Here is a 115343-nt window from a genome sequence, read left to right as displayed (position 1 = left end):
CAGCAAAAACATGCCGTCACCATCGACAAGTGAATAGTCATTTGCTTCAGGTTTTGCAGCGCGAACCTTAGTATCAGTCATGGCCATGATGGTAATCCTTCCATATGCCGCCGTGAGTATATAAACGTTATCGAACCAGCATATATACTCACTTGTATACTCACAAGCAGGTTGATGTGGGGTAACTCAGATTGACGTCGGTTGACTGAAAAGAGAGGAAAAGCCTTGCGGGGACTGGATTTTAGACATAAAAAAAGACCTCAGTTGAGGTCTCTTTACATACTAATGGTGCCGAAGGCCGGAATCGAACCGGCATGCCTCGCGGCGGTTGATTTTGAGTCAACTGCGTCTACCGATTTCGCCACTTCGGCACTGAAGTAGTATGCGGAGAACGAGGTGAATTATACCTACCCGAAGTCCGCATGCAACTGTTATCCCACCAAGTTTAGTCTAAGTGTTGAAAAAACCGCCATCAACGCCGTTTTAGTAGCAAATAAACACTGATTAGGAGGAAAAGTATACTCGGCAACAGTGCGCCGATGACCGGCGGGATGTTGTAAACCAAACTGAGTGGGCCAAAAATTTGATCCAATACGTAGAAAACAAAACCAAAAAAGATACCGGTGACGACCCGAACCCCCATTGGCACACTGCGTAATGGGCCAAAAATAAATGACAGCGCCATCAGCATCATCACGGCAACCGAGAATGGCGCAAATATCTTGCCCCACATATTCAGCTCGTATCGACTCGATTCTTGCCCACTTTGCCGTAGGTATTTGCTGTAATCATGCAGCCCGCTAATAGAGAGAGAATCCGGGTTCATGGCAACCACACCCAGCTTCTCTGGGGTTAAGTTAGTCTTCCATTCACCGGTTAGCGTCTGTGAGCCAGTCACCTTGTTGGGGTTGCTTAAATCAGATTCATCAACCTGCGACAAGCGCCACAGATTGTCTTCAAATGTAGCGGTGGCGGCATAGCGAACTGAAAGCAAGCGGTCCTGTTTATCAAAATGATAAATATTAACCCCAGTCAGTTCTTTGTCACCGGATACGCGCTGAATATAGATAAAGTCAGAGCCGTCTTTTGCCCACAAACCAGATTGTGTTGATAACAACGAACCGCCATACAACTGTTGTGCACGGAAATTACGCGCCATCTGCTCACCCTGTGGGGCGACCCACTCGCCAATTGCCATGGTCAGCAGCACAAGTGGGATGGCAGTTTTCATCACCGCCGCAGCGATTTGCATGCGGGTAAACCCCGAGGCTTGCATCACCACCAACTCACTGCGAGTCGCTAATGACCCCAGCCCAAGCAATGCCCCTAACAGGGCCGCCATCGGGAAGAATATCTCGATATCTTTCGGGATACTGAGCAACGTGTACATACCCGCAGACACCGCCGAGTAATCACCCTGCCCAATTTTACGCAACTGCTCGACAAACTTGATGATGCCGGATAACGACACCAGCATGAATAAGGTCATCAAGATAGTATTGAGGATAGTCCGCCCGATATAACGGTCTAATACACCAAACATCAGAAAACACCTCTCAAACGGGCGCGCAACTTACGGGCCGGTAACCCATCCCACAGATTCAATATCACCGCAAGCGCCAGATAAGCGCCGTTTACAGCCCACATCCAGACTAGTGGGTCCAGCTTGCCGCTGCCTGCGTTCGAGCGCAGGGAGCTTTGCAATAGGAAGAAAATCAAATACAGCAACATGGCCGGTAGCATGCTTAATACTCGGCCCTGACGCGGGTTGACCACACTTAGCGGCACGACCAGTAACGCCATGATTATCACTGAAAAAATCAGTGTTAGACGCCAATGAAACTCCGCTCGCGCATCCGGCTCATTCGAATTCCACAACTGCGCCATGGACATCTGCTCAGCCACGTTATTGTTTTGCTGTACTTCCTGATGACCAATAATTGCCTGATAATCGACAAAATCGGTGATACGGAAGTCGCGCAGCAATGCGGTGCCTTCATAGCGAGTACCTTTATTTAAGATAACCACTTGTGAGCCGTCGGGCCGCTCAGTCATATGACCGCTGTCAGCAACAACAACAGAGGGGCGCTGATTACCGTTTGGCCGCAATTGTGCCAGAAATACACGGTTAAACTCTTTGCCCGTCACATTACCGATAAATAGGGCTGAATTACCATCAGTTGACGATTTAAACTGACCGCCAGCTAAAGCAGCCAGGCTAGGGTTTGCTCTGGCGTCATTCAGCACTTCAGCTTGATGTTTAGAAGACCAAGGGCCAAGCCAAATAGTATTGACCGCCGCCAGCGCTGAAGTCACCAGCGCCAGAATCAATGCGGCCATAATCAAGGATTTCTTACCCATGCCGCAGGCATGCATCACGGTGATTTCACTCTCCGTATACAATTTGCCGAAGGTCATCAACAAGCCAAGGAATAAGCTCAATGGCAGGATAAGTTGTGCCATTTCCGGCACACCAAGCCCTAAAAGGGATAAAACCAAGTTCGTCGGTATTTCACCATCGACCGCAGCGCCTAATATCCGTACTAACTTCTGGCTAAAGAAGATTAATAGCAGGATGAACAGAATCGCAATTTGGCTCTTAAGTGTTTCCCGTACCAGATATCTAATGATGATCACGCTAATACGCCTGTGAAAACTTGTCTTTTTGCAGGAAAATCGATAGTTTCATCGTTAATCCGCCATTTATTCTCATCATATGGCAACCTTCACAGCTAAAATAGTATTACAACATCTAGCGTTTAGGTGTCCTATAGGAACATGCTTATAGTCGCCAAAACAAAACAACTTATGCCGTTAAGGTTAACACACGTCGTTAACACAACGGAGAGAGATCGTTGCGGAGTGCTACATTCTAGCGGTAGCTCCCGCCTTTGTCTTTAAGATTCAGGAGAGTGCATGGAGTTCAGTGTAAAGAGCGGCAGCCCGGAAAAACAGCGCAGTGCCTGTATTGTAGTCGGCGTTTTCGAACCCCGTCGTCTATCTCCCATTGCCGAACAACTCGACAAAATTAGTGATGGCTACATCAGCGCTTTATTGCGCCGTGGTGAACTTGAAGGCAAAGTCGGGCAGACGCTGTTACTGCACCATGTGCCGAATATTCTCTCCGAGCGCATCTTGTTAATTGGCTGTGGCAAAGAGCGCGAGCTCGATGAGCGCCAGTACAAGCAAGTGATCCAGAAGACCATCAATACCCTTAATGACACCGGATCAATGGAAGCCGTTTGCTTCCTGACTGAACTGCATGTTAAAGGCCGCAATACTTACTGGAAAGTGCGTCAAGCGGTCGAAACCGCGAAAGAGACGCTTTATACCTTCGATCAGCTTAAAAGCAACAAAACCGAGCCTCGTCGACCACTGCGTAAAATGGTGTTCAATGTGCCCACTCGCCGTGAACTGACCAGCGGTGAACGCGCAATCCAGCATGGTCTGGCAGTGGCATCCGGCATTAAAGCGGCTAAAGATTTAGGCAACATGCCGCCAAATATTTGTAATGCCGCCTATCTGGCCTCGCAGGCGCGCCAGTTGGCCGATGCATTCAGCACTAATATCATCACTCGCGTGATTGGTGAGCAGCAAATGAAAGAGCTGGGAATGCACTCTTATCTTGCTGTTGGCCATGGTTCGCAGAATGAATCATTGATGTCGGTGATAGAATATAAGGGTAATCCGAACCCAGACGCTAAGCCAATTGTGCTGGTGGGCAAAGGGTTGACCTTCGATTCCGGCGGTATTTCCATCAAGCCTGCCGAAGGCATGGATGAGATGAAATATGACATGTGTGGCGCTGCAACGGTGTATGGCGTGATGCGTGTGGTGGCTGAGCTGCAATTACCATTGAACGTGATTGGCGTCTTGGCGGGCTGTGAAAATATGCCGGGTGGCCGCGCTTATCGCCCAGGCGATATCCTCACCACCATGTCTGGCCAGACAGTTGAAGTGCTTAATACCGATGCCGAAGGCCGCTTGGTGCTGTGCGATGCTCTTACTTATGTTGAGCGCTTCGACCCAGAACTGGTAATTGATATCGCCACGCTGACAGGTGCATGTGTCGTGGCATTGGGCCATCACATCACCGGTTTGATGTCGAATCACAATCCACTGGCTCACGAGCTTATCGGGGCATCCGAACAGGCGGGCGACCGCGCATGGCGATTGCCGCTGGGCGATGAATTCTATGAGCAACTGGATTCCAATTTTGCCGACATGGCAAACATTGGTGGCCGTGCGGGTGGTGCCATTACCGCGGGCTGTTTCCTGTCACGTTTTACCCGTAAATATAGCTGGGCACATTTAGATATCGCGGGTACTGCATGGCGTTCAGGCAAGAACAAAGGTGCAACAGGCCGGCCGGTCGCGCTGCTGTCTCAGTTCTTGCTGAACCGCGCAGGGCAAAACGGCGACGATTAATCGTTTACTCTATTTCCATCGAATATACACTCAAAGTCATTGGAGTTGCAGGTAGGCGGCAAACGAACTCATCCCGATGAACTTACATCAGTAAGTGATTCGGGTGAGTGAGAGCAGCTAACAACCCTGCGGCTTCAAGGACGAAGAGTGCAGAGAACCTATGAAAAACGCCACCTTCTACCTGCTCGAACACGACACGCCCGCCGGTGAGCTGCGCGCTCATGAAGCGTTGGCCTGTGAGGTTGCGGCTGAACGTTGGCGGGCAGGCAAACGGGTGTTGATCGCCTGTGAAAGTCAGGAGCAAGCCCAGAGGCTGGATGAAGCCCTGTGGCAGCGGGCTCCAGATCAATTTGTGCCGCATAATTTAGCCGGTGAAGGGCCAAAATATGGTGCGCCAGTTGAACTGGCTTGGCCAGAACGACGTGGGAACTCCCCCCGCGACCTACTTATTAGTCTGCTGCCAGAGTTCGCAGGTTTTGCCACTGCTTTCCATGAAGTGGTAGACTTCGTCCCTTACGAAGAAAATTTGAAACAGTTGGCGCGCGACCGATATAAGTCTTATCGCAGCGTCGGCTTCCACTTGATCACGGCAACGCCGCCAACTAATTGAACTAAAAAAAGAAAATGGAAAATACACCTTCTAATATCGACAAAACTGAGCCGTCCCTCGATAAAACCTATAGCCCGCAGGAAATCGAGCAGCCGCTGTATGAGCACTGGGAAAAGCAGGGTTATTTTAAGCCGAACGGCGATACCAGCAAAGAAAGCTACTGCATCATGATCCCACCGCCAAATGTGACCGGCAGTTTGCACATGGGCCATGCTTTCCAGCAAACCATCATGGATACTTTGATTCGCTATCAGCGCATGCAAGGTAAAAACACCTTATGGCAAGCCGGTACTGACCATGCCGGTATCGCGACCCAAATGGTGGTTGAGCGCAAGATTGCCGCAGAAGAAGGCAAAACTCGCCACGATTACGGCCGTGATGCATTTATTGATAAAATCTGGGAATGGAAAGGCGAGTCAGGCGGCACCATTACTCGTCAAATGCGCCGCTTGGGTAACTCTGTGGATTGGGAACGCGAGCGTTTCACCATGGATGAAGGCCTGTCCAACGCCGTGAAAGAAGTATTTGTTCGTTTGCATAAAGAAGATCTGATTTACCGTGGCAAACGTCTGGTGAACTGGGATCCGAAACTGCGCACGGCTATTTCTGATTTGGAAGTGGAAAACCGCGAATCCAAAGGCTCCATGTGGCATTTGCGTTACCCGCTGGCCGATGGCGCGAAAACCGCTGAAGGCAAAGATTATTTGGTCGTTGCCACCACCCGCCCAGAAACTGTGCTGGGTGATACCGGGGTTGCGGTCAACCCGGAAGATCCTCGTTACAAAGATCTGATCGGCAAAGAAGTGATTTTGCCACTGGTTGGCCGCCGTATTCCGATCCTAGGCGATGAACACGCCGATATGGAAAAAGGCACCGGTTGCGTAAAAATCACTCCGGCTCACGATTTTAATGACTATGAAGTTGGTAAGCGCCACGCCCTGCCAATGATAAACATTTTGACTTTCGACGGTGATATCCGTGCGGAAGGCGAAGTGTTTGATACTAACGGCGAAGCCACCGATGCATGCAGCGGTGCAATTCCAGAGCAGTTCCAAGGTCTGGAGCGTTTTGCTGCGCGTAAAGCCGTGGTAGCTGAATTCGATAAACTTGGCCTGTTGGAAGAAGTTAAACCGCACGACCTGACAGTGCCTTATGGCGATCGCGGCGGCGTGGTTATCGAGCCGATGCTGACCGACCAATGGTATGTTCGCACAGCTCCGCTGGCCAAAGTCGCCATTGAAGCGGTGGAAAACGGCGAGATCCAATTCGTACCGAAACAGTACGAAAATATGTATTACTCATGGATGCGCGATATCCAAGACTGGTGTATTTCCCGTCAATTGTGGTGGGGTCACCGCATTCCGGCCTGGTATGACGAAGACGGCAAAGTGTATGTTGGCCGTGATGAAGCTGAAGTACGCCGCGAAAATAACCTGGGCGCAGATGTGGCCTTGCGTCAGGATGAAGACGTGCTGGATACCTGGTTCTCATCCGGCCTGTGGACTTTCTCCACATTGGGCTGGCCTGAGCAGACCGAAGCACTAAAAACCTTCCACCCGACCAGTGTCGTGGTCAGCGGCTTTGACATTATTTTCTTCTGGATTGCCCGCATGATCATGCTGACCATGCACTTTATGAAAGATGAAAATGGTAAGCCGCAAGTGCCGTTTAAAACCGTGTACATGACCGGTCTTATCCGCGATGACGAAGGGCAAAAAATGTCCAAGTCCAAAGGCAATGTTATTGACCCGCTGGATATGGTCGATGGTATCTCGCTGGAAGAGCTGCTGGAAAAACGTACCGGTAATATGATGCAGCCGCAGTTGGCCGAGAAAATCCGCAAGCGCACCGAGAAGCAATTCCCGAACGGCATTGAGCCGCACGGCACTGATGCCCTGCGCTTTACATTAGCTGCATTGGCCTCGACTGGCCGTGATATCAACTGGGATATGAAGCGCCTGGAAGGTTATCGCAACTTCTGTAACAAGCTGTGGAACGCCAGCCGTTTCGTGCTGATGAATACCGAAGGGCAAGATTGCGGGCAGAACGGCGGCGAAATGGTGCTGTCACTGGCTGACCGCTGGATTTTGGCTGAATTTAATCAGACCATCAAAGCCTACCGCGAAGCAATGGACACTTATCGCTTCGATCTCGCGGCCAGTATTCTGTATGAATTTACCTGGAACCAGTTCTGTGATTGGTATTTGGAATTGACAAAGCCCGTCATGAACAGCGGCTCAGAAGCTGAATTACGCGGGACTCGCCATACCTTGATTGAAGTGTTGGAAGCCCTGTTGCGTCTGGCGCACCCAATCATTCCTTACATCACTGAGACTATTTGGCAGCGGGTCAAAACGCTGAAAGGCATCACTGCGGACACCATTATGTTGCAGCCTTTCCCAGAATATGATGCCAATCAGGTCGATGAGAAAGCCCTGAGTGATTTGGAGTGGATCAAGCAGACCATTATTGCCGTGCGTAATATTCGGGCGGAAATGAACATCGCGCCGGGTAAACCACTGGACGTTATGCTGCGGGGTGCCAGTGCTGATGCTCAGCGCCGCATGCTGGAAAACCAGAGTTTCATCCAGTCACTGGCGCGCTTGTCTTCTCTCACCCTGTTAGCTGACGGTGATAAAGGCCCGGTATCCGTGACCAAACTGGTGGAAGGTGCTGAAGTATTGATTCCAATGGCCGGTCTGATTGATAAAGCCACTGAATTGGATCGCTTGGCAAAAGAAGTCGCCAAGCTGGAAGCCGAGATTGAGCGCATCGAAGGTAAATTGAGTAACGAAGGTTTTGTGGCGCGCGCGCCAGAAGCCGTAGTTGCCAAAGAGCGCGAAAGAATGGCGACCTGTGCTGAAGCTAAGCAAAAGTTAATTGAACAGCAGGCGACTATCGCTGCTCTGTAAATTAATCAGACATACAGTATGTCTGACGGGGGCTATGATAATTGTTCGCTATCATGGCCCCTACTTTTTGCCATTGCACCCTGGCACCATTCAATGGTATTACAGATTATTACTAAGTTATTACCATTCGATTTATAGAGTAATACGCCATGACCACAGCTACACCTATCCGCCTGCCGGTGCGCGCCATTACCTTAGCAGACAACTTCGCTATCGCTAATGTCATCCGAGAAGTTTCGGCTGAGTTCGGTTTAACTGCCGACAAAGGCTACACCGTGTCTGATCCTAATTTGGATCACTTATATGAGCTGTACAGCCAACCACGCAGTGCTTACTGGGTGATTGAAGTGGACGGCAATATTGCCGGCGGTGGCGGCGTAGCACCTTTGTCTGGTGGTGAAGCTGACCTCTGCGAATTACAGAAAATGTATTTCCTGCCGGTATTGCGCGGTAAAGGGCTGGCAAAAAAATTGGCGTTACAAGCGCTGGAGTTTGCCCGTCAACAGGGGTTTAAGCGCTGTTATCTGGAAACCACGGCCAGTTTGACCAGTGCTGTTGGCTTATATGAAAGATTGGGGTTTGAGCATATCAATGGCCCGATGGGAAATACTGGCCATGTCGATTGCGAAGTGACGATGCTGAAAACACTGTAATTACTCTATATTTCCGCCACTCAGAGCATATTTTCATATGCTCTTTTTTTATATTAAATTTATTTAAATAAATTTAATATAATGATAAATACAATTAATGAAATTATTTAATAATTAACAACCAACAATAACAATGAATAATAAACAAAAAAAACATCACTTATACTTATTGTTCTATTTAATATTTAGGCGATGATAATGACTGTGCAAAGCTATGATAAATGGGCCGGGCCAGCGCCTGGTTATGTTTTTTCTGATTACCGCTATGGGGCTAATGGCCCTTGGCCGATGATAAATACCCTTGCCACCGAGTTACCTCCAGTTATTAAAAATGTGCCAAAAGATCAATTAGATGATTTTAGAATCAATGTTGTTTCTCACTATAGTAAAATGTTGAAATCTGGCAGGGTAAAAATAATTCTAAAAATGCTGGCGGGTGATTGGCAACTAAAACCAGCCAGTGATGAAAATTTTTCTTATCAAATATTTTTCGGTATATTTAGCAAATTATTAACTGATTACATCACTGAGCAAGAAACTATAGATTTTGCTGATGTCATAGATATTAACAACCTAAAAAATGAAAATGGGGAACCTAACTATTTAAAAATAGATACATTAAGTATGAATAAAGTTCTGCCTTTACATGGAATTTACTCCACCCCAACGGTGACAATATTCAAACGAGTAAATAAAACCACCGGAATTCCACTGGCAATAAAAATTAATAATCTCGTCCTGACACCAAATGATGGTGATGCATGGGAATTAGCAAAATATTTTGTATTACAAGGTATATTGACTACATGTACATTATCTGTGCACCCAAAGCTTCATTTCCCTATGGATGCTATCAGTGCCATTACATTAAGTAGTTTACCAACTGAACATCTCCTGTATAAATTATTATCTCCCCACACTCGAATTCAGTTGGCCATCAATCAGGCTGTAACCCTTATCCCCTATTCTGTTGGCCATAATAACCAATACTTACCTTACACTGCCTATCCTGGATGGGGAAATATCCCGGTAATTCATAAAGATATGGGGTGGCCCGGTCAGTTAAAAGATGCTTTTTGCGGTATAAGTGGGAACGCCAGTTATCCAGAATATAAATATCCCCTGCATCCTGAAAAAATATGGTCTGACCTTGAGGATTTCTTACTGGCTTATTATGCCGCGATATTCGAATTTGTCAGTGGCGTAGTACGGCATATATCCCCAACAGACCCAATAGTTGCTTATTGGAGCAATGCCATTGCTGCTTGGGTACCCGGTTTCCCCAATGCCCAAGACATAACACAGGGCAATATTTTCGCCCGAGCATTGACGACCTTTATCTGGGATGTCTCCGTAGCTCATTCTGCCGATCATGGTGCCATGGGCCAGTATCAGCAAAATATTTTCCCATTACGTCTGCGAGTACCGCCACCAGCCAGTAAATCCATTCCGCCACTCAATCGTCGGCAATTAGTTAATTTCGACGATACATTACGTAATAGACTCTGTTTCTCCATGTATTTTGGTCCGCCGCAAAGTGTCGAACACCTGTATGATACTTGGTATGGTTTTGATCACCCGACGCTAGATAAACTCAATAGTTTATTCTTGCAACAACTTGTGGAAACCGATAAAAACCTCACCTGCCGACGTTTTATAAAACTGAAAGATATCGCCCGCAGTATTAATTTCTAACCGCTAATAAGCTCTCTTGAGCGCACAAAAAAGCCCACGCTTTTACTGCATGGGCTTAGTCGCGATAAAGCTAACGATCAAAACATCAAATTAGTGGCGCTTGCCGTCGTCGTCTTCATCAATCAACTCTTCGTCGTCTAACTCGCCGTCTTCATCATCTTCGCCATTAGGATCTTCGTAGTAAGTGCCCCAGCCGTCGTAATTCACGCCACATGTCTCAGCCAATGCAATTAGCTGTTCAACCTGCGCATCAATAATTTCGGCATTCAGCGCAACTTCGCTAATCACGTCACAGCACATCACTACAGAGCCATCTTCAACTTCCAGTTCTTCTGCATCTGTGACTTCATAACCCAACTTGAATGCTTCAACGGCAGCCTTTTCCAGCACTTCGAACTTCTCGGCGGAAAGGTGATGTTCAATGGTGTATAGCGCATCCGGATCACTGCCATCGTCCAGCAGTTCTTCGATGATCAGGCGGGTCTCGTCACGTTGTTCGTCTAGCATTTCGCGGTTTGCCATGCCTTTATCCTCAGTCAATGGGCTTAGTATGGCACTATTTTCCCACACCCACGCAGTTGCCTCCACTATAAACGAGAAAGATTTATTCATTTGGGTTGTAATTGAATATTTATACGTATAAATTGAATTTAAATTCAACTGAACTATTCAGGATGCAAAGATGAATACTATGAGTCAGTTCTATAAACGTCATTTTCTAAGGTTACTGGATTTTACCCCCATCGAGATTACAGCTCTGCTGGATTTGGCTGCGCAATTGAAGCAGGCCAAGAAATCCGGCTGTGAGCAACAAAAACTGGTAGGTAAGAATATCGCGCTCATCTTCGAAAAAGACTCGACCCGTACTCGATGCTCTTTCGAAGTTGCCGCATATGATCAAGGTGCGCGTGTGACTTACCTCGGCCCAGGAGGGAGCCAAATTGGGCATAAAGAATCAATTAAAGATACCGCCAGAGTATTGGGCCGCATGTATGACGGTATTCAATATCGTGGCCACGGCCAAAAGGTGGTTGAAACACTGGCAGAATTTGCAGGCGTACCGGTATGGAATGGCCTGACAAATGAATTCCATCCCACCCAATTGCTGGCCGACTTGTTGACCATGCAGGAACACTTGCCGAGTAAGCCATTGAGTGAAATGAAGTTTGCTTACCTCGGGGATGCGCGCAATAACATGGGTAACACGATGTTAGAAGCCGCCGCGCTGGTTGGGATGGATTTACGTCTGGTCGCGCCAAAAGCATGCTGGCCAGAAGCCGAATTGGTGGCAGCGTGTCAGGCGCAGGCCAAAAAGACTGGCGGTAAAATCACCCTAACAGAAGATATTGCCGAAGGTGTCAAAGGAACTGATTTCTTGTATACCGATGTTTGGGTCTCAATGGGGGAGCCGAAAGAAGTCTGGCAGGAGCGTGTTGCGCTGTTGAAACCTTATCAAGTCAATATGAATGTGGTGAAACTGACCGGCAACCCGCAGGTCAAATTCCTGCACTGCCTGCCAGCATTCCACGATGACCAAACCACTGTTGGCAAGCAAATGGCCGAGCTTTATGACTTACTGGGCGGCATGGAAGTGACCGAAGAAGTGTTTGAATCCGCACATAGCATCGTGTTTGATCAAGCAGAAAACCGCCTGCACACCATTAAGGCCGTGATGGTCGCGACATTGGGCCAAGAATAATCATGCAAGGGCCGATCACCTGACCGGCCTTTTCTTTATAAATCAGTTACTTTAATGTATTGATATCAATTTTTACGACTGCTTTGCGCACATTTGCAGGCTCGCCCACTGCACATAATGGCTTGTGTACTTCACCAGGATAGAACACCACAAAATCACCAGTTTGCATCACAAACTGCTTCTCATCAGAACCCGCCGGTAAAAAAGCAATATCTTTATCTGCTAACCAATCAGTATCAGGTTTGCCAGCGGGCAGGTTACTGAAAGTCATCCCTTCAACACCTGCTAGGACTATCTGGATATCCAGATATTTAGCATGATATTCCGCCCGGCGATTTTCCAGATAGCCAGTGCTGTCATTGGAAATCAACACAAACATATTATTGCCATCAATATCATATTTGCCCAATGGGGTTTCTGCCGTGATGTGACTTTTCACATATTCAATCGCTTCTTTTAATTGTACTGGCAGATAAGGCAATAATTCCAAATGATGAATGTTTCCGGTGATCATGATTTTCCCTTTCCTATAAATAAAATGAAATAACGTTCCATTATAACCAGTTCGTCCTTCATTTAGTGGGAAGTCTCTAACATTTATTCATGCCAATCTAGAGCCACACATTTCTTGTTCAGCCCTGGGTACTTTCTTTTCTATCGCCTCAGAATCATTACTTTTTTGCAATGTGTTCTTATCACTAATTGTTATAACAAATAACTGTTGAGACTTTGACCACAGACAGCAAAGCTACTATCGTGAGAAACTGAGATTAAATAGTCGAAAAAACAATAATTTCCCATTGGTGTAACTATTTACCCCCCAACAAATATATATTAAAAACATAATGGTTTAATCCATTTCAGGGAGTTCTTCAATGAAAGCTAAAATTCTGTCATTATTGGTTTTTGCAGCACTATCTGGCAGTACTTTGGCAGCAACACCTCCAGATACTCTAATAGTTGTACAATCCCTGGATGATATCGTTAGTCTTGATCCGGCTGAAAGTAATGAGTTGTCTAGCATTCAGACCGTTCCAAGCCTCTATCAACGACTGGTACAAGCCGATCGTGATAACCCGGCGAAAGTCGTTCCGGTTCTAGCGGAAAGCTGGCAAGGCGACGCGGCAGCAAAAACCCTCACAGTGAAATTGCGGCCAAAAGCGGTATTTGCATCGGGTAATCCAGTGCAAGCCGATGACGTGATTTTTTCCTTTGATCGCGCGGTTAAAATGAACCGTTCACCGGCCTTTATTCTTAATGTTTTGGGTTGGGATGCGAGCAATATTGAACAGCATTTGAAGAAGATTGATGATAATACTGTGCAACTGAGCTGGAGCGCAGATGTCAGCCCAGCAGTGGCGCTGAATATTTTATCAACACCGATTGCCTCAATCGTCGATAAAAAAGCCGTCACCGCGAATATTAAAGAAAATGACTATGGCAACGCCTGGCTGAAAATGCATTCAGCTGGTAGTGGCCCATTCAAAATGCGTGTTTATCAGCCGCATCAGGCCATTGTATTGGATGCCAACCCAACATCACCTGGCGGTAAGCCATTAATTAATAATGTTATTATTAAAAACGTTCCAGACCCAAGTGCCCGCCGCTTGCTTATCCAGCAAGGTGATGCTGATATCGCCCGTGAATTAGGCCCAGACCAAACTGCGGCGCTGAAAACCCAAGCGGGTATTAAAGTTGTCGAGATTCCATCAGCCGAACAAAACTATTTGGTCTTTAACACGGCCAATCCGGCGAATCCATTACTGCGCAAACCTGAGTTCTGGCAAGCTGCTCGTTATTTGGTTGATTATCAAGGAATTACCAAAGACTTGCTGAAAGACCAGTATTTTGTCCATCAAAGTTTCCTGCCCGTCGGTTTACCCGGTGCGCTGGAAAGTAACCCGTTCACCTTTGATCCCGCTAAAGCCAAAGAAATTCTGACAAAAGCTGGCATTAAAGACGCCACACTGACTCTGGATGTTGAGAATAAAGCCCCATTCATTACTATTGCTCAGTCCTTGCAAGCCAGCTTTGCACAGGGCGGTGTGAAACTGGTGTTACTGCCAGCTGCGGGTAGCCAAGTGTATGGTCGCGTGCGGGCTAAGCAGCATCAGTCTGCTATCCGCCTGTGGATCCCGGATTACTTTGATGCGCACTCTAATGCCAGCGCCTTTGCTTATAACGACGGTAAGAGCAGCACTGTTGCGGGTTTGAACGGCTGGGTTATTCCTGAGCTGAATAAACAAACACTGGCAGCAGTCGCCGAGGCCGACCCGGCCAAACGCACCGCGCTCTACACCCAGTTGCAGGAAGAGCTGCAAAAGAACTCGCCTTATATCTTTATAGATCAAGCCAAAGCACAAGTTGTGCTGCGAGATAATGTAAAAGGCTACCAACAAGGTCTGAATGCAGATATGGTCTATTATGACCGTGTCAGCAAATAACGCTGACTTATTGATAAACATATTTAATTCAGGCAGCTTAATGTCTTTAGCACTAAATAAAACGCCGGGAACCCTATCCCGGCGTCGTCTTTGGGGGTTTTTACAGGGATTATTGACCCTGGCCCTGACCTTATTCGGTCTGCTGGTTATCACTTTTTTTCTGTCGGCGTTATCGCCGGTGGACAGAGTGTTGCAAATCGTGGGCGACCACGCCAGTGAGGCCACTTATCAGCAAGTTAAACAACAGCTTGGGTTAGATAAACCCTTGCCAGTTCAGTTCTGGCATTATCTGGAGCGGTTAGCTCATGGTGATCTCGGGACCGCCAGCGCCAGCGGCCAACCGGTATTGCAAGACTTGCTCACGGTCTTCCCTGCCTCATTGGAATTAGCAACATTATCACTGGTGATTGGCGCAGCACTGGGGGTTATCCTCGGCTTGTTGTGCGCCCGTTGGGCAGGTAGCAAGCTGGATGCCACTATCCGTTTTGTTACGTTGCTGGGGAATTCCGTCCCCATCTTCTGGCTTGGCCTGCTAATGCTGTTGCTGTTTTACGCCCGGCTGCAATGGAGCCCCGGCCCCGGCCGCCTCGATGATATTTACCAATATACCGTGGAAGCAAAAACCGGTTTTGCCCTGATAGACACTTGGCGCTCTGGTGATACGGGTGCCTTTGGCAATGCCATCGCCCATTTAATTTTGCCGGTCTCCCTGCTCTCTTACTACGCCTTAGCCAGTATTACTCGCCTGACTCGCTCGGCCTGCCTGAGTGAGTTGAATAAAGAGTACATTACGTTGGCACGAGCTAAAGGCGCGGGTGAAATGCGGATTTTACTGATGCACGTGCTACCGAATATCCGCGGCACCTTGCTGACTGTCATTGCGTTGGCCTATACCAGCATGTTGGAAGGCGCAGTATTGACTGAAACTGTTTTTGCCTGGCCGGGCATTGGCCGCTATCTCACTAGCGCGCTGTTTGCCGGAGATACCACCGCGATTATGGGTGGAACATTGCTGCTCGGCATGTGTTTTATTTTGATTAACAATGTGACGGATCTGCTGGTCCGCCTGCTAGACCCGAGAACGCGCTGATATGCCAATGACAAAATTCTTCCATGCGCTGAAGCGTTCGCCCTCCACCAGCATCGGGCTATTTATCCTCTCCTTATTGGTGATAATTGCAATTTTCGCCCCGTGGCTGGCCCCCTTTGATCCCAACTGGCAAAACTCGGCTGACCGCTTGCTGCCGCCGGGTTCGGGGCACTGGTTAGGAACTGACAGCTATGGTCGCGATATGCTGTCGCGACTGATTTACGGCACGCGGCCAACCTTAGGGCTGGTCCTGCTGGTGACAGTGATAACTTTGCCGTTAGGTTTGCTGGTCGGGGTACTTTCCGGTTATTACGGCGGCTGGCTCGAACGCATTCTGATGCGCATCACTGATGTGGTGATGTCGATGCCACGGCTGATTCTGGCTTTTGCTTTTGTTGCCATGCTTGGCCCCGGTTTAATTAACGGCGCACTGGCGCTGGCGCTGACGACCTGGCCGGCCTATGCCCGTCAGGCCAGAGCCGAGATTCAATTATTGCGTAAAAGTGATTATCTGGCTGCTGCTGAAATGATGGGAATCAAAGGGTTGCGTTTGCTGTGGGGCCATATTTTACCCATGTGTCTCCCTTCAGCGGTGGTGCGTTTGGCCTTAGATTTAGCGGGAATCATCTTAGCCGCGGCAGGTCTTGGTTTCCTCGGGTTAGGTGCCCGCCCGCCGATGTCCGAATGGGGTTCCATGGTCGCCGACGGTATGCAGGTTATCTTTGACCAATGGTGGATTGCCGCCATTCCGGGCTGCGCTATCTTACTCAGCAGTATGGCATTTAACCTGTTAGGCGATGGCTTACGCGATATTCTGGATCCTCACCATGACTGATAAAATTATTGTCGTCGACAATCTATCTGTCGATTTTCAACAGCAGCGGGTGGTGGATAACATTTCTTTCCACCTCGGCCGCGAGCGGGTCGCGCTGGTGGGGGAATCCGGCTCCGGTAAATCTATTACTGCCAGAGCATTGATGGGGTTAGTTCGATCGCCGGGAAAAGTCAGTGCTAAAAAGCTGAGTTATTATGCTGATAACACCGACCAACAGGGTAATTCTGGCCAGGTTATCGAGCACAATCTATTGCAGTTGAAAGCCAAACAATGGGGTGCATTACGTGGCAGTGAAATTGCCATGGTGCTGCAAGACCCCCGCTATGCCCTGAATCCAGTACGCAGTGTGGGGAAACAAATTGAGGAATCCCTGCTACTGCATAATGCCCTTTCTGGCGCAGATGCCCATGAGCGGGTATTGAATGCACTGGCATCGGTCGGGCTCAATGAAAGCGCCTACCACAGCTACCCCGGCCAACTTTCCGGCGGCATGGGCCAACGGGCGATGTTGGCCATTGCTTTGGTGAATAATCCACGAGTATTGATTGCCGATGAGCCGACCTCGGCGTTGGATGCCAAATTGCGTAATCAAATACTGGAGTTGATTGTCGAGCAAACTGAGCAGCGCAATATGAGTTTGTTGCTGATCAGCCACGATTTGCCGTTAGTTGCCGAACATTGCCACCGAGTTTTAGTGATGTATCAGGGAAAATTAGTAGATCAAGGCGCAGCTGCTGACCTGCCCCATTCAACTCACCCTTATACCCATACGCTATGGGCTTGCCGTCCGAATGCCAGCACCTATGGCACTGATTTACCGGTATTAGATCGCAGCGCCGATTTCTCTGGAGGTCCTCGTGGCACTGATTGAAGTCAAAAATCTACAGGTCAGTTTTGCCCAGAAAAATCAGGTAAAAACGGCGGTTGAGTCAGTCAGTTTTGCCGTTGAAGAGGGGGAAACTTTCAGCTTGATTGGTGCCTCTGGCTGTGGGAAATCCACAGTATTACGGACTCTGGCGGGTTTGCAGCGAGACTGGCAAGGTGAGATTACCTTGCTGGGCCAACCCTTACAGCCAGGAAAACGTTTTGTTGGCCAATTGCGTAAAGATGTACAAATGGTATTCCAAGATCCTTATGCTTCACTTCATCCGCAGCATAATATTCAGCGCACACTGGGCGAGCCGCTAAAGATTCACGGCGAGCAAAATATTCAGCAGCGGATTGATCAGGCTTTAGCGCAAGTGGGTTTACCGGCTTCTGCGGCACAGCGCTATCCTCATCAATTCTCCGGCGGTCAGCGCCAGCGCATTGCTATTGCCCGCGCCCTGTTATTACGGCCAAAACTGTTGCTACTGGATGAACCGACGTCAGCATTAGATATGTCGGTACAGGCGGAAATTCTCAATTTGCTCAACCACTTGAAACACGAACACGGCATGACATATTTATTGGTCAGTCACGACAGTGATGTGGTGGCACACATGTCCGAGCGCGCAGCAATGATGGAAAACGGCAAGATTGTGAGAGAGTTCTCGCGGCGAGATTTGGAACTTGCCGAGCATTTTATGGGGTGATAGGCGTCATTCTGCGCCCGGCAAAACCGGGTGCAGAATGCTATCGGCACATTATGCACCCGGCTAAAAACGCTTAATCAGCGCCACCACACCGCGCACATAACTCTCCAGAGTATCCTCCTCCATCGCATTGGCCCCTTGCACCAAGAATGGCGGCAGGAAATCCATACCAGTCATATTTGCCATTGCGTGGAATGGCAATAACAAATCCAATGCCGGATAACGATTATATCCCTGTGGACTATAGGCCTGCTCATTACCACCGGTCGATACCACCAGTTGTAATGGCTTGCCCCGCAATTTGTCGCCGTGATGGCCATAAGCAAAGCCATAGGTTAAAACCGCATCTTGCCACTCACTTAAAATAGCCGGTGAGCTATACCAGTAAAATGGAAACATCATCACAATCAGGTCATGGGCTTCCAACAACTCTTGTTCACGCGCAACATCAATTTGGAAGTCAGGATATTCGCGAATAAGCTCATGCACGGTGACATGGGGTAATGGTCGAATGGCCTCTATTAATCTATGATTGATACGAGATTCATCCGGTTTACGATGGGCAGTTAATACTAAAATCCGGGACATAACACACTCTCCGACAGGTTTAATGATGCTATTTTTTCATTTTCAACGCCGTCAGTGTAGACTGTCATCAGTCATATTAATTTCAACTCAAGGTATCAACCACAGTGTCACTGCCTGTTGATATTCACCGTTTATTGCCAGCATTCCTCAGCGCCGCCCAAAGCGAGAATTTTTCTGTGGCGGCTCGCCAATTGGGGGTAACCCCGGCCGCTGTCAGTAAAAACATCCGCGTGTTAGAAGAAAAGTTGGCGCTGCGCCTGTTTCAGCGCAATACCCATAGCGTGGTGTTGACGGATGAAGGCAAAGCCTTATTAGCGCGGGTAGCGCCCCTTTGGCAGGCGCTGTCGCATACTCTGGACACCGCACGTAATGATGAGCAGCATCCCAGCGGTACGGTTCGGGTCAGTTTAATCCCCGGTTTTGGCCGACAACTCTTAATGCCGCTGATTCCAGATTTTATGGCGCGCTATCCACTGATTGATTTGGATCTTTCTCTGGAGGCCAGAGTGGTTAATTTGGTCGGGGAAGGATTTGATGTTGGGATTGGCACACACATTGATCCCGATAGCCGTTTGATTGCTCGCCAGTTTTACCCGATGCAAATGGTGTTAGCTGCCAGCCCCGCTTATCTGGCACGTTCTGGCGCCCCCACCTATCCGCAAGATCTCTATCAACACCAGTGCTTGTTACATCGCAATCCATCAACTGGACGAATAGTGAAATGGCGACTGCAACATAATAATGAAGTGCAATCCCTCGAACTTTCAGGCCGTTTGGTCATGTCACAACCCGAAGTATTAATGAATGCCGCACTGGCTGATATGGGAATCACCTATGTGGCACAGTGGCATGCAGAACCTCATTTTGCAGACGGGAGTCTGGTTCCTGTGTTAGCTCAGCACTGGCCCGTGCCGGTTCCATTGTGGCTCTATTATGCTTCCGCCAATTTGCCGTCGCGGGTACGCGTTTGGGTCGATTTTTTACTAGAACATTTCCGCCCGCATAATCCCTAGCCCATGTCATTGGTGTAAAAAATCGGCATAAAAATATTCATTTTGTGACGCACTGAACAGGGAGTTAACCTAAATCCGATTTCCTTGTTCTAGGTCAATTATGTTGGCTGTCACTTCTGCCATTACCCATATATAGTGTTTATAGGAATTAAGACACCTATATGTAGTAGTTATCCACAAAATCATCCACACCCCCTCGCAGCCCTTATGTGCTGCGGGTTGCCTTGTGGATAAGATTGTATTGTGGGTAATCCTACGCGGCAGGATACAGGAGCGACATTGTGAAAACAGTAGTGATTAAACGGGACGGTTGTCAGGTACCTTTTGATGAGGTACGAATCAAGGAAGCTGTCGAGCGCGCAGCGCTGGCGGTTGGCGTTGTAGACGCAGATTATTGTGCAACTGTTGCCCGAGTGGTCGCTCAGACGATGGAGAACCAGCCGAAAGTTGATATCCGCGACATCCAAACTGCGGTAGAAAACCAACTGATGGCCGGTCAATACAAGCAGCTCGCCCGAGCTTATATCGAGTATCGCCATGACAGGGATATTTCACGGGAGTTGCGTGGTCGCCTGAATCAGGAAATCCGGGGTTTGGTAGAGCAAAGTAACAAAGCGCTACTGAATGAAAACGCCAATAAAGACAGCAAAGTTATTCCGACTCAGCGCGATCTGCTGGCCGGGATTGTGGCTAAACACTACGCCAAACAACATATTCTGCCACGGGACGTGGTTTTGGCTCATGAGCGCGGTGAGATTCACTACCATGATCTGGATTACGCGCCGTTTTTCCCGATGTTCAACTGCATGCTCATCGACCTTGATGGCATGTTGACCCAAGGTTTTAAAATGGGTAATGCGGAAATCGAGCCGCCAAAATCCATTTCTACCGCCACCGCCGTCACCGCACAGATTATCGCGCAGGTCGCCAGCCATATTTATGGCGGCACAACCATTAACCGCATTGATGAAATTCTGGCCCCATTTGTCACCGAAAGTTTTAACAAACATAAGGCCGTGGCCGAAGAGTGGCAGATTTCTGATGCCGCCGATTATGCCATGTCGCGTACCGAAAAAGAGTGTTACGACGCGTTCCAATCACTGGAATATGAAGTCAACACCCTGCATACCGCTAATGGTCAGACCCCATTTGTTACTTTCGGTTTCGGGCTGGGCACTAGCTGGCAATCGCGCATGATTCAGCAAGCTATTCTGCGCAACCGCATTGCTGGCTTGGGTAAAAACCGCAAAACTGCGGTGTTCCCGAAACTGGTTTTTGCTATCCGTGATGGTCTGAATCATAAATTTGGCGATGCCAATTATGATATTAAACAGCTGGCACTGGAGTGCGCAACAAAGCGCATGTATCCCGACATTCTTAATTATGATCAAGTGGTTAAAGTCACTGGTTCCTTTAAAACCCCAATGGGCTGCCGCAGTTTCCTCGGTGTCTATGAGGAAGATGGCCAGCAGATCCACGATGGCCGCAACAATCTGGGGGTTATCAGCCTCAACCTGCCGCGCGTCGCCCTGGAAGCCCAAGGCAATGAAGAGAAATTCTGGCAATTACTGGATGAGCGCTTGCTGTTAGCCAAGAAAGCCTTGATGACCCGTATTGCGCGCCTGGAGGGAATCAAAGCCCGCGTGGCACCTATCTTGTATATGGAAGGTGCTTGTGGTGTGCGCTTGCAAGCGGATGACAATATCTCTGAGATCTTTAAAAATGGCCGCGCCTCCATCTCACTGGGCTTTATTGGTATCCATGAAACGGTTAATGCCCTGTTTGGCAATCAAGCCCATGTCTTTGATGACGAAAAATTACGTGAAAAAGGCGTGGCTATCGTCGAACACATGAGACAAGCAACAGATAGCTGGAAAGATGAAACCGGCTACGCCTTTAGCTTGTACAGCACCCCAAGTGAGAACCTGTGCGACCGCTTCTGCCGCCTTGATACCGCTGAATTTGGTGTAGTAGAAGGCGTCACTGACAAAGGCTATTACACCAACAGCTTCCATCTTGATGTCGAAAAGAAAGTTAATCCATACGACAAACTGGATTTCGAAGCACCTTACCCTCCATTGGCGAATGGTGGTTTTATCTGTTACGGCGAATACCCGAACTTACAGCACAACCTCAGGGCGCTGGAAGATGTGTGGGATTACAGCTACAGCCGAGTTCCTTATTACGGCACTAACACGCCCATTGATGAATGCTACGAGTGCGGCTTTACCGGTGAATTCTCCTGTACCAGCAAGGGTTTCACCTGCCCGAAATGTGGTAATCATGAGCCCTCGAAAGTGTCAGTCACCCGTCGGGTATGTGGTTATTTAGGTAGCCCGGATGCACGGCCATTTAACGCCGGTAAACAAGAAGAAGTAAAACGGCGCGTAAAACATCTGGCTAATGGACAGTTGGGCTGATTGACCTATCTCCGCGACACAAGAGGAGATAGATATAACCAAAGTTTTACCCAAAGTAATTGGTGTTGCAGGTAAGCGGCATGCAACTCATTCCGATGAACTGACGCCAGTCAGTGATTCGGATGAGTGAGCGTGTCCAACTCACGGCAGCGCCAAGTACAAAGGGAGGCACCGATTATGAATTACCATCAATACTACCCGGTCGACGTCATCAACGGCCCCGGCACCCGCTGCACGCTGTTTGTCTCCGGCTGCGTACACGAATGTGTGGGTTGTTATAACAAAAGTACCTGGCGACTGAATTCGGGTAAGCCGTTTACCCAAGAAATGGAAGACAGGATTATTGCGGATCTGAATGATCTCCGTATCCATCGACAAGGGCTATCCCTCTCCGGCGGCGATCCGCTACATCCGCAAAATCTGTCTGCGATTTTGCAATTGGTAAAACGCATACGCCATGAGTGCGACGACAAAGATATTTGGGTCTGGACCGGCTATACGCTGGCTGAACTGACGGACGAACAACAGCAAGTGGTTGATTTAATCAACGTGCTGGTCGATGGCAAATTCGTGCAAGACCTAAAAGATCCCTCGCTTATCTGGCGTGGCAGCGGTAATCAGGTTATCCATCACCTGCGTTAATTATTTCCGCCATTCTGCGCACTGTTCAGGTCGAGAATGGCGAGTCATTTCCCCTCCAGAATTCGGTTCGCCAAAATAGTATCGCTCTACGTAAAATTTCATCGTTCCGCCATCTCAGCTTAACCCTACTGTCATTAAAAACCGCCAGCATAGCGATGAGATCACTTACTGGTTATCGCCATGACAATCTGCTATCAGCCCATCTATACACTGACTTTTATTGCTTCACTGTGGATGGCCGTCAGGGGTGATGATGCACACAGAGGGTATATCTGCCATGCACTTATCTAGACCACCGACCAGTTATCCCACCCGCTATCAACAAATTGCGGCTCAGTTAGAGCAGGAATTGCGCGGCGCTTATCGCTGCGGGGATTATCTGCCCTCCGAACAACAACTGGCTGAGCGCTATCAGGTGAACCGCCATACCTTGCGCCGAGCCGTCGACGAGCTGGTCGAGCGCGGCTGGCTGCAACGCCGGCAAGGTATCGGCATTCTGGTATTAATGCGCCCTTATGACTATCCGCTGCATGCCAATGCACGCTTTAGCCAGAACTTATTGGATCAGGGCAGTGACCCCACCAGTGAGCGCTTACTTGCAGTCTTACGCCCCTGTATCGAGCATGTCGCCAAAGCGCTATCAGTGGATGAAGGGACGAGCGTAATCCATTTGAGAACCTTGCGGCGAGTCAACGGTGTACCTGTCTGCGTTATCGATCACTACCTGCCGGACCTCAATTGGTGGCCCGCGCTACAACAGTTTAATTCCGGCTCACTGCATCAATTCATCTCACAACAACTGCAACAGCCGTTAAGTCGTAGCCAAACGCGTATCAGTGCGCGCCGAGCCCAGGCAAAAGAGAGCCGCTTACTGGAAATTGCCACCCATGCCCCACTGCTCTGCGTGCGGACCTTAAATATCCGTGTTGATAGCCAGCAGGTGGCGGAGTACTCCGTCAGCCTGACTCGGGCCGACATGATTGAACTGACCATGGAGCACTAAATGGAAAGTACGACTACCGCCCGGCAAGGTTGGATGTCGGTGTTGGCCCACAGCCAACCGGCTGACTTGCTTGCTCACTGGCAGCCCTTGAATCTGTCACCGCGCTATCAGGTCATTCGCGCCCCCGAGATTGGCTTAAACCAATTGCAGGCGCGAATGGGAGGCACTGGCCGCCGGTTTATTCTTGGCGATATGACTATCACTCGCGCAGTTATCAAACTCAATGACAGTGCGGATACCTACGGCTACAGCTACATTGCCGGGCGCAATAAACCCCATGCAGAGCTTTGCGCCCTACTGGATGCCTTGCTGCAACTGTCTACTGTCAGCCGAAATCCAGCGACCACCCCCGGTACACCCGCGGGACTAAACGAATTACTGCTCAACACCGTCATTCACCCACTGGCAGCGATTCAGCAGGAACGGCGGGAATTACGTGCCCGAGCTATCGCAACCAGTAAAGTTGATTTCTTCACATTAGTGCGGGGAGAGGATTAATGAGTTTATTCGCCCACTTCGACCGGCCGGTTGATGATGCGCAGCACGCTTTTCGCCGTATTCTCAAGGCGTTAAGCGAGCCCGGCGTATTAGTGTCACTCCCCCACGCCAGCGGCTGGTTGCCACTGAATCCCGCAACAACCAGCATTCTGTTAACTCTGGTAGACCAGGAAACACCGCTCTATTTGGATGAAGAGTTCAACAGCGACGCACTACAACAGAATGTGCGCTTTCATACCGGAGCCCCCCTGACAGCAAACATCAGTGCATCCTGTTTTGCCTTATTGGGCCATGAGATTACAGCGCAACAACTGGCTAACTGCCCTGAGGGCAACGAACTGTCACCGGAACACTCCACTACGGTCATTATTCAGGCCGATAATCTGCATCGGGGTGTGCCTTTACGCCTGCGCGGGCCGGGAATTGAGCACCACCGCACAATCGCGCCGCAACTGCCGGCCGCCGTGTTGAACTATCTGCTTAGCCGCCCAGCGGTCTTCCCTGCGGGTCTAGATTTCCTGTTGACCTGCGGCGAGAACCTGATGGCTATCCCACGAACCACCCATGTGGAGGTGTGCTGATATGTACGTTGCAGTCAAAGGGGGCGAAAAAGCCATTGCGGCAGCTCATAAATTGCTGGAACACCAGCGCCGTGGTGATACACAGATCCCAGCGGTCGATTGCGAGCAAATTGAGCAACAGTTGGGTTTGGCCGTTGATCGGGTAATGACCGAGGGCGGTATTTATGATCGCGAGCTGGCGGCATTGGCCATCAAACAAGCCAGCGGTGATCTGGTGGAAGCGATTTTCCTGCTGCGCGCCTACCGCACCACCTTACCGCGTCTGGCGGTCAGCCAACCATTGGCAACTAACAATATGCGGCTGGAGCGGCGTATTTCCGCTATTTATAAAGACTTGCCCGGTGGACAAGTGCTTGGCCCCACTTACGATTACACCCATCGATTGCTGGATTTTACACTGCTGGCCGAAGGTGAAGTGCCACAAGCCCTCAATGACAGCAGAGCATTACCAGATGACCCATTGCGTAATCATTGCGCCCATGTATTTGATTTATTAGCTCAAGAGCAATTAGCCCCTGTTGAGCAAGATGATGACACCCAGCCGGAAGATATCACCCGAAATCCGCCGGTTTACCCCTGTAATCGCTCAGCACGGCTGCAACAACTGGTGCGCGGGGATGAAGGCTTTTTGCTGGCACTGGGTTATTCCACCCAGCGCGGTTATGGCCGCACTCACCCATTCGCCGCAGAGATCCGTACCGGCTACCTGACTATTTCTATAGAGCCGGAAGAGTTGGGATTTGCTATCGACATCGGCGAGATACTACTGACCGAATGCGAAATGGTGAATGGTTTTGTCAGCCCAGAGTCAGAACCGCCGCACTTTACCCGAGGTTATGGTCTGGTGTTTGGTCGTGGAGAGCGCAAAGCCATGTCGATGGCCCTGATGGATCGCGCCCTGCAAAGCCGGGAATATGACGAAAATGTCACCAGCCCAGCGCAAGATGAAGAATTTGTACTTTCCCATGCCGATAACGTCGAAGCCGCTGGTTTTGTCTCTCATCTTAAATTGCCACACTACGTGGATTTTCAGGCCGAACTAGAGTTACTAAAACGCCTACGTCGTGAGCACTTATCTTCTCAGCCACTCGCTTCACAAGGACAGGAGCCGCGCCATGACTGAAGTTCTCGCGGGTTACAATCTGGGTTATCTGGACGAGCAAACCAAAAGAACCTTGCGCCGCGCACTCCTGAAAGCCGTGGCTATTCCCGGTTATCAGGTGCCATTCGGTGGCCGTGAGATGCCCATGCCGTATGGCTGGGGCACCGGTGGAATCCAGCTAACCGCTTGTTTGATTGGCCGCTACGATGTGCTGAAAGTAATAGATCAAGGGGCCGATGACACCACCAATGCGGTCTCGATCCGCCGCTTCTTCCAGCGGGTCAGTGGCGTTGCCACCACGGAAAAAACCACTGACGCCACATTAATCCAGACCCGGCATCGCATCCCGGAAATACCGCTGACTGAAGATCAGATCCTTATCTATCAAGTACCTATCCCTGAGCCACTGCGCTTTATTGAGCCGCGCGAAACGGAAACCCGCAAAATGCATGCATTAGAGGAATACGGCGTGATGCAGGTGAAGCTGTATGAAGATATTGCCCGCTACGGCCATATCGCCACCACCTATGCCTATCCGGTCAAAGTGAATGACCGTTACGTGATGGACCCTTCGCCAATCCCGAAATTTGATAATCCCAAAATGCACATGATGCCCGCACTGCAACTGTTCGGCGCTGGCCGCGAAAAACGCCTCTATGCCCTGCCACCTTTTACCAAGGTGGAAAGTCTGGATTTCGACGATCACCCGTTTACCGTGCAGCAATGGGATGAGCCTTGCGCCCTGTGCGGCTCGCGCCACAGTTATCTCGATGAGGTGGTGATGGACGATAAAGGCAGCCGAATGTTTGTGTGCTCAGACACTGATTTCTGCCAGCAGCAACTGTCTCAAGCCGTCGCACAAGAGGTCAATATTCAATGATTGCTGAACAGATTATTTCACAACCTATTGCCCCCCATCCGCTGCTGTCGGTGGAGAATCTCACTCATTTGTATGCACCGGGTAAAGGATTCAGCAATGTCTCTTTCCAGTTGTATCCCGGTGAAGTTCTGGGAATTGTCGGCGAATCTGGCTCGGGAAAAACCACCTTATTGAAATCCATTTCAGCGCGTCTTGCACCGCAACATGGGCAGATTTTTTATCGCCCGGAGACGCAACAAGCGGTTGATTTATATCAGATGGCGGAAAGCCAACGCCGCCGTTTATTGCGCACCGAATGGGGGGTAGTTCATCAACATCCACTGGATGGGCTGCGGCCACAAGTCTCAGCAGGCGGCAATATTGGCGAGCGGTTAATGGCTATCGGCCAGCGCCATTATGGTGAAATCCGCCAACAAGCGGGCCGCTGGCTGGAAGATGTCGAGATTCCATTGTCCCGCCTGGATGATATGCCAACTACTTTCTCAGGTGGCATGCAGCAGCGATTGCAAATTGCCCGCAATCTGGTGACCCATCCGAGACTGGTGTTTATGGACGAACCGACCGGTGGTCTGGACGTGTCGGTGCAAGCACGGTTATTGGATTTACTGCGTAATTTGGTGGTGGAAATGCAATTGGCGGTGGTGATTGTCACCCATGACCTCGGGGTTGCCCGCTTATTGGCTAACCGCCTGTTGGTGATGAAAGAGGGCCAGGTTATTGAAAGCGGCCTGACTGACAGGGTACTGGACGACCCTCATCACCCTTATACCCAGCTACTGGTTTCATCAGTATTACAAAACTGAGTGAGAGCTTACTATGACCCCACTACAGCTTAGAGTTGAAAATCTCAGTAAAACCTTTGTGTTACACCACCAGCACGGTATTCGCCTGCCCGTGTTGCATCAAACCTCACTGGAAGTCGGCAGCGGAGAATGTGTGGTGCTACATGGCCATTCCGGCAGCGGAAAATCCACATTGCTGCGCTCCTTATATGCCAATTACTTACCCGATAGCGGCCATATCTGGGTGAAGCATCAGGGAGAATGGCTGGATATGGTGAGCGCCGAAGCCCGGCAAATTATGGCGGTCCGCCGCCATACGGTGGGTTGGGTCAGTCAATTTTTGCGAGTGATCCCGCGGATCAGTGCATTAAATGTGGTCATGCAGCCCTTGCTGGAGTTGGGTGTTGACAAAAGCCTGTGCCAGCAGCGCGCGCAAGATTTGTTGACGCGGCTTAATGTGCCGCCACGACTATGGGATCTGGCTCCCTCCACTTTTTCCGGCGGCGAACAACAGCGGGTAAATATTGCGCGCGGTTTTATTGTGGATTACCCCATTTTGTTGCTGGATGAGCCAACAGCATCCCTCGATAGCACCAACAGCGCAGCCGTCGTCAGTCTGATTGATGAAGCTAAACAGCGGGGAGCCGCTATTGTCGGCATTTTTCATGATGAAAGTGTGCGTAACCATGTCAGTGACCGTTTACTGGTCATGACACCGCCGCCCTCTCATATCAGCACGGAAACTCCATCATGATCCTCAACAACGTTAATCTTATTCTTGAAGAAAGTGTGGTCAGCGGATCACTGGAAATCCAAAATGGCGTGATCCGCAGCTATAGCGATCACCCCACTCAGCTTTCAGCGGCCATTGATGGGCAAAATAGCTGGTTGTTACCAGGATTGATCGAGTTGCATACCGATAATCTGGACAAGTTTTTTACTCCCCGGCCCAATGTGGATTGGCCTGCGCATTCGGCGATGAGCAGCCATGATGCCTTAATGGTTGCCAGCGGGATCACCACGGTGCTGGATGCCGTTGCTGTCGGTGATGTACGAGACGGAGGCCATCGGCTGGATAACCTGCAAAAAATGATCCACGCCGTGGTGGAAAGTCAGCGCTCAGGATTAAATCGAGCTGAACATCGGATTCATTTGCGTTGTGAATTACCCCATGACAGTACCCTGCCACTATTTGAAGAGCTGATGATGCAGCCTGAGCTTTCACTGGTGTCGCTGATGGATCATTCGCCGGGGCAGCGCCAATTCGCGTCTCGGGCCAAGTACCGCGAATATTATCAGGGTAAATATCACCTCAACGACCAGCAAATGGCGGAGTTTGAAGAAGAGCAAATCAGCCTTTCTGCGCGCTGGTCGGGGCAAAACCGGCAAGCGATTGCCGCTCATTGCCGCAATCGCGGGATTGCCTTAGCCAGCCATGATGATGCTACCGCCGAACATGTGGCAGAGTCGCAGGCTCTGGGCAGTGTGATTGCCGAGTTCCCCACCACCGAAGTGGCGGCCAGAGCCTCACATCAGCATGGGTTACAGGTATTGATGGGCGCGCCCAATATTGTCCGTGGAGGCTCCCATTCAGGCAATGTTGCCGCGCACCAACTGGCATCACTGGGAGTATTAGATATTTTATCCTCCGATTATTACCCTGCCAGTTTGCTGGATGCCGCATTCCGTATCGCGCGCGATGCAACAAACAGCTTCACCTTGCCGCAAGCGGTCAATCTGGTAACACGTAACCCTGCCAGAGCCTTGGGGCTAGAGGATCGCGGTGTCATTGCAGAGGGCAAACGCGCTGATTTGATATTGGCACGTGCTCATGACGGTTCACAGGGCCAGCATGTTTATGTGCAAAAAGTCTGGCGTCAGGGAATACAGGTGTTCTGATGGCGCGCTTAATCTATCTGATGGGCGCTTCCGGCGCGGGCAAGGATTACCTGCTGTCTGCGCTGCGGGCGGCCATGCCCACCAATATGATGGTGGCACACCGCTATATCACCCGCGAGGCCAATGCAGGTGCTGAAAATCATGTTGCGTTGAGCGAGCAGGAGTTTTTATGGCGAGCCAAACAGGGGGTATTTGCCCTGTTTTGGCAGGCTCACGGCCACCATTATGGCGTGGGTGTTGAAATAGATATCTGGCTACAGCGGGGATGGGACGTGATAGTAAATGGCTCCAGAGCCTATTTGCCCGAGGCGCTGCAGCGCTATCACAGTCAATTACTGCCGCTGTGTCTGACTGTCTCACCGGCTATTTTAGCGCAGCGATTACAGCAACGTGGGCGTGAAAATAGTGAGCAAATCAGCGCGCGTTTACAGCGAGCACAGCATTATCAGCAACAACTTCCCGTTAACTGCCTGCAACTTTGCAATGATGGCGAACTGCGCCATACGCTGGGGCAATTTCAACAAATATTGGCAACGAGTCTCTCACCAGACAGCGCCAGGGAGGATAAAACATGGAACTGACATTGTTAGGAACCGGATGCGCCCAGCAGATACCAGTGTTTGGTTGTGATTGTGTTGTTTGTGCCAAAGCCAGAGAGCAGCCCGCACTACGCCGTAAACCTTGCAGTGCCATGTTGTGTTATCAGGGGGAAACGAGTTTGATTGATGCGGGGTTGCCAACACTGGATCAACAGTTTGCCGCAGGGGAAATTCAGCGTTTTTTGCTTACACATTACCACATGGATCACGTTCAGGGGTTATTTCCGTTGCGCTGGGGGTGTGGAAATGCAATTCCGGTGTATGGCCCGCCAGACGCCCAGGGGTGCGATGATCTGTATAAACACCCGGGAATACTGGCTTTTCAGCCGCCTCTGCGGGCATTTCATCCAATCCAATTTGGTGATTTACGGGTAACGCCCGTCCCCTTAAATCATTCAAAAATCACCTTCGGCTACCTGTTGCAAAGCTCAAATCGGGCTATTGCCTATCTGACAGATACGATTGGCTTACCGGCGGATAGCGCACTGTTTTTAGCCAGCAAAAATATTGATTTGCTGGTACAAGATTGCAGCCATCCGCCACACGACCCATCGTCATACAATCCGCCGCCACGCAATCACAATGATGTGACAATGGCACTCGCCATCAGTGAATTATTGAAACCAAAGGCAACTGTGTTGACACATATCAGCCATCAGATGGATGCATGGGCGCTCGACAATACACTGCCCGTCGGAGTCACTATTGCCCAAGATAATCAGAAGATTAACTTGCTCTAATTAGCTTTGCATCTGGGCGGATGAAAGAATTGTCACGCCCTCTTTCGGCGGAGCAAAAGCTTGGTCTAGCAGCGCCTGTGCCACATCTTTGGCTTTAATTAACCGCCATTTATCCGGTAATAAGGCAAACAAAGGTGCGCTGAGGCTCTCCATCAAGCGAGGGTTAGCGCGTTGGCCGGCCAGCATGGAGGGGCGCGCAAAAGTGAGTTGTGGCCAGCCCTGAGTGCGTAAATCCCGCTCAGCCTCGCCTTTGGTGCGGTTATAAAATAGCCACGATTTCGGGTTAGCCCCCATCGCACTCACCAGCAGGAAATGTCGTGCGCCAAGCCGCAAACCGGTTTCACCCGCTGCCAGTACCAGCCGATAATCCACCTGTCGAAATGCCGCCTGACTGCCCGCTTGCTTGCGAGTGGTGCCCAGACAACAAAAGACCAAATCCACCGGGTCGTTTAAGGTTTTCAGCAGCTCGCCGATATTTTCACCTTGCGGGTTAATCAGTTTATTCATAGCAGGCAATGGCTTACGGGTTGGTGCAATAATAGATGTCACGCGGGCATCCAAACGTAGCAAGCGCAGTAATTCGCCCCCTACCAAACCACTTGCCCCCAGTAATAGTACCTTCGCCATCTGATATCCTGCCTCTTGGTATTGATGCTAACGCCGCGAAAAAACGCGGAGATAATCATCGAGTCAATTGTTATGAATAATACATACCAGAAACACTATTACATAGCACCGAAAAACAGCCACTATGACCAAAGTCATTGGAATTACAGGAAGGCGGCGGTTATTGAACTCATCCCGATGAGTTTACGCAGTCAAGTGATTCGGGGCGTGAATGAAGCTAACCCCCCTGTAATTTCAGGGACGAGGGGCATGCCAATACAATTTTTTGCCAAAGCCCAAGGTATTGTTAGTCATCTTGATTTCCAGCAGATTGAGCTGCCAGAGGGGAGTAGATACAACTTTGGCCACCGGGAAACGGCGGCAATAGCGCTGACGGGCAATGTGTTCGGCATCACCTTTTAATTCAGTTATTTCACCGCGATATTGAATGCCTTTTATCAATGCCACCGTGCGCGGCTGTGTCGCTATCGTCCCGACAACCTGCGGATTCATCTGCATCAGTTCCCCATGGCGAGTGTGTTTCTCTGTCATCAGATAAAGCGCCATTTTCACTTCATCAAAAACATAAAAACAGTTGGCACACCACATGTCTATACCGCTACCAGCGCACAGTGTCAGGACATGTTGCTGGCGCAGGAAGCGGGTTATGAAGGCTAAGTCATCAGGATTATTCACGTCACTCATTAATCACGTCATTTTCCAGCTAAGAACAGCTTTCAGTGTACATCAACTTTGCCTCTATGAGCTTTTACCTCAATTAACTCTGCCACAACAGACGATCTCGCGATGTCAGGGTATCTGCGGGCAAAGTCGCGAGTACCGCCTGATAGCGTTTGGCATCTTTTGGATACCCCCGGGCAGCCTGCAATAACAGTCGCAAAGCACTGTCATAGTCAATGCCGCGTAAATCACGGTAAGGCCACAATTCAGGTTCCGCAATAAACGGCAGCAAATAATCAATACCTTGCTGCACATTGCGACCATCCTGCACCCAATCCCAGCGATCAATTTCAACATGTTCGCCGTAGCGGCACAGCAGCAAATGCGCCTCCATATTGAATAGGGAGTAATGGAAAGGCACGGTGCGCTCCAGTTCCATCCACTGTTTGCCGTCTTGCGCTATTTGCGCCGCCAGCCGTTGGGTAATCCCTTGGCGGATAATGGTGGAAACCAGCCCACGATCGCCATAAAACATAGCATTTGCGGCGCGCTGGACGTCATACCAGGTGCCGTGGTTGTTGTGCCAAACATATTCAGAATGGCCCACTTCGCTGTGGAACATCCAGTGATTAAAATCGCGGAACCACTGCTGCAATACCGCCGTATCCTCAGTATCGAGTAGCTTGGCAGGTAATATTAACCCTATGGTATCAATCACCATCCACATCAGTCGGGTATCAATTAACCCTGTTCCACGGCCAGAGACAATGCCGGGGATCGCCTGACCATAATTTAGGTGCGGATTCATGCGGGTTTTGGCATCTAAAAACCAACAGCGGATCTGTTCTGCCGCCACCTGAGCATAACGGCTATTACCGGTAAAATAGTAAGCCAGCCCCAGAGTTAGGCAGCGGTCACACATCCGTATAATGCGCTGAGTGTCAGTATCATCATTCTGGCTCTGCGGATTGGTATGCCCATCGCGGCGTACATAGGGCAAGCCATTGGGCTTGCGCGGATTCGGCCACCAATAAGTACCAAAACTGTAGTAATCGTGAATATCGCCACTCACCGGCAACAGCGTTTTGTGCGTTACACTTTCCGGCGGCTGATCCCGCAAAGCATCGGCTTCACTTAATAACCGGCGTAACGCCGGCTGCAAAGGTGAAAATGGCTGCTGCAACACCGCTTTTGCCTTGATAAGGCAATCCACATCTAGCGTGTAGAGTTTCATTGGCGTCACGGACGTTTTCATTGGCGTCATGGGTGTTTCCTTTATGCGGCCTGACAGGCAACCCGCGCGCCCGTGGCGGCATCAAAAATGTGGATACCGGCAAGCTTAGGTTGCAGATACACCGTTTCCCCTTCATTAACCGCCAGGCGCTGTTTAAACACCGAGGTAAAGCGCCCCCCGCCGGTGCGGCAAAATAGCTGCATATCCGAGCCGGTATTTTCAATCGCCGTAATCGTCGCTTTCAGTGCGCTAGCACTGTGGGTTTCATCCACCACATTGACCTGTTCCGGGCGAATGGCGTACACCACATTTTGCCCGTCAGTGACTTGCAAACCCGCAGGCAGTGTCAGTAAGGAGTTGTCTTCCAGCCGCAGCAGGAATTCCCCGTCCTGTTGCACCACAGTGCCTTTCAACTGATTGATCTCCGGTGATCCGATAAATCCGGCCACAAACAGATTGGCGGGCCGATCGTAAAGATCCAACGGCGAGCCCACTTGTTCAATACGCCCTTCGCGCAACACCACGATCATCTGCCCCATGGTCATCGCTTCAATCTGATCATGGGTAACATAGACTGAGGTGGTTTTCAGCCGCTGATGCAATTCGCGGATCTCACCGCGCACTTGAGTTCGCAATTTGGCATCCAGGTTCGACAACGGCTCATCGAACAAGAACACCTGCGGGTTACGCACAATGGCGCGACCCATGGCCACCCGTTGGCGCTGGCCGCCGGATAAATCTTTCGGCAGTCGCTCTAACAAAGCTTGTAAGCCCAATAACTCCGCCGTGGATTCCACTTTTTTATTGATATCGGATTTGGACATTTTGGCCATTTTCAGCGCAAAACCCATGTTTTCGCGCACCGTCATCTGCGGATAAAGGGCATAACTTTGGAACACCATCGCAATATCGCGCATCTTGGGTTCGACATCAGTGACATCTTTATCATTGATGCCGACAGTGCCGCCAGAGATCTCCTCCAGCCCGGCAATCATGCGCAATAAAGTGGATTTTCCGCAGCCACTTGGGCCGACCAACACACAGAACTCACCATCAGGGATTTCCAGCGATACATCGCGGATCACATGGGTGTCACCGTAAGATTTACACACGTTTTTAAGTACAACCGATCCCATTTTGTTTCTCCCTAGCCTTTAACCGCGCCAGACATGATCCCGCGATTGAAATGTTTTTGCAGACCCAGATACACGATGATGCTTGGCAACATCGCCAACAGAGTGATGGCAATAAAGATATTTGGTGTGATGGTCTCATCAGTACGTAATGTGCCGAGGATCACCGGAATAGTGTTCAAACTGTCCTGATTCACCACAATCAATGGCAACAGGTATTGGTCCCAAATCATGATAAAGCCGAAGGTCACCACCGTGCCTAATGCCGGTTTAACCAGTGGCAGGATGACATGGAAGAAGATTTGCCATTCGCTGGCACCATCAATCCGCGCCGCCTCTTCCAACTCTTTCGGAATAGCCGCCATAAATTCAGTCAGCACGAAGATAGAGAAAGCCCAGCCGACGACCGGCAGGATCATGCCCAGATAGCTGTTGTACAGCGAGGCATCAATCACCGGCAGCCGCCAGTTGATTATCATATACAGCGGGATGGCGATGACTTCTTCCGGCAGCATCATGGTCGACAGAATAATCAAGCTGGTCAGGGAAACGCCGACAAACTTTTTACGGGCCAGCGCATATGCCGCCAGCGCACTGACTGACACCTGTAAAACAGTGCCGAAGAACACCACGACGATAGAGTTGAGCAGATATTGCCAGACGCCAATATCCATCCAGGCGAAGATAAAGTTATCCCACGAGAACTGATTGGGCCAGGCCAGCAGCTCCCCGGGTTTTACCGGTGCACCGCTGAATGCGGTGGCGATAATGCCCCAATATGGGCCGACAAATACCACCAGCAACAGACCATAAATTACCCAGCGGCCGATACTGTTCCAACTTTTACTTTTCATTACCAGTCTCCGGCTCGGGTTAGTAACGGGCGATGCGCTTTTTCAATGTGAGATGACAAATGGTCAGCACCACAGTGAAGGCGAATAACAGGAAGGACACCGCTGACGCATAACCATAATCAAACTGTTCAAAGCCCAGCTTGTAGATATGGGTCATGATCATTTCTGTCGCATTAGACGGGCCGCCGCCAGTGGTAGCATAGACTTCAGCAAACACCCGGAAGCCACGGATAAACGACAGCATCAGCACCACAGAAAGCGCGGGGATCATGCCCGGCAAAGTGACGTAACGCAGACGATTCCACCAGTTAGCGCCGTCCACATTCGAGGCGTCATACAAATCGCGGCTAATCCCCACCAGACCCGCAATGAAGATAACCATGTTGTAAGGCACGGCTTTCCAGATATGCAACAGCATCACGGTCCAAAGCGCCTGGTCGGTATCGGCCAGAAAGCCCTGCGCCTCAATACTGAACCACGACAAAATGTGATTCACCACACCATTACTGGTCGGATTAAACAGAATTCGCCACATTTCGGCGACGATCGCCGCACTCGTCACCGCTGGCAAGAAGATTGCGGTACGAATAAAACGTAAATGCCGCGCTGGCCCTTCCAATAGCATGGCTAAGAAGAAGGCGATAAAAGCGGCCACCACCATGGTGACCACCACATATAACAAGGTGTTGAAAACAGCCGAGTGCAACGCTTCATCACCTACCGCGCGGGAAAAGTTGTCAAACCCGACCCACTCATTTGGCTGGTTAAAGTTAACCTTGTAAAAACTCATCACCAACCCTTGCAGCATCGGGATGAATTTAAACCAGGTGAAGATGACCAGTGCCGGGGCCAGAAACAGCCACGGAACCAGATTACGTTTTAGTCGGGGGGTTAGCGTTATCATGATTCACTCACTGCCCTAAGACATTCTGTTTAGCCAATTCACCATTCACTTTCTGATTCACTGCTTTTAATTCAGCAGGAATATCACTTTCACAGTTAGCTAAGATGCGGTTGAAACCCTCAGCAGCCACCTGACGAATTGGCGTCCAGTTAGGCACTTGTGGGATATAGCGGCCATGTTCGGCATACAAATCAGCAAACATTGCCCAGCGCGGGTCGTTATAAACCGCTTTGGTATCAACCTGTTTGTTAATTGATAAGCGCACGACCGGCATATTGTTACTGCCCATTCCCATGCCGATTTGCTGCCCTTCAGGTGAAATCATGAATTCTATGAATTTCTGAGCCGCTTCTTTTTTCTCACTGCTTTTCATCATAAATACCGTGGTACCTTCAGCCAGTGTTGTCTGCCCTTTTGGCCCTGCTGGTGGTGGGATGACTTCAAAAACGTCTTTGCCGGGATCTTTATCAAATAGAGCAATATGGTATGGGCCGGTGACAAACATGCCGCTTTGCCCGGAACGGAAAGAGGGAATCGCATCAGCCGTAGTGGCATTAATCGCCCCTGGTTGGACAGTTTTGTCACACACCATGCCGCGAATGAAACTCAGTGTTTCAACGGCTGCGGGTTCTTCCAGTGACCCTTTAAATTTACCCTCTCCGGCGGGGCGAATAAAATCTCCCCCGGCTTGCCACAAATAGGAACTGATAAACCAACTGGCGTAACCACGAGTGGTGGATGCGGGTAAAATGAAACCGTAAGTGTCATTTTTGCCATTGCCATCAGGGTCATTAAAGGTAAAAGCTTTCGCCAGGGTACTGATGTCCTCCCAGCTTTTCGGTTGTTCTAACCCCAGTTTTTCCCGCCAGTCTTTACGGATAAACAAAGCAAAGGTTTGAGCTGAGGTTGGCACGCCATAATATTTGCCATCAATATATTGGGCACTCTTCCAGGCGGTATCTAAGATGTCTTCCCCGCCAATAATATTTTTAGGCTCAATCGGCTCAACAATTCCGAGTTGGACAAACTGCCCGATGGCCGCTGCATCATTAAAAATCAAGTCCGGCAGTGCATTACCGGCTGCGGCTCGTGCCAGGCGTTGCTCAAAATCGGTTGTTGCATTGAAATATTCAATTTTGATACCAGTTTTCTTCTCAAAAGTGTCAGCTTCCGCTTTATAAATATTTTTAGAATCATTACTGGCGCGTATCCATACCTGCAATGTTTCAGCGGCGTGGAGAGAAGGAACCCCCATGGCTAAATAAGTTAACAACAGCAAAGATTTTATTTTTACTTTTGACATTATCATTTTTGTCTTCATCTTAGCGCCCTCGTTGAAATCTAATTTTTATGAATTTACCCAGAAGTTTAAATAACAGAATAAAATCACGAAACACTCGACAACATTAGAACTCAGAGGAAAACAAAAAACTACACCACAAAAAATAAAACTTAATTCCATTTTGAATTTTCTGCTTAAGATCACACTTGAAAAATCAGTAAAAATAGAAGTAAAACAAAATTATCCTTTAAAAACATAGTAATAAAATCTTCATTTTAAAACTTAAAATAAACATATAATTATTTAAATTGCCTAAAAAACGTCTAAAACAGAGATTTAATTTGATATCAATCACAACTTAAATCATTTATTCACAGATAATTTATAAGATGGATCTAGATCACAAAAGTCCCAAAACTTTACCCTAGAATTCAAATCCATCTGAAATGGAACAGTGTTCTTTTTTTATTTAAATAGTACCAATACAGTTAATAACCTTGTTCTTACTAGGTGGAAAATCTATTTAATAAAAATAAATGAATTAATTAAATTAACCAAAGACACTTTATTTTTAATCATGTAAATCATAAAAAATAAGGAAAGTGATGATGAAAACGTTGAGTAAAAAAAACTTATTACTGGCTATTCTTCTGGGATCTTCACCCTTTATTTATGCTGCGGAAAGCCATCCATTATTATTAAAAATGGATGATATAAACTATAGCATTGACCAAGTTAAGCAAAACAACCCGTTATATGAAAAATCCTATAAAAATCTGATAACTAAGGCGGACAAGGCCCTGAAAAAACCACTCTATTCGGTCATGGATAAAAGCCTGTTGGCCGCCAGTGGTGATAAACATGACTATTACAGCTTCCCGCCTTATTGGTGGCCGGACCCAAGCAAGAAAGACGGCATGCCTTATTTGCGCAAAGACGGGGAAACAAATCCTGATGCTAACAGTGACGCGACGGATAAAAAGCGCATGAACAACCTCAGTGAAGATGTCTATTATCTGGCATTGGCTTACAGCTTTACCGGCAAGCCCGAGTATGCCGAAAAAGCGCGCGATCAATTGGTTAACTGGTTTGTTAATCCGAATACCCGAATGAATCCGAATCTCCAATATGCTCAAGCAATCCCAGGTATCAATGAGGGACGAGGTATTGGCCTAATCGATAGCCGGGCACTGGTTGACGTAATTGATGCGGTTGAATTGATAAGGCCCGCGAATGTACTCAATGAAGCTGACTATCAAGCTCTCAAACTATGGTACAAAGATTTTTACCAATGGATGATGACTAGCCAGAACGGTTTCGAAGAAGATAATTGGCACAATAACCACGGCACCTACTTCGACATGCAAGCCGCCTCTTTTGCCTTGTTTAGTGACCAAAAATCCGCAGCGCAAAAACGCCTTGAAATCACACAACTTCGTCGAATTCCATCTCATTTTGATATACAAGGCCGACAAAATGCGGAACTGGAACGCACCCGTCCGTGGCATTACAGCAATTTCCATCTGGAAGCCTATAACAAACTGGGCCGACTGGGCGAAGTGGCCGATAAAGATATCTGGAACTTTAGCCTTGACGAACACAGCCTAAAAAAAGGCTATCAATATGTGGCGGGCTTTATCAACACCGACCAAGTCTGGCCCTATAAAGACCTGGATGGAGTGCAAGATAAAAAAGCACTGGTCAATATGATAACAGCCGCCCGTGCCTACCCGGCTGATCCTGATTTCCAACAGAAAGCACAATATCTGATGGCCAAATACCCGGATGCCATTGAAATCCTGCTCTACCCATTAACACAGCCCCTGAACGCAAAAAAATAAGCATCGTCGAGGACATACCAGATATGAAGCAGTTTACGGATCGGCAGATGGCTAAAATTCGCCAGCGCGTTGTGTTACATCAGGGAAATACCGAACGATATCAGGGAAGTACCGAGCAGCAACAGGGAAATAGAGTGCAGCAGCCGGAGATTATTGCCACGCTGATTTCGGGTAATCAGGTGGTTTTGGACTCAGACACACTGGTCCCCGCCACCGGCATCGCCACCTGGAACCATTACTATTATTGCCCCGATCACGGAGTGAAGTTGGAGTGGGATCGCTATTCACCGACGCAACACCGTTGCCCGATAGACTCTCATTCATTTAGGGGAGAACCCTATGATGGTGCCTGGTGGCGGGCGCTTAACGGCTTAAATGCTAAGGCCTGTAATCAGCTCGGTTTGTTGTGGCAACTTACGGGTGAGATACGTTACTTCGAAAAGGTGCGGGATATTCTCATCAATTATGCCCGCTACTATCCTGACTATGCAGTCCATGGAGGCATTCCTTACAACGGGCCGGGCAAGGCCAATGCGCAGACATTGTGTGAGGCGAATTGTCTGCTCGATTTCGCATTGGGTTATGATTTTATTGCCGATGCGCTCAGTCAGGAGCAACGCGACTGTATCGCCGGGCGCTTATTGCGGGAGGGCGCTGATTTCCTGATGCAACACCGCACCCGCCAATTGCATAACCATGAAGTGAAAATCAGCAGCGCTATCGCGGTCATTGGCCTCATTCTTGAAGATGAGCATTATGTCGAGTTTGCGGTGAATGCCGAATATGGCCTGCGTTATCAGCTAGAACATGGGCTGTTCAATGAGGGGCTATGGTTTGAAGGCTCAGTGCATTATCACTTTTATGCACTGCAAGGTTTCTGGTCATTTGAAAAACTGGCCGCCGGTAGCCGCTATAGTTTGCTGTCGCTGCCTTATTACCGGGATATGCTCAGTTTCCCCTTAAAACTGCTGATGCCCGATGGCACATTCCCTCGCATTAATGATTGCACTGCGGGTCAGGAGCAACTCAATCATACCCATGTGTATGAATTTGCTTTTAAAACCTATGGCCATGATGAATATGCTGCTGCCCTGCACCATATTTATCGCCAGAAACCCCGCCTAAATTTAGATGCGCTGCTGTACGGCGTTGAAGAATTACCACCGCAAATAATTGATGTCATTCCAACAGATACGCTGCATGCGCCGGATTGTGGATTGACCATTTTGCGTCAACCGCAGTCTGGCCGTGCTTTGTTGGTAAAACACAGCCCTTATGGGGGTGAGCATGATCATTATGATCGGCTGAATTTAATTCTGTTCGAGCAAGGGCAAGAGATCCTGCCGGATTTAGGCACTACCGGCTATGGTGCTCAACTGCATTATGGCTACTACAAGAACAGTGCGACTCACAATACACTCAGTATTAATCAGGCAAATCAACCACCCGCGGTACCGGTTATCCATAACTGGCATCAATCGGCAAACTTTAGTTGGCTGGATACCGAGGTAGATTGGGGTAAAAAAGCCCCCGAGTTGGATAGCCACACCCGTGTCCAATGGGATAGCGAAGCTTACCGAGATGTAAAATTCCGCCGCCGTATTCTGTGGCTGGAAGACGCCATTATTGATCTCAGTGCTATCGTCAATCCACATCAACAGGAGTGGAATTGGGCACTGCATATCGATGGGATGGCAGTGGGGCCAATGGGAGAAAGTGCCGCCGTCAGCGAAAGTGGCCCGATGCAATATTTACATCACGTCACCGCTCAACCACTTAATGGTGTCATTCAGTGTCATTATCAAACGGCTGCACGCCCACTATCACTCTGGCTGGCAGCAGATGCCACGCTATACCAAGGGTTAGCGCCGGCAAATCCATCCGTGCGTGATATTAGTTATCTGATTTTGCGTCATCATCAACCCGAAGCACTGGTTACCTGCGTATTGGATATGAATAACCGCGACCCGCTATCACAGGTGCAGATAGACAATGATGGCGAGATATTATCTATCAAATTGACCCGTCAACAGCAGGTTATACAGGTAAAAATCCCCTTTACCGACAGTGGCCTACCACTATTCAGTTAATTTTATTTAGGATGGGGCAGCGGCTGCCCCGCTTTCCCCACACTTATCTCTTTCAGTAGAGACATTCCCAGCATATCCTCTCTGATAATAAGGTCTCTGGCGCTAAAATGCCTGATAACGTGATTTAGCTAACATTTACTGCATATGATTAATCTGAATTAATATGCAAAATTTCCGTATAAACTCGGATGTAACAAATAATTTTGGATTAACAAATAAAATACAAATTCTATTAGGAACCCGCTCTCATTGCTCATATCCCATAATAATAGCTCGGCCGATGTATCCGCCGTGTTAAATATAACGCTACTGTTTTGCATAATACCCAGTACAGTTTTGAATAAATACCGACTTTAATGAATTAAAATGATGTTTTATTCATTTTCTAGTCAAAAGGCATTTAAAAATCGAATGAAAACATGACGCGCGTCACAGAATGAATGAGTGTTATGACTAGAATAGCCGCCATCAGTTCGTTTTTCGAAAATATCGTTTAAAACGAAAACCTTGTTTAAAACCAGAAATTTGTTTAAAAAAAACAGAGACCTTACGCAAATGGAAAATAACAACAAGAAAATGGCGCATATAAGGCGGACAACGCATCTCATGATGCCGGCACACCGTAGCTATTTTAGTTTTTCTTATTTCCACTTTAGATAATACCCCCTCTGCGATGACATCCGTTTTTATTGGATAGTCATTGTCTATGCTCAATATTTAACAGATACGAAAAGTGTTTTCTCCCTTTGCGTTATGTTAACTATTGTCTGCTTTCTCCGAAAAGACGAATACTCGTAATGTTTTTACGCCTAATAGATTGTTTCAAACTATGACTCAATTTCTATTGGCTGGTATTTAAAGTCTTTCAGCAGAAACATAGCTATCCCGTAAAAAATTAATGTCACCTCTGTCATCAATGCTTAATGACATGAGGATCACTGCGCCTGAAATTCAGTTAATTTCTTTACATCATGGCAAAGTGTTGCGCAGAAAAGCAGACTGTTTATTAATGAATATTAATTCATTGATACGGGCTGCTATACACAGAATTTATTAAACGACTAAATCCAACTTGAAAGAATGTTGGACGGGTTCATATACCCTAAATAAAATAAGAGAGAAAAATAAATGAAAAAATTAAATATCGCGGCGAGTACGTCAGCCATAACTTGTTTTGAATCACAGCGTGAAGTTGTAGATGTTTTACACACAGACTTTACTGATGTTGCTGCCGTGGTGCTTTCTGTTCAAGACATTAATAATGGTGTCATTGAAAGCATTCATTCATTAGGCCTGGACATTCCTATTTTTGCAGCAGTTTGCTGTGAAGAAGAACTGAATTCTGATGTGTTACCATCTTTAAATGGTGTATTTGAACTGTGCGGTGACAATACTGATTTTTATGGTAAACAACTGGAATCAGCCGCAGATAAATATGAAAAAGAGTTACTACCACCATTCTTCAATACATTAAAAAAATATGTTGAAATGGGGAATTCTACGTTTGCTTGCCCAGGGCACCAAGGTGGTCAATTCTTCCGTAAACATCCAGCGGGTCGTCAATTTTTTGATTTCTACGGCGAAACTATTTTCCGCTCTGACATGTGTAATGCTGACGTCAAATTAGGTGATTTGCTTATTCATGAGGGCGCACCTTGTGATGCTCAAAAACATGCAGCAAAAGTATTTAATGCCGATAAAACCTATTTCGTACTGAACGGGACATCTGCTTCGAATAAAGTCGCAACGAATGCCCTATTAGCGCGTGGTGACCTAGTGCTGTTTGACCGTAATAACCATAAATCCAACCACCATGGTGCGCTGATTCAAGCCGGAGCTACACCCGTATATCTGGAAACTGCCCGTAACCCATTTGGTTTCATTGGTGGTATTGATGCTCACTGTTTTGAAGAAAAATACCTGCGTGAACAGATACGTAGCGTAGCACCTGAACGTGCTAATGAAGCCCGTCCATTCCGTCTGGCGATTATCCAATTAGGGACTTATGACGGCACCATTTATAACGCCCGTCAGGTAGTGGATAAAATTGGTCATCTTTGTGATTATATTCTGTTCGACTCTGCGTGGGTGGGCTACGAGCAATTTATTCCAATGATGAAAGATTGCTCACCATTATTGCTTGAACTGAATGAAAACGACCCAGGCATTATCGTTACTCAGTCAGTACATAAACAACAAGCCGGTTTCTCGCAAACTTCGCAAATTCATAAGAAAGATAAACATATTAAAGGCCAAGACCGTTATTGCAATCATAAACGTTTTAACAATGCCTTTATGTTGCATGCATCTACTAGCCCATTCTATCCATTATTCGCAGCATTAGATGTCAATGCGAAAATGCATGAAGGGAAAAGTGGCCAACGTATGTGGCTCGATTGTGTTAAGACCGGTATTGAAGCACGTAAAATGATCTTGAATACCTGTAGCATGATTAAACCTTTTGTTCCGGTAGACGTGGATGGCAAACTTTGGCAGGAATATGACACCGATGCCATGGCACAAGACTTGCGTTTCTTTAATTTTATTCCCGGCGAAAAATGGCATGCATTTGAAGGTTATGAAGAGTCACAATACTTCGTTGACCCGTGCAAACTATTATTAACCACACCAGGCATTGATACTAATACCGGTGAATATACAGCATCGGGTATTCCAGCAACTATTCTGGCTAATTTCCTGCGTGAAAATGGTATTGTGCCAGAAAAATGTGACCTTAACTCTATTCTATTCTTATTAACACCAGCAGAAGACTTAGCGAAAATGCAACATCTGGTTGCCCAGATTGCGCGCTTTGAACGTTTTATTGAAGAAGATGCTCTGTTATGTGATGTTTTACCGACGGTCTATCGTAATAACGAAACTCGCTATAAAAATTATACTATTGGTAAATTATGTCAGGAAATGCATGACCTTTATGTCAGCTACGATGTGAAACAACTGCAAAAAGAAATGTTCCGTAAACAATATTTCCCTAAAGTCATGATGAATCCTCAGGATGCCAATATTGAATTCGTCCGTGGACATGCTGAATTAGTTCCATTATGTAAAGCAGAAGGTCGAATTGCCGCTGAAGGCGCACTTCCTTACCCACCAGGAGTATTGTGTGTTGTCCCTGGTGAAGTATGGGGCGGGGCAGCTCAACGTTATTTCCTGGCACTTGAAGAGAGCATCAACTTATTGCCTGGCTTTGCACCTGAATTACAAGGTGTTTATTTACAAGTCGATGAAGACAGATGGAACCGCGCATACGGCTATATGATGAAATAATAAAGAAAAAGAGTTTACGCCACAAATTATTTGGTGTTGCAGCAAAGAGAATAACAATGCTGTGATTTCAAATAATAAGGGGATTTATACAACACCAATATTCGCTCAAACCTGCGGGGATTAATGATTCCCGCAGTCTCTGAAATTTAAAAAGAGATAATAAAAATGAGTAAATCCAATAATAAGATGGGAGTAGTACAGCTGACTATTCTGACTGCCGTCAATATGATGGGGTCAGGCATAATTATGCTGCCAACCAAACTCGCCGAAGTAGGGACGATTTCTATCGTTTCATGGTTAGTCACCGCAGTCGGCTCTATGGCGCTAGCTTATGCTTTTGCCCAATGCGGGATGTTCAGCCGTAAATCAGGCGGTATGGGTGGTTATGCAGAATACGCTTTCGGCAAATCCGGCAACTTTATGGCCAACTATACCTATGGGGCATCCCTGTTGATTGCCAATATCGCCATTGCAATATCGGCGGTGGGCTACGGGACGGAATTACTGGGTGCCAGCTTAACCCCACTCGGCATCTGTATCGCCACTATCGGCGTGCTGTGGTTGGCTACCGTGGCTAACTTCGGCGGCGCACGTATTACCGGCCAGATCAGTAGCGTTACTATCTGGGGGGTTATTATCCCCGTGGTGGGTATTTCGATTATTGGTTGGTTCTGGTTTAGTGGCTCAGCTTACATCGCTGCATGGAATCCACATAACGTGCCCGTCTTTGAAGCTGTCGGCTCTTCCATCTCAATGACATTATGGGCCTTCCTTGGTTTGGAATCTGCCTGCGCGAACACCGACGCCGTAGAAAACCCTGAACGTAATGTTCCGATCGCAGTATTGGGTGGGACTTTAGGTGCAGCGGTTATCTATATTATTTCGACTAACGTCATCGCCGGTATTGTTCCTAATATGGATTTGGCCAACTCTACCGCACCGTTTGGTTTAGCATTCGCTTATATGTTCACCCCAGCAGTCGGTAAAATCATCATGGCATTGATGATTATGTCTTGCGTAGGTTCATTACTTGGCTGGCAGTTCACCATCGCTCAGGTGTTCAAATCCTCTGCCGATGAAGGTTTCTTCCCGAAAATCTTCTCTAAAGTAAGTAAAGCAGATGCGCCAATCAAAGGGATGCTGACCATTGTTATCATCCAGAGTGGATTGTCGCTGATGACCATTAGCCCGTCACTGAATAAACAATTCAACGTGCTGGTCAATTTGGCGGTTGTAACCAATATCATCCCTTATATTCTGTCGATGGCAGCCTTGGTGATTATTCAGAAAACCGCCAATGTTGCCCCAGCCAAAGCCCGTAAAGCCAATATCATTGCCTTTATCGGTGCAATGTACAGCTTCTATGCTCTTTACAGTTCCGGTCAGGAAGCGATGACTTGGGGTGCGATTGTGACCTTCCTCGGTTGGACACTTTACGGCTTGGTTTCACCGCGCTTTGAGTTTGCAGCAAAGAATAAATAAGCAGCGGCATTGCTTATATTGAGCAAAATAGGTTTGATTTAGCCCGATTAGGTGCCAGCAGATAAAAAAGTCAGGATGCAATATGGAATTCCGGTAATAATGTTCCGAACCGCTACCCCCGGACTGGAATAAGATTATGTCGGACAGCCTTTGGTATCTCTATCTGCTGCGCACCGCCACCGGCATGCTGTATACCGGAATTACAACAGATGTGGCAAGAAGGCTTTCACAGCATCAAGCAGGAAAAGGCGCTAAAGCACTGCGGGGCAAGGGAGAGTTAGCTCTGGTATTTCACTGTAAAGCAGGGGATCGCTCGACGGCATTGAGGCTGGAATATCGAGTAAAACAACTCAGTAAGCAGCAAAAAGAGAAGCTGGTGATAAGCCAGCCTTCTACATTGAATGCCTTACTTATCGATAAGAAAATCATCGATAAAAAGTCAGCGGTTAAAACCGATTAAAAGGTGCTGAAAATACCACTTCGCCATCCGCATCAGTTAATGCATCTTCCGCTAACGCATAAACCTGAAAAGCGTTTTCAGTGCCAGGCCAACGGCAACTTAATTGATGACGAGCTGCCGGAACAAAGCCAAAGCGCTGATAATAAGCAGGTTCGCCTAACACCACGACAGCGGCATAACCGAACTCATTGAGAGAATCGAGGCCTTCATAGACCAATTTTTCAGCCAGACCTTGCCGACGTAGACTCTCTTCCACTGCCAGCGGAGCCAGCGCGACCCATTGACGGTCTTCACCGCCCACATCTACCGGGCTGAATGCAACATAGCCAACAACACCGCCTTCGTCATCTGTCGCCACAATACCCAGCGTGAGTAAACCGTCTTCGCGCAGTTGCTGCACTAATTCGGCTTCATCATCTCGCTTGAATACCTGGCGTAACAAGGCATCAATCCCCGGGGCATCGACTGGAATTTCAACCCTGATCAACACGATGCTAGTGTACGGGAAGAACTCGCCGTACCCTCTTGCTGACCTGCTTCAATAAATTCAGCCAGTTGTTGCAGGCCAACTCGCAGGAGCATCGGCATAGATTCCAATTCAATGGCATCCATCAGATTTTTCACATACAGGCCCAATTCGGTATCCCCTTCAATTCGCAACCGGCGCTGGAAAAACAGCGTATCCGGATCTTCTTTACGGGCAGCGATCAAAATCAGATCGTTGGCATCACCACTGAAGCTAACATCTGCCTCAGCCTGTTGGCTCACCACCAGCCTACCGTTTTCTACTGTCATAAACCATTGCAATGCAAGATCGCGCACTTCAATTTTTAACCAGCGGGACTCCAAAAACTCTAAATCACCGTCCAGCAGCGCCTGGCGGAATTGCCAACCCAACACCTGCTCCAAAACCTGGCGTTGCAAAGCAAATGGTGTCAGTTTTAACGGGCCCCGCAGCAGCGCCGGCCCTTGACGCACAAGACGTGCTCGTAGTTCTTCCAACACAGGCAGACTCCTCTTAACCCAGATAAAAAGTTAAATACTCAAAGTAATTGGCATCGCAGATAAGCTGCAAGCCCGCATATCCCAATAAGCTTACACCAGTAAGTGATTCGGATAAGTGCGCGCAACGAATATCCTGCGGTTTCAAGTATGAAGGGTATTTTGCCACATTGGCAAAATCGGAAAGTGGGTTATATCAATAAATTTTGCATCAGATCTTTGCTAAACATCAGAAGAATGTCACCAATGCGAAAGAAACTGCCTTAAATCAAGGTCAGTTCACCGCAGGTTAACTAAAATCGCCATTCGCGAAAACACTCATATCATCCTCGGATAGGGAAAATTCTATGGAGCTGCTTTGTCCTGCCGGCAATTTACCCGCATTAAAGGCCGCAATCGATAATGGCGCAGACGCAGTTTATATCGGCTTGAAAGATGATACGAACGCCCGCCATTTTGCCGGACTCAATTTCACCGATAAGAAATTACAAGAAGCGGTCAATTACGTTCACAATCGTAAGCGCAAATTACATATCGCTATTAATACCTTCGCCCATCCTGACGGCTATTCGCGCTGGCAACGGGCGGTGGATATGGCGGCACAACTGGGAGCTGACGCCCTGATTCTGGCGGATTTAGCGATGTTAGAATATGCCGCTGAACGTTACCCAGAAGTTGAACGCCATGTGTCGGTGCAAGCCTCTGCAACCAATGACGAAGCCATCCGTTTCTATCAACGCCACTTTGATGTCGCGCGCGTTGTTTTACCGCGCGTGCTATCCATGCACCAAGTGAAACAGTTGTCGCGCACCAGCCCGGTTCCGCTGGAAGTGTTTGCCTTTGGCAGTTTGTGCATTATGGCTGAAGGCCGATGCTATCTTTCATCTTATTTGACCGGCGAATCCCCAAACACGGTGGGAGCTTGTTCTCCGGCGCGTTTTGTTCGCTGGCAGCAAACTCCTCAAGGAATGGAATCTCGCCTCAATGAGGTGTTAATCGACCGCTATGAGGATAACGAAAATGCCGGTTATCCAACATTGTGCAAAGGGCGATATCTGGTGGATGGCCAGCGCTATCATGCACTGGAAGAGCCGACCAGCCTAAATACCCTTGAGCTGCTGCCCGAATTGTTTGCCGCCAATATTGCTTCAGTAAAAATTGAAGGACGTCAGCGCAGCCCTGCTTATGTCAGTCAAGTTGCCAAAGTCTGGCGACAGGCGATTGACCGCTATCTGGCAAATCCTGCGCAGTTTTCCGCCAAAGAAGAATGGATGGAACAACTGGGCGCAATGTCCGAGGGCACCCAAACTACCCTGGGCGCTTATCATCGTAAGTGGCAGTAGCCGGAGGAAACATGAAGTACGCCTTAGGCGCAGTACTCTATTACTGGCCAAAAACTGATATTGAAGCTTTTTATCAAGCCGCGGCTAACAGTCGCGCCGATATCATTTATCTTGGTGAAAATGTTTGTACCAAACGCCGTGAAATGAAAGTTGGCGACTGGCTAGATTTAGCCAAAGCCGTTGCCGCCAGCGGCAAGCAGGTGGTGATTTCCACACTGGCACTGCTGCAAGCGCCATCAGAACTCAATGAATTGAAGCGCTATGTGGAAAACGGCGAGTTTTTGCTGGAGGCGAATGATTTGGGCGCGGTGAATATGGCGGCTGAACGTGGTTTACCCTTTGTTGCTGGCCATGCTCTCAATTGCTACAACGCCTATACCCTGCGAATTTTACATCGCCAAGGCATGATGCGCTGGTGCATGCCAGTTGAGCTATCTCGCGATTGGCTGGTTAATGTGCTGCAACAGTGCGAAGAGCTGGGGTTCCGCAATCAGTTTGAAGTCGAGGTATTGAGCTACGGCCATTTACCGCTAGCTTATTCCGCTCGCTGTTTCACCGCGCGTTCAGAAGACCGGGCCAAAGACGAATGCGAAACATGCTGCATTAAGTACCCGCAGGGGCGAACGGTGCTATCACAAGAAGGCCAACAGGTGTTCGTCCTCAATGGTATTCAAACCCAGAGCGGCTACTGCTACAACCTGGGAAATGATCTGATGTCCATGAAAGGTTTAGTCGATATTGTTCGTCTTTCACCACAAAGCACAGAAACGCTAAGTGTCATAGAGCAATTTCGCGCCAATGAGTCGGGGTTGAATCCGCTGATTCTGACCGACAAAGCAGATTGTAACGGTTATTGGCGGCGATTGGCTGGGCTGGAATTGGTGTCGTAAACCATACAATAAACAGGGAGAGCAGCACTGCCCTCCCTGTCATTTATGCTGATTAGCACTTAATCACACTGGCACTTTTGGGCCATTATCGCGATGATTTGACTGTCGGTTTGCCGCATTGCGCCGCAGGCCAGTGCGCACAAATTAGCAATCGACTGATCAACATCATCAGCGACTATCCCTTCATTGCCACTAACCCCACTACTGTCCAACGCCATTAACACCGCCTTATACGCCGCACTGACACTGGTGGAAACTTTCATTGCGCAGCTATTAGCAGCACCATCACAGATAATTCCACTGATATCACCGATCATGCTGCCGATAGCCAATGCCACCGGCTCAAAACCTGGCTCAAACAACCAGGCCATTCCCGCCGCGGCCCCCATTGCAGCCGTCGTTGCAGCGCATAATGCAGACAATGTTGGCAGCTGACTGTGAATATAAATCGCCATCAGATGAGAAAGAATGAGCGCTCGCGCCAGTTCTTCTTCACTCGCCCCGACATACTCAGCGACGACCAACACCGGCATGGTGGCAGCAATTCCCTGATTACCGGAGCCGGAATTACTCATGGCCGGCAACAACGCGCCGCCCATACGCGCATCAGATGCCGCGGCTGAACGAATCATAATATCCGACAATAAATCTTTAACCAGCAACCCCCGCCCGCGCTGGCGCATCAACGACGCGCCAATATGCAAACCGTATTTGCCGCTCAACCCCTCCTGCGACAGTGCCCCATTCAATTTAGCGGCCTGCAAAATGAAAGCAATCTGCTCAAATGGCACTTGGGTTGCGAATTGATAAACCTGACGAGCCGTCGCCTGTTTTAAACAATCATGAGCATGGCTCGCCACCTGTGCCGACGAAGTCCCCTGCGCAAGTTCAAACAGAATATTGCCATTGATGACAATCTTCACAACTTGAGTATGCCCGCCAGCAATAGTGACACAAGCCCATTGCTCCCCCTGATATACCGTAGCTTCGGCAAACAGAATTTCATCACTGGAATGCATTTCAACTCGCACATCCCCTTGTTCCAGCATTTTTTTCGCATCTGCCACCTGCTGCTGACTCAAGTTTTTCAACACCTCCAACCCACCAGCCGGATCTCCCCCTAACGCCCCCACTGCGGCGGCGATAGGCAGCCCAACCATACCGGTGCCGGGTACTGTTACCCCCATGCCATTTTTCATCAGATTTGGCGAAACCCGCGCCACAATACGTTCAGCTTTGGCGGGTAAATACGAGGCAGCAATTGCTGACGCCAGTGCCAATGCTATCGGTTCAGTACATCCCACGGCAGGTTGCACATCTCGTTGAACTACACGGATAAACGCCGTCCATAAAGCAGAATCAGTTGTGTTACTCATAATAAATACCTTCAAACATTTACAGCAGGTAATGTCAGATGCCGTTATTTCAAGAGAATGCCAGGAATGGAGAAATACACAGTAAAACACCGGTGATAATAATAATCATCAGAGAAAAACCTTTATATTTATGCAGCGCTGGCACTTTGTAGACTAAATATGCAGGAATCAAACACCCCACCATCCCGAATATTGGGCTGCAAATCGAGGTAAAACTCAACACCGGCGCATTTAATATAATCGCGCCCCATGCTAGTAATACGGCAAAGACCATAATGCCGTTTTGCACCCAGCGCTCATTAATATTTTCTGGTGGCATCATGCGGCGTAGTATATTAAGTACAATACCTTGTGTTGCTTCACGGAAACCTAAATAAACACCAAAGAATGCCGTCATCACTGCAAATATATTTAAAATAACGCTGACGACTGTTGCCCATCCACCGGGGAAGAATTTAGCGGCAATCGCCAGAGCTGAAATATTCTGTTCATAAGCTTTAACAGCTTCATCATGGCCCATTGCCAGCGTAAAGGAAACCGCATAGAAAAAGACCGTACAGAATAAAATACCAAAAGCAATATTCATTGCCCGCAACGCTTTATGCCGAGCAACTTCCAGTGATTTTTCTTTTGCCCGATAGGAGATAACCATTGGGCTGAGTGTTTGAATAAACAAGATAGAGGTCAGTGTAAATGGTAATGTAATTATTGCATTTTTTATCAGCAAGCCCGCGGGTGGCAGCATACCTACATTATATAAATGCCACATTCCCACCATCGAAACACCCAGTGCAGCGACCACTAACAGCTTGGTAATCACCATAAAACTCGACAGTTTAAACAGCAGCTTTTCACCCCGGGAGGAGATAGCCACCAATACGCAAATCAGCACCAGACCATAGAAAGGATTATCTGATAATAGCCCTTCCGTCACACCGAATGTTTGTAAATAGGAAGCGCTGTCATTCGTGATGGCAGTGGAATAAACAAACATCCAGATGACCAACATAATAAAATAGAGCGCACCTAAAATAACACCCCAGTTTTTCCCTAAATATCCACTGATAACACTGGGGTAATCTTTACATTCTGGTGACTCTGCCAGCGTATTAATAAATAATCTCTGGAAAAGATACATGGCAGGATAGCCAATAACAGAAGAAAGCAAAAACACCCATAATCCCATTAACCCAACCTGTACCGGCAAAAATACAATTCCTGCGCCGATAGCCATACCAATACTCATTATTACCCAGCCAAAATCTGTACTATCAAACTTAATTGCTTCCCGCCATTCTCTTTCTGTCATATTGGCATTTTTTGCCGCGGGAGAGTCAATCAAAATGACACTCTCATTAGTTCTTGCCGTTTCCATAATAGATCTCGCCTTAATCACTGGTTAGTAGGTTTTATTGTTATAAAAATGTACAGAGCGAGTTATCTGGTATTTATCCTATTTCTAATAAATACCAGAGGGCAGGTGTTCTTATTTTTTGGCTATATTACGCTGGGAAATAGAGAATGTTTTTTTTACTTCACCCATACAGAGAGACCATAACAGAAAATTATTCTACAAAAAGAGTCTTATACTGAATTTTAATCTCCAAAAATGATCAACATGCAGAATATTGTTTCAAAAAAAAAGCGAGGCAATACTAACTAATTGATAGATATGAGTTATGTGGGAATTACTAGTATATTAGGACTGCTGTGCATCGTTTTATCCGCCGTAAATATGTGATGGCCGTCAACCCATATTAACCATGCGATTTGAAAGGTTAATGTCATATTTGTCGATACAGTCACATCCAATACAGTAAAAAGCGCTTGAAACAGTATAAAATGTTTTATAATTGATTAATAAGTCACTAAATAAGAATAATAAACTGGTATCGGTTTATCGGATGCTCGCGACCCAGAAAGCCAACATTTTATGACTCAACTTACTTTATCGGCAAATGCTCCCATTGCTGTTCGAGTCAAATCTGCATGAATCAAACTGAATTTCGCTTCCAGCGGAACAGTGCTCGTAACCCTGCCCGGCGACGTAATGCACCAACGCTGATACCTCAATGGCTCCCAGCAGCAATAACAGCACCACCATGGCAATCACCACCGCTAACAACAGGGTAAATAACGTTTTCTTCTTCACAGGTTCACTAATTCTTTAATCGCCGCATTTATTACCCCATCAGCAGCGGTTATTTAGCTTATGCTGCTATGAGTAATAGCCTCGCATTATATGTCATTTTCTGTAGGTAAATTAATGCGGTTATAACTGAATAGATCCCCAAAGTCATTGGGGTTGCAGGTAGGCAATACACGACAAACCAGTCTGTACAGCCTTTAGCTAGCCCGCTGGATGAGACCTCAAAGAGGCTCTCTTAACCCCGATAATCTTGCACAAGTAAGTGATTCGGGTCAGAGCGCGCAGCTAACTTCCCGCAACTTCAAGGACAAAGGGAAAGTGCGTTCGCCCTTCAAGCGACTCGACATAAGGTTAAGATGGACGATTCTATGAATGATAATAATGTTTCTATCGCGGGCAGGTCACCAGTACCACTCTCGGTTCTCGATTTATCACCAATAGCACAAGGCAAAACCCCGCGCGATGCTTTTCATGCCTCGCTGGATTTGGCGCAACATGCTGAAAAGTGGGGTTATCAGCGCTACTGGCTGGCTGAGCATCATAATATGACCGGTATTGCCAGTGCCGCAACTTCCGTGTTGATTGGCTACATCGCTGGCGGAACCAGCACGATCCGCGTGGGGTCGGGGGGCGTTATGCTGCCCAACCATTCGCCATTGGTGATAGCTGAGCAGTTTGGCACCCTCGCTTCGCTGTATCCTGACCGCATCGATCTCGGCTTGGGCCGTGCTCCAGGTAGTGATCAGCGCACAATGATAGCACTGCGTCGCCATCTATCCGGTGAAGTCGATAACTTCCCGTCTGATGTGCGCGAATTACAAAACTATTTTGCTGACGTGCAACCAGGACAAGGGGTACAAGCCGTTCCCGGTCAAGGTTTGCATGTCCCTCTGTGGCTGCTGGGTTCCAGCCTGTATAGCGCGCAACTTGCTGCTGCCATGGGGTTACCTTTTGCTTTCGCCTCACATTTTGCGCCGGATATGCTATTTCAAGCGCTTAAATTGTATCGGGAAAACTTCAAACCCTCAGCTCAGTGGCCGAAACCTTATGCAATTGTGTGTGTGAATGTCGTCGCCGCAGATAGCGAGCGTGATGCCCATTTTCTGTTTACCTCGATGCAACAGCAGTTTGTCAATCTGCGCCGTGGTACACCGGGTCAGCTCCCTCCCCCCGTGGAAGATATGGAGAAAATTTGCTCGCCAGCCGAACAGTTTGGTGTCGACCAAGCACTACGCCTGTCTATCATTGGTGACAAGAACAAAGTTCGCCATGGACTTCAGTCATTATTGCGGGAAACACAAGCTGACGAATTGATGGTAAATGGCCAGATATTTGATCACCAAGCGCGATTGTACTCATTTGAAATCGTCGCCAGTTTGCAACAAGACTTGCAGCCAGTCGATCGTCTGTAATCTATTTACAGGTTAAATATTGCAGACATAAAAAAACCAGCCCGAAGGCTGGTTTTTATTTTTAACCATCTGAGATAGCTAAGACTTATGCATCACCGAAACGACGGCGAGCTGGTGCGGCAGGCGCTGCAGCATCATCGCGACGTGGTGCAGCTGAGCGCTGACCATCACGATTACCACGACGTTGTTCACCACCACCGGCTGGAGCACGGTCACTACCGAATGAACGGCGAGGAGGAGCACCAGCAGTTGCATCACGACGTTCGCCACCGAATGAACGGCCACCGCCACGACGCTCACCACCGTTACCACCCGCTGGACGCTCACGGCGTTCATGCGGCTGTGCATCACCCAACAGCTGCATGTTCAACGGCTTGTTCAGGATACGAGTGCGGGTAAAGTGAGATAACATTTCGCCCGGCATGCCTTTTGGTAATTCGATAGTTGAATGGGAAGCAAACAACTTGATGTTACCAATATAACGGCTGCTGATATCGCCTTCATTAGCGATAGCGCCAACGATATGACGAACTTCAACACCATCATCACGGCCCACTTCAATGCGATACAGTTCCATCTCACCCACATCACGACGTTCGCGACGTGCTGGACGCTCGCCACCATCACGGCTGTCAGAGCGAGGCTCACGACGGCTGTCACGACGGCTATCACCACGATCACTACCACGGTCGTCACGAGAATTGAATTCACGCTGTGGACGACGCGGCGCTTCCGGTGGCAAGATCAGAGGACGTTCGCCCTGTGCCATTTTCAGCAGCGCAGCAGCCAGAGTCTCAATATCAAACTCTTCTTCTGGTTGCAGCTTAGCCAACAATGCACGGTACATATCCAAATCACTGCTTTCCAGTTGTTGACTGACTTTCGCCGCAAATTTAGCTAAACGACGTTCGCTCAGCAATTCTGCGTTTGGCAACTGAACTTCTGGAATAGTCAGCTTCATGGTACGTTCGATGTTCTGCAACAGGCGACGTTCACGGTTCTCAACGAACAGTAACGCGCGACCTGCACGACCTGCACGGCCAGTACGACCGATACGGTGAACGTAAGACTCTGAATCCATAGGGATATCATAGTTAACAACCAAGCTGATGCGCTCAACGTCCAGACCACGAGCAGCAACGTCAGTTGCGATCAGAATATCTAAACGGCCATCTTTCAGACGTTCCAGAGTCTGCTCACGCAGTGCCTGGTTCATATCGCCATTCAGTGCAGCGCTGCTATAACCGCTACGCTCCAAGGCTTCTGCAACTTCCAAAGTGGCATTTTTAGTACGAACGAAGATGATCGCGGCATCGAAATCTTCAGCTTCCAGGAAACGTACCAGTGCTTCATTTTTACGGTAACCGCCGCCAACTTTCCAATACACTTGGCTAATGTCAGGGCGAGTCGTCACGCTAGACTGGATACGAACTTCCTGTGGCTCTTTCATAAAGCGACGAGTAATACGGCGAATGGCTTCTGGCATGGTAGCAGAGAACAGCGCGGTCTGATGTTCAGCCGGGATCTGTGCCAGAATATTTTCGACGTCTTCGATAAAGCCCATACGCAGCATTTCATCTGCTTCGTCCAACACTAAACCTTTCAGGCCGGACAGGTTAAGGGTACCGCGTTTCAGGTGGTCTAACAGACGACCTGGGGTACCAACAACAACTTGTGGCCCCTGACGCAAAGCGCGTAATTGGACGTCATAACGTTGGCCACCGTACAAAGCCACAACGTTAACGCCTTTAATATCTTTAGAGAAGCTAGTTAATGCTTCAGCAACCTGAATCGCCAACTCACGGGTTGGAGCCAGTACCAGCACCTGTGGTGCTTTCAGTTCTGGGTCAATGTTGTGCAGCAGCGGAAGTCCGAAAGCAGCAGTTTTACCGCTACCGGTTTGCGCCATGCCAAGAACATCGCGACCGTTCAACAGGTGTGGAATACATTCCAATTGAATTGGAGATGGTTTTTCGTAACCCAAAGCAGTAAGGGCGGAAAGAATAGGAGCAGACAGCCCCAAATCAGCAAAAGAGGTTTCAAGCTCAGTAGTCATGTACACGTGCCTCATTAATAATGGCAGCCAGTCTACATAACTCGTCGAGAAAATTTTCAGTCATTTTCATTGAAAAGTGTGAACCGGCTCAAATTAGATTATAAAACGAACAAAAATGCCATCACCTGTTAGGGTGATTAACGTTGGTAAAAACCAAGGTATATCAGGCTGATAGTTGTTCGTCAGCTATTGCTGGTCCGATTCCGATAGGTCGTCTTGTTCTTGGCCCAAAAGCGCCAATTCCAACAATGCATAGCGGTGCTCAACAAAGTTATGAACGTTGTTAGCTACCGTCAGTTTGAACAGCGCCGAAGCGGTGTCCTTGTCCCCCAGACTTAGGTAATGTTTACCTAAATAGAAGTCAGTTTCACTGAGATGCTCAGCGAGCGAAGTGTTATCCATTGCATCTGCCTTGAGCCGTTCCATCAGCGTTTTTTCGCTGATTGTGCCCAGGTAGAATTCGACAATATTCCATCCCCATTGCCCTCTGTCCGATTTTTCATAGCGCTGTTGTAGCGCTACTGTAGCTGCCTTGGGATCGATCTCTCTTTCCACCAGATACAGCCATAACGAACGGAAGGGATCATTTGGATCGTCTTGATAAAACGCCTGCAGATCATCCTGCGCCAACGGGAGTCGACCGCCATAATACAGAGCGATACCCCGGTTTAAACGCGCGTAATTGTAAGTTGGATCAAGCTCTAGTACAGAATCAAACGCTTCATAGGCAGCATCAAAATTGCCTGCCTGCGTTAAATAAATGCCCAGATAGTTAAAAACTTCTGGCATATCAGGACGAATAGCTAACGCTTGCGAAAAATCATTTCGCGCTAGTGCCCGTAGCCCGAGGCTATCATACAGCACTCCGCGCTCATATAAAAGCTGCGCGCGCTCATCATCCGTAAGTGCCCGACTTGCAAGGATTTGTTCCATGCGCGCCAGAATCACTTCCTGCTGCAACGTAGGTTGCAACGGGATTGCCAATACCTCGTCTTTACGCCAATCATGGTTGCTGCATCCTGCCAGCATGAGTGCTGTCACAACGTAACACCAGCGCAAGAAAGGCTTCATTTCCTACTCCCGAAGACAAACATTGGATAAATATCCTTTCATCCATTTGTTTAACACAAGAGCATCCTGCCCTCGAGATAACACAGCCCCTCACTCATAAGTAAGGAGCTGTGGAATACTAATTACTCTGCTGCTTCTGGTGCCGGTGCTTCTGCGTCAGGAGTCGTAGCTTCTTTGATGCTCAGGCGAATACGGCCCTGGCGATCAACTTCCATTACTTTCACTGGCACTTCTTGGCCCATTTGCAGGTAATCTGTCACTTTCTCTACACGCTTGTCAGCGATTTGAGAAATATGCACCAGACCTTCTTTACCGCCGCCGATTGCTACAAATGCACCGAAATCAACGATACGAGTGACTTTACCCGCATAGATACGGCCCACTTCGATTTCAGCAGTAATTTCTTCAATACGACGGATAGCATGTTTTGCTTTATCGCCGTCAGTTGCTGCAATCTTAATGGTACCATCATCTTCGATTTCAATGGTGGTGCCAGTTTCGTCAGTCAGCGCACGGATAACAGAACCACCTTTACCGATCACATCCTTGATTTTCTCAGGATTGATTTTCATGGTGTAGATACGTGGAGCAAACTCAGAGATATCGCCACGCGGTGTGCTGATAGCCTGTTCCATAACACCCAGAATGTGCAAACGCGCACCCTTAGCCTGGTTCAGAGCCACCTGCATGATTTCGCGGGTGATACCTTCAATTTTAATGTCCATTTGCAGTGCGGTGATACCGTCACGGCTACCAGCTACTTTAAAGTCCATGTCGCCCAAGTGATCTTCGTCACCCAAGATGTCAGACAGAACAACAAAGTTTTCATCTTCTTTAACCAGACCCATTGCGATACCGGCAACAGCGGCTTTAATCGGCACACCTGCATCCATCAGGGCCAGAGAAGCACCACAAACAGAAGCCATTGAGGAAGAACCATTAGACTCAGTGATTTCAGAAACCACACGTATAGTGTAAGGGAACTCGCTCGGGCTTGGCATTACTGCCAACACACCACGTTTCGCCAGACGGCCATGGCCAATCTCACGACGTTTCGGTGAACCCACCATACCTGTCTCACCAACAGAATATGGAGGGAAATTATAGTGTAGCAGGAATGAGTCAGTACGCTCACCCATCAGCTCATCAATATTTTGTGCATCACGTGCGGTACCCAGCGTTGCGGTAACCAGCGCCTGAGTTTCACCACGGGTGAACAACGCAGAACCATGGGTACGCGGCAAGACGCCAGTACGCACATCCAGACCACGGATCATGTCTTTTTCACGACCATCGATACGCGGCTCACCACGCAATACGCGGCTACGAACAACGTCTTTTTCAACGCTGCCCAGGATATCCTGAATTTCCGCAGCATCTAAAGTATCGTCTTGCGCTAACAGCGCTTCAGTCACGTCAGCTTTAATTGCATCAACTTGGGTATAACGCTCTTGTTTCTCGGTGATGCGATATGCGTCACCCAGACGAGCTTCGGCCAGCTCAGCAACGCGCGCACGCAGCGCTTCGTTAACAGCTTCTGGCTGCCAATCCCACTTAGGTTTGCCAGCTTCAGCAACCAAGGCATTGATATTTTCAATCACAACTTGCTGTTGTTCGTGGCCGAAGACGACCGCGCCCAACATTTGATCTTCAGACAAAATGTCTGCTTCTGACTCAACCATTAATACCGCAGCAGCAGTACCGGCAACAACCAAGTCCAGACGGCTCTCTTTCAACTCGTCGGTGGTTGGGTTCAGTACGTACTGGTCGTTGATGAAACCAACGCGAGCAGCACCGATTGGGCCGTTGAATGGAATACCTGACAGGCTCAGCGCAGCTGATGCACCAATCAGTGCCACGATGTCTGGGTTAACTTGTGGATTAACAGAAACCACAGTTGCAATCACCTGAACTTCATTCAGGAAACTGTCTGGGAACAGTGGACGAATCGGGCGGTCAATCAGACGTGAAGTCAGTGTTTCGCCTTCACTTGGGCGGCCTTCACGACGGAAGAAGCTACCTGGGATACGGCCAGCAGCGTAAGTACGCTCCTGATAGTTAACAGTCAGAGGGAAGAAACTCTGGCCTGGTTTTGCTTTCTTTTGGCCAACAACAGTAACGAATACTGCGGTGTCATCCATGCTTACCATAACAGCAGCAGTTGCCTGGCGCGCCATCATGCCTGTTTCAATTGTCACGGTATGTTGGCCGTACTGGAATTTACGAATAATCGGAGTCAGCAAAATAGTATCCTTATACTATGCGGTGCCGGATCGTATTGACGATCTCATCCACCTGTTACTAATACCTTCACACTGCATCCTCGCGACTAATGACAATCCTTAACTCCCATTGAGTTAAAGTCTCTCATTAGCCGCGCGAACCTCTGCACCGGAAGATCCTATGTTCAAAAAATAAAGAACAGCAATATACTAGCGTATTTTATCATTGCTTCTTAGAAAAAAGGGGCCAATTTGGCCCCTTTCTCCCGAAACTCGCAGACTTAGCGACGCAGACCCAGACGCTCGATCAGGGAAGCATAACGCGCTACATCTTCACGCTTCAGGTAGTCCAGCAGCTTACGACGCGTGGATACCATACGCAGCAGACCACGACGACTGTGGTGATCTTTTTTGTGCTCAGAGAAGTGACTTTGCAAATGGTTAATTTGAGCAGTCAACAGAGCAACCTGAACTTCGCTTGAACCGGTGTCATTGGCACCGCGACCGAAGTCAGCAACGATTTTAGCTTTCGCTTCAACACTTAGAGACATGATACAACTCCAAATATATAGATAAATTAAGACAGGCGCCGATCTCTAATTCAGCAACCCAATATGTAAGCCGCACTATTCTACTCTTTGGAATGCGGGATCGCAAGAAAGGCCGCTTAGGCTTACTCCGCGTATTCCACAACCAAACGCTTCGGAGCTACACGGCCATCTTCTGCAATCGTGCCAATACCAATGAAATTACGCTCTGTACCTTCAGTGATACGGACCATTCCTTCATCAGGAGCCCCAGAGACATGTACCGGTTGCCCCTGTTTTACATAGGCGGCTACCGCAGGTAACAGATTGACTTCAGGGAAGTTTAATACTGCGCTGTCCATCGGCAATAGCAGCGAATCCAGTTCGCTGTTTGGCGAACGCTCTTCCGATTGCGCTGTTTCGACCATCGCAGCCAACTGTTCTAACGTCACCATGCGATCACTGGGGTAAGTCGCCACTTGCAACCGACGCAGATAACTGACATGAGCACCGCAACCCAACAATTCGCCCAAATCATCAATAATGGTGCGAATGTAAGTTCCTTTAGAACAATGAATTTCCAGCTCAAGGTCATTACCTTCCCAACGAATAAAGAGCAATTCGTAGACAGTAATGCTGCGCGCTTCACGTTCTACTTCAATCCCCTGACGGGCATATTCGTACAGCGGCTTACCTTGGTGCTTCAGTGCAGAATACATCGACGGCACTTGCTGGCTATCGCCGCGGAAACGGTCCAGCGCGGCATCCATCTGCGCCTGCGTGACATTAACTTCCCGCTCGCTGATTAATGCGCCTTCGGCATCTGAAGTATCAGTGCGTTGGCCTAAACGAGCAACAACCCGATAACGTTTATCTGAATCTAGCAGAAATTGGGAAAACTTGGTCGCTTCCCCTAAGCAGATAGGCAACATACCGGTCGCCAAGGGATCAAGCGCACCAGTATGACCTGCGCGGTTAGCACTAAAGAGACGTTTTACCTTCTGTAAAACATCATTAGAGGAGAGGCCCAGCGGCTTATCCAATAACAGAATGCCGTTAATGTCACGGCCGCGACGACGTGGACGACCCATTACTTCTCCTCGTCGTTTCCTGGATTAACCTGACGCTCTACATCATTTTTGATGACGTTAGTTACCAGGTTAGACATCCGCATCCCTTCAATTAGAGAGTTATCGTAAGCGAAGGTCAGTTCTGGCACGATACGTAAACGCATCGCTTTCCCCAGCAGGGTCCTGATATAACCGGAAGCATCTTGCAGTGCTTTGATGCCATTTTTAACTGTATCCGGGTCAGCATTATCAGTTAACACGTTCAGGAAGGTCACAAAGACTTTAGCGTAAGCCAAATCACGAGACAGTTCGATACCTGACACAGTAGCCATGCCAACACGAGGGTCTTTGATTTCGCGCTGTAAGATGAGTGCGATCTCTTTTTGCATTTCTTGTGAAACACGCTGAGAACGGCTGAATTCTTTTGCCATTGGGATTCTCCAGACAATTTGGGGGGCCAAGGCCCCCCAAATGGATATAAGCAAATCAGAGGTGGTTAAGCGATAGTACGTTTAATTTCGATAATTTCGAAGACTTCGATCACATCGCCAGTACGGACGTCATTATAGTTCTTAACGCCGATACCACATTCCATACCATTACGAACTTCGTTGACGTCATCTTTGAAGCGGCGCAGGGATTCCAGCTCGCCTTCATAGATAACCACGTTGTCGCGCAGAACACGGATTGGATTATTACGCTTAATCACACCTTCAGTGACCATACAACCAGCAATCGCGCCAAATTTCGGTGATTTGAATACGTCACGAACTTCAGCCAAGCCGATAATCTGCTGTTTGTACTCAGGTGCCAGCATACCACTCATCGCCTGCTTAACTTCGTCGATCAAGCTATAAATGACTGAGTAGTAACGCAGATCTAAACCTTCGGTTTCAACAACACGACGCGCTGAAGCATCAGCACGGACGTTGAAGCCAAGGATGATTGCGCCAGAAGCGGCCGCCAGTGTTGCATCAGTTTCGGTGATACCACCCACGCCTGAGCCCACAATGCGGACTTTCACTTCGTCGGTCGACAGTTTTTCCAGCGAATCACAGATAGCTTCACAAGAACCCTGTACGTCAGACTTGATGACGATGTTCAGTTCAGAAACTTCACCTTCGGTCATGTTCGCAAACATGTTTTCCAGTTTAGATTTCTGCTGACGAGCCAGCTTAACTTCACGGAATTTACCCTGACGATACAGTGCAACTTCACGTGCTTTTTTCTCGTCACGAACAACTGTCACTTCGTCACCAGCAGCAGGAACACTGGACAGACCCAGGATTTCTACTGGGATAGACGGGCCCGCTGACGTGATATCACGGCCCAACTCGTCACGCATCGCACGCACACGGCCATACTCAAAGCCACACAGCACGATATCGCCTTTGTTCAGCGTACCTTGTTGAACCAGCACGGTAGCAACTGGGCCACGGCCTTTATCCAAGAAGGATTCGATAACAACACCACTAGCCATGCCAGTACGAACGGCTTTCAGTTCCATGACTTCTGCTTGCAGCAGAATTGCTTGTAGCAAATTATCAATACCAGTACCGACTTTCGCAGATACTTCGATGAATGGAACATCGCCGCCAAAATCTTCAGATATGATACCGTGTTGAATCAATTCAGTTTTAACACGATTTGCATCAGCAGCTGGCTTATCGATTTTGTTCACTGCAACCACAACCGGCACATTCGCCGCTTTGGCATGCTGAATAGCTTCGATAGTCTGTGGCATCACGCCATCGTCGGCTGCAACAACCAGCACCACGATATCAGTCGCCTGAGCACCACGGGCACGCATTGAAGTAAACGCGGCGTGTCCTGGAGTATCCAGGAAGGTGATCATGCCGTTTTCAGTTTCAACGTGATAAGCACCGATGTGCTGAGTAATACCACCGGCTTCACCCGACGCCACTTTCGTGGAGCGGATGTAATCCAGCAGAGAAGTTTTACCGTGGTCAACGTGGCCCATGATGGTCACAACCGGAGCGCGGTGCTCGGCTGCAGCTTCAGCGCCAGTATCACGGTCGCTCATCAGTGCTTCTTCCAGCTCGTTTTCACGACGCAGGATAACTTTGTGGCCCATCTCTTCAGCAACCAGCTGTGCTGTTTCCTGATCGATAACCTGGTTAATGGTTGCCATTGCGCCCAGTTTCATCATCGCTTTGATGACCTGAGAGCCTTTCACAGCCATTTTGTTTGCCAATTCAGCAACAGTTACTGTCTCACCGATAACCACATCGCGGTTAACGGCTACAACAGGCTTGTTGAAGCTCTGCTGCAATGTGCTTGGTTTACGTTTGCCTTTACGGCCAACAGCACGTGCTTCTTCACGATCAGCTTTAGACTCAGAGAGTTTATTGCCTTTCTTCTGTTTAGTTGCTTTACCACCACGAGTGCGGCTACGGCGATCACCTTCAACTTTGGCGTCGTTTTCATCTTCCGCGGCGCGCGCATGTTGTGAAGTGGTTACATGGTAATCGGCAGATTCAGTTTGTTCAGTCACTGGCTCTGGCCATTTACCTTCATTTTCGGCTGCCATTTTACGGGCTTCCTCAGCAACGCGTTTAGCGTCTTCCTCGACCTTACGGCGTGTTTCTTCTTCTACTGAGCGTTTCAGCTCGGCAGCTTCAGCTTCACGACGTGCTTTATCGGTCTGAGCTGGCTTGGTTTTTTCGTCGGTTTGTTGATTCGTCACTTTTTCTTTTTCCGCTGCTTGGCGCTTAGCTTTTTCAGCGGCCTCACGTTTGGCTTGTTCTTCGGCCGCACGTTTAGCTTTTTCTTCAGCGATTTTCTGCGCTGCTGCTTCCGCTTCACGTTGTGCCTGCTCTTCCGCTTCACGCTGTGCCTGCTCTTCCGCTTTCGCTTGTTCAGCTTCCGGCGTATTTACATAAGTGCGTTTCTTGCGGACCTCGATTTGCACCGATTTACTTTTTCCGCCGGTGCTCGGAATATTCAAGGTGCTACGCGTTTTGCGTTGCAGCGTGAGTTTATTAGGCGCACTACCGTGTTCACGGTTTAAGTGCGCCAGCAATGTTTCTTTTTCTTGCTGGGTAACTGAGTCTACTTCAGACTTCTTGATCCCTGCATCAGCAAATTGCTGTACCAGGCGATCAACTGGAGTCTGAATCTCAGCTGCCAGCGATTTTACGGTTACATCTGTCATGCTGTTCCTTCCTGCTACAGTTTATTACGCGTTATCGCCAAACCAACAGATATTACGTGCGGCCATAATCAGCTCGCCGGCTTGTTCATCACTAAGCCCTTCAATATCTGCCAGATCGTCGATACCCTGCTCGGCAAGATCTTCCAGCGTACACACACCGCGCGCAGCCAATTTAAATGCCATGCTACGTTCCAGACCGGCCAGATTCAGCAGGTCATCAGCGGGTTTTTGGTCGCCAAGACTTTCTTCTTGTGCCAGGGCCAGCGTGGTCAATGCAGCTTTGGCGCGGTCACGCAGCGCTTCAACCGTATCTTCGTCAAGACCATCGATTTCCAGAAGTTCTTTCATTGGCACATAAGCCAATTCTTCCAGAGAAGAGAAACCTTCCTCTACCAATACGGTGGCAAAGTCCTCATCGATATCAAGATATTTGGTGAAGGTATCAATAGCGGCATGAGCCTCGGCCTGATGCTTCGCCTGAAGATCGTCCGCCGTCATTACGTTCAGTTCCCAGCCACTCAGCTGTGCCGCTAAACGCACGTTCTGGCCATTACGGCCAATTGCCTGTGCCAGGTTACTGGCTTCAACGGCAACATCCATCGTGTGTTTGTCTTCATCAACCACAATTGACGCAACATCAGCTGGCGCCATGGCATTAATAACAAACTGGGCTGGATTATCATCCCACAATACAATATCAATGCGCTCGCCGCCAAGTTCGCTGGAAACAGCTTGAACACGGGCACCACGCATACCAACACAAGCACCGACTGGATCGATACGTTTGTCGTTGGTTTTAACCGCAATTTTAGCACGCGAGCCCGGATCACGAGCAGCTGCTTTAATTTCGATCAATTCTTCGCCAATCTCTGGCACTTCAATGCGGAACAGTTCAACCAGCATTTCAGGGCGTGAACGGCTAACAAACAGCTGAGCGCCGCGAGCTTCTGGGCGCACATCATATAGCACGCCGCGGATACGGTCGCCTGGACGGAAGTTTTCACGCGGTAGCATGTCTTCACGGCCAATAACCGCTTCAGCATTATTACCCAAATCCAGGGCAATACTGTCGCGGTTAACTTTTTTCACTGTACCGGTAACAATCTCGCCCAAGTATTGGCGGAACTGTTCAACTACCATAGCGCGTTCAGCTTCACGCACTTTTTGTACGATAACTTGCTTGGCAGTTTGGGTGGTAATGCGGTCAAAAGTGACAGATTCAATCTGATCTTCAACGTAATCGCCCAACTGGAGCGAAGGATCTTCAAACTGAGCTGCATCTAATGTGATTTCACGTGTTGGCATCGTGACTTCGTCAACAGCAACCCAACGACGGAAGGTGTCGAAATCACCGGTTTTACGGTCGATGCTGACGCGAACTTCAATTTCTTGTTCGTATTTTTTCTTGGTCGCTGTCGCTAGAGCGGTTTCCAACGCCTCAAAAATCTTCTCGCGCGGAAGGGATTTCTCATTGGAAACTGCTTCTACAACAGCCAGAATCTCTTTGTTCATCCTAGTTGCCTCATCCAAACTTTAAAAGTGGGGTACCAGGTTCGCTTTCTGGATGTTGCTCAGCGCGAACACTTCATCTTTTCCATCCACAGTAACCGTGATCATTTCGCCATCAACGGCTTTAATAATGCCCTGCCATTTACGGCGGTTCTGCATTGCCATACGCAAAACCAGAGTGACTTCTTCACCAAGGTAACGAGTATAGTGCTCAGCAGTGAACATTGGGCGTTCAAGGCCCGGAGAGGAAACTTCTAAGTTGTAAGCGACCGTAATTGGATCTTCTACGTCCAATACAGCGCTGACCTGGTGGCTGACATCAGCACAAGCATCAACAGTGATTCCGTCGTCACTATCAATATAGATTCGTAGCGTCGATTGGCGCCCCCGGATGAACTCGATGCCGACTAATTCATAGCCTAAGGCCTCAACCGGTGCTGAAATTATCTCTGTTAACTTTTGTTCTAATGTGGACAAGCCCACCCCCAAGACATAAAAAAAGGGCCTAATAGCCCAGTGATTCTGCTGTCAAATAACAAAAAACCCCGAAATTCGGGGCTTTATGCAACTGGACCCTGTTTGCCGCAAAGCGGCTTCGGTACAACTTTCTGACAAGTATTTTTTTCAAATTGAAATCGAAAGTATCTGAGGTCTACCGAATACAACATTTGAAAAAAAACACTTTAGGAAAGTGGTTGCGGGGGCCGGATTTGAACCGACGACCTTCGGGTTATGAGCCCGACGAGCTACCAGGCTGCTCCACCCCGCGTCCGAAAACGTGGCAAATATTACGTCGATAACGACAAAAAAGCAAGTTATCTGTCTGATTTGGTACCGAGGACGGGACTTGAACCCGTAAGCCCAATCGGGCACTACCACCTCAAGGTAGCGTGTCTACCAATTCCACCACCCCGGCACTGATTCAAATGGTTGTTTTTACTATTTAAGCCAACACAACCACTTTAAAACTTTCTTTTTGTTTCTTACTATTTACTATTTTTGAAACATTACTGCGGGATATCACTACTCGGCTTAGTCGGTGCTACTGGTGCTGTAGTCTGCTCTGTTTTTGCAGGCTGACCCAGATTTTCCCACTCGCTACCTTTATTGCCCTGGTTGGTGCTCATATTGCCCAAAATCAAGCTAATGACGAAAAATAAAGTCGCCAATACAGCCGTCATGCGGGTCATAAAGTTACCGGAACCATTCGAACCGAACAGAGTTGCAGAAGCACCTGCTCCGAATGAGGCTCCCATATCCGCGCCTTTGCCTTGCTGTAACATGATCAGAGCAACTAGCCCAATCGAAATCAGCAAGAAAATAACCAGAAGAGCTTCGTACATAGTTGTACCTGTATCCTTGCGGGTTCACCGCATGCCAAATGCTTCTCACCCATCAAGCGGGGACTTATTCACCCACTTAAGCGGGTGTGAATACTAACCAAAGCGCCTTATACACGCAAGGGCAATTTCATCACATAAGTTCATTTGCAGAAAAAAACGTCAAGTTATTCAACTTCTGTGGAATTTACGGGGGAGAGTTCGCCTTTCCCCCGCTCAAAAGTCATTAGCCTACCGCTTTCACTGCATCAGCAATCCGGTTCGCCATTTCTGCAATCACTGACTCTGCGTCATCACCCTCAACCATCACTCGAATTAATGGTTCAGTACCTGATTTGCGCAATAGAACCCGGCCACGGTCGCCCAGTTCTTTTTCAACCTGGCGGGTCACTTCTTCAACTGTCTCTGATTTCAGTGGATTATGATCACCTGAGAAGCGCACATTCACCAGAATTTGAGGCAACAATTTCATACCGCTACATAAATCATGCAAGCTCATATGGTTACGTACCATCGCCGTCAGCACCTGCAAACCAGCCACAATGCCATCACCGGTAGTCGTTTTATCCAACAAGATCACATGGCCGGAGTTTTCCGCACCAATCCGCCAGCCTTTTTCCTGCATAGCTTCTAACACGTAGCGGTCGCCTACTTTGGCACGAACAAAAGGAATACCCAGTTCTTTCAATGCCAATTGCAACCCCATATTACTCATCAAAGTCCCGACAGCACCGCCTTTCAACTGGCCCTGGCGCAAACCTTCACGAGCAATAATATAGAGGATTTGGTCACCATCAACCTTGTTACCCAAGTGATCGACCATCATCAACCGGTCGCCGTCACCGTCAAATGCCAAACCAACGTGTGCCTTTTCAGCAAGAACGCGTTCTTGCAGCAAGCGCACATCTGTAGCCCCACATTTTTCGTTAATATTCATCCCATCCGGCTCACAGCCGATGGTTATAACGGTTGCACCCAGCTCACGCAATACGCTCGGGGCGATGTGATAGGTTGCACCGTTAGCGCAGTCGACCACAATTTTCAGCTCGTTCAAACTGAGTTCGCTTGGGAATGTGCCTTTACAGAACTCAATATAACGCCCGGCAGCATCCACAATACGGTTAGCTTTACCCAGTTCAGCGGACTCTACGCACGTTAATGGTTTTTCCATCTCGGCTTCAATGGCCTCTTCCACATCATCAGGCAGCTTAGTGCCATCAATTGAGAAGAACTTGATGCCGTTGTCATAGAAAGGGTTATGAGATGCCGAAATAACGATACCGGCTTCTGCGCGGAAAGTGCGCGTCAAATAAGCAACCGCAGGGGTCGGCATAGGGCCAGTAAATGAGGCGGATAACCCAGCAGCGGCCAAACCAGCTTCAAGTGCTGACTCCAGCATATAGCCAGAAATACGCGTATCCTTACCAATGATAATTTTACGAGAACCATGCCGAGCCAGAACTTTACCGGCAGCCCAGCCAAGCTTTAATACAAAATCTGGCGTAATCGGACTGTCACCCACTTTGCCGCGAATGCCATCTGTACCAAAGTATTTACGGTTGCTCATAATTTTTGTTTATCCCTTCGCTGAAAGTGTTGCCTCGACGATATGCATCGCCTCGACAGTTTCTTTGACATCATGCACTCTGACAATCTGCGCACCTTGCATTGCCGCAATAACAGCGCAAGCGACACTGCCGATAACCCGCTGTTGTGGCGGAACATTCAATAGCTGACCTACCATCGATTTTCGCGACATTCCTACCAATAAAGGCAGTTCAAAATGGTGAAGTTCGGCCAGACGAGCCAGTAGTTGATAATTATGCGCTAGATTTTTACCGAAACCGAAGCCTGGGTCGAGTAACAATTTACTTTTTGCGATGCCGGCCGCAACACAACGGTCAATATGGTGTTTAAAAAACTGATTTATGTCGGCCATCAGATCATCATAATGGGGAGACTGCTGCATATTCTGTGGCTGCCCTTGCATATGCATCAGGCACACCGGCAAACCCGTTATTGCCGCTGCTTCAAGCGCTCCGGGCTCTTGTAATGAGCGAATATCATTGATTAAATGAGCCCCCGCACGAGCTGATTCTGTCATTACCACTGCTTTGGATGTGTCTACAGATAGCCAAACTTCAAAACGCGTCGCCAGCGCTTCGACCACAGGCACCACCCTATCAAGCTCTTCTTGCTCACTAATTTCAGCGGCACCTGGTCGGGTAGATTCACCACCAATATCAATCAGCGTAGCACCTGCTGATAACATCAGTTGAGCATGTTGGAGTGCTTTATCAAGATTATTGTGATGCCCGCCATCCGAAAATGAATCCGGGGTGACATTCAAGATACCCATAACCTGTGGATGAGTGAGATCTAAAATCCGATCTCTGGCAATTAATTTCATGCAATAACGCCTTAAAGTGGCAATTCACTTTGATTCTATACAACAGAAAAAGAAAAACCCCGAGCAAGCTCGGGGTTTATATTAATCACAACGCTTTTAGATGCCAACAGTAGACTTATTTATCGCCCAACTGCTCTGACATAGTATTACCCGGCGTTGGTGTATGAGGTTCATCAACCGGCGTAGGCGCTTTTGGCGTACTATCATTGTCCGTTGACTTAGTCTTGCTCGCATCGTCCCAACCCGCTGGCGGGCGAACTTCTTTGCGATTCATCAAGTCATCAATCTGCGGTGCATCAATAGTTTCGTACTTCATCAGCGCATCTTTCATGGAGTGCAATACATCCATGTTTTCTAACAGCAATTTATGAGCACGCTGGTAGTTACGCTCGATAAGCACTTTAACTTCCTGATCGATAATACGCGCGGTTTCATCGGACATATGCTTAGGTTTCGCCATAGAACGGCCAAGGAACACCTCGCCCTCTTCTTCAGCATACAGCAATGGCCCCAGTTTCTCGGAGAAGCCCCACTGCGTCACCATGTTACGCGCAATAGACGTAGCCACTTTGATATCATTTGATGCGCCGGTAGAGACTTTTTCCGGACCATAAATGATTTCTTCAGCAAGACGACCACCATACAAAGTAGAGATCTGGCTTTCCAGTTTCTGGCGGCTAGCACTGATAGCATCACCTTCCGGCAGGAAGAATGTCACACCCAAAGCACGACCACGAGGAATAATGGTCACTTTATGTACTGGGTCATGCTCAGGCACTAAGCGACCAATAATCGCATGTCCTGCTTCATGGTATGCCGTAGATTCTTTCTGTGCTTCAGTCATTACCATGGAGCGACGTTCCGCACCCATCATAATTTTATCTTTCGCTTTCTCGAACTCAACCATTGAAACGACGCGCTTGTTACCGCGGGCGGCAAACAGTGCGGCTTCGTTGACCAGGTTAGCCAGGTCAGCACCAGAGAACCCTGGTGTACCACGAGCGATAACAGAAGCATCAATATCGATATCTAATGGCACGCGACGCATATGAACTTTCAGAATCTGTTCACGGCCACGGACGTCTGGTAAGCCAACCACAACCTGACGGTCGAAACGGCCTGGACGCAGTAACGCCGGGTCAAGAACATCTGGACGGTTAGTTGCCGCAATCACGATGATGCCTTCATTGCCTTCGAAGCCATCCATCTCAACCAACATTTGGTTCAGAGTCTGTTCACGTTCGTCATGACCACCACCCAGACCTGCGCCACGCTGACGGCCTACCGCATCAATTTCATCAATAAAGATGATACAAGGCGCGGCTTTCTTAGCCTGTTCAAACATGTCACGGACACGGGATGCACCCACACCAACGAACATTTCTACGAAGTCAGAACCAGAAATGGTGAAGAATGGTACTTTAGCTTCACCCGCAATGGCTTTCGCCAGCAAGGTTTTACCTGTCCCCGGAGGGCCAACCATCAATACGCCTTTCGGAATTTTACCGCCCAGTTTCTGGAAACGGCTTGGCTCGCGTAGATATTCAACTAATTCACTGACTTCTTCTTTTGCTTCGTCGCAACCAGCTACATCAGCAAAAGAAGTTTTTATCTGATCTTCTGTCAGCATGCGAGCTTTGCTCTTGCCAAAGGACATCGCCCCTTTGCCGCCGCCGCCCTGCATTTGACGCATAAAGAAGATCCAGACCCCAATCAGCAACAGCATTGGGAACCAAGAAATAAAGATAGAGGCCAGCAAGCTCGGCTCTTCCGGTGGCTCACCAACAACTTTCACATTTTTAGTCAATAAGGTGTCTAACAGCTTTGGATCGTTGACCGGAATGAAAGTCGTATATTTGCTGTTATCTTTCTTACTAACGTTAATTTCACGTCCATTGATACGTGCTTCACGAACCTGATCTTGGGTTACGTCGGACATGAAAGTAGAGTAATCCACTCTACGGCCATTCGATTCGCTGGGTCCAAAGCTCTGGAATACAGACATCAATACGACTGCAATAACTAACCAGAGAATTAGGTTTTTCGCCATGTCACTCAAGGGATTAACCTCATATTACAACTGTGTTAACAAACAGCGTTAGGGTACTACAGTTTCCGCCCTGTCGCTACAATGTACACTTCACGCGATCGCGCACGAGAAGCGTCTGGCTTACGAATCTTAACTTTCGTAAACAGGGAGCGAATTTCCCGTAGGTATTCATCAAAGCCATCTCCCTGGAACACCTTCACCAGGAAACTTCCGCCTGGTGCAAGTACATCTCGACACATTTCCAAAGCTAATTCAACCAGATACATTGATTTAGGTATATCGACTGCCGGAGTACCACTCATATTCGGGGCCATATCAGACATGACCACCTGAACTTTTTTATCCCCAACTCGCTCAAGTAAAGCTTTCAGGACCAGTTCATCACGAAAATCGCCCTGAAGGAAATCGACACCAACGATAGGATCCATTGGTAGAAGATCACATGCGATGATCCGCCCTTTACCGCCAATCTGGGTTACAACATACTGGGACCAACCACCGGGTGCAGCGCCTAAATCGACAACTGTCATACCGGGCTTAAAAAGTTTATCGTTCTGTTGTATTTCATCAAGTTTAAACCAGGCGCGGGAGCGTAGCCCCTTTTTCTGCGCCTGAATGACATATTTATCGCTAAAGTGTTCTTGCAACCAGCGACTGGAGCTACCCGAACGCTTTTTATTAGACATCTATTTTTCCAACTATCTTAATTAAGAGCCCGCGCATCTATTGCTTAGCTCGCGTAAACTCCTCATCGACGTAGACCGATTTGGTGATACACATGAGATGGCGGTAGAATGAACCGTTTTCAATCCCAACTTAAGCAAAAAAGACGATGAATCTGAATAACAAACAAAAACAGCACCTGAAAAGCTTGGCCCATCCGTTAAAACCAGTAGTGATGCTGGGCAACAACGGGTTAACCGAAGGGGTGCTGGCTGAAATCGAACAAACGCTGGAACATCATGAACTTATTAAGGTGAAGATCACTGCAGAAGAGCGTGAAACTAAAGCCCTAATTGCTGATGCCATCGTGCGTGAGACCGGTGCCGTTAACGTACAAATCATCGGTAATATTTTAGTGCTCTATCGCCCGGCAAAAGAGCGCAAAATTATTTTACCGCGTTAATGACGCTTGTTTTAGAGAAAAGGTGCCATGCACTTTGTTCTGATAAAAGGCCGCGAGCGGCCTTTTACTTTTCTTTACAACTTCATTTTTTATAAACAATGCGTACTTACCATTCAGATGAACAAGTATTACACATAATCTACGGTAAGAATTTCATATTCTACTTCGCCACCTGGAGTACGAATAACAACCACGTCATCGACTTCTTTACCAATCAGGCCACGAGCAATAGGTGAGTTAACTGAAATAAGATTTTGTTTAAAATCAGCTTCATCATCACCCACAATCCGGTATTGCTGCTCTTCTTCAGAAACCACATTTAATACACGCACAGTGGCACCAAAAATAACGCGGCCATTGTTTGGCATTTTGGTGATATCAATCACCTGCGCATTAGAAAGCTTGGCTTCTATTTCTTGAATACGGCCTTCACAGAACCCTTGCTGCTCACGGGCTGCATGATATTCCGCATTTTCTTTTAAATCGCCATGTTCACGGGCAGTAGCGATATCGGCAATAATTTTAGGGCGACGAACGCCTTTTAAAAAATCCAGCTCTTCGCGCAGTTTCTCTGCGCCATTTACCGTCATCGGAATCTGTTTCATCTTTTAAATACCTCTAAATCTATCCTGTTCAAAAAACCGTCATCCTAACGTTTTCGAATGAAAATGCGGTTAGCCAGACACCCTATCCGCCTCCAGGCGATAAACAAAAAAAATCACCCCCGGAGCCAAAACCCCAAGTCAGGATCAATTTTGCATTTTGATATGCATTTTAACGTAGAGTTCCTTTAGGGTCATCGTTTACTTTCGCCCTCGTTGCACCGTAGTATGGCAGCACGTTATTCAGCAGTTATACCGAAATTATGCATTTTTCACGAATTGTCAGTGGATTGGCCAGCGCTATTGCGATCAGTATCAGCATATCTAACGCCAATGCGGCTCAGGTCGAAAATTACACACAATATCTGCCTGATGGGGCAAATCTTGCGTTAGTCGTACAAAAAATTGGGGCCACTACCCCGGCAATAGACTATCACGCTCAGCAGATGGCATTACCTGCCAGTACGCAAAAAGTCCTGACCGCGTTGGCGGCATTATTACAGCTTGGGCCAGATTTTCGCTTCAATACTACATTGGAAAGTCACGCCACGATCACGGATGGTGTTTTACGCGGCGATTTAATTGCACGTTTTGATGGTGATCCCACCTTAACACGCCAACAGTTGCGTAATATGGTGGCGACGCTCAGAAAATCGGGTGTAAAACAAGTTGCGGGTGATTTGATTATCGATACGTCGGTTTTTGCCAGCCATGACAAAGCACCAGGTTGGCCATGGAATGACATGACACAATGCTTTAGTGCGCCGCCCGCAGCCGCCATTGTTGATAGAAACTGCTTTTCTGTATCCCTTTATAGCGCGCCGAACCCAGGTGACATGGCATTTATCCGAGTAGCGTCTTATTACCCGGTGCAAATGTTCAGTGAAGTTCGCACCTTAGCCAAAGGTTCGCCTGATGCGCAATATTGTGAATTAGATGTCGTGCCAGGAGAGTTAAACCGGTTCACACTCACAGGTTGTCTGACACAACGTAGCGAACCTTTACCTCTGGCATTTGCGGTACAAAACGGCGCGAGCTATGCCGGTGCTATTTTGAAAGATGAATTAAAGAAAGCTGATATCCAAATTGATGGCAATTTGCGCCGACAAACTACACCAAACTCCGCCGGAAATGTGCTGGCCCAAGCGCAATCCGCGCCATTACATGACCTACTGAAAATCATGTTGAAAAAGTCTGACAATATGATTGCGGATACTGTTTTCAGAACTATTGGTCACCAGCGCTTTGGGGTGCCCGGGACATGGCGTGCCGGGGCTGATGCTGTTCGTCAGGTATTGCGCCAAAAAGCGGGTGTGGACTTGGGGAACAGTATTGTCGTGGATGGTTCAGGTTTATCACGCCATAACCTTATTTCGCCAGCAACAATGATGCAGGCTTTGCAATATATTGCTCAGCATGATCAAGAACTTAACTTTATCTCAATGCTGCCATTATCAGGCTATGACGGCACATTGCGTTATCGTGGTGGGCTGCACGAAGCGGGTGTTGACGGCAAGGTGTCGGCTAAAACGGGGGCATTACAAGGCGTATACAATCTGGCCGGATTTATTACCACCGCAAGTGGGCAACGTATGGCTTTTGTCCAATTCTTGTCTGGCTACGCAGTGCCACCCGAAGATCAAAAAAATCGTCGAGCGCCGTTGGTTCGTTTCGAAAGTCGCTTGTATAAAGATATTTATCAGAATAACTGAGACTCTTTTTAGAATAGCTAAAAACGATGAAACTACTGATTGTTGAAGATGATGAGTTGCTACAACGAGGGATAGCCATGGCGCTGACCAGCGAGGGCTATGCCTGTGACTGCACTGGCACCGCAGCACAAGCGCATAGTTTGTTACTCACCAGTCAGTACAGTATGATTATTCTCGATCTCGGTTTACCGGATCAAGACGGTAGCGTATTGCTCCGCCAATGGCGACGCCAGCACATCACATTACCGGTACTTATCCTGACCGCTCGCGATGCTCTCGAAGATAGAGTTGACGGGCTGGATGCCGGTGCTGACGATTACCTGATAAAACCTTTCGCACTCGCAGAATTACTGGCCCGTGTTAGAGCGCTAATCCGCCGCTACCAAGGGCAAAGTGACAATCTGGTACAGCAAGATAACCTGAGCCTTAATTTAACCACCCAACAAGTGTGTTTGCAGGATCAGCCGCTGGAAGTCACCCCTAAAGAATTTGCGATTCTCTCGCGTTTAATCATGCGAGCCGGACAAACTGTTAATCGTGAGTTATTACAACAGGATCTGTATACCTGGAATGATGATCTCGGTTCCAATACGCTGGAAGTCCATATCCATAATCTGCGGCGCAAATTGGGTAAAGATCGTATTCGGACGGTACGGGGTATAGGTTACCGACTGGAAGCACAATGATGATCAGTATGCGGCGTCGTCTCATCTTGATGTTGGCGTTAATATTATTGGTGACCCAACTGATCAGCGCATTTTGGTTATGGCATGAAAGCCAAGAACAAATTAGCTTTTTGGTCGATGAAACACTGAGTGCCAAGGTGCGTAATGAGCGGGTTGATACAGAAATAGCCGAGGCAATAGCATCACTGCTTGCGCCGTCGCTCATTATGATGGCTATCACTCTTTTACTCTCTTTCTGGGCAATCAGTTGGATTATTCGGCCACTGGGCCAATTGCAGCAGAAACTGGCTGAGCGCTCCGCGGATAATCTCACACCCGTCGTGGTGAACAGCGACATGCAAGAAATTGTCTCGGTAACATCTACCCTTAATCAACTGCTATCCCGGCTGTCCAATACCATTGCACAGGAGCGCCTGTTCACCGCTGATGCGGCACACGAGTTACGCACACCTCTTGCCGGTATTCGGCTGCATCTGGAATTGATGGGGCAACAAGGCATTGCAGAAAGCAAACCGCTTATTAGCCGAATTGATTTATTGATACATACCATTGAACAATTGTTGATGCTGTCGCGGGCCGGGCAGAATTTTGCCAGTGGCCTCTATCAGACACTCGACTGGATAGAAAATGTTGTGCGGCCATTGAAAGAAGAATTGGAAGAAATGTGTGCCCAACGGCAGCAGACCTTACGATGGGAACTCCCTGCTGTTGCCCAGACTCAGGGCGATGCCACATTACTGCGTTTGATGCTGCGCAATCTGGTCGAGAATGCACATCGCTATAGCCCAGTAGACAGCCAAATCTCAGTCAAGTTATCTACAGAAGCTCAAGGCACTCTGTTGCAAGTCATTGATGAAGGCCCTGGAATAAAGCAAGAACAGGCGGGTGAATTGACTCAGGCATTTCGCCGTATGGACCAACGCTATGGCGGCAGTGGCTTAGGGCTGAATATTGTTATCCGGATTGCGCAACTGCACCAAGGCAAATTAACACTCGAAAACCGCACTGAATGCTCCGGGTTAAAAGCGCAATGCTGGATACCGGCGACCACTCATCGCTAAAATCCATCATTCAAATACAGTCTTTCAGTTATGAGTTTTCCAAATAAAAGGGCTACCACGAATGGCAGCCCTGTTTTAAATCAATCTGATTCACGAACAACTATTGGGAACTTAACGTTCGTAAATAAACTCTACGCCGTCATCGTCTTCTTCATCCCAATCATCGTCATCTTCTGATTCAGCTTCTGCTTCCACTTCAGCCAGCTGCTCACGGTGGTAATCATCCCACATGAATTCAACTTTTTCTGGTGTACTTTCAGCAATGGCCATGGCTTTGGGCTGTGTGTTCAGGAAGTTCATGACATCCCAGCATAAGGCGTTCACATTGTCGCGATTCGCAGCCGAGATCATATAATACTTACCTTCCCATCCCAGAGCCTCTGCGATAGCCTTAGCGCGTACTTCAGCTTCCTCAGGGTCTAGCAGGTCAATCTTATTGAACACCAGCCAGCGAGGCTTCTCAGCAAGATTTTCGCTGTATTGCTGTAGCTCATTAATAATGATTTTGGCATTTTCAACCGGATCAGACTCATCAATTGGCGCTAAATCCACTAAATGCAACAGTACGCGGCAACGTTCCAAATGCTTGAGGAAACGAATACCTAAACCTGCGCCGTCGGATGCGCCTTCAATCAGACCTGGAATATCGGCAACCACAAAACTTTGCTCGTGATCCATACGAACCACACCCAGACTTGGGATCAGAGTTGTAAATGGATAATCAGCGACTTTGGGTTTAGCAGCAGAGACTGCGCGGATAAAGGTTGATTTACCGGCATTAGGTAAGCCCAACATGCCCACATCCGCCAGTAACAACAGCTCCAGCATCAGCTCACGAGTTTCGCCTTCAGTCCCCATGGTTTTCTGGCGAGGAGCACGGTTTACCGAGGATTTGAAACGGGTATTACCCAATCCGTGGAAACCGCCTTTTGCGACCATCAAGCGCTGACCATGGCGAGTCATATCACCAACAATCTCACCCGTCCCTTGATCCAGTACACGGGTACCAACAGGCACTTTAATGGTGATATCTTTGCCGCGTTTACCGGTACAGTCGCGGCTCTGACCATTTTCACCACGTTCAGCACGGAAAGATTTCACAAAACGGTAGTCAATCAGCGTGTTGAGGTTTTCATCGGCCAGCAGGTAAATATCACCGCCATCACCACCATCACCACCGTCAGGACCACCATTAGGAATATATTTTTCGCGACGGAAACTGACACAACCGTTACCACCGTCACCGGCTACAACCAGAATTGTAGCTTCATCTACAAACTTCATTTACTTTCTCCGTAACTCATTCACCGGGCTGCTATTTTAGCGGAGCAACCTGATTTATTTCTGTCCGACGTGGCCACCAACGGTGCCCAATTGCGGAAAACATTGCACCTGCCACCACCACGAATGCGCCGACGTATCCCACAAAGTTGAGAGAAGGTGCGGTGAACATATCTGGCCAGGCCAGCGCCAATAAAATTGAAAAAAACAAGGTAAACAGCGGCGTCAATGTGACGAGTGCGCTTACCTGCGCTGCCTGCCAGCGCGCCATGGCCTCAGCCAAGGCACCATAACCAACCAGGGTATTAACCCCGCAAAAAAGCAAACAGGCAAACTGCCACCCATTTAGCTGAAAAATAACGGCTGGTTTTGCTAATGGGAATAATGCAACTGCACATAAAGTGTACAACAACAATAAGATTTGTTGCGATGCCATACGCCTTAATAGCACTTTCTGGGCGACACCATAACTGACCCAGACAACCGCTGCACAGACCCCCAATGCCACCCCAAGAGTGTAATCAGTCAGGCGGGTAAAGATTTCATGCAAGCTCGTGTTAAAAAATAACAGCAGGCCACAAATCAGCATACCCGCACCAATAACTTGGGTGATGCGCATCCGCTCTTTTAAAATCAGTACACTGGCAACCATCATCCCGACAGGTGAAAGTTGCCCGATGACTTGAGACGTCGTCGGACTGAGATATTGTAATGATGAGCTGAAGAAGATGAAATTCCCCAGCAAGCCACAGGTCGCAATGATCAGTAATATTAACCAGCGACGTTGGCGAAAAAGTTTAAGGGAGGGCAACTGACGACGCGAAGCCAAAATAATCCCCAAGCCGATAGCCGCCATCATAAAGCGATACCAGACAATGGTATAAGGCTCCATGACCTCGAGCACTTGCTTCATTGCAATCGGCAAGGCACCCCAGAATACCGCAGTGGTCAGTGCCAAAAAAATACCTAAACCAGCCTGCTGCTTCGTATCCATTTTTTACCAGTGGGGTTAACCCATAAATGTAAAAAGCCCCGCAACGAAATTGCAGGGCTTACATCTATTTACAGGACGCGAAAAACTTATTCAGCTTCGATGCTGATAAATTTACGGTTTTTCGGGCCTTTAACTTCGAACTTGACTTTACCGTCAGCCAAAGCAAACAGAGTATGGTCTTTGCCGCAACCTACGTTGATGCCTGCGTGGAACTTAGTGCCACGCTGACGAACGATGATACTGCCTGCCAAAACTGCTTCGCCGCCAAAACGTTTTACGCCAAGACGTTTACTTTCGGAGTCACGACCGTTACGAGTCGAGCCACCAGCCTTTTTATGTGCCATTTATCCGCTCTCCTAAATCTTAAGCGCTGATGCCGGTGATTTTAACATCAGTGAACCACTGACGATGACCTTGTTGCTTACGGTAATGCTTACGACGACGGAATTTAACAATCTTAATCTTCTCGCCACGACCGTGAGCAACTACTTCAGCCTTGATCTTGCCACCATCGACTAAAGGAGCGCCGATATTGATTTCTTCACCGTTAGCAATCATCAGAACTTGGTCAAACTCAACAGTTTCACCAGTTGCGATGTCCAGCTTTTCCAGGCGAATGGTCTGACCTTCGCTTACTCGGTGTTGTTTACCACCACTTTGGAAAACCGCGTACATATAAAACTCCGCTTTCCGTGCACTCCACTTTTGTAGTCCAGAGCGCACTATAAATATTCACAATAGGGCGCGAATTCTACGCAAAAATGTAGTGAATGACAAGTATATAATCAGTCCAAGAGAAGAAAAAAAGCACAGTTTCTTACATCTCGTTTATTTGATGAATTTTTCAAGTACAATCATAGTCTCAGGGAACGTCATGTAATAATGTGGGCGGTAATCTCATCGTAGTTAAAGAGAAAAACAGCTGAATATAACAATGAACCTAGAAAAGATTATCGACTTAACCGCGCCAGATATGGCGGCTGTAAACACAACAATTCTCGACCAATTGAACTCTGATGTTGTTCTTATCAATCAATTGGGCCATTACATTATCGGTGGCGGTGGGAAACGTATCCGACCAATGATTGCTGTTTTGGTGGCTCGGGCATTGGGCTATCAGGGCACTAAACACATCACGGTCGCAGCATTGATTGAATTCATCCATACAGCAACGCTGCTGCATGATGATGTGGTCGATGAATCAGACATGCGCCGTGGCAAGGCGACGGCCAATGCCGCTTTTGGTAATGCTGCCAGCGTATTGGTGGGTGATTACATCTATACACGCTCATTCCAAATGATGACAAGCCTTGAATCATTACGTGTCCTTACACTGATGTCAGCCGCAACGAATGTGATTGCTGAAGGTGAAGTATTGCAGTTAATGAACTGCAATAATCCTGACATCACTGAAGAAAATTATATGCAGGTCATCTATAGCAAGACAGCCCGCTTGTTTGAAGCTGCTTCACAGTCTGCTGCGATATTATCCGATGCAACTGAAGAGCAAGAGCTTGCATTGCAAAATTATGGCCGCTATCTGGGCACGGCTTTCCAGCTTATTGATGATCTGTTGGATTACAGTTCCGATGGTGCCACTTTGGGTAAAAATACCGGTGATGACCTGAATGAAGGCAAACCAACACTGCCTTTATTGCATGCAATGAATAATGGGACACCAGAACAAGCCGCTATGATTCGACAAGCCATTGAAGAAGGAAATGGCCGCCATTTACTGGAACCCGTATTAGTTGCAATGCAGCAATGTGGCTCACTGGATTATACCCGCCAGCGCGCCGAAGACGAGGCTGATAAAGCTATTGCTGCTTTGCAGGTTCTCCCTGATAGCGAATATCGTCAGGCTCTGGAAGGATTGGCGCATATTGCTGTACAACGCGCATTTTAAGAAACCATTAGGAAACTCTGGCGCAATTGCCGGAGTTTTTCTATTAGCAACAAGCTCGGCACTCACCAATACAGTAATGCATTAATATTACAGAAATTTATGGACTGTATGCACTATATTTTATTAATGACCAAAACCGGCAACTCACCTACCCTAATCTGTAGTCAACTTTTCTATTAAGCTTTTAGCGCCCTCACGAAAAATAAACGTAATGACCTGCTCACGTTCAGCCTCGGTAAAACGATAATACGCTTCAATCCACAGTGCCAGCGGGTCCTGTCGCGTCGCCGTGTATTTGGCGGGTTCCTCCCTTAACTGCAATGAATTCAATATGGTGACAGGCAAGCTCTCAATGTGATATTCGACAGCCTTTCCTTGAACACCACGGCGGCGGCGCTGTTCCCATCCCTCACGTTTAGCCATGAGGTTTACTCCCTGTGGTGATGACGGTAAGCCATCAAGACCTGCCAACTCCTTAGCGGCAAACCACTCTTTTTTCATGGTGTTGCTTCCTAATATGCGTTATGACACAAAAAAGGAATATTTAGAAAACATTTAAAATCTTTCAGAAAATAAATGTTAGTATACTTCTAAATGATTACTTTCTGTTCACCGTACGATTAACAATGTACCGTTATTTATATCACTAACACGTCAGCAGCTTAGAAAAAAAAAGGATTAAAGATGATTTTAAGGAAATCTGATTGGCACCCAGCCGACATCATTGCTGCACTACGCAAGAAAGACACCACTCTGGCGGCGCTCTCTCGAAAAGCAGGTTTAAGCTCATCCACACTTGCTAATGCGCTAACTCGCCCGTGGCCGAAGGGGGAATGGTTGATTGCACAATGCCTGGATATTCATCCTTCTGAAATTTGGCCAACACGCTATTTTGACTCAAAAACCGGTGATCTTCTGGACCGAAAAGTGAGGATACGACAACCTATTATCCAGGCATAAAAAAACCGCCGATAAACTGCTTCGGCGGTTAATGGTGTGATTTCAGGGGCTGCTTTAGCCCCTGCTACACTGATTTATTTTACAAACTGCTCGCCTAACTCAATATCTTTGTGCAACACATCCAGCATGCTTTCAAGGGCTTGTTGCTCAAATGCACTCAGTTTGCCGATATCTTTACGCTCTGCAACGCCGTCTTTACCCAATAGAATTGGTTGAGCGAAGAAACGGGCATACTTGCCATCGCCTTCAACGTAAGAACATTCCACAACATTGCTCTCGCCTTGCAGAGCGCGAACCAAAGAAAGGCCAAAGCGTGCAGCAGCTTGCCCCATAGACAGAGTCGCAGACCCGCCACCGGCTTTTGCTTCAACAACTTCAGTACCTGCATTCTGGATACGCTTAGTCAGATCAATAACTTCTTGCTCTGTGAAACTGATACCTGGAATTTGTGAAAGCAATGGCAGGATAGTCACACCTGAGTGACCGCCAATAACCGGCACTTCGATATCCTGAGGTTGCTTACCTTTCAGCTCAGCAACAAAGGTATTCGAACGAATGGTATCCAGTGTAGTAATACCGAATAATTTATTTTTGTCGTAAACACCGGCTTTTTTCAGCACTTCTGCCGCAATAGCAACCGTGGTATTAACAGGGTTAGTAATAATACCGATTAATGCTTTCGGGCAAGTGCGCGCGATTTGCTCAACCAGATTACGAACAATACCCGCGTTCACATTGAACAGGTCTGAACGATCCATTCCGGGTTTGCGTGCAACCCCCGCAGAGATCAGAACAATATCTGCCCCTTGCAGGGCCGGGGTAGCATCTTCACCGCTGAAGCCTTTAATATTAACAGCAGTTGGGATATGGCTCAGATCAACCGCAACACCAGGAGTGACTGGCGCGATATCATATAATGAGAGGTCTGAACCTGAAGGAAGCTGGGTCTTGAGTAGAAGAGCGAGGGCCTGGCCGATACCACCAGCGGCACCGAGAACTGCAACTTTCATCCTATACTCCTTATTATATTTAATTTAAATTTGCCGTGAATTCATCTATTTACGAACCTTAATTTATTGCGATTTTAAACACAATCTATTAACAGTCAGATTGAGATATCACGCATCAAAAAGGCGCATAAGGTTTGTCTATTTTAGATTAAATCGCTTATTCATTAATGATATAGCGCACATTATTCTAAAATTATCTGGCGTATTCATGACAGGTTAATCGGCGGTTACATTACACCCTTCCTTTACATCAAAACAACATCATTTTAATAACATTTTAGCTACTCAATACAAATGTTAAAAAAAGCTGATTTAGCATAATCGTAACAGTAAGAGAGTGTTAGAATTTCAGCACACCTTGATATCACGGCTTTTATCACCAATACTCCATAGTCATGTTGAATAAAAATTCATTTATATGCATAATAATCCTATTCACTATTGACTGTCAGGGCATAAAAAATGCGTAACCCCGCCAAACAAGAAGATCTTATCAAGGCGTTTAAAGCGTTATTGAAAGAAGAGAAATTCAGTTCTCAAGGTGAAATCGTTTTGGCCTTGCAGGAAGAAGGCTTTGAAAATATTAACCAGTCCAAAGTATCGCGCATGTTGACAAAATTTGGTGCGGTCAGAACGCGTAATGCAAAAATGGAGATGGTTTATTGTTTACCGGCTGAATTAGGGGTTCCGACCACCAGCAGCCCGCTCAAGAATCTGGTATTAGATGTTGATTATAATGATTCAGTCGTTGTGATTAACACCAGCCCAGGAGCAGCCCAATTGATCGCCCGACTGCTGGACTCATTAGGTAAAGCGGAAGGCATTCTCGGCAGCATCGCAGGTGATGACACTATTTTCACCACACCTGCCAGAGGTTTCACCGTCGAACAGTTACATGAAGCTATCCTCCGTTTGTTCGAACAAGAGCTTTAATTCACTACCAATATTAAGATGCGGCCTGATATGCCGCATTTTCTCGTTTGGTACATGTCGACCTTATTAGTCCAAACATTTCGCGATAAACAGGGCATCTGACTGCCTCATCTACTTAAAACCACTCAATCCCCCTGCTTTTACTTCATTTATGGTCAGAGTCGCCGTACTCTTCCGCACTTTTAGTCAAAAATACTTATCATATTGAAAAGACTCTATTTTCTCTGAAAAGTGCTGTTTTTTAATCAATTTTTATTCCTTTTCGTTCTTAAAAAGTAATAACGCACGATAAAGTGACGTTAAATATTATTAGCGGGCTATTAATATTCTCAGTTACTAGATGTATACTCATTTTCGTGACGTAAATCACACTTCCTTTGAAGTGATAAAAGAATAAATAGAGGCAATAATATGAAAGTTAAAACTACTATCGCAACCATGAGCATTCTATCTGCACTGTCATTTGGTGTTTTTGCAGCTGATTCCATCAGTGAAAATCAAGCTGCTAATTTGCAACCGATGGGGACTATTACCGTCAGTGGCCTGAATGGTGCGCCTTCTGATATTCGTCAGGCGCTGTCTGATAAAGCCGATGCCATGGGCGCTAAAGCTTATAAAGTGATTGAAGCGCGCGAAGAGAACAACTGGCATGCGACTGCCACTATCTACCAATAATTGTAGAGTTGGCCGTCATTTGTCATAGCGACATAAAGAATGGCGGCAAGGTCATAATTGAGATTTAAGTTGAATCAACAGTAAAACCAACAAGCCCAAAACACCAAAAATCTATGATAAGCACTTTTGGATTGTCGGTTCATATTTAGGAGATAATCATGAAAATCAAAACAACCCTGACGGCCCTTAGCTTACTTTCTGTTGTTGCTTTCGGCGCATCAGCAGCGCAATCAATTGATGCGGCTCAAGCCAGCAAAATGACTGATTTAGGTGCAATTAGTGTTAGCGGTATTACTGGCGCGCCTTCTGATATTGAGCAGGCAATCGCGAATAAAGCAGACAGCAAAGGCGCTACGGCCTACAAAATCATTGGTATTAATGATGATAATGGTTGGCACGCAACAGCTAAGATTTACAAATAAGATTCAGCGCCCAGAATGAAAGTAAATGCCCCACTCAAAGGGGCATACTTTCGAGCATGATGGTTTATTCAATCTGTTGAAAGATTCATTTTCAGCATATTGAATAGAATATTCATTAAAATAAATTTGTAAGCTTAATCAGCATAACAACAGAATAATCCCTCGTCGTCTATCCGACGAACCCTTTTACCCCCGCTATGCGGGGGCTTTTTTTATCCGTCTTACTCCTGAGATTCAGCCTCTTGTTCTGCTTTTTTATCTAAGGCACTCAACAGCTTGTCATGAATACCACCAAAACCACCATTACTCATCACCAGAATGTGATCCCCTGGTTGGGCGGTTTTGACAACCATATCAACTAGCGTATCAATATCAGCACTCCAATGCGCCGGCTGAATACAAGCTTCGGCGACTTCAACGACTTGCCAAGGAATATGCTGCGGCTGGAATAAGAACACTTCATCAGCACGTCCCAATGAAGGGGCCAATTCGTTTTTACACATACCTAACTTCATGGTGTTAGAACGCGGCTCCAGCACAGCTAAAATTCGTGCAGTGCCACCGACTTTGCTGCGTAATGCCGCCAATGTTGCGAGAATGGCAGTTGGGTGATGAGCAAAATCATCATAAACCGTGACCCCATGAGCTTCACCGCGCAATTCCAAGCGGCGACGCGCATTAATAAAATCACCCAATACCCGGCAAGCATCTGCGGGTAATACCCCCACATGACGGGCCGCGGCTATGGCCATCAAACCGTTATGCATATTATGCTCGCCCACCAATGACCAACTGACCTCGCCGACTAATTCATTGTCGAGGAACACTTCATAGACACTGGCATCAACTGCGACTTTACGTGCAAACCAACTGCCGGTTTCACCCACCAGCTCTTGTTCACTCCAACATCCCATCGCCATCACTTGTTTTAGATGAGTGTCATTATCCGGAACAATGATTTTGCCTTTGCCTGGCACTAAGCGCACCAAATGGTGGAATTGCTTTTGGATCGCCTTCAGATCATCAAAGATATCAGCATGATCGAATTCAAGGTTATTCATGACCAAGGTTCTTGGGCTGTAATGAACAAATTTAGAGCGCTTATCAAAGAAGGCGCAATCATATTCATCGGCTTCGATGACAAAGAAAGGGCTATTGCCTAAACGAGCTGAAACATCGAAATTCCCGGGCACGCCACCAATCACAAAACCCGGTTCATAACCGCAAGCTTCCAGTATCCAGGCCACCATTCCGGCAGTTGTAGTCTTGCCATGGGTACCCGCGATTGCCAACACCCAGCGCTCAGGTAACACATGGTCATGCAACCATTGTGGGCCGGAAACATAAGGAATACCTTGTTCTAACACGGCCTCAACGCACGGGTTACCACGGGTCATGGCATTACCGATGATGACTAAATCCGGTGTTGGATTCAGTTGAGCGGGATCATATCCTTGGATCAAGTCGATCCCTTGATTCTCCAGCAATGTGCTCATCGGCGGATACACGTTAGCATCCGATCCCGTCACTTCATGACCTAATGAACGAGCAAGCATTGCCAGGCCGCCCATAAAAGTGCCGCAGATACCTAATATGTGAATGCGCATAAATTTTCCGTATTAATAAGCTTAGAGTTTGTTGCCATTCTACCGCTCAGAATCAAAGAGAAGAAATGGAATTGCCTATGAATCATTCTCACCTTTGGGCTACACTGCTGCCATTAAGTGAGTTGTTCGTTAATAAATCGATATTTAACCGTAGATTCAGGGATTGTGTCATGAAAACGTTAGGCGAATTCATCGTTGAGAAACAGTTAGACTTCTCTCACGCCACTGGCGAATTAACTGCATTACTTTCAGCAATCAAACTCGGCGCAAAAATCATTCATCGCGACATCAACAAAGCAGGTCTGGTTGATATTTTAGGCGCGAGCGGAGTTTCAAATATTCAAGGTGAAGACCAGATGAAACTGGATCTGTTTGCCAATGAAAAATTGAAAGCTGCCCTAAAAGCACGTGGCGAAGTTGCCGGTATCGCCTCCGAAGAAGAAGACGATATTGTTATCTTTGATGGTGGTCGAGCAGAAAATGCCAAATATGTGGTTCTGATGGATCCGCTGGATGGCTCTTCAAATATTGACGTGAATGTGTCCGTCGGTACTATTTTCTCCATCTATCGTCGTATCACGCCATTTGGTACACCTATTACTGAAGCAGACTTCCTGCAACCGGGCACCAAGCAAGTTGCGGCAGGTTATGTGGTGTACGGCTCGTCAACCATGTTGGTGTATACCACTGGCTACGGCGTCCATACTTTCACTTATGATCCGTCGCTGGGTGTTTTCTGTTTATCCGGCGAAAAAGTGCGTTATCCCGCAACCGGTTGCATGTATTCCATCAACGAAGGGAACTACATTAAATTCCCACTGGGTGTGAAGAAATACATCAAATATTGCCAAGAGCAGGATGAGGCCACTCATCGCCCATACACTTCGCGCTATATTGGCTCACTGGTTGCCGATTTCCATCGTAACCTGTTGAAAGGTGGGATTTATATTTACCCAAGCACTGCCAGCCATCCACAGGGTAAATTGCGCCTGCTGTATGAGTGCAATCCAATGGCATTCCTGGCAGAACAAGCCGGGGGGAAAGCCACTGATGGGGTTAATCGCATTCTGGATATCGTGCCGGAGAAACTGCACCAGCGCGCACCTTTCTTCGTTGGAACCAAGTCCATGGTTGAAGATGCAGAAGGCTTTATCGCTAAATTCCCAGATGAAGAAGTGAAATAATTAGCGTTAATACCCTAAACAGCCACCTATTTGGTGGCTTGATGTTTAAGGGATGAAGAACAGCGGCCATTCGATCCGCTGTTTTTTTATGCAACAACAGCGAGTTCATCGCCCGGTAATTTAAATATCGCCATACTGGCTGACAATGCATCAGCTTGTTCCTCTAATGAACACGTCGCTGCGGCAGCCTGTTCAACTAATGCGGCGTTTTGTTGCGCGACTTGATCCATTTGAGCAATCGCCACATTAACCTGCTCAATTCCGCTGCTTTGCTCATAAGAAGCCGCTGAAATTTCGCGCATCAATGCTGTCACCCGACCGACTTCATTAGCAATCTCATGCATGGTTTTCCCTGCGGATTCAGCCATATCTGCACCTTCCCGCACCCGACTTTGTGATTCAATAATCAAGTCTTTAATTTCTTTTGCTGACTGCGCGCTGCGCTGTGCCAGGTTACGAACTTCGCCCGCGACCACAGCAAAACCGCGCCCTTGCTCACCCGCTCTGGCCGCTTCAACCGCCGCATTAAGCGCCAGTATATTAGTTTGAAACGCGATACCATCAATGACGGCAATAATATCGGAAATTCGGCGTGAACTGGTGGTAATTGCCTGCATTTTATCCACCACATGGCTAACAACTTTACTGCCTTTATTGGCAATGTCCGACACACTCATGGCCAGGCGATTTGCCTGATCTGAGTTTTCCGCATTCATTTTTACGGTCGACGTTAGCTGCTCCATACTGGCCGCGGTTTGCTCTAATGAAGACGCCGATTCTTCAGTTCGTTCAGCCAAATGGCTATTACCCGCAGCTAATTCCCGCGAACCAATGCCAATTTGCCCACCAACATCCCGCACATTACTGACAGAAATCACCAGCGATTGCTGCATAGTTTCCAGTGCTTTTGCCAGTCGGGCTAATTCCGTATTGCCCTCACTGTTAATACTGTGGGTCAAATCACCATCGGCTATATATTCCAACTGATGAATTGATTGCTCTAACGGCTGTAAAATAATGTATTTAAGTGCAAACCACGCCAGTACCGCAGAGAGCAAAGTGACCAATCCCGCAGCGACAATGATTGCCAATTTAATTTTGGCGGCCTGATTAGCTTTAGCGATTTGCAATTGGCCAGCATCCAGTGCATAACTGCGAAAAGCCGCGACATCATTATTAAAAGCTTTGCTGATATCCGTAATATTCTTTTCCAGTACTTCATAATATTCATCAGCATAGCCCGCTTTGATTGCGGTCAACATGGGTATGACACCCTTATCAATATAATTTTTATAACTTTTTTGGATATTAGTCGCCAGCTCCTGCCCGTCTCCCCGGTCAGTTACCGCACTGACAAAACGCGCCATTTCGTTTTGTGATAATGCCAATAAAGCCTCAGCCTCCTTTGCTGTTTGTAGCGATTCATCAATCAAGCCTATTTCTAATTGATGGATGGCCAAGGCCGCTTCAGTTCTGGCACTTAATGTGGCATTAAAACTATTTGATAGCGATCCTAACTCCTCCCCTTGGATTTGATTGATGACCTGTAATGCACCTGAACTTTCCTGGATTGAATTAATACCAATGAGACTGACAATCAGTAAAATCAATGACATAAAGCTTAGCTGAGCAATAAGCCCATTTTTAATGGTAATCTTTTTTAACATCGGTTTTTTCCGGTTATGTGCAAATGGTTAAGATTACAAAGCGTTAGCAGTACAGTGGACTGTCTTATTGTTTGATTAAGTTATCGGCTGTAAGAAAGTCGTCTTGAACCATCACCAGAAAAACAGCTTAAAATAGATACATTTAGATAATGACAGTATTTTATCTCAATAGAATGGCCTTGATTCAGGCAATCTCACCGTCATCAAACAGTGAAAAGGACAGGAATTCAGATAAGACTTGGCTATAATAGCCGGCACTCCATTTCTGGTTTGATAAAAGGAAACCGACATGAGCTTGAACCAAGTACCCGCAGGTAAAGACCTGCCAGAAGATATCTATGTTGTGATCGAAATCCCTGCGAATGCAGATCCTATCAAATATGAAATTGATAAAGAGACTGGCTCTTTGTTTGTAGACCGCTTCATGTCTACCGCCATGTTTTATCCGTGCAACTACGGTTACATCAACAACACCTTGTCATTAGATGGCGACCCGGTTGATGTACTGGTCCCAACGCCATATCCGTTGCAGCCAGGTTCTGTCATTCGTTGCCGTCCAGTTGGTGTGCTGAAAATGACTGACGAAGCGGGCGAAGATGCCAAGCTGGTTGCGGTTCCACACAGCAAACTGACCAAAGAATATGACCACGTTAAAGATGTGCAAGACCTGCCAGAGCTGCTGAAAGCTCAGATCAAACATTTCTTTGAGCATTACAAGGATCTGGAAACAGGCAAGTGGGTGAAAGTTGATGGTTGGGAAGATGCCGCAGCAGCTAAAGCTGAAATCCTGTCTTCTTTCGAGCGCGCGAAGAAGTAATTCTCTGTTGCACATAACAAAAAAGCACTTCTTCGAGAAGTGCCTTTTTGAGTGAACAGCAAAAACACCGCCACTGCGCGGTGTTTTTTATTTATATCTGTCTAGCTTTGCGGCTTATCATTTTCTTCATGGCGCTTGAGCCAATCACCACTGTAAATGCGGGGTAATCCTTCAACCGGTAAACGGTAAAGGTATATCCAGGCACTGCCGTAAGGCGTCTGGATCAACTCGCGCCGATAATCCTTAGTATTACTCTTAAGTTCATCTAACTCGTTCATAATAGATGAGTTAATCCGATAAACTTCACAATGCACAGTGCCATCTCCGGGGACAACTGCCGGATAATGACCTAAGTTGTACATATCAAAGCCTTCCAGGTCATGTTCGCCCAATAACTGGGCGTCCGTCATCCAGTGACTATTACCTTGCTTGCGCCGTAAACTGCCGTAGACAATAATTCGCATTGTTAGAACTCAAACTGATAAAGCACATCTAATGCCTGATCAATACCAGACACCGCTTCCAGATACAACCTGGGCATCAACCGATAACGTAATGTTAACGTAGCCAGCGAATCAAATATACCCACACCGTATTTTACTTGCAGATCTTTGGTGACATAACCGCTCACGACCACTTGTGAGCTATCACCCACCCCCTGAGTATCCAGTGCCAGGTTACTGACGCCAAATGCCTCGCCGATTTTACCGACCAGTTTGCCGCTTTGCGCAACGCCCATCCCCACCAGCATTGAGGTCATCAGGCCGCTGTCTGCACCTGAATTACCTAACCCTTGGCCACGTAACAAATAGGATAATGCTTCTTGTTGCGACATCGACGGGTCTGAGAATATTTCCAGCCGTGGTGAATCCACCATGCCGGTCACCCGCACACCGGCAGTCACTCCGTCGGCGGTCGCATCAGGATTTCGGATAGCCTCAATATTAAGCAGCGGCTGATCCGGTGGCCCTGAGAACAACAATATTCCTTTGTTAACAATCAGATCCTGACCATACGCACGGAAACTACCGGACGGAATATTAATTTGCCCATTTAAGCCCAAGCCCCGCTGGTCTTGTACCATTTTCAAATCGCCCTGTAAGCGCGCTTTCAGGCCAAATGCATTCAGGCGAACATCATTACCAATCCGAATCACCAGATTACTGTTAATCGGAATACTGGTTGAGCGAGGTGAGATAGGCTTCAAATCATTATTGAGCATGACTTCATCAGGCGAGACACCGACGGCACTTTCCGGGACTTCCTGCACGGTAATCCGCGCCCAAGGGATATCGACCGAACCATTCAGAGTAAACAGTTGTGGCGTGGCTTCAAAAACAATATCCGGCGAAACATCAATCCGCACCATCGGCGGGACGGTGACCCGCAGTTTATTACCTTTGGCGGCAATTCGGGCGCGCCAGGCATTGATATCACGCCAGTCGGCATCCCCGGAAAGATTAAGTTGCCCCTGAGAGGTGCGAATCAACCCTTCCAGTGTTGAGGTCATACCGTCAAAATTCATCACCAGACGCCCTTCGGTGATATCAAATGGCATCCAACTGCCATCGACATCCACATTGTCTAGCGCCAGACGCCCAAAGACTAGCGGGCTTTTCGCATTACCGCCTAAACGGAGGTTTGCATTTAATGAGCCAGAGGCCTTTTCTCCATCACTCAGAATAGGGTTAATCATTGCCAGCGAGAAATTACTGATAGCAATATTACCGGAGAGATTGCGCCGCCCCTCAGGATCAGCAACCTGCACCTGCCCAGAGAATTGACCATTATTCACCAGCTTAATTAACCAGTCAGCCTGCACCTGCCCATTTGCTAGGCCGCCATTCAGGTTCAAGGTTTCAAAAGCAATTGGCAGTGGATTGCCCTGCACCATTTGCTGCACTTTGACGCCGTTGCCACTGAGTGATACCCGCACATCTGGCAAGCTTCCACCGGCTTTCCAACTCACATCAGCGCGCCCTGTGAACACACCGCTCATCGTGGTATCTGGGCCAAGGAATGGTTTTATCATCGCTAAATCAAAACGATTGAGTACCACACTCGCCTGCCCACTTGGGCCGGCTTCTATAGCACGCGGCACACACAGTTCCGCATTCGGATTTACCCAACAATGTGGCCCGATGGTGACCCGTTCGAGTGTGTTTTGGTAATCCAAAGCAATGGCGCGGCTTAAGCGCCATTCACCGACGGGTGTATCAAAACGAGTGTTATTAAGAGTACCGCGCCAACGCGCCTGTTGGCGGTCAAAACTGCCTTCCAGCGCCAATTGGCCGGAAACCGGCTCGCCCTGCATATTCAGCCGTAATTGATGCTGTTTTTCACTGCCACGGGCATCCAACGTCAATAGGCTGACCACAAAATCAGCTTGTTTGAGCTGCTCAACCCTGATGGCCAACTGACCCTGAATTTGGTCAGTAGAGCGAACATCGCCATCAATTTTAACCCGATTAATCGTCAATTCTTGCCATTGCAGGCGGCTGGCGGTGAGATCCGCCAGCAATTGTGGCGCTTTAAGATTCCCGCGTAACTTCAGAGTCCCTTTCACTACGCCGCCTAACCCCGGCAATGCACCATCGAGCTGCGGTGCATCAACATTGGCATCGAGCAACCAGTTGTCATTCAAGTCGCCTTTTACATCCAGCGTATTACGCCCTAATGCCAGATTGATGCCGGGAATATGCCACTGACCTGCTGCATTACCGGTCAATGAGCCGCGAGCGGTGACGCGATTTTGTTTCACATTCCCGTCGAGTGTCAGCTCCGGCACCTGTAATTGCCAACTGCCACCATGGACACTGCCACGGGTAACAATCTTGCCGTCCAGTTTTGCCGGCCACTCAGGCCACTGTTTGGCCGTATTAATGCCCGACAAGGTTAATACTGAGTTCCAACTGATCGCCTTGCTCCAATCCACCACACCGGTCAGGTCGGTATTACCTTGCAGTGCCGCCAGACGCAAACGCGTCAGATTGAATTGCTCAACATTCCCTTTGCCATCCAAGGTGAATACCGCTGGCGGTAAGTCAGTTCCTTTAAAATCCGAGCGCACGGACAGCGCGTAGTCTGTCGCCTGCCCATTGAAGCGCATTCTGAGATTATCGAGTTGGAACTGCGGCTCACCACTTAATGGCCAGCGCAGTTGCTTACTTTGCAGGGTCAGTGCCAAAGGCAGCCCCGCTTGCGCTAATGCCGCTTCGGCCTCCAGTTGTGCGCTGACAGGGCCAGACAGATTAAGAGCGACGTTGAGTTGCTCACGTAAAGCGCCCGCCACCGTCAGCTTCACTTTCTCGCCCTTCAGCGGTTCAATGTTCAACGCGCTGTTGACGGTCATACTCAGCGGCCACTTATCCGCCAGCGTCGCCTCACCATGAGCTGATAACCCACCCTGTGGCGATTTGATGTCCAGCGTGTCCAGTGTTATGCGGTTTTCTTGGGTACTGGCTTGCAGTAGAACCTGAGTAATAAGCACATCAGTATCACCCGTCAGCCGCAGTTGTTGCCCTGATAGCTCTTTGATCTGCACATCCAGTGGTAAACGAAAATCCGGTAAGTCTGGCAATAACGGCTTGGCAAATAACGCTTTTAAGGTTTCACCCAGTGGAGTTTCTGGTTCTACGGGAGCTGCCGCCTGTTGCTCAACCGCCTCTTTGACGGCGATAGCGGTTTCAACCGCAGGTTTAGCCGCATCAGGGACGATAGTGGGCACCGTTTTCGGCAATGCTATCAATAACCCACTGATTTTAGTCGGCATCAAGTTCAATGCGCGCTGCTGCCAATGCGCACCTGTACGGAATTCATCCAGCGAAATCGCGGTGTCATCAATGGCCACTTTGACATTATTTAATGACAGCAAACGTAAGATTATGGGGTACGGGGTACTCAGCTCGCCCATGGGTTCAGTGCTGGCAGGTGCCGGAGCCGCTGGCGCCATAGCTTTGGTATCCACCACCACATCCACATCTTGGGCGGTCAGCGCATTGATGCACAGCTCACTGCGTTTTAAGCAGGAGAGCTGTAATGACAGATGAAATTGCCCCGCTTTCACAGTGACACCCGGCATGTGGTACTGAATGCCTTTTAAGGTGAGATCACGCCAGCCACCGCTGACACTGGCAATATCCAGGCCGGGCACCCAGCGCACGGCGCTGTTGATGACAAAATGCAAACCACTGGTGGTGCCGAGCAAGCCCGCCAGAGCCCCGACCAGCAGCAGGATAATGAGCAGAAATGCAATACTGAGTCTCTTTATCCACCTCCGTCCCTTGAGCAAAATCATAGTTCAGGCCCCAAACCGATGTAAAATTGCACGCCATGTGCTTCGTTGTCACCAATAGGTTTCGCGATATCCAGTTTAATTGGGCCAACGGGAGAAGCCCAACGCACGCCAAACCCGGCACCGGTTTTTAAATCACTTTTGCGAATATCATTTACAGCTTCACCCGTATCGACGAATACCGCACCCCACCATCGGCCGGTGACGTTATATTGATATTCCAAAGAGCCGGTGGCCAATTTAGAGGCCCCGGTTAACTTACCTTCGCTGTCGCGCGGGGAAACATCACGGAATTTATAGCCACGAATGCTGCGGTCACCACCGGCGAAGAAGCGCAATGACGGCGGCACACGGTTAAAGTCATTGGTTTCAATCCAGCCTAAATTGCCACGCGCCACAAAGCGATTTTTCTCGCCCAAGGTGCGAATCCACACGTTTTGCGCTTGGAAAATGCCGAAATCAACATCAGATCCCCAGGTAGTATCAGACACATCAATAGAATAACGTTGGCTATCACCCCAGACTGGCATTGCACCACCACGCTGGCGGGTGCGGTTAATGCTCACCCCCGGATACAACAGCATAGTGGTGTCAGTGACACTGCCCTGAGTAAAGTGATCCAAACTCCAGCGCAGGTTTATCGCGCGCTGCCAACCACTGGATAAATCCCAGAAGCGGGCAACATTGAGCGTCGTGGTATCTGATTTGGTATCATTCAGATCAGTACGTTTAAACCCGCCCTGCAACAGGTAATACTGCTCAAGGGGATTTTTTAACAATGGGATCCGATAGCTGAAATCCAGTGTCTGTTCAGGAGCCGAAAGTGTGGTACTGGTGGTCAGGCTGTGCCCATAGGAGTTCACCCAGGGTTTACGCCAACTGGCCGTCAGACGCGGGCCGACATCCGTGGCATAACCGCCCCCCAGCTCAACAGTGTTTTCTGTTCGTGGCGTCACAACCGCATCAAGCGGCAAAGTTTTGGTTTTCTTCGCATCGCGGAAGTCCGGCGAGACGACCACGGAGTTAAACCAATTGGTGGCAGACAGTCGGCGGTTCAATTCGGCCAAATCATCAGCCGAATACAGCTGCCCCTCATGAAAAGGCACTAAATTTTGCAGATAATCTTCGCGGATTTGCGAGCCTTGGAAAATAACTTTACCAAAGCGATAGCGCTGACCACTGTCAAAATCAATATCCCAAAAAGCTTTGCGCAGTTCAGCAGCGACACCTAACTGGCTTTTGAGCATATTGGCATCGAAATAACCACGGCGTAATGCCAAGCCAGTCAGCGAACTTTTGAAACTATCAAAATCGCCATGATTGAGAACTGAGCCAATCTTGGGGGTATCTCGGCGGACCAGCGCCAGGTAATCGGGGTCGGTTTTCGCCCCGCCTTGCAGCACGATATCCACCCCAGCAATCAAAACTGGCTCTCCGGGAACCACCTTGGCAATTAAAATCGAACGGGCAGGCGCGGGGCGCTCTTGTAAATCAAAAGTGATGGTTGGGTCGTAATAACCCAAGGCACGCAGCCCCTGACGAATAGCTTCATCGACCCTTGAACGAAAGCGCCCATCGGCGGTGACTTCATCAGTGCCAATTGTTGATAAACGCGCCCTGACATTTCTTTCTAAATCCCCGCTAAGACCCTCGACCTGCAACCGCACATTGGCAGCGTAGGCGATAGGTGTGGCGAGCAATACACACAAAAAACACAGAATAGGGTATCGTGGCACGCGTACTCCTAATGAATTTTATCCCCATCATCTTTCAAGTTGCAGGTGTGTTAGCCGCTTTTGCTTATCACTTTTCTGCACCCTGAAATCTATTAGGTCTACTTTCCTGTAAAAAACGATCTTACGAGTATTTGAAAAAAGTGGCATCACACACACTATCATTTCGCGTACAAAGACCGATTTAAGCCTATTACCCCTAAAACTCCACCTTAAGCCGCTACATTAATGCGGAATGGGTCTTATTGTGTGCAAACTCGCAATCAGATACAACTGTCTGTAGTCATTCACTGTAAACATATTGTTAGTAATTTACTGTAAACTTAGGATTCACTGTAAACATCGGAGTCTATTGTGATGCAAAATTTTGATAAAACTACCGTCATTGAGGCAACAAATGCTTTGCCAGGGCGACTGACACCGATGCCGGTCGCAACTCTCCACGTGGTGAATGGGCATTCCATGACACATATCCCTGAAGGTATGGAAGTTGCCATCTTCGCGATGGGCTGCTTCTGGGGTGTCGAGCGCCTGTTTTGGCAACAACCTGGCGTCTATAGCACCGCTGCGGGCTACAGTGGTGGATACACACCAAACCCAACCTATCATGAAGTATGCAGTGGCCGTACAGGCCATACGGAAGTGGTTCGGGTGGTTTTTGATCCAGACATCATCAGCTATAAGCAACTATTGCAGATTTTCTGGGAAAATCACGATCCCGCACAAGGAATGCGTCAAGGGGGCGATGTTGGAACACAATATCGTTCAGCTATTTACGTGTTAACTCCCGAGCAGGAAGCGCAGGCACAAGAGAGTAAAGCGCTGTTCCAACACGCCATGGAAAAAGCAGGTGACAGCCGGGTGATTACCAGTGAGGTAGCCGTTGCTCTGCCATTTTACTATGCCGAAGATGACCACCAGCAATATTTATACAAAAACCCACATGGATATTGTGGCTTAGGCGGCATCGGCGTTTGTATGCCCCCTAATTTGTAAGACTGCCCGCTCATACTAATTTCTGATTTTAATTCAATGGCCTGAAGTTATGAGCAAGCAGCAAGCTAATGAGTTCCAATGAACTTATTCAGGTAAGTGATTCAAGTAAGTGAACGCAACTAACACCGCTGCAACTTAAAGTAAGACGGGTTATACTATTCGGGCTGTTTACTCAGCCCGATAATGACTTTCTGCCATTATCTAGAAACTAATTGAATTAACCGAAATAACAGTATGGCCCTTCCTTACGATCGCCGGCGCTATCGTCGGTACGACACGGACAGATTATGTTAAACAGTATTTTACTGATTCTATTTTTAATCGCAGTGAGTGCCTTTTTTTCGTTATCCGAGATTTCACTGGCAGCATCGCGAAAAATTAAGCTAAAACTTCTGGCAGACGAAGGCGATATCAACGCCTTACGAGTTCTTAAATTACAAGAGACTCCGGGGATCTTCTTCACCGTGGTCCAGATTGGGCTGAATGCCGTCGCCATTCTCGGTGGTATTGTCGGCGATGCCGCATTTTCCCCGTCTTTCAAGCTGGTATTCGAACGCTTTATGTCACCTGAACTGGCCGATCAAGTCAGCTTCATTTGCTCATTCGTCCTGGTGACCAGCTTATTTATTCTGTTTGCAGATTTAACCCCGAAACGCATCGGTATGATTTCACCTGAAGCGGTCGCCGTCCGGATCGTCAACCCAATGCGCTTCTGTCTGATGATTTGTCGCCCATTAGTTTGGTTCTTCAATGGGATGGCAAATCTGATCTTCCGTCTATTCAAGCTCCCCATGGTCCGCAATGATGACATCACCTCAGATGATATCTACGCCGTCGTGGAGGCTGGCGCATTGGCGGGAGTGTTACGAAAGCAAGAACACGAATTGATTGAAAACGTTTTTGAACTGGAATCCCGTACTGTTCCTTCCTCTATGACATCACGCGAAAGTGTGATTTATTTTGATTTATTGGAAAGTGAAGACAGTATCAAAGAGAAAATTTCGACCCATCCGCATTCAAAATTCCTGGTCTGCGATGGTCATATCGACCAAGTGGTGGGGTATGTTGACTCCAAAGACTTACTAAACAGAGTGTTGGGCAACCAAAGTTTAGTGCTGAGCAGTGGGGTACAAATCCGTTCAGCATTGATTGTGCCAGATACCCTGACACTCTCTGAAGCACTGGAAAGCTTTAAGACAGCCGGTGAAGACTTTGCTGTTATCCTCAACGAGTATGCTTTGGTCGTTGGGATAATTACTCTGAATGACGTAATGACCACCCTGATGGGGGATTTAGTGGGTCAGGGGCAGGAAGAGCAAATTGTGGCCCGTGATGAAAGCTCATGGCTGATTGAGGGCGGCACCCCAATTGAGGATGTCATGCGCGTACTGCATATCGACGAATTCCCACAATCTGGCAATTATGAAACTATCGGCGGTTTTATGATGTATATGTTGCGCAAAATTCCAAAGCGCACCGATTTCGTCAAATATGCCGGTTACAAGTTTGAAGTGGTGGACATCGATAGCTACAAAATCGATCAGCTACTGGTCACCAAACTCAGTGACCAACCCGCGCCAATATTACCGAAAGCTCCGCATGAAAGCAGTGACGCATAACAGGCCTACTAACCAAAATCGTCATTTCTGAAAACATTAGCGGCCCCTAATTAGGGGCCGCGATTAATTCTGTTCGAGGGATGCCACTAAACTTCAGTTTGCAACCGCATCACTTGCCGGTTAACTTCGGACATCACTTCAAAGTGGCGTTTATCCCTAACTTTCGGGATTAAAATTTTGCCCTTATCAAACTCAAAAGCTCCCATATCCTTGATATACAACCGACCGCGAAATAGCGTTTTGACATACATCGCGATTTTTGCCGGATTGTAACGTTGGAAGATCCTCATTGTTTTACTTTCCTCCCATAGCACTAATACGTACCCTCTGGCGCCTTCGCGACCAAGATCACAGGTATCGTAATATAATTGCAGAGTAATAGACCTAGGGTATGAGGTTAAGTTCCCCCAAAACCAGTCGTTGATGCTGAATTTACATAAAATTACAGATGCATTGAGAGAAAATGTGAGATTAAGACAGAATAACCATCTAATAAGTGCCAGAAATAATTATCTTAGACAAACAGGACAGACCTCTGATCTGCACCTATTATTGGGAAACTTGCCTGTATTCAGGAATAAGTCATCTTTCATAAGATCCAAAAGGACACCCCATGATAAAAAATAGCCTGCTTATACTGTCGCTACTCTTTACTCCACTCGTCGCCGGCGCTCACACCATTCAACCAGACCTGCGAGTACCGCCGGTGGGTGTCAGCGATAAGGGCGAATTAAACTACGATAAGGCTACTGATCAGTTTAGCTATAAAAACTGGAATAGCTCACAATTGCCGGGCAAAGTGCGCGTCGTGCAGCATATTGCGGGCCGTACGTCAGCAAAAGAACTGAATGCGCCGTTAGTGGAGGCCATCAAGCACGCTAATTTGCCACATGAAGATTACCAAACGACGACAATCGTCAATACTGATGACGCCATCCTCGGCACTGCAGTGTTTGTGCGTAATAGTATTGAAAGTAATAAGCGGGAATTCCCTTGGTCGCAGTTTGTGGTCGACAGCAACGGAAATGTTAAAAAGGCCTGGGATTTAGCGGAGAAAGGGTCAGCCGTCGTGGTGCTGGATAAGCAAGGAAATGTTAAGTTTGTCAAAGATGGCGCACTGACCGCCGAAGAAGTGCAGCAGGTCATCGCCCTACTGCACCAGCTTGTTAAACAGTAAAACAACTAAAAGATAGACACCCTAAAACCGGGGTTCAGGAACGATTCACGTGGGGTATAAGAAAGCGGTTTACCCTGCCAATCGTGAACTTGCGCCCCGGCAGCGATAGCTACAGCATGCCCGGCCGCAGTATCCCAAACATTAGTTGGCCCAAAACGCGGATATAACTGCGCCTTTCCTTCGGCCACCAGACAAAACTTGAGTGATGAGCCAACTGATATTGTCTGATGCTCGCCCAGTTGTGACAAATAATCTTCCAATTCGGCATCACTGTGGGAGCGGCTGACGACCACCAGCGGCAAAAGCGCATCGCGCACCTGAATCTGCGTACGTCGACCACACTCCTCCTTCCACGCCTCGCCGTTTTCCGCGCTGTACATCACCCCTGTCGCCGGGGCATAGACCACCCCAAGCACTGGTACGCCTTGGTCAATCAGGGCAATATTGACCGTGAACTCGCCATTCTGGTTTAGGAATTCTTTGGTGCCATCCAATGGGTCGACTAACCAATAGCGCTGCCAGTGCTGGCGCACAGCCCAAGTTGGGGGGTCTTCTTCAGATAACAGTGGGATATCTGGGGTCAATGCTACCAGCCCGGCTTTGATAATCTGGTGAGCCGCAAGGTCCGCCGCCGTAACGGGGGAATCATCTTTTTTATGCGCCACATCAAGGGGTTTCTCACCCTGATAGACCGCCATAATCACCACGCCTGCCTCGCGGGCTAACTGGCAAATTTGCTCTAACATCATCCACCCCTTGGTATTATGAGTCATGCCGAATATTGATAGTGGTTCTTAAATCAAGAAGGGTTGCTGAAACTTCTCACTCACTCTACATTCATTTTAGAACGCAAAGCTAAAATAAAAATTAATCATCACAATGCAGAGCTCCTGTTTGGCAGACTAATAATTTTTCAAGCAAATAGCCACTGTTGTCGGATAACCCTCAATAAAATCAGTGGTATTAACCTGCTGCAACTGTGAGCATCTCCGCGTTATCCGAATGCGTTTTCTGCCAAACTTCACACTTTGTTATGACGATCTATTAAATTTACATATTCATTTGCGATACATGTCTAATTGTTTTCTTAATGGAAAAGCCACAATGGAGAAAGCCATGTTTAAGCGTCCGCTGACGTTATCCCTCCTTGCCAGCCTGATTGCTGTCGCCGTCTCAACCGCCCAAGCCGCCACTGTTGATTTGCGAGTCCTGGAAACCACCGATTTGCACAGCAATATGATGGATTTCGACTACTACAAAGATAAACCCACTGAAAAATTCGGTCTGGTTCGCACGGCTAGCCTGATTGAAGCTGCTCGCCAACAAGCGACTAACAGTGTGCTGGTGGACAATGGCGACCTGATTCAGGGCAGTCCACTCGGTGATTATATGGCGGCCAAAGGGCTTAAAGCTGGCGAGATTCACCCAGTCTATAAGGCGATGAACACTCTGGACTATGCCGTGGGTAACATCGGGAACCATGAGTTTAATTATGGTCTGGATTATCTAAAAAAATCACTGGCGGGGGCAAAATTCCCTTATGTAAACGCCAACGTCATTGATGTTAAAACCGGTAAGCCGCTGTTCCAGCCTTATTTAATCGTCGATACCCCGGTCAAAGATCGCGAGGGAAAAAGTCATAATTTGCGCATTGGCTACATTGGTTTTGTGCCCCCACAAGTCATGATATGGGATAAGGCCAATCTCAGCGGCAAAGTCACAGTCAATGATATTACCGAAACCGCCAAAAAGTGGGTGCCGGAAATGCGCAAACAAGGTGCCGATTTAGTAGTCGCCATCCCCCACTCCGGCCTCTCCAGTGACCCTTATAAAACTATGGCGGAAAACTCGGTTTATTATCTCAGCCAAGTGCCGGGAATTGATGCCATTATGTTTGGTCATGCCCATGCCGTTTTCCCAAGTAAAGATTTTGCCACTATCAAAGGGGCTGATATCGCCCAAGGGACATTAAATGGTATTCCGGCAGTGATGCCAGGCCAATGGGGTGACCATCTCGGTGTGGTTGATTTTGTCCTCAATAATGATAACGGCCCTTGGCAGGTGACCCAAGCCAAGGCCGAAGCCCGCCCTATCTTTGACAAAACCGCGCAAAAATCGCTGGCCGCCGAAAATGCAGATTTGGTGAAAGTGTTGGCGAAAGACCATCAAGGCACCCGCGATTTTGTGAGCCAACCGATCGGCAAAGCATCGGATAATATGTACAGCTACCTGTCGCTGATCCAAGACGATCCGACGGTACAAATTGTCAATAATGCCCAGCGCGCCTATACCGAACACTTTATTCAGGGCGATCCTGATTTGGCTGATTTACCGGTGCTGTCTGCCGCCGCGCCATTTAAAGCCGGTGGCCGTAAAAATGATCCCGCCAGTTTTGTTGAAGTAGAAAAAGGTGAATTGACCTTCCGTAATGCCGCCGATTTATACCTTTACCCGAACACTTTAGTGGTGGTGAAAGCCAGCGGTGCGGATGTGAAACAGTGGCTGGAGTGCTCTGCCGCACAATTTAATCAAATTGATGTGAACAGCAGCAAGCCGCAACCGCTGATTAACTGGGATGGCTTCCGTACTTATAATTTCGATGTCATTGATGGGGTTAACTATGAAATCGATGTTAGCCAACCCGCCCGCTATGATGGTGAATGCACACTTATCAACGATAAAGCCGAACGTATTAAAAACCTGACTTTCAACGGCAAACCTATCGATCCGAAAGCCACATTCCTGATAGCGACCAATAATTACCGTGCATATAGTGGTAAGTTTGCAGGGACGGGTGATAGCCATATTGCATTCGCCTCCCCGGATGAAAATCGGGCGGTTTTATCTGCTTATATCAGCGCAGAAACCAAAAAGCATGGGCAGGTTACCCCTCAAGCGGATAACAATTGGCGTCTGGCGACTATTGATAGTCAGCAACCACTGGATATTCGTTTTGAAACCTCGCCAAGTGCTAAAGCCGCTGAATTTATTAAGCAAAAAGCACAATATCCTATGAAAGCATTGGGCACTGACGAGATTGGCTTCGAAGTCTATCAAATCGACCTACAGAAGAAATAATCTCTGGCAACAGTGTTTTACGGAGCACTGTTGCTCTCCCGTCTACCTCTTTAGAGCTATATCGCAATCTATAACATGTATTTATTATACATGTTATAGATATTTAATTACTCAATGAGGTGTCATCATGGATTACCGCAATCAGTCTCTGGGTGCTTTGGCCATCGCTATTCCACGGGCAACAAAATTATTCCGCCAGCACCAACTGGATTTCTGCTGTGGTGGCAAACAAACACTATTACGAGCAGCTAATAAGTTGAATCTGGATATTGATGAGTTGGAAGCTCAATTGAGTGCATTGCAAGCCGAGCCGCTTTCCTCTGAGGATTGGCAACAACAGCCGCTGGCAAATATCATTGAATTTATTATCAGCCGCTATCACAACCGCCATCGCGAACAGTTACCGGAATTGATTCTCATGGCTGAAAAAGTTGAGCGTGTTCATGGCGAGAAACCCGCATGCCCTCGCGGGCTGGCAAGCGAACTCACGGCAATTTTGGAAGAGCTCACCCAGCATATGTACAAAGAGGAGCAAATTCTGTTCCCGATGATCAAACGTGGTATGGGATCACAGGCCGGTGGGCCAATATTGGTGATGGAAGCAGAGCACGATGCCGTTGGGCAGCAGTTAGAAGTGGTCAAGCAACTGACACAAAACATGACGCCACCAGAAGGGGCCTGTAATACTTGGCGGGCGCTTTACACCGGTATCAATGAATTCATTACTGATTTGATGGAACATATTCATCTGGAGAATAACTTACTATTTCCCCGCGCACTGGATGGCGAATAATTTCCCCTACATTCATAAAGGCGAAAGGCAGACTGCTGACAAAGCCGATTGGCGGGGAAAGGTGCCGAGTGGCGTAAGCCGTCAGAGTGCCCATCGGTGCAGTCGCCCCGACACACTCCCAGCTAAAACACAGGTTTGTCATCAGACTCAAAGGGCGACATGATGTCGCCCTTTTTATGTTACTGCACACGGAAATTACAGAATTTCTAGCAGTTCCACTTCAAACATCAATGCGCTGAATGGTGGGATAGTTGCACCAGCACCCCGCTCACCGTAAGCCAGGTTGTGTGGGATGTACAACTTCCACTTAGATCCAACAGGCATCATGGACAGAGCTTCAATCCAGCCGGGAATAACGCCGCTGACCGGGAACTCGGCTGGCTGGCCGCGTTCAACTGAGCTATCAAATACGGTGCCATCAACCAAACGGCCAGTATAATGTACACGTACGCGATCCTGACGGGATGGGATCGGGCCATCACCCGCCTGCAATACAGAGAATTGTAAGCCGGACTCTGTCGTGGTGACGTCATCACGTTTAGCATTCTCTTCCAGGAAAGTTTTCCCTTCTTCTACCAAAGCCTGCTGGCGCTCAACACGCACTTTATCAGCTTTTTCATGTACTTCCTGTAGCGCGCGATGTATGACATCAACAGGAACGGTGGGTGTATTCCCTTCCATCGCGTCACGCAAACCTGCCAACAGTGCTTCTGGCAGTAAACCTTCCAGCCCGGACTCTTGCAATTGCTGCCCGATTTGTAAACCAATTCCGTAGCTCGCTTGCGCTTCAACGCTATCAAAAGAAGGGGTTGTCATGGATTTTCCTTTAGTCGCTAATCATGTCGAAGCCGCCAGCATAACAGCAGCAGGGGAGCGCGGTAAAATCTTGCTTCGCGAATGATGACTTTTGTCGTAGAAAAAGAAACAATAGTCGCAAGCTAACGGGGGAATACCCTGTTTATACGCGTCATACTTCAAGCTGCATGCGCGTTGGCTACGTCACTCCCCCAACTTCAAGTAAGAAGAGTTATACTTAGAAGGCTATGGGTACATTGCCATATTATTATTTATGTTGTTTTACGTAGTTGAAGAGAGGTCACCATGGGCAGAATCGCGCCCAGGAGAAGGAAAAGCACTCGGGTTTATCAGCCACTACTGCGCACCTGGCTGAGTATTAGGCAAAAGGTCATGCCGGAGGCTAAAAATATTGATGAACAAAATCTGATGTCTGAAGTCAGTGCGTCTGAACATATTTCTCCTGCTGAGGATATCGCCGCTACCGAAAGTAATATGCCCCCTGAAACCGTCGCGGCAGCGGCTCCAGAAAAAGGGATTAAAGGGCTATTGCTAAAAATCTGGCACTTGCCGGACAGTTTTCAGTGGATGGAGCCATTACCTCTCTTTCACCGTCGCTGGGTCATTATTGCGACCGCCGTATTGTTGCTGGCATTGTTGTGGCCGGTTTCCCGGGATAACACCAATAACACATTCCCAGTCAGTGCGCCGTCCACTGAAGTGCCGCTACAGGCCCAATTACAGGGTAATCTTGATGCTCCGCCACCTCCAACGGTGGCGCCTTCAGTCACCCCTGAAGTAACTCCCCCGTTACAGGGAAATTGGCAAAGCTATCAGATTCAGTCAGGGAAAACTTTGGCGCAGTTGTTCCGCGATAATAATTTGCCCGTAAATGAAGTTTTTGCGATGGCACAAGTTGAAGGTAATGATAAGCCGCTAAGCAATCTCAAGGCCGGGCAAGAAGTCAAAATCATGCTGGATGCACAAGGGGTGGTCGCCGCTCTGGCGATTGAAACCACCAACAGTACAGAAGTGCTGTTTACCCGACAAAGCGACGGCAGCTATCGCCGTGAGCATTAATCACAGCCTTTTATAACGGTTTCTGTTTACCGCTTGATCTTCTTTGATATTGTTACCCCGCCGCTCCCGAATTAGTTTGTTTTGTGGATGGTTAACGCCATCCATAGCCAAATAACCTCATCTATCAGGGAGTGATTATGAAAAGTAAATTACCTTTTTTGTTCTTATTCTTTACCCCTTTTGCTGCACTCGCTCATCATTGCCCGGCGATTAATACAATCAAACAAATAGGGCTATTTTATACTGCCGAAACCGGAGGTGAAGAAGAATGGCGGGGCATTTTGCAAGAATCAATACCGCAAAACAACACGGCGATTAAAGATTTTAGTGAAGCGCTTATTATTATCGACAGAGAAAGCGAGGGAGATAACGTCATCGAACAGGGGAAATTCCAAAAGTGTATTTATAACTTGCAGGCTGATGGTTGGCAGTTAGATATGTACTACGGAAATAAAACCTGGCGAGCATCCGTCAGTGAGAAACCGCACTGGAAATATCAACAGACGCCTTTTCTTGAAATTTATCAATGTTCGGGAGTTGTTGCTGAGGAATGTAAATTTGATATTCTGCCATCGGCCTCAACCTTCTGACACTTTTCCCTTCGCCACAAAGCAAAACGCCAGCACGAGGCTGGCGTTTTAGCAGGTTAACAGCAGCGTAACTTACGCTTCTGGAACCACGATCACGTTCAGTTGCGCGAACACGTCGCTGTGTACCTGGAAGTGAACTTCATGATCACCTGTGGTACGCAGAACGCCATTCGGCAGACGAACTTCGCTCTTGGCCACTTCAACGCCAGCTGCAGTAACTGCATCAGCGATGTCGCGAGTACCAATAGAGCCGAACAGTTTGCCTTCATCGCCTGCTTTAGAAGCGATGGTGACACTGACCAGTTCATTAATTTTAGTTGCGCGAGCTTCAGCAGCAGCCAGAACGCCAGCCAATTTGGCTTCCAATTCTGCACGGCGTGCTTCAAAGAACTCAACGTTTTTCTTAGTTGCCGGAACAGCTTTACCTTGTGGAACCAGGAAGTTACGAGCGTAGCCCGCTTTAACGTTCACTTGGTCACCCAGGCTGCCCAGGTTTGCTACTTTATCAAGCAGAATAACTTGCATTACCTTATCCTCTCAAAGTCGTTAATGGACAGTGGCCGATTACTGATGACGATCAGTGTACGGCAACAAAGACAGGTAGCGTGCGCGCTTGATACAACGGGCGAGCTGACGCTGGTATTTTGCGCGAGTACCGGTAATACGGCTCGGGACAATTTTACCACTTTCAGTGATATAGTTTTTCAGCGTAGCGATATCTTTATAATCAATCTCTACAACGCCTTCCGCGGTAAAACGGCAGAACTTGCGACGACGGAAATAACGTGCCATTTGGCTAGTCTCCAGAATCTATAAATTCAATCTGCTCGGCATGCAGAACCAATTTGTTTAGCCCATTGCGGCCTTGATGGCAGCTAATGAAGCCTTCAACGGTTAACTGACTGCCGACCGTTATACTGTGAGTTAATGCTTGTGACTTTTGCCCGCTGACAATGATGGGCATTCTGCACCATGTTTGTCGGCTAAATCCGGCTTCCTGCTGTGTTGATTTGTGCTCAAGCACAAATTGACAATGCGGAATGCCAGAAGGACTTACTTTTCGAACCGGTGTCTTGCACACAGTGCCAGAGAGTACCAGACGATTAGTGGTCACCACGGCAATTACTCTTCAGAATCCCCAGCTTCAGAATCATCATTGGCTTCTGACGCGAAGTCGTGACGCTCACGGCGTTCGTCTTTCGCTTTAACCATTGGTGATGCTTCAGTTACCGCGTGCTTAACGCGCATAACCATGCTACGGATAACGGCGTCGTTGAAGCGGAAGTTTGTTTCCAGCTCATCGATCGCTTCCTGCGGAGCTTCAACGTTCAGCAGAACGTAGTGAGCTTTGTGCAGTTTATTGATCGGGTAAGCCAGTTGACGGCGGCCCCAGTCTTCCAGACGGTGGATCGTGCCAGCAGCATTAGTGATAGTTGCACTATAGCGCTCGATCATGCCCGGAACCTGTTCGCTTTGGTCAGGATGGACCATAAAAACGATTTCGTAATGACGCATCGATTATTGCTCCTTACGGATTATTCAGCCTCCTGATAGGGTCAACCGCGGCCCATGGAGGCAAGGAACGTGTTTGTGTGCGGCTGAAAAATGACGCGTAACTATACTTGCGGGCGGTTTGAAACTCAAGGACTGCCGTGGATTTATTCTTGTTCTAACCATTACTCGGCTAAAACCGCACTTTTTGTTCATTAAATAACCAATGGATATAAATCCATTAGTCTGCGAAATCTTTCAATAAAATCATTAGCTCCGCATGAATATCATTCATTTTTTTTGACAAAGTGAATCAATTATCACGTATTTTTAAATTAACAAAAGCGACTAGAATTATTTACATCCACCGCAAAACAAGCGGCGCAGCTAATCAAAAGTTATTCAAAGTATATAAATAAGATATTGGAGTCACCTATGAAACATACATTCGCTATCGCAGCCGTTCTCGGCTTAGTTGTATCAACCAGCACGTTCGCCGCCACAGAAATAACAGCCCAACAAGCTATGCAGCAGCAGCGTGTCAGTATTGGTGCTCTGTCACTGGGGCACAATGTGGTTTCGCCTGATGATGCCACAGCACAAATCAGTCAATTAGCCGATGAGCGCGGTGCCACTTCTTATCAGATAATTGCCATGCATGAACCTGGCGATAACAGCTCCATGCATGTTAATGCCGTGCTCTATCGCTAAGATTCAATAGATAAATACAACACCAGAGAAACACCGATAAAAAAGATTGTCCACAGACCCATTCCCCCCGCTTGTCGGGGGTTTTTATAGGTATTTGCTGAAAAAACGGGTGCCCGCCGCTAAGGCCGTGGGGGTAATTTTATGACCAATACCCGCCTCCGTGAGATATGTCAGGTGCTTATCTCGCCCGCTCGCCCTCAATTCCTCCACCAACCGCGCACTCTCCGCCGCGGGTACCACATCATCCGCTTCACCATGCCAAACCAACAATGGCCGCTCGGCTATTTTTTCCAGTTGAGAGGAAAGGTCATACTCTACCAGGGGGGCCAAACGGCGTTCAAATTCTGCCGCGCTCAACTTTTGTCCACCTTTCAATGGCGGAAATAAAGTGTGCGCTAGTGAAGTAAAGTAACCTGAACCCATAAAATCAGCCGCGACCCTGACCCATGGATAGCGAGCAAACGCCGCTAACGTCGTCATTCCCCCCATTGACGCCCCTGCAACACCCACGCGATCGCCATCAATCAATCCAGCTTGCTGATAATGCTGCTTAAGCCCGGGTAGCTCATCAATATTGGATTTGAGGATCTCCCAGAAATGAGACAGTCGCTGAGTTTCATTTCCCTCAAAACGCGCACCATGCATATCTGCATCGGGCGCGATAGTGCGAAAACCAGCTTGTGCGAAAGCATAGGCAAAATAGGAATAGACTTCTTTTGATGAGGTGTAGCCATGGTAAAAGAAAATGGTCGGTAACGGCTGCTGGCGCTGGCCCGCAGGGGCCGCATGGATGACCTCAATCCCATTAATGTTTTCCAGCGACATCTCAATCATGGCAAGAATCCTTTATTTATCAGGTGGAGCATAAAGACGAGAAAGCGATTTATATACTTAAAAACTTGGTGCAGTGTGCCAAAATGGAGATATAAAGTCTTAAACCAATTTCTTCCAAGATATTACCCTTCCTAATTGGGCATTACGGTAACTGCTCTGCTGACAAAGAGGCAAAAATGAATATAAAACGCGCAATGGTGTTCTTACTGATAACACTGGGGCTCTCGGCTTGCAGCGCTTTTCACATCACTCCGGTTCCGCCACCCGTGGCTCAGCCCTATGCCCAGGAAATTACCCGCGCACAGAGCCTTAACTTACAAAAAGTGGGAACAGTTTCGGCACAAGTATTTGGCAGCCCGATGGATATCGAAGCTGAAATTAAACGCAGGGCGAATGCCAGCGGCGCGCCCTACTATTTAATTATCATGATGTCTGACAGTATTTACCCGGGCATCTGGTATGCCAACGCCCTGTTGTATAAATAGCTCATCGTTACCATCACATTTATTTCATGCCGCTGCCGCGACTGAGCAGCAGCGCGCAAACAGCTTCAGGCAGCATGTACTGATCCCGGTGGTCTAGCGTCATGCGGCACCAGGCATCGGCTAATGCCGGTGAGGAAAATCGCAGTAATTGAGAGGCGCAACACAGATCAAATAGTTGCTGAGTTAGCGCCCGCCCTTGTTCTTCCTTAGGATTTTTCAGCCGCTGTTGCAATTGTCGCCATGCGCGGTCAAATAACCGACTCTGACCTCGTACCGGATAAAACTCTTGCTGAAGCATTTCTATCGCGGATGGGAGTTTGCGTAATGTCCGCAACACATCAAGGCACATGATATTGCCAGAACCTTCCCAAATACTGTTTACCGGCATTTCACGATAAATCCGTGGTAACTCACTCTGTTCGCAATAGCCGATTCCGCCCAGCACCTCCATCGCCTCCGCCACGAACCCGCTGCCCAGCCCACAGATTCGGTATTTCGCCGCCGGAGTCAACAGCCGACTGAATACCTGCTCATGGGCCTCGTGCGTTTTTTCCCATGCACTGGCTAAACGCATCAATAGCGCGGTATGCCCCTCTAAGCGCAGCGCCATGCGGCTTAGCACTTGTCGCATCAAAGGTTGGTCAACTAATGACTTACCAAAAGCATGCCGCTGCCAGGCATGATACAGCGCGACGGAGAAGGCACGCCTCATTAGGCCATGGCTACCCAGCGCGCAATCAAAACGGGTATATCCGCCCATTTTTAGAATTTGGCGAACACCGTCGCCCTCCTCCCCCAATAACCAGGCGGTGGCATTATCAAACTCGACCTCACTGCTGGCATTGGAGCGGTTGCCGAGCTTATCTTTCAAGCGCTCCAATCGAATGGCGTTATAGGTGCCATCCGGCAACATTTTCGGCAAGAAGAAGCAAGACAATCCGCCCTCGGCTTGTGCCAGTACAAGATGCGCATCACTTTGTGGCACCGAGAAAAACCATTTGTGCCCGACCAGACGATAAGCTTCGCCATTGCCCCGTACACCTAGCGGCTCAGCCCTCGTGCTGTTGCTTAATACATCGGAACCGCCCTGTTTTTCGGTCATGCCCATGCCAATCAATAAGCCGCGTTTCTGGCTGCCGATAGTTTGGTGCGAGTCATAACGATCTGAGAGTAATGCCGGGATCCAGTTTTGGAATAATGGAGGCAGCGAATGTTGCAGTAATGGAATAGCGCCAAACGTCATGGTTATCGGGCATAACGTCCCCGCCTCTACCTGAGCATGCAGGATAAAGCGCGCGGCGCGAGCGACAAAAGACCCAATTCGGGCATCTTCCTGCCAAGGCAAATTATGCACCCGATGACCCACCAGCTCTTGCATTAACACATACCAGGCTGGATGAAATCGCACCTGATCTAACCGCTGCCCCGCCGCATTGTAGCGCAATAATTCTGGTGGATTGGCGTTTGCCAGTCGCCCTAATTCAAGTGATTCCTGTGAGCCTAATTGTAGCCCGATCCGTGAAAGATCCTCTCCATCCCAGCCCGCATGTTCCCGTATCACTGCTTCCCGCAAGGCCATATCAGACAGAAACAAGTTGCTGTTCGATAATGGTTCTGGCTGATTGAAAACCAAGTGAGTCTGCCAATCCATACCTTCCTCCATTTCGGTACTCATTGCGAAATTGGTATTCATAAATCAGGGTTAAGTATGGTGCAGACGGAGTTTTTTGCTGACGAACTCATCACAAACAGAGATTAACCCACCCTATATCACTGATAGTGATGTGAAATCACTTTCTATTAAAAATAAAAAGCCAACACCCGAAAATGTTGGCTTTTTCAAAAACTGAGATGAAATGGGTATTAAGCTTTCAGCGCTCGCTGACGCACCGCTTCAAACAAACACACACCAGTAGCAACCGACACATTGAGTGAAGAAACACTCCCAGCCATCGGAATACTGATCAGCTCATCACAATGTTCGCGGGTCAAACGGCGCATACCTTCGCCCTCGGCCCCCATCACCAATGCCATTGGGCCGGTCATTTTGCTCTGATACAAAGTGTGATCGGCTTCACCGGCAGTCCCGACAATCCAGACATTGTGCTCTTGTAACACCCGCAGCGTACGCGCCAGATTAGTCACTTTAATCAATGGCACATTTTCCGCAGCGCCACTGGCAACTTTCTTGGCGATTGCATTTAGCTGCGCTGAGCGGTCCCGTGGCACAATAACGGCATGCACACCGGCAGCATCCGCGCTGCGCAAGCACGCCCCCAGATTATGCGGGTCAGTCACCCCATCCAGCACGAGCAGGAAAGGCGTTTCCACACTTGCCAACAATGCCGGCAAATCATTTTCCTGATACTGACGCCCTTCACGGACACGCGCCACGATACCCTGATGGACACCGCCCTCAACCTGTGAATCTAACCACTGACGGCTGGCAACCTGAATGACCAAACCGGCAGCTTCCAGTTCGGCAATCAATGGCTGTAGGCGACGATCGTCACGACCTTTCAGAATAAAAACTTCAAGAAAACGTTGTGGATCATTGTCTAACAGGGCTTTAACGGCGTGAATGCCGTAAATAATTTCGCTCATGATGCTCTTTTATAAATGATTAAATTAATGCGGGCGACCGGAGCCGCCCGACAATCAACAGGCCATTATTGGTCACTGCTGGTTTTTTTCTTCGCCCGCTTGGCCTTGGTGGCTGCGGCAATTTTCTTGGTCTTGGCGGATGCTCTTTTCGCTTTCGCTTTAGCCTTTTTCTCAGCTAGTGCTTTTTCATCTAACTTAGCAGCGGCATCTGCCGGGCGGAATGCACTATCCGGCTCAAAATTTACCGGTTTTTTAGCACGACGAGGGCGTTGCTGCCCACTTCCTGCTGGCGCACCGCCATCACGGCGTGATGAGTTCGCAGAGCTACCACGACCGCCACGGCCCGTGGAGGTATCGCGCATAGTACGTTGGCCATCAGCTTTTTTGGCTTTATCGCGGGCGGTTTTACCTTCGCCGCGTGGTTTACGAGTGCTTGAGACCAGAGCAAAATCAATTTTGCGCTCATCCATATGAACCGCTTCCACGCGAATTTCCACGGTATCACCCAACCGGTAAACCTGGCCGGAAGACTCACCAATCAAGCGCTGGCCGATGTTATCGTAGCGGTAATAGTCATTGTCCAGACTAGAGACATGCACCAGACCATCAATAAACAAATCATCCAGACGCACGAAGAAACCAAAACCAGTGACACTGGCAATAATGCCGGTAAACACTTTGCCAACCTGATCCTGCATGAAGTCACATTTCAGCCAATCGGCCACATTACGGGTGGCTTCATCAGCGCGACGTTCGGTCATTGAGCAATGTTCGCCCAATTGCAGCATGTCTTCATACTCACTGTGCCAGCCACCTGTTGGTGTCCAGCGTTCTTTCACATTACCGTGCTCTTTGGCTAGCTGGTATTTGATAGCCCGGTGCATTGCCAAATCGGGATAACGGCGGATTGGCGAAGTAAAGTGCCCATAAGAGGCCAGTGCCAAACCAAAGTGACCGCGATTTTCTGGATCGTAAATCGCCTGTTTCATTGAGCGCAGCAACATAGTTTGCAGCATTTCATGGTCGGGGCGATCGGCGACTTCATCCATCAACACCGCATAATCTTTGGGTTCCGGTTTCAAACCGCCGCCGAGTGTCAGACCCAACTCGCTGAGCACACTGCGCAGCGCTGAGATATGGTCATCACTTGGGCGGTCATGCACGCGGAACAGCGCGGGTTCGTTATGTTTTTCCACAAACCGCGCGGCGGCGATATTCGCCAAAATCATGCACTCTTCAATCAATTTATGCGCATCATTACGCACAGTCGACTCAATGCGTTCAATGCGTCGTTCGGCGTTAAAAATAAACTTGGCTTCTTCGGTTTCGAACGCAATACCACCACGCTCCGCGCGAGCCTGATCCAACATTTTGTACATCGCGTGGAGTTCTAATAAATGCGGCACCAGCGGTTTATATTGCTCGCGCAATGATTCTTCGCCATCAATGATGCGCCACACTTTGGTGTAGGTCAGCCGCGCATGGGAGCTCATCACCGCTTCATAAAACTTATACGATGACAGTTTACCCTGTGAGGAGATGGTCATCTCACACACCATACACAGGCGGTCGACCTGTGGATTTAGGGAGCAAAGGCCGTTGGACAGCACTTCCGGCAGCATTGGGACGACTTGCGATGGGAAGTAAACTGAGTTACCGCGGCTTCGAGCTTCATCATCCAGTGCCGTGCGCGGGCGCACATAATAGCTAACATCAGCAATCGCCACCCACAAACGCCAGCCGCCGCCACGTTTTTTCTCGCAATACACCGCATCATCAAAGTCGCGGGCATCTTCGCCATCAATAGTGACCAAAGGCAGATTGCGTAAATCCACTCGCCCTTTTTTCGCTTCTTCCGGCACTTGCTCTTTCAGATCAGCAACTTGCTTTTCAACTTGTGGCGGCCAAGTGTGCGGAATCTCATGGGTACGCAGTGCAATGTCCACCGCCATGCTGGTGCCCATATTCTCACCGAGCACTTCAACAATCTTACCTACCGCTTTAGTTCGACGAGTTGGCCGCTGAGTCAACTCAACAACCACCATATATCCCATCCGAGCGCCATTAATAGCATCCGGCGGGATCAGAATATCAAAACTCAAGCGACCATCATCCGGCACCACAAAACCTGTACCCGCATCAGTAAAATAGCGGCCCACGATCTGGCTGGTTTTCGGGACTAATACACGCACAATACGCGCTTCACGACGGCCTTTGCGATCAGCGCCAACAGGCTGAGCCAAGACGACATCACCATGAATCGCGGTTTTCATCTG

The 115343-nt window shown here is 48.1% G+C and carries 109 protein-coding genes and 3 tRNA genes (2 of these 112 only partly in view); 53 read left to right on the top strand and 59 right to left on the bottom strand.

Features of this window, described 5'->3' with window-relative positions:
* The 4 genes from F0T03_RS03020 to lptF all read right to left on the bottom strand — a co-directional run.
* Positions 1-87: the 5' portion of a tyrosine-type recombinase/integrase gene (locus tag F0T03_RS03020; protein ID WP_159677195.1), read on the bottom strand. It extends 1170 nt beyond the left edge of the window; 87 of the gene's 1257 nt are visible here — the first part of the coding sequence; it begins with the start codon at positions 85-87; the stop codon falls past the left edge of the window.
* 199 nt (positions 88-286) lie between these two features.
* A tRNA-Leu gene (locus tag F0T03_RS03015) sits at positions 287-371 on the bottom strand.
* A 101-nt stretch (positions 372-472) separates the two neighbouring features.
* The gene (gene lptG, locus F0T03_RS03010) at positions 473-1543 is read right to left on the bottom strand and encodes an LPS export ABC transporter permease LptG (protein ID WP_159677194.1); all 1071 of its coding nucleotides are present in this window, start codon (positions 1541-1543) and stop codon (positions 473-475) included.
* A complete protein-coding gene (lptF, locus tag F0T03_RS03005; protein WP_145554798.1) occupies positions 1543-2637 on the bottom strand; it encodes an LPS export ABC transporter permease LptF in 1095 nt (364 codons plus the stop codon). The genes lptG and lptF overlap by 1 nt, the downstream gene beginning before the upstream one ends.
* Before the next feature lie 279 nt (positions 2638-2916).
* On the opposite strand from lptF, the gene pepA reads away from it, so the two are divergent.
* The 5 genes from pepA (at position 2917) to F0T03_RS02980 (ending at position 10298) form a co-directional block, all read left to right on the top strand.
* Positions 2917-4428 carry a leucyl aminopeptidase gene (pepA, locus tag F0T03_RS03000; protein ID WP_004713749.1) on the top strand — a complete coding sequence of 504 codons (1512 nt, stop codon included), beginning with the start codon at positions 2917-2919 and terminating at the stop codon, positions 4426-4428.
* 160 nt (positions 4429-4588) lie between these two features.
* A complete protein-coding gene (locus F0T03_RS02995) occupies positions 4589-5038 on the top strand; it encodes a DNA polymerase III subunit chi (protein WP_159677193.1) in 450 nt (149 codons plus the stop codon).
* A gap of 14 nt (positions 5039-5052) precedes the next feature.
* Positions 5053-7950 (top strand): valine--tRNA ligase, encoded by a 2898-nt coding sequence (locus tag F0T03_RS02990; protein ID WP_159677192.1) that lies wholly within the window; start codon positions 5053-5055, stop codon positions 7948-7950.
* A gap of 149 nt (positions 7951-8099) precedes the next feature.
* Positions 8100-8603 (top strand): GNAT family N-acetyltransferase, encoded by a 504-nt coding sequence (locus F0T03_RS02985; RefSeq protein WP_145554801.1) that lies wholly within the window; start codon positions 8100-8102, stop codon positions 8601-8603.
* A gap of 198 nt (positions 8604-8801) precedes the next feature.
* A complete protein-coding gene (locus tag F0T03_RS02980) occupies positions 8802-10298 on the top strand; it encodes a hypothetical protein (protein ID WP_159677191.1) in 1497 nt (498 codons plus the stop codon).
* Positions 10299-10388: 90 nt separating this feature from the next.
* On the opposite strand, the gene rraB is transcribed toward F0T03_RS02980, so the two are convergent.
* A complete protein-coding gene (gene rraB, locus F0T03_RS02975; protein WP_145554803.1) occupies positions 10389-10820 on the bottom strand; it encodes a ribonuclease E inhibitor RraB in 432 nt (143 codons plus the stop codon).
* A gap of 169 nt (positions 10821-10989) precedes the next feature.
* On the opposite strand from rraB, the gene argF reads away from it, so the two are divergent.
* Entirely contained in the window at positions 10990-11997 is a 1008-nt protein-coding gene (gene argF / locus F0T03_RS02970) for an ornithine carbamoyltransferase (RefSeq protein ID WP_159680642.1), read from the top strand.
* 46 nt (positions 11998-12043) lie between these two features.
* Here the strand turns inward: argF and F0T03_RS02965 are convergent, their stop codons facing one another.
* On the bottom strand, positions 12044-12511 hold the full coding sequence (locus F0T03_RS02965; protein ID WP_159677190.1) for a NanQ anomerase/TabA/YiaL family protein: 468 nt from the start codon (positions 12509-12511) through the stop codon (positions 12044-12046).
* A gap of 361 nt (positions 12512-12872) precedes the next feature.
* Between F0T03_RS02965 and F0T03_RS02960 the strand changes: the two genes are divergently transcribed.
* From F0T03_RS02960 to F0T03_RS02940, 5 genes are read left to right on the top strand one after another with little or no spacing between them, the layout of a single operon-like run.
* The gene (locus F0T03_RS02960; protein WP_145554805.1) at positions 12873-14441 is read left to right on the top strand and encodes an ABC transporter substrate-binding protein; all 1569 of its coding nucleotides are present in this window, start codon (positions 12873-12875) and stop codon (positions 14439-14441) included.
* Positions 14442-14481: 40 nt separating this feature from the next.
* Positions 14482-15531 carry an ABC transporter permease gene (locus F0T03_RS02955; RefSeq protein WP_159677189.1) on the top strand — a complete coding sequence of 350 codons (1050 nt, stop codon included), beginning with the start codon at positions 14482-14484 and terminating at the stop codon, positions 15529-15531.
* A 1-nt stretch (position 15532) separates the two neighbouring features.
* Positions 15533-16366 (top strand): ABC transporter permease, encoded by an 834-nt coding sequence (locus tag F0T03_RS02950; RefSeq protein ID WP_145554807.1) that lies wholly within the window; start codon positions 15533-15535, stop codon positions 16364-16366.
* Complete coding sequence (locus tag F0T03_RS02945) at positions 16359-17237, top strand: ABC transporter ATP-binding protein (RefSeq protein WP_159677188.1); 879 nt, start codon at positions 16359-16361, stop codon at positions 17235-17237. The genes F0T03_RS02950 and F0T03_RS02945 overlap by 8 nt, the downstream gene beginning before the upstream one ends.
* On the top strand, positions 17224-17940 hold the full coding sequence (locus F0T03_RS02940) for an ABC transporter ATP-binding protein (RefSeq protein WP_159677187.1): 717 nt from the start codon (positions 17224-17226) through the stop codon (positions 17938-17940). The genes F0T03_RS02945 and F0T03_RS02940 overlap by 14 nt, the downstream gene beginning before the upstream one ends.
* A gap of 63 nt (positions 17941-18003) precedes the next feature.
* Here the strand turns inward: F0T03_RS02940 and F0T03_RS02935 are convergent, their stop codons facing one another.
* Positions 18004-18528: an NAD(P)H-dependent oxidoreductase gene (locus F0T03_RS02935; protein WP_145554810.1), complete on the bottom strand. Its 525-nt coding sequence runs from the start codon at positions 18526-18528 to the stop codon at positions 18004-18006.
* Positions 18529-18632: 104 nt separating this feature from the next.
* On the opposite strand from F0T03_RS02935, the gene F0T03_RS02930 reads away from it, so the two are divergent.
* The 13 genes from F0T03_RS02930 to phnP all read left to right on the top strand — a co-directional run bounded on the left by F0T03_RS02930 (position 18633) and on the right by phnP (position 30687).
* Entirely contained in the window at positions 18633-19541 is a 909-nt protein-coding gene (locus F0T03_RS02930; protein WP_145554811.1) for a LysR family transcriptional regulator, read from the top strand.
* Between the two features lie 281 nt (positions 19542-19822).
* The gene (gene nrdD, locus F0T03_RS02925) at positions 19823-21961 is read left to right on the top strand and encodes an anaerobic ribonucleoside-triphosphate reductase (protein WP_145554812.1); all 2139 of its coding nucleotides are present in this window, start codon (positions 19823-19825) and stop codon (positions 21959-21961) included.
* Positions 21962-22138: 177 nt separating this feature from the next.
* The gene (nrdG, locus tag F0T03_RS02920) at positions 22139-22603 is read left to right on the top strand and encodes an anaerobic ribonucleoside-triphosphate reductase-activating protein (protein WP_159677186.1); all 465 of its coding nucleotides are present in this window, start codon (positions 22139-22141) and stop codon (positions 22601-22603) included.
* 277 nt (positions 22604-22880) lie between these two features.
* The gene (gene phnF, locus F0T03_RS02915) at positions 22881-23606 is read left to right on the top strand and encodes a phosphonate metabolism transcriptional regulator PhnF (protein ID WP_145554814.1); all 726 of its coding nucleotides are present in this window, start codon (positions 22881-22883) and stop codon (positions 23604-23606) included.
* Positions 23607-24104: a phosphonate C-P lyase system protein PhnG gene (gene phnG, locus F0T03_RS02910; protein ID WP_145554815.1), complete on the top strand. Its 498-nt coding sequence runs from the start codon at positions 23607-23609 to the stop codon at positions 24102-24104. It begins immediately after the preceding gene.
* Positions 24104-24685 (top strand): phosphonate C-P lyase system protein PhnH, encoded by a 582-nt coding sequence (gene phnH, locus F0T03_RS02905; RefSeq protein WP_159677185.1) that lies wholly within the window; start codon positions 24104-24106, stop codon positions 24683-24685. Before phnG ends, phnH begins: the two co-directional genes overlap by 1 nt.
* Position 24686: 1 nt before the next feature.
* Positions 24687-25808 carry a carbon-phosphorus lyase complex subunit gene (locus F0T03_RS02900; protein ID WP_159677184.1) on the top strand — a complete coding sequence of 374 codons (1122 nt, stop codon included), beginning with the start codon at positions 24687-24689 and terminating at the stop codon, positions 25806-25808.
* Positions 25801-26667 (top strand): alpha-D-ribose 1-methylphosphonate 5-phosphate C-P-lyase PhnJ, encoded by an 867-nt coding sequence (locus F0T03_RS02895; protein ID WP_159677183.1) that lies wholly within the window; start codon positions 25801-25803, stop codon positions 26665-26667. Before F0T03_RS02900 ends, F0T03_RS02895 begins: the two co-directional genes overlap by 8 nt.
* A complete protein-coding gene (gene phnK / locus F0T03_RS02890) occupies positions 26664-27470 on the top strand; it encodes a phosphonate C-P lyase system protein PhnK (RefSeq protein ID WP_145554819.1) in 807 nt (268 codons plus the stop codon). Before F0T03_RS02895 ends, phnK begins: the two co-directional genes overlap by 4 nt.
* A 13-nt stretch (positions 27471-27483) precedes the next feature.
* A complete protein-coding gene (gene phnL / locus F0T03_RS02885; protein WP_145562065.1) occupies positions 27484-28203 on the top strand; it encodes a phosphonate C-P lyase system protein PhnL in 720 nt (239 codons plus the stop codon).
* Complete coding sequence (gene phnM, locus F0T03_RS02880; protein ID WP_159677182.1) at positions 28200-29348, top strand: alpha-D-ribose 1-methylphosphonate 5-triphosphate diphosphatase; 1149 nt, start codon at positions 28200-28202, stop codon at positions 29346-29348. The genes phnL and phnM overlap by 4 nt, the downstream gene beginning before the upstream one ends.
* The gene (gene phnN, locus F0T03_RS02875) at positions 29348-29929 is read left to right on the top strand and encodes a ribose 1,5-bisphosphokinase (RefSeq protein WP_159677181.1); all 582 of its coding nucleotides are present in this window, start codon (positions 29348-29350) and stop codon (positions 29927-29929) included. Before phnM ends, phnN begins: the two co-directional genes overlap by 1 nt.
* The gene (gene phnP / locus F0T03_RS02870) at positions 29920-30687 is read left to right on the top strand and encodes a phosphonate metabolism protein PhnP (RefSeq protein ID WP_145554823.1); all 768 of its coding nucleotides are present in this window, start codon (positions 29920-29922) and stop codon (positions 30685-30687) included. The genes phnN and phnP overlap by 10 nt, the downstream gene beginning before the upstream one ends.
* On the opposite strand, the gene F0T03_RS02865 is transcribed toward phnP, so the two are convergent.
* The 7 genes from F0T03_RS02865 to F0T03_RS02835 form a co-directional block, all read right to left on the bottom strand.
* Positions 30688-31314 carry a Rossmann-fold NAD(P)-binding domain-containing protein gene (locus F0T03_RS02865; protein WP_159677180.1) on the bottom strand — a complete coding sequence of 209 codons (627 nt, stop codon included), beginning with the start codon at positions 31312-31314 and terminating at the stop codon, positions 30688-30690.
* Between the two features lie 234 nt (positions 31315-31548).
* On the bottom strand, positions 31549-31998 hold the full coding sequence (locus F0T03_RS02860; RefSeq protein WP_162526861.1) for a YhbP family protein: 450 nt from the start codon (positions 31996-31998) through the stop codon (positions 31549-31551).
* 73 nt (positions 31999-32071) lie between these two features.
* Positions 32072-33238: an alginate lyase family protein gene (locus tag F0T03_RS02855; protein ID WP_145554825.1), complete on the bottom strand. Its 1167-nt coding sequence runs from the start codon at positions 33236-33238 to the stop codon at positions 32072-32074.
* An 11-nt stretch (positions 33239-33249) separates the two neighbouring features.
* A complete protein-coding gene (locus F0T03_RS02850; RefSeq protein WP_159677179.1) occupies positions 33250-34344 on the bottom strand; it encodes an ABC transporter ATP-binding protein in 1095 nt (364 codons plus the stop codon).
* Positions 34345-34355: 11 nt separating this feature from the next.
* Complete coding sequence (locus F0T03_RS02845; protein ID WP_145554827.1) at positions 34356-35195, bottom strand: carbohydrate ABC transporter permease; 840 nt, start codon at positions 35193-35195, stop codon at positions 34356-34358.
* A gap of 19 nt (positions 35196-35214) precedes the next feature.
* Positions 35215-36099 (bottom strand): carbohydrate ABC transporter permease, encoded by an 885-nt coding sequence (locus F0T03_RS02840; RefSeq protein ID WP_145554828.1) that lies wholly within the window; start codon positions 36097-36099, stop codon positions 35215-35217.
* 7 nt (positions 36100-36106) lie between these two features.
* The gene (locus F0T03_RS02835) at positions 36107-37420 is read right to left on the bottom strand and encodes an ABC transporter substrate-binding protein (protein WP_159677178.1); all 1314 of its coding nucleotides are present in this window, start codon (positions 37418-37420) and stop codon (positions 36107-36109) included.
* Positions 37421-37989: 569 nt separating this feature from the next.
* Between F0T03_RS02835 and F0T03_RS02830 the strand changes: the two genes are divergently transcribed.
* From F0T03_RS02830 to F0T03_RS02805, 6 genes are all read left to right on the top strand, one after another.
* Positions 37990-39222 carry an alginate lyase family protein gene (locus F0T03_RS02830; RefSeq protein WP_159680639.1) on the top strand — a complete coding sequence of 411 codons (1233 nt, stop codon included), beginning with the start codon at positions 37990-37992 and terminating at the stop codon, positions 39220-39222.
* A gap of 23 nt (positions 39223-39245) precedes the next feature.
* On the top strand, positions 39246-41312 hold the full coding sequence (locus tag F0T03_RS02825) for a heparinase II/III domain-containing protein (RefSeq protein WP_159677177.1): 2067 nt from the start codon (positions 39246-39248) through the stop codon (positions 41310-41312).
* Between the two features lie 555 nt (positions 41313-41867).
* Positions 41868-41972 carry a leader peptide SpeFL gene (gene speFL / locus F0T03_RS02820; RefSeq protein ID WP_108088099.1) on the top strand — a complete coding sequence of 35 codons (105 nt, stop codon included), beginning with the start codon at positions 41868-41870 and terminating at the stop codon, positions 41970-41972.
* Positions 41973-42440: 468 nt separating this feature from the next.
* Positions 42441-44600 (top strand): ornithine decarboxylase SpeF, encoded by a 2160-nt coding sequence (gene speF / locus F0T03_RS02815; RefSeq protein WP_159677176.1) that lies wholly within the window; start codon positions 42441-42443, stop codon positions 44598-44600.
* A gap of 165 nt (positions 44601-44765) precedes the next feature.
* A complete protein-coding gene (gene potE, locus F0T03_RS02810; protein ID WP_145556424.1) occupies positions 44766-46082 on the top strand; it encodes a putrescine-ornithine antiporter in 1317 nt (438 codons plus the stop codon).
* A 136-nt stretch (positions 46083-46218) separates the two neighbouring features.
* A complete protein-coding gene (locus F0T03_RS02805; protein ID WP_145556425.1) occupies positions 46219-46542 on the top strand; it encodes a GIY-YIG nuclease family protein in 324 nt (107 codons plus the stop codon).
* Here the strand turns inward: F0T03_RS02805 and F0T03_RS02800 are convergent.
* Entirely contained in the window at positions 46529-47032 is a 504-nt protein-coding gene (locus F0T03_RS02800; RefSeq protein ID WP_145556426.1) for a GNAT family N-acetyltransferase, read from the bottom strand. The two genes, F0T03_RS02805 and F0T03_RS02800, sit on opposite strands and share 14 nt — an antisense overlap.
* A complete protein-coding gene (gene ubiT / locus F0T03_RS02795) occupies positions 47026-47547 on the bottom strand; it encodes a ubiquinone anaerobic biosynthesis accessory factor UbiT (protein ID WP_145556427.1) in 522 nt (173 codons plus the stop codon). The genes F0T03_RS02800 and ubiT overlap by 7 nt, the downstream gene beginning before the upstream one ends.
* A 344-nt stretch (positions 47548-47891) precedes the next feature.
* Here ubiT and ubiU point away from each other — a divergent pair, with 344 nt between their 5' ends.
* Positions 47892-48887, top strand: a complete 996-nt coding sequence (gene ubiU, locus F0T03_RS02785) for a ubiquinone anaerobic biosynthesis protein UbiU (protein WP_145556428.1) — start codon at positions 47892-47894, stop codon at positions 48885-48887.
* Positions 48888-48898: 11 nt separating this feature from the next.
* Positions 48899-49777: a U32 family peptidase gene (locus F0T03_RS02780; protein ID WP_159677175.1), complete on the top strand. Its 879-nt coding sequence runs from the start codon at positions 48899-48901 to the stop codon at positions 49775-49777.
* 59 nt (positions 49778-49836) lie between these two features.
* Here the strand turns inward: F0T03_RS02780 and F0T03_RS02775 are convergent, their stop codons facing one another.
* From F0T03_RS02775 to F0T03_RS02765, 3 genes are all read right to left on the bottom strand, one after another.
* The gene (locus F0T03_RS02775; RefSeq protein WP_159677174.1) at positions 49837-51153 is read right to left on the bottom strand and encodes an L-cysteine desulfidase family protein; all 1317 of its coding nucleotides are present in this window, start codon (positions 51151-51153) and stop codon (positions 49837-49839) included.
* 49 nt (positions 51154-51202) lie between these two features.
* On the bottom strand, positions 51203-52528 hold the full coding sequence (locus F0T03_RS02770; protein ID WP_145556431.1) for an SLC5/6 family protein: 1326 nt from the start codon (positions 52526-52528) through the stop codon (positions 51203-51205).
* A gap of 573 nt (positions 52529-53101) precedes the next feature.
* A complete protein-coding gene (locus F0T03_RS02765; protein WP_159677173.1) occupies positions 53102-53305 on the bottom strand; it encodes a hypothetical protein in 204 nt (67 codons plus the stop codon).
* Positions 53306-53658: 353 nt separating this feature from the next.
* On the opposite strand from F0T03_RS02765, the gene F0T03_RS02760 reads away from it, so the two are divergent.
* Positions 53659-54714 carry a luciferase-like monooxygenase gene (locus tag F0T03_RS02760; protein WP_162526860.1) on the top strand — a complete coding sequence of 352 codons (1056 nt, stop codon included), beginning with the start codon at positions 53659-53661 and terminating at the stop codon, positions 54712-54714.
* An 85-nt stretch (positions 54715-54799) separates the two neighbouring features.
* On the opposite strand, the gene F0T03_RS02755 is transcribed toward F0T03_RS02760, so the two are convergent.
* The 17 genes from F0T03_RS02755 to rlmE all read right to left on the bottom strand — a co-directional run bounded on the left by F0T03_RS02755 (position 54800) and on the right by rlmE (position 72830).
* Positions 54800-56770, bottom strand: coding sequence for a DEAD/DEAH family ATP-dependent RNA helicase (locus tag F0T03_RS02755; protein ID WP_159677171.1), 1971 nt, complete (start codon positions 56768-56770; stop codon positions 54800-54802).
* Entirely contained in the window at positions 56760-56834 is a 75-nt protein-coding gene (gene yrbN / locus F0T03_RS21870) for a protein YrbN (RefSeq protein ID WP_223499600.1), read from the bottom strand. The genes F0T03_RS02755 and yrbN overlap by 11 nt, the downstream gene beginning before the upstream one ends.
* 122 nt (positions 56835-56956) lie before the next feature.
* Positions 56957-57841: a lipoprotein NlpI gene (gene nlpI / locus F0T03_RS02745; RefSeq protein WP_159677170.1), complete on the bottom strand. Its 885-nt coding sequence runs from the start codon at positions 57839-57841 to the stop codon at positions 56957-56959.
* 122 nt (positions 57842-57963) lie between these two features.
* The gene (pnp, locus tag F0T03_RS02740; RefSeq protein ID WP_145556534.1) at positions 57964-60084 is read right to left on the bottom strand and encodes a polyribonucleotide nucleotidyltransferase; all 2121 of its coding nucleotides are present in this window, start codon (positions 60082-60084) and stop codon (positions 57964-57966) included.
* Between the two features lie 260 nt (positions 60085-60344).
* Positions 60345-60614, bottom strand: a complete 270-nt coding sequence (rpsO, locus tag F0T03_RS02735) for a 30S ribosomal protein S15 (RefSeq protein WP_049599438.1) — start codon at positions 60612-60614, stop codon at positions 60345-60347.
* Between the two features lie 122 nt (positions 60615-60736).
* Complete coding sequence (truB, locus tag F0T03_RS02730; protein WP_159677169.1) at positions 60737-61681, bottom strand: tRNA pseudouridine(55) synthase TruB; 945 nt, start codon at positions 61679-61681, stop codon at positions 60737-60739.
* A complete protein-coding gene (gene rbfA / locus F0T03_RS02725; RefSeq protein ID WP_032816249.1) occupies positions 61681-62091 on the bottom strand; it encodes a 30S ribosome-binding factor RbfA in 411 nt (136 codons plus the stop codon). The genes truB and rbfA overlap by 1 nt, the downstream gene beginning before the upstream one ends.
* 65 nt (positions 62092-62156) lie before the next feature.
* Positions 62157-64835 carry a translation initiation factor IF-2 gene (gene infB, locus F0T03_RS02720; protein ID WP_145556531.1) on the bottom strand — a complete coding sequence of 893 codons (2679 nt, stop codon included), beginning with the start codon at positions 64833-64835 and terminating at the stop codon, positions 62157-62159.
* 24 nt (positions 64836-64859) lie between these two features.
* Positions 64860-66347 (bottom strand): transcription termination factor NusA, encoded by a 1488-nt coding sequence (gene nusA, locus F0T03_RS02715; protein ID WP_145556530.1) that lies wholly within the window; start codon positions 66345-66347, stop codon positions 64860-64862.
* Between the two features lie 21 nt (positions 66348-66368).
* Positions 66369-66821, bottom strand: a complete 453-nt coding sequence (gene rimP, locus F0T03_RS02710; protein ID WP_005156279.1) for a ribosome maturation factor RimP — start codon at positions 66819-66821, stop codon at positions 66369-66371.
* A gap of 215 nt (positions 66822-67036) precedes the next feature.
* Positions 67037-67113 (bottom strand) — tRNA-Met (locus F0T03_RS02705).
* A 60-nt stretch (positions 67114-67173) separates the two neighbouring features.
* Positions 67174-67260: transfer RNA gene (locus F0T03_RS02700), tRNA-Leu, on the bottom strand.
* Positions 67261-67351: 91 nt separating this feature from the next.
* The gene (gene secG / locus F0T03_RS02695; protein ID WP_004707058.1) at positions 67352-67687 is read right to left on the bottom strand and encodes a preprotein translocase subunit SecG; all 336 of its coding nucleotides are present in this window, start codon (positions 67685-67687) and stop codon (positions 67352-67354) included.
* 223 nt (positions 67688-67910) lie between these two features.
* Entirely contained in the window at positions 67911-69251 is a 1341-nt protein-coding gene (gene glmM, locus F0T03_RS02690) for a phosphoglucosamine mutase (RefSeq protein WP_145556529.1), read from the bottom strand.
* A gap of 9 nt (positions 69252-69260) precedes the next feature.
* The gene (folP, locus tag F0T03_RS02685) at positions 69261-70094 is read right to left on the bottom strand and encodes a dihydropteroate synthase (RefSeq protein ID WP_159677168.1); all 834 of its coding nucleotides are present in this window, start codon (positions 70092-70094) and stop codon (positions 69261-69263) included.
* A gap of 115 nt (positions 70095-70209) precedes the next feature.
* Positions 70210-72144: an ATP-dependent zinc metalloprotease FtsH gene (gene ftsH / locus F0T03_RS02680; RefSeq protein WP_159677167.1), complete on the bottom strand. Its 1935-nt coding sequence runs from the start codon at positions 72142-72144 to the stop codon at positions 70210-70212.
* 56 nt (positions 72145-72200) lie between these two features.
* Complete coding sequence (rlmE, locus tag F0T03_RS02675) at positions 72201-72830, bottom strand: 23S rRNA (uridine(2552)-2'-O)-methyltransferase RlmE (protein ID WP_005272605.1); 630 nt, start codon at positions 72828-72830, stop codon at positions 72201-72203.
* 146 nt (positions 72831-72976) lie between these two features.
* On the opposite strand from rlmE, the gene yhbY reads away from it, so the two are divergent.
* On the top strand, positions 72977-73270 hold the full coding sequence (yhbY, locus tag F0T03_RS02670; RefSeq protein WP_004389225.1) for a ribosome assembly RNA-binding protein YhbY: 294 nt from the start codon (positions 72977-72979) through the stop codon (positions 73268-73270).
* Positions 73271-73398: 128 nt separating this feature from the next.
* On the opposite strand, the gene greA is transcribed toward yhbY, so the two are convergent.
* Positions 73399-73875 carry a transcription elongation factor GreA gene (gene greA, locus F0T03_RS02665; RefSeq protein ID WP_145556526.1) on the bottom strand — a complete coding sequence of 159 codons (477 nt, stop codon included), beginning with the start codon at positions 73873-73875 and terminating at the stop codon, positions 73399-73401.
* 260 nt (positions 73876-74135) lie between these two features.
* On the opposite strand from greA, the gene dacB reads away from it, so the two are divergent.
* Genes dacB through pmrB form a run of 3 tightly spaced genes read left to right on the top strand, consistent with a single transcriptional unit; the run spans position 74136 to position 77331 of the window.
* Positions 74136-75584, top strand: coding sequence for a serine-type D-Ala-D-Ala carboxypeptidase (dacB, locus tag F0T03_RS02660; protein WP_145556525.1), 1449 nt, complete (start codon positions 74136-74138; stop codon positions 75582-75584).
* Between the two features lie 26 nt (positions 75585-75610).
* Complete coding sequence (pmrA, locus tag F0T03_RS02655; RefSeq protein WP_145556524.1) at positions 75611-76270, top strand: two-component system response regulator PmrA; 660 nt, start codon at positions 75611-75613, stop codon at positions 76268-76270.
* Entirely contained in the window at positions 76270-77331 is a 1062-nt protein-coding gene (pmrB, locus tag F0T03_RS02650) for a two-component system sensor histidine kinase PmrB (RefSeq protein ID WP_145556541.1), read from the top strand. The genes pmrA and pmrB overlap by 1 nt, the downstream gene beginning before the upstream one ends.
* Before the next feature lie 111 nt (positions 77332-77442).
* On the opposite strand, the gene cgtA is transcribed toward pmrB, so the two are convergent.
* The 4 genes from cgtA to rplU form a co-directional block, all read right to left on the bottom strand.
* On the bottom strand, positions 77443-78615 hold the full coding sequence (gene cgtA, locus F0T03_RS02645) for an Obg family GTPase CgtA (RefSeq protein WP_145556523.1): 1173 nt from the start codon (positions 78613-78615) through the stop codon (positions 77443-77445).
* A gap of 31 nt (positions 78616-78646) precedes the next feature.
* The gene (locus F0T03_RS02640; protein WP_159677166.1) at positions 78647-79606 is read right to left on the bottom strand and encodes a DMT family transporter; all 960 of its coding nucleotides are present in this window, start codon (positions 79604-79606) and stop codon (positions 78647-78649) included.
* Positions 79607-79692: 86 nt separating this feature from the next.
* Positions 79693-79950: a 50S ribosomal protein L27 gene (gene rpmA, locus F0T03_RS02635; protein ID WP_002210179.1), complete on the bottom strand. Its 258-nt coding sequence runs from the start codon at positions 79948-79950 to the stop codon at positions 79693-79695.
* Positions 79951-79969: 19 nt separating this feature from the next.
* Complete coding sequence (gene rplU / locus F0T03_RS02630; protein WP_004707048.1) at positions 79970-80281, bottom strand: 50S ribosomal protein L21; 312 nt, start codon at positions 80279-80281, stop codon at positions 79970-79972.
* Positions 80282-80540: 259 nt separating this feature from the next.
* Here rplU and ispB point away from each other — a divergent pair, with 259 nt between their 5' ends.
* On the top strand, positions 80541-81512 hold the full coding sequence (ispB, locus tag F0T03_RS02625; RefSeq protein WP_145556521.1) for an octaprenyl diphosphate synthase: 972 nt from the start codon (positions 80541-80543) through the stop codon (positions 81510-81512).
* A gap of 153 nt (positions 81513-81665) precedes the next feature.
* On the opposite strand, the gene F0T03_RS02620 is transcribed toward ispB, so the two are convergent.
* Complete coding sequence (locus F0T03_RS02620) at positions 81666-82013, bottom strand: DNA-binding protein (RefSeq protein ID WP_159677165.1); 348 nt, start codon at positions 82011-82013, stop codon at positions 81666-81668.
* A gap of 183 nt (positions 82014-82196) precedes the next feature.
* Between F0T03_RS02620 and F0T03_RS02615 the strand changes: the two genes are divergently transcribed.
* A complete protein-coding gene (locus tag F0T03_RS02615; RefSeq protein WP_145556519.1) occupies positions 82197-82472 on the top strand; it encodes a helix-turn-helix domain-containing protein in 276 nt (91 codons plus the stop codon).
* A gap of 74 nt (positions 82473-82546) precedes the next feature.
* Here F0T03_RS02615 and mdh read toward each other — a convergent pair whose 3' ends face one another.
* Positions 82547-83482 (bottom strand): malate dehydrogenase, encoded by a 936-nt coding sequence (mdh, locus tag F0T03_RS02610; RefSeq protein ID WP_145556518.1) that lies wholly within the window; start codon positions 83480-83482, stop codon positions 82547-82549.
* Between the two features lie 462 nt (positions 83483-83944).
* On the opposite strand from mdh, the gene argR reads away from it, so the two are divergent.
* The 3 genes from argR to F0T03_RS02595 all read left to right on the top strand — a co-directional run bounded on the left by argR (position 83945) and on the right by F0T03_RS02595 (position 85512).
* Entirely contained in the window at positions 83945-84415 is a 471-nt protein-coding gene (argR, locus tag F0T03_RS02605; RefSeq protein WP_004389210.1) for a transcriptional regulator ArgR, read from the top strand.
* 411 nt (positions 84416-84826) lie between these two features.
* The gene (yhcN, locus tag F0T03_RS02600) at positions 84827-85090 is read left to right on the top strand and encodes a peroxide/acid stress response protein YhcN (protein ID WP_159677164.1); all 264 of its coding nucleotides are present in this window, start codon (positions 84827-84829) and stop codon (positions 85088-85090) included.
* 158 nt (positions 85091-85248) lie between these two features.
* On the top strand, positions 85249-85512 hold the full coding sequence (locus F0T03_RS02595; RefSeq protein ID WP_145556515.1) for a YdgH/BhsA/McbA-like domain containing protein: 264 nt from the start codon (positions 85249-85251) through the stop codon (positions 85510-85512).
* 221 nt (positions 85513-85733) lie between these two features.
* Here the strand turns inward: F0T03_RS02595 and mpl are convergent, their stop codons facing one another.
* Positions 85734-87119 carry a UDP-N-acetylmuramate:L-alanyl-gamma-D-glutamyl-meso-diaminopimelate ligase gene (gene mpl / locus F0T03_RS02590; RefSeq protein ID WP_159677163.1) on the bottom strand — a complete coding sequence of 462 codons (1386 nt, stop codon included), beginning with the start codon at positions 87117-87119 and terminating at the stop codon, positions 85734-85736.
* Between the two features lie 170 nt (positions 87120-87289).
* Here mpl and fbp point away from each other — a divergent pair, with 170 nt between their 5' ends.
* Positions 87290-88303, top strand: a complete 1014-nt coding sequence (gene fbp / locus F0T03_RS02585; RefSeq protein WP_145556513.1) for a class 1 fructose-bisphosphatase — start codon at positions 87290-87292, stop codon at positions 88301-88303.
* 86 nt (positions 88304-88389) lie between these two features.
* On the opposite strand, the gene F0T03_RS02580 is transcribed toward fbp, so the two are convergent.
* Complete coding sequence (locus F0T03_RS02580) at positions 88390-89970, bottom strand: methyl-accepting chemotaxis protein (protein WP_159677162.1); 1581 nt, start codon at positions 89968-89970, stop codon at positions 88390-88392.
* A 289-nt stretch (positions 89971-90259) separates the two neighbouring features.
* Here F0T03_RS02580 and ppa point away from each other — a divergent pair, with 289 nt between their 5' ends.
* Positions 90260-90787 carry an inorganic diphosphatase gene (gene ppa, locus F0T03_RS02575; RefSeq protein WP_002210169.1) on the top strand — a complete coding sequence of 176 codons (528 nt, stop codon included), beginning with the start codon at positions 90260-90262 and terminating at the stop codon, positions 90785-90787.
* A gap of 101 nt (positions 90788-90888) precedes the next feature.
* Here ppa and F0T03_RS02570 read toward each other — a convergent pair whose 3' ends face one another.
* Genes F0T03_RS02570 through tamA form a run of 3 tightly spaced genes read right to left on the bottom strand, consistent with a single transcriptional unit; the run spans position 90889 to position 96817 of the window.
* Positions 90889-91251, bottom strand: a complete 363-nt coding sequence (locus F0T03_RS02570) for a gamma-glutamylcyclotransferase family protein (RefSeq protein ID WP_019080701.1) — start codon at positions 91249-91251, stop codon at positions 90889-90891.
* A gap of 2 nt (positions 91252-91253) precedes the next feature.
* The gene (gene tamB, locus F0T03_RS02565) at positions 91254-95084 is read right to left on the bottom strand and encodes an autotransporter assembly complex protein TamB (protein ID WP_159677161.1); all 3831 of its coding nucleotides are present in this window, start codon (positions 95082-95084) and stop codon (positions 91254-91256) included.
* Positions 95081-96817 carry an autotransporter assembly complex protein TamA gene (gene tamA, locus F0T03_RS02560; protein ID WP_145556510.1) on the bottom strand — a complete coding sequence of 579 codons (1737 nt, stop codon included), beginning with the start codon at positions 96815-96817 and terminating at the stop codon, positions 95081-95083. The genes tamB and tamA overlap by 4 nt, the downstream gene beginning before the upstream one ends.
* 354 nt (positions 96818-97171) lie before the next feature.
* On the opposite strand from tamA, the gene msrA reads away from it, so the two are divergent.
* Both msrA and paeA read left to right on the top strand, forming a co-directional pair.
* A complete protein-coding gene (gene msrA / locus F0T03_RS02555) occupies positions 97172-97810 on the top strand; it encodes a peptide-methionine (S)-S-oxide reductase MsrA (protein ID WP_159680636.1) in 639 nt (212 codons plus the stop codon).
* 287 nt (positions 97811-98097) lie between these two features.
* Positions 98098-99429 carry a polyamine export protein PaeA gene (gene paeA / locus F0T03_RS02550; RefSeq protein WP_159677160.1) on the top strand — a complete coding sequence of 444 codons (1332 nt, stop codon included), beginning with the start codon at positions 98098-98100 and terminating at the stop codon, positions 99427-99429.
* 86 nt (positions 99430-99515) lie between these two features.
* Here the strand turns inward: paeA and F0T03_RS02545 are convergent, their stop codons facing one another.
* The gene (locus F0T03_RS02545; RefSeq protein WP_005156335.1) at positions 99516-99719 is read right to left on the bottom strand and encodes a DUF1107 domain-containing protein; all 204 of its coding nucleotides are present in this window, start codon (positions 99717-99719) and stop codon (positions 99516-99518) included.
* Positions 99720-100042: 323 nt separating this feature from the next.
* Between F0T03_RS02545 and F0T03_RS02540 the strand changes: the two genes are divergently transcribed.
* Entirely contained in the window at positions 100043-100606 is a 564-nt protein-coding gene (locus F0T03_RS02540; protein ID WP_145556508.1) for a YtfJ family protein, read from the top strand.
* Between the two features lie 5 nt (positions 100607-100611).
* Here the strand turns inward: F0T03_RS02540 and cysQ are convergent, their stop codons facing one another.
* Positions 100612-101352 carry a 3'(2'),5'-bisphosphate nucleotidase CysQ gene (gene cysQ / locus F0T03_RS02535; RefSeq protein ID WP_162527008.1) on the bottom strand — a complete coding sequence of 247 codons (741 nt, stop codon included), beginning with the start codon at positions 101350-101352 and terminating at the stop codon, positions 100612-100614.
* Positions 101353-101710: 358 nt separating this feature from the next.
* Between cysQ and F0T03_RS02530 the strand changes: the two genes are divergently transcribed.
* Both F0T03_RS02530 and ytfE read left to right on the top strand, forming a co-directional pair.
* Positions 101711-103684, top strand: coding sequence for a bifunctional 2',3'-cyclic-nucleotide 2'-phosphodiesterase/3'-nucleotidase (locus tag F0T03_RS02530; protein WP_159677158.1), 1974 nt, complete (start codon positions 101711-101713; stop codon positions 103682-103684).
* Positions 103685-103811: 127 nt separating this feature from the next.
* Positions 103812-104477, top strand: a complete 666-nt coding sequence (gene ytfE, locus F0T03_RS02525; RefSeq protein ID WP_159677157.1) for an iron-sulfur cluster repair protein YtfE — start codon at positions 103812-103814, stop codon at positions 104475-104477.
* Between the two features lie 195 nt (positions 104478-104672).
* On the opposite strand, the gene bamJ is transcribed toward ytfE, so the two are convergent.
* Positions 104673-105293, bottom strand: a complete 621-nt coding sequence (bamJ, locus tag F0T03_RS02520) for a BamJ family beta-barrel-assembly machinery protein (RefSeq protein WP_004875448.1) — start codon at positions 105291-105293, stop codon at positions 104673-104675.
* 285 nt (positions 105294-105578) lie between these two features.
* On the opposite strand from bamJ, the gene F0T03_RS02515 reads away from it, so the two are divergent.
* On the top strand, positions 105579-106352 hold the full coding sequence (locus tag F0T03_RS02515; protein WP_159677156.1) for a LysM-like peptidoglycan-binding domain-containing protein: 774 nt from the start codon (positions 105579-105581) through the stop codon (positions 106350-106352).
* A gap of 137 nt (positions 106353-106489) precedes the next feature.
* Positions 106490-106942, top strand: coding sequence for a DUF3757 domain-containing protein (locus tag F0T03_RS02510; RefSeq protein ID WP_159677155.1), 453 nt, complete (start codon positions 106490-106492; stop codon positions 106940-106942).
* Between the two features lie 72 nt (positions 106943-107014).
* Here F0T03_RS02510 and rplI read toward each other — a convergent pair whose 3' ends face one another.
* From rplI to rpsF, 4 genes are read right to left on the bottom strand one after another with little or no spacing between them, the layout of a single operon-like run.
* Entirely contained in the window at positions 107015-107467 is a 453-nt protein-coding gene (gene rplI, locus F0T03_RS02505; RefSeq protein WP_025379720.1) for a 50S ribosomal protein L9, read from the bottom strand.
* A gap of 39 nt (positions 107468-107506) precedes the next feature.
* Complete coding sequence (gene rpsR, locus F0T03_RS02500; RefSeq protein ID WP_002210155.1) at positions 107507-107734, bottom strand: 30S ribosomal protein S18; 228 nt, start codon at positions 107732-107734, stop codon at positions 107507-107509.
* Positions 107735-107738: 4 nt separating this feature from the next.
* Entirely contained in the window at positions 107739-108059 is a 321-nt protein-coding gene (priB, locus tag F0T03_RS02495; protein ID WP_145556502.1) for a primosomal replication protein N, read from the bottom strand.
* A gap of 5 nt (positions 108060-108064) precedes the next feature.
* On the bottom strand, positions 108065-108457 hold the full coding sequence (gene rpsF, locus F0T03_RS02490; RefSeq protein WP_002210153.1) for a 30S ribosomal protein S6: 393 nt from the start codon (positions 108455-108457) through the stop codon (positions 108065-108067).
* 411 nt (positions 108458-108868) lie between these two features.
* Here rpsF and F0T03_RS02480 point away from each other — a divergent pair, with 411 nt between their 5' ends.
* Positions 108869-109144, top strand: a complete 276-nt coding sequence (locus tag F0T03_RS02480; RefSeq protein WP_159677154.1) for a YdgH/BhsA/McbA family protein — start codon at positions 108869-108871, stop codon at positions 109142-109144.
* A gap of 84 nt (positions 109145-109228) precedes the next feature.
* Here F0T03_RS02480 and yjfP read toward each other — a convergent pair whose 3' ends face one another.
* A complete protein-coding gene (gene yjfP / locus F0T03_RS02475) occupies positions 109229-109978 on the bottom strand; it encodes an esterase (protein WP_159677153.1) in 750 nt (249 codons plus the stop codon).
* Positions 109979-110154: 176 nt separating this feature from the next.
* Between yjfP and bsmA the strand changes: the two genes are divergently transcribed.
* Positions 110155-110463 (top strand): biofilm peroxide resistance protein BsmA, encoded by a 309-nt coding sequence (gene bsmA / locus F0T03_RS02470; RefSeq protein ID WP_159677152.1) that lies wholly within the window; start codon positions 110155-110157, stop codon positions 110461-110463.
* Between the two features lie 19 nt (positions 110464-110482).
* Here bsmA and F0T03_RS02465 read toward each other — a convergent pair whose 3' ends face one another.
* The 3 genes from F0T03_RS02465 to rnr all read right to left on the bottom strand — a co-directional run.
* Positions 110483-112126: an isovaleryl-CoA dehydrogenase gene (locus tag F0T03_RS02465; protein ID WP_159680634.1), complete on the bottom strand. Its 1644-nt coding sequence runs from the start codon at positions 112124-112126 to the stop codon at positions 110483-110485.
* A 200-nt stretch (positions 112127-112326) separates the two neighbouring features.
* On the bottom strand, positions 112327-113067 hold the full coding sequence (rlmB, locus tag F0T03_RS02460; RefSeq protein WP_145556498.1) for a 23S rRNA (guanosine(2251)-2'-O)-methyltransferase RlmB: 741 nt from the start codon (positions 113065-113067) through the stop codon (positions 112327-112329).
* A gap of 65 nt (positions 113068-113132) precedes the next feature.
* Positions 113133-115343, bottom strand: the 3' portion of a protein-coding gene (gene rnr / locus F0T03_RS02455) for a ribonuclease R (RefSeq protein ID WP_145556497.1). Its footprint extends 339 nt past the window's final position; 2211 of the gene's 2550 nt are visible here — the last part of the coding sequence; its start codon lies beyond the right edge, outside the window; the stop codon is at positions 113133-113135.

This window comes from Yersinia canariae, from assembly GCF_009831415.1.
Lineage (GTDB): Bacteria > Pseudomonadota > Gammaproteobacteria > Enterobacterales > Enterobacteriaceae > Yersinia > Yersinia canariae.
This window is presented reverse-complemented; position numbering and strand designations above follow the sequence as displayed.

Coding starts and splice junctions, on each gene's coding strand:
- lptG (WP_159677194.1), bottom strand. CDS start 1,543: ATGTTTGGTGTATTAGACCGTTATATCGGGCGGACTATCCTCAATACT.
- pepA (WP_004713749.1), top strand. CDS start 2,917: ATGGAGTTCAGTGTAAAGAGCGGCAGCCCGGAAAAACAGCGCAGTGCC.
- F0T03_RS02995 (WP_159677193.1), top strand. CDS start 4,589: ATGAAAAACGCCACCTTCTACCTGCTCGAACACGACACGCCCGCCGGT.
- F0T03_RS02990 (WP_159677192.1), top strand. CDS start 5,053: ATGGAAAATACACCTTCTAATATCGACAAAACTGAGCCGTCCCTCGAT.
- F0T03_RS02985 (WP_145554801.1), top strand. CDS start 8,100: ATGACCACAGCTACACCTATCCGCCTGCCGGTGCGCGCCATTACCTTA.
- F0T03_RS02980 (WP_159677191.1), top strand. CDS start 8,802: ATGACTGTGCAAAGCTATGATAAATGGGCCGGGCCAGCGCCTGGTTAT.
- rraB (WP_145554803.1), bottom strand. CDS start 10,820: ATGGCAAACCGCGAAATGCTAGACGAACAACGTGACGAGACCCGCCTG.
- argF (WP_159680642.1), top strand. CDS start 10,990: ATGAGTCAGTTCTATAAACGTCATTTTCTAAGGTTACTGGATTTTACC.
- F0T03_RS02965 (WP_159677190.1), bottom strand. CDS start 12,511: ATGATCACCGGAAACATTCATCATTTGGAATTATTGCCTTATCTGCCA.
- F0T03_RS02960 (WP_145554805.1), top strand. CDS start 12,873: ATGAAAGCTAAAATTCTGTCATTATTGGTTTTTGCAGCACTATCTGGC.
- F0T03_RS02955 (WP_159677189.1), top strand. CDS start 14,482: ATGTCTTTAGCACTAAATAAAACGCCGGGAACCCTATCCCGGCGTCGT.
- F0T03_RS02950 (WP_145554807.1), top strand. CDS start 15,533: ATGCCAATGACAAAATTCTTCCATGCGCTGAAGCGTTCGCCCTCCACC.
- F0T03_RS02945 (WP_159677188.1), top strand. CDS start 16,359: ATGACTGATAAAATTATTGTCGTCGACAATCTATCTGTCGATTTTCAA.
- F0T03_RS02935 (WP_145554810.1), bottom strand. CDS start 18,528: ATGTCCCGGATTTTAGTATTAACTGCCCATCGTAAACCGGATGAATCT.
- nrdG (WP_159677186.1), top strand. CDS start 22,139: ATGAATTACCATCAATACTACCCGGTCGACGTCATCAACGGCCCCGGC.
- phnF (WP_145554814.1), top strand. CDS start 22,881: ATGCACTTATCTAGACCACCGACCAGTTATCCCACCCGCTATCAACAA.
- phnG (WP_145554815.1), top strand. CDS start 23,607: ATGGAAAGTACGACTACCGCCCGGCAAGGTTGGATGTCGGTGTTGGCC.
- phnH (WP_159677185.1), top strand. CDS start 24,104: ATGAGTTTATTCGCCCACTTCGACCGGCCGGTTGATGATGCGCAGCAC.
- F0T03_RS02900 (WP_159677184.1), top strand. CDS start 24,687: ATGTACGTTGCAGTCAAAGGGGGCGAAAAAGCCATTGCGGCAGCTCAT.
- F0T03_RS02895 (WP_159677183.1), top strand. CDS start 25,801: ATGACTGAAGTTCTCGCGGGTTACAATCTGGGTTATCTGGACGAGCAA.
- phnK (WP_145554819.1), top strand. CDS start 26,664: ATGATTGCTGAACAGATTATTTCACAACCTATTGCCCCCCATCCGCTG.
- phnL (WP_145562065.1), top strand. CDS start 27,484: ATGACCCCACTACAGCTTAGAGTTGAAAATCTCAGTAAAACCTTTGTG.
- phnM (WP_159677182.1), top strand. CDS start 28,200: ATGATCCTCAACAACGTTAATCTTATTCTTGAAGAAAGTGTGGTCAGC.
- phnN (WP_159677181.1), top strand. CDS start 29,348: ATGGCGCGCTTAATCTATCTGATGGGCGCTTCCGGCGCGGGCAAGGAT.
- phnP (WP_145554823.1), top strand. CDS start 29,920: ATGGAACTGACATTGTTAGGAACCGGATGCGCCCAGCAGATACCAGTG.
- F0T03_RS02865 (WP_159677180.1), bottom strand. CDS start 31,314: ATGGCGAAGGTACTATTACTGGGGGCAAGTGGTTTGGTAGGGGGCGAA.
- F0T03_RS02860 (WP_162526861.1), bottom strand. CDS start 31,998: ATGAGTGACGTGAATAATCCTGATGACTTAGCCTTCATAACCCGCTTC.
- F0T03_RS02855 (WP_145554825.1), bottom strand. CDS start 33,238: ATGACGCCAATGAAAACGTCCGTGACGCCAATGAAACTCTACACGCTA.
- F0T03_RS02850 (WP_159677179.1), bottom strand. CDS start 34,344: ATGGGATCGGTTGTACTTAAAAACGTGTGTAAATCTTACGGTGACACC.
- F0T03_RS02845 (WP_145554827.1), bottom strand. CDS start 35,195: ATGAAAAGTAAAAGTTGGAACAGTATCGGCCGCTGGGTAATTTATGGT.
- F0T03_RS02840 (WP_145554828.1), bottom strand. CDS start 36,099: ATGATAACGCTAACCCCCCGACTAAAACGTAATCTGGTTCCGTGGCTG.
- F0T03_RS02835 (WP_159677178.1), bottom strand. CDS start 37,420: ATGAAGACAAAAATGATAATGTCAAAAGTAAAAATAAAATCTTTGCTG.
- F0T03_RS02830 (WP_159680639.1), top strand. CDS start 37,990: ATGAAAACGTTGAGTAAAAAAAACTTATTACTGGCTATTCTTCTGGGA.
- F0T03_RS02825 (WP_159677177.1), top strand. CDS start 39,246: ATGAAGCAGTTTACGGATCGGCAGATGGCTAAAATTCGCCAGCGCGTT.
- speFL (WP_108088099.1), top strand. CDS start 41,868: ATGGAAAATAACAACAAGAAAATGGCGCATATAAGGCGGACAACGCAT.
- speF (WP_159677176.1), top strand. CDS start 42,441: ATGAAAAAATTAAATATCGCGGCGAGTACGTCAGCCATAACTTGTTTT.
- potE (WP_145556424.1), top strand. CDS start 44,766: ATGAGTAAATCCAATAATAAGATGGGAGTAGTACAGCTGACTATTCTG.
- F0T03_RS02805 (WP_145556425.1), top strand. CDS start 46,219: ATGTCGGACAGCCTTTGGTATCTCTATCTGCTGCGCACCGCCACCGGC.
- ubiU (WP_145556428.1), top strand. CDS start 47,892: ATGGAGCTGCTTTGTCCTGCCGGCAATTTACCCGCATTAAAGGCCGCA.
- F0T03_RS02780 (WP_159677175.1), top strand. CDS start 48,899: ATGAAGTACGCCTTAGGCGCAGTACTCTATTACTGGCCAAAAACTGAT.
- F0T03_RS02775 (WP_159677174.1), bottom strand. CDS start 51,153: ATGAGTAACACAACTGATTCTGCTTTATGGACGGCGTTTATCCGTGTA.
- F0T03_RS02770 (WP_145556431.1), bottom strand. CDS start 52,528: ATGGAAACGGCAAGAACTAATGAGAGTGTCATTTTGATTGACTCTCCC.
- F0T03_RS02760 (WP_162526860.1), top strand. CDS start 53,659: ATGGACGATTCTATGAATGATAATAATGTTTCTATCGCGGGCAGGTCA.
- F0T03_RS02755 (WP_159677171.1), bottom strand. CDS start 56,770: ATGACTACTGAGCTTGAAACCTCTTTTGCTGATTTGGGGCTGTCTGCT.
- nlpI (WP_159677170.1), bottom strand. CDS start 57,841: ATGAAGCCTTTCTTGCGCTGGTGTTACGTTGTGACAGCACTCATGCTG.
- rpsO (WP_049599438.1), bottom strand. CDS start 60,614: ATGTCTCTAAGTGTTGAAGCGAAAGCTAAAATCGTTGCTGACTTCGGT.
- truB (WP_159677169.1), bottom strand. CDS start 61,681: ATGGGTCGTCCACGTCGTCGCGGCCGTGACATTAACGGCATTCTGTTA.
- rbfA (WP_032816249.1), bottom strand. CDS start 62,091: ATGGCAAAAGAATTCAGCCGTTCTCAGCGTGTTTCACAAGAAATGCAA.
- infB (WP_145556531.1), bottom strand. CDS start 64,835: ATGACAGATGTAACCGTAAAATCGCTGGCAGCTGAGATTCAGACTCCA.
- nusA (WP_145556530.1), bottom strand. CDS start 66,347: ATGAACAAAGAGATTCTGGCTGTTGTAGAAGCAGTTTCCAATGAGAAA.
- secG (WP_004707058.1), bottom strand. CDS start 67,687: ATGTACGAAGCTCTTCTGGTTATTTTCTTGCTGATTTCGATTGGGCTA.
- glmM (WP_145556529.1), bottom strand. CDS start 69,251: ATGAGCAACCGTAAATACTTTGGTACAGATGGCATTCGCGGCAAAGTG.
- folP (WP_159677168.1), bottom strand. CDS start 70,094: ATGAAATTAATTGCCAGAGATCGGATTTTAGATCTCACTCATCCACAG.
- ftsH (WP_159677167.1), bottom strand. CDS start 72,144: ATGGCGAAAAACCTAATTCTCTGGTTAGTTATTGCAGTCGTATTGATG.
- rlmE (WP_005272605.1), bottom strand. CDS start 72,830: ATGTCTAATAAAAAGCGTTCGGGTAGCTCCAGTCGCTGGTTGCAAGAA.
- yhbY (WP_004389225.1), top strand. CDS start 72,977: ATGAATCTGAATAACAAACAAAAACAGCACCTGAAAAGCTTGGCCCAT.
- greA (WP_145556526.1), bottom strand. CDS start 73,875: ATGAAACAGATTCCGATGACGGTAAATGGCGCAGAGAAACTGCGCGAA.
- dacB (WP_145556525.1), top strand. CDS start 74,136: ATGCATTTTTCACGAATTGTCAGTGGATTGGCCAGCGCTATTGCGATC.
- pmrA (WP_145556524.1), top strand. CDS start 75,611: ATGAAACTACTGATTGTTGAAGATGATGAGTTGCTACAACGAGGGATA.
- pmrB (WP_145556541.1), top strand. CDS start 76,270: ATGATCAGTATGCGGCGTCGTCTCATCTTGATGTTGGCGTTAATATTA.
- cgtA (WP_145556523.1), bottom strand. CDS start 78,615: ATGAAGTTTGTAGATGAAGCTACAATTCTGGTTGTAGCCGGTGACGGT.
- F0T03_RS02640 (WP_159677166.1), bottom strand. CDS start 79,606: ATGGATACGAAGCAGCAGGCTGGTTTAGGTATTTTTTTGGCACTGACC.
- rpmA (WP_002210179.1), bottom strand. CDS start 79,950: ATGGCACATAAAAAGGCTGGTGGCTCGACTCGTAACGGTCGTGACTCC.
- rplU (WP_004707048.1), bottom strand. CDS start 80,281: ATGTACGCGGTTTTCCAAAGTGGTGGTAAACAACACCGAGTAAGCGAA.
- ispB (WP_145556521.1), top strand. CDS start 80,541: ATGAACCTAGAAAAGATTATCGACTTAACCGCGCCAGATATGGCGGCT.
- F0T03_RS02620 (WP_159677165.1), bottom strand. CDS start 82,013: ATGAAAAAAGAGTGGTTTGCCGCTAAGGAGTTGGCAGGTCTTGATGGC.
- F0T03_RS02615 (WP_145556519.1), top strand. CDS start 82,197: ATGATTTTAAGGAAATCTGATTGGCACCCAGCCGACATCATTGCTGCA.
- mdh (WP_145556518.1), bottom strand. CDS start 83,482: ATGAAAGTTGCAGTTCTCGGTGCCGCTGGTGGTATCGGCCAGGCCCTC.
- argR (WP_004389210.1), top strand. CDS start 83,945: ATGCGTAACCCCGCCAAACAAGAAGATCTTATCAAGGCGTTTAAAGCG.
- yhcN (WP_159677164.1), top strand. CDS start 84,827: ATGAAAGTTAAAACTACTATCGCAACCATGAGCATTCTATCTGCACTG.
- F0T03_RS02595 (WP_145556515.1), top strand. CDS start 85,249: ATGAAAATCAAAACAACCCTGACGGCCCTTAGCTTACTTTCTGTTGTT.
- mpl (WP_159677163.1), bottom strand. CDS start 87,119: ATGCGCATTCACATATTAGGTATCTGCGGCACTTTTATGGGCGGCCTG.
- fbp (WP_145556513.1), top strand. CDS start 87,290: ATGAAAACGTTAGGCGAATTCATCGTTGAGAAACAGTTAGACTTCTCT.
- F0T03_RS02580 (WP_159677162.1), bottom strand. CDS start 89,970: ATGTTAAAAAAGATTACCATTAAAAATGGGCTTATTGCTCAGCTAAGC.
- ppa (WP_002210169.1), top strand. CDS start 90,260: ATGAGCTTGAACCAAGTACCCGCAGGTAAAGACCTGCCAGAAGATATC.
- F0T03_RS02570 (WP_019080701.1), bottom strand. CDS start 91,251: ATGCGAATTATTGTCTACGGCAGTTTACGGCGCAAGCAAGGTAATAGT.
- tamB (WP_159677161.1), bottom strand. CDS start 95,084: ATGATTTTGCTCAAGGGACGGAGGTGGATAAAGAGACTCAGTATTGCA.
- msrA (WP_159680636.1), top strand. CDS start 97,172: ATGCAAAATTTTGATAAAACTACCGTCATTGAGGCAACAAATGCTTTG.
- paeA (WP_159677160.1), top strand. CDS start 98,098: ATGTTAAACAGTATTTTACTGATTCTATTTTTAATCGCAGTGAGTGCC.
- F0T03_RS02545 (WP_005156335.1), bottom strand. CDS start 99,719: ATGAGGATCTTCCAACGTTACAATCCGGCAAAAATCGCGATGTATGTC.
- F0T03_RS02540 (WP_145556508.1), top strand. CDS start 100,043: ATGATAAAAAATAGCCTGCTTATACTGTCGCTACTCTTTACTCCACTC.
- cysQ (WP_162527008.1), bottom strand. CDS start 101,352: ATGTTAGAGCAAATTTGCCAGTTAGCCCGCGAGGCAGGCGTGGTGATT.
- F0T03_RS02530 (WP_159677158.1), top strand. CDS start 101,711: ATGGAGAAAGCCATGTTTAAGCGTCCGCTGACGTTATCCCTCCTTGCC.
- ytfE (WP_159677157.1), top strand. CDS start 103,812: ATGGATTACCGCAATCAGTCTCTGGGTGCTTTGGCCATCGCTATTCCA.
- bamJ (WP_004875448.1), bottom strand. CDS start 105,293: ATGACAACCCCTTCTTTTGATAGCGTTGAAGCGCAAGCGAGCTACGGA.
- F0T03_RS02515 (WP_159677156.1), top strand. CDS start 105,579: ATGGGCAGAATCGCGCCCAGGAGAAGGAAAAGCACTCGGGTTTATCAG.
- F0T03_RS02510 (WP_159677155.1), top strand. CDS start 106,490: ATGAAAAGTAAATTACCTTTTTTGTTCTTATTCTTTACCCCTTTTGCT.
- rplI (WP_025379720.1), bottom strand. CDS start 107,467: ATGCAAGTTATTCTGCTTGATAAAGTAGCAAACCTGGGCAGCCTGGGT.
- rpsR (WP_002210155.1), bottom strand. CDS start 107,734: ATGGCACGTTATTTCCGTCGTCGCAAGTTCTGCCGTTTTACCGCGGAA.
- rpsF (WP_002210153.1), bottom strand. CDS start 108,457: ATGCGTCATTACGAAATCGTTTTTATGGTCCATCCTGACCAAAGCGAA.
- F0T03_RS02480 (WP_159677154.1), top strand. CDS start 108,869: ATGAAACATACATTCGCTATCGCAGCCGTTCTCGGCTTAGTTGTATCA.
- yjfP (WP_159677153.1), bottom strand. CDS start 109,978: ATGATTGAGATGTCGCTGGAAAACATTAATGGGATTGAGGTCATCCAT.
- bsmA (WP_159677152.1), top strand. CDS start 110,155: ATGAATATAAAACGCGCAATGGTGTTCTTACTGATAACACTGGGGCTC.
- F0T03_RS02465 (WP_159680634.1), bottom strand. CDS start 112,126: ATGGAGGAAGGTATGGATTGGCAGACTCACTTGGTTTTCAATCAGCCA.
- rlmB (WP_145556498.1), bottom strand. CDS start 113,067: ATGAGCGAAATTATTTACGGCATTCACGCCGTTAAAGCCCTGTTAGAC.